Here is a 111,644-nt window from a genome sequence, read left to right as displayed (position 1 = left end):
CCGGCGACCACCGCGGCGGCGAGCGGCAGCGGTGGCAATCGAGACGGGCTCCCGGTAGCGGCCGGCGTCACCCGAAGCAGCCGGCGGCGGACCACCGCGCGGCCGTCCGGCCAGAGGAGCGCCGCGCCCGCGGCGGCCAGCAGCGCCGCGGTCACGGGCCCGCCAGCAGCCGCCGCAGCGCCTCACCGGCCGGGCACGGCCCGCCGTCGGCCCGCCAGCCCGGCTCCACCACCACAAGCTCACCGTCCCGGCGCAGCAGCCCGATCTCCTCCACCCGGCGTCCCCCGGGCGCCCGGCGCAGGTGCACCACCACGTCGAGCGCGGCCGCGGCCTGGCTGTGCACCGCGGCGCGCCCCAGCCCGGCGGCCACGCCCAGCGCCTCCAGCCGGGCGGGCACCTCGGTCGACCGGTTGGCGTGCAGGGTGCCGCACCCGCCGTCGTGACCGGTGTTCAGCGCGGCCAGCAGGTCGACCACCTCGGGGCCCCGCACCTCCCCGACGACCAGCCGGTCGGGGCGCATGCGCAGCGCCTGCCGGACGAGGTCGCGCAGGCCGACCGCGCCCGCGCCCTCGACGTTCGGCGGCCGGGTGAGCAGGCGGACCACGTGCGGGTGCGGCGGCGTCAGCTCGGCGGCGTCCTCGCACAGCACCAGCCGCTCGGCCGGGTGCACCTCACCCAGCAGCGCGGAGAGCAGGGTCGTCTTCCCCGAGCCGGTGCCCCCGGTGACCAGGAACGCCAGCCGCCGCGCCACGACCGCGCGGACCAGCGCCCCGCTCTCGCCGGGCAGCGCGCCCAGCGCCTCGAGGTCGACCAGCGCCTGCGAGCACCGGCGCAGCACCCGCAGCGACAGGCACGTGCCGCCGCCGGAGACCGGCGGGAGGACCGCGTGCAACCGGGTGCCGCCGGGGAGGCCGACGTCGACCCAGGGGCAGGCGTCGTCGAGTCGCCGCCCGGCCGACGCGGCCAGTCGCACGGCCAGCCGGCGCACCGCGTCGTCGTCGGGGAACCGGATCCCGGCCGCCGGCTCCAGGCCGGCCCCGCGGTCCAGCCAGACCTCCTCGGGCCCGTTGACCAGGACGTCGGTGACCCCGGGCAGGCGCAGCAGCGGCTCCAGCGGGCCGGCGCCGGCCAGTTCGTCCACGGCGTCGCGCGCGGCGAGCAGGACGTCCCGGTCACCCAGGAGCCCCCCGGCCTCGTCGCGCACCAGGGCGGCCACCCCTGCCCGCGAGGGGACACCGTCGGCGACGGCGAGCCGGGCGCGCACCCGGTCCAGCAGCGAGGGCTCGCTCACCGGCCGGCCGCCTCGGGCAGCGCCGCGAGCACCCGCCGGGCGACGGCGGCCAGCGGGGACCGGGGGTGCGCACCGGGGAGCTGGCCGCGCTCGGCGCGGGCGACCGCCCCCCGGTCGTGCGGCAGCTCGGCCAGCACCGGCCGCCCCACCACCTCGGCCACGTCACCGGGCGCCAGCCCGCCGGGCCCGGTGCGCACCACCAGCTGCGCCGGGGACCACGGCGAGCCGTCGGCCGCGACGAGCTCGCGGGCGGCCGTGGCGGCGCGCAGCCGGGCCGGCACCACGAGCAGCGCGAGGTCGGCGTCGGCCAGCACCTCCTGCGGCCCGCGCCCGATGCCGTCGGGGCCGGGGCGCGGCAGGTCCACGACGACCGGGCGCCCGGTGCCGCGGCCGGCGTCCACCACCGCGGTCAGCGCCTCACCGGGCACCGGCGTCGCGCCGCCCCGGTCGGCCGAGACCAGGTGGACGCCGGCGACCTCGGGCAGCGCGGCCAGCAGCGCCTGGCCGGCCACGCCGCCGCGCAGGCCGGTCAGCTCCGGCCAGCGCAGCCCCTGGGCGAGCTCGGCGCCGAGCAGCAGGTCCAGACCGCCGCCCCAGGCGTCGGCGTCGACCAGCACCGCGCCCCCGGGGGCGGCCAGGGCGACCGCGGCGGCCACCGTGCTCGCGCCCGCCCCGCCGCAGGCACCGCCCACCGCGATCAACCCACCCCGTTCGGCCGGCGCCCGGGCGGCGGTGGCGCAGCGGGTGAGCAGCCAGGCCTCGTCCGCCGGGAGCACCGCCACCCGTTCGGCCCCCACCTCGACGGCCACGGCCCACCCGGCGGCGGGCAGCTCCCCGCCGGAGACCACCACCACGCCCGGTCGGCGGGGCAGCCCGCGCAGCGCCCCGCCGCTCAGCTCCTCGGCGCCGACCAGCACCAGCGGCGCCTCGCGGTGCGCGCGGCGCAGCGCCGGGCCGCCGGTGGCCACCTCCGCCTCGGCGCCCGCGGCGGCGACCAGGCGGAGCAGCTCGTCGAGCAGCTCCTCGTCGGTGCTGACGACGAGGGGACGGAGCGGTCGGGACGGCATCGGGGCGGGCACGGGGCGACCCCACCGGACGCCAGGAGGACGGCGCCAGAACGGCGGGGGAATTGTGGATGACCCCATCGGGTGTGGACACCGTGCATCTCGGTGCCCTACCTGCCGATCCAGCTACCGTGACTAACGTGTCCCGCGCCGCGGCGTTCTTCGACCTCGACAAGACGGTCATCGCCAAGTCCAGCACGCTGGCCTTCGGCCGGCCGTTCTTCCACGGTGGGCTGATCAACCGGCGCGCCGTGCTGAAGACGGCCTACGCCCAGTTCGTCTTCTCCCTCGCCGGTGCCGACGCCCAGCAGATGGAGCGGCTGCGCGCCCAGCTCACCACGATGGTCACCGGCTGGGACGTGGCCACGGTGCACGAGATCGTCCGGGAGACCCTGCACGAGATCGTCGACCCGCTGGTCTACGCCGAGGCCGCCGACCTCATCGAGGAGCACCGCGCCGCCGGCCGGGAGATCGTCATCGTCTCCAGCAGCGGGGCGGAGATGGTCGAGCCCATCGGCGAGATGCTCGGCGTCGACCGCGTCGTCGCCACCCGGATGGTCGTCGAGGACGGCCGGTACACCGGCGAGATCGAGTTCTACGCGTACGGCGAGCACAAGGCCGAGGCGATCCGCCGGCTGGCCGCCGAGGGCGGGTTCGACCTGGCCGACTGCTACGCCTACAGCGACTCGATCACCGACCTGCCGATGCTCTCGGTCGTGGGGCACCCCACCGCCGTCAACCCCGACCGCGGGCTGCGCAAGGCCGCGCTGCAGCACGGCTGGCCGGTGCTGCGGTTCGAGCGCCCGGTGAGCATGCGCTCCCGCTTCTCGGTGCCGCCGGCGCCGGTGGTCACCGGCGCCGCCATGGGCGTCGGCGCCGCCGTCGTCGGGCTGGCCTGGTACGCCCGGCACCGGGCGCTGCGCGCCGGGCTGCCGGCTCCCGGCCCGGCGCCGCGGCGGCGTCGCCGCGGCGCCTGACGCTCAGCGACCGAACCGCTCCCGGAGCCCGTCGACGAGGGTGCGCACGCCGGACACCGGGGTGAACGCGCGCGCGGCCGCGGTCAGCGCCGCCACCTCGTCGTCGGCCAGCTCCAGCTGGTCGGCGGCTGCGTTGAACTCCAGCTGCTCGACGCTCGAGGCGCCGGGGATCACCACCACGCGCGGCTGCGCGACGAGCCACGCCAGCGCGACCTGGGCGGGGGTCGCGTCGTGCGCGTCGGACACCTCGCGCAGCACGTCGAGCAGCGGCTCGACCCGGCGCAGGTTCTCGGTGCCGAACAGGGGGTTGGCCGCGCGTACGCCCCCGGGCCGGTGGTCGGCCGAGTACTTCCCGCCGAGGAGGCCCTGGGCCAGCGGGCTGTAGGCGATGACCAGCCGGTCCTCGCGCTCGGCGAAGGGCACCAGGTCCGCCAGCGGACCGGCGTGCGCCAGCGAGAACTGCACCTGGTTGGCGATCACCGGCGCACCGAGCGCCGCGTCGGCGGCCCGCCAGCGGTCCAGCGAGTAGTTGGAGACGCCGACGGCGCCGATCCGCCCCTCGTCGAGCAGCGCCCGCAGGCCCGGCATGGTCACCGTGTCGGGCACCACCGGGTTGGGCTGGTGCACCTGGTAGAGAGGGATGCGGTCCAGGCCCAGGCGGCGGGCGCTGCCGGTCCAGCGCTGCCGCACCACCCGGGGGAACGGCGCCACCGGGAAGATCTTGCTGGCGACGACGACCTGGTCCCGCTCCTCCCCCAGCGCCTCGCCGAGGATCCGCTCGCTCCGCCCGAAGCCGTAGATCTCGGCGGTGTCGAACAGGGTGATGCCGAGTTCGCGTGCCCGCCGCACGATGTCGCGGGCGGCCCGGTCTGCGTAGGTGTCGCCGTACCCCCACTCGCGGGACCCGAACTGCCAGGTGCCCAGACCGATGCGGCTGATGGAGCCCAGCCCCGGGACGTCGAGAGTGCGCATGCCCCCAGTCTCAGCCGCGGAGCAGGCTCTCGCAGATGGCCAGGCCTTCCAGGGCCCCGTGCTCGGTGGCGCGGCAGCAGTGCACGAGCCACGCGGCCACGCCCTCGGGGGTGCCCGTCACGTAGCCGGCGAGCGCCTCGGCGTAGGCCTCCCGGCCCAGCTCGGTGAAGCCCACCTCGGGTACCGACACCGCCTTGGGGTCCAGCCCCCGGGCGATGCCGGTCAGCCGGGCGGCCCCCCGGGCGACGACGCCGTCGGCGACGCCGAAGGGGGCGAGGGCGGCCAGCTCGCCGTGCACGAGGGCAGCCACGAGGACGGCGGGCACGGTCGTGGTGCCGGTGGCCAGGGAGAACAGGCCCGCCAGCCGGGGGCCGGCATGCGCGGCGGGCCGGCCGAGGTCGGCCCGGTCGGCGAGATCGGCGGCGGCCAGCACGTGCAGGCGGGCGATGACCTGCCCGGGCGCCCGCGGCCAGGTCTCGACCATCGAGCCGAGCGCCGCCGAGACCCGCAGCGCGCCCTGCACCACCGGGTCGTCCACCCCGCCGGCCCGCAGCTCGGCGAGCGGCACGTCGACGCCCGCCAGCGCCGCGGATGCGCGCGCCCCGCGCAGCGCCGACTCGGTGCTCACGCCCGCGGACTCCCGGCGCAGCACCTTGTGCCTCAGCAGCCGGTCGATCCCGGCACGGGCCGCGTCGGCGGCGTCGCGCACGCCCGGCAGGTCGAGGAGGGGCGCCAGGGGGTCCGGGTCACCCGGACGGGCTGCGGGACGGGCCGCGCCGGGGCGGACGGGGATGCTCACGGCCACGACGGTACGAGGCGCGGCGTGCGGGCCCGCGAACCCCTGCCCTACGCTGCCTCCTTGCCATGGCCCGACCCGTCACCCTGCTGCTCGTGCGCCACGGGCAGAGCGAGTGGAACGCCGCCGGCCGCATGCAGGGGCAGGTGGCCCACGTGCCCCTGACGCCGCTGGGTCACACGCAGGCCGAGGCGGCCGCCGCCGAGCTCGCCGGCCTGCGGCCGGGCGCGCTGCTCTCCAGCGACCTGCTCCGCGCCGTGCAGACCGCCGAGTACTGCGCCCGCGCCACGGGGCTGCCCTTCAGCACCACCCCGGCGCTGCGCGAGCAGGGCTACGGCGTCCTGGAGGGCCGGCCGTCCCGGGAGCTGTGGGACGTCGTCGACTGGTCCGACGCCCACTGGTCCGCCGAGGGCGGCGAGAGCCTGGCCGAGCTGCACGCGCGAGTGGCGGCCTACCTCACGCAGCTGTGCGCCGAGCCCCCGGCCGACGTGGTCGCGCTGGTGACCCACGGGGACACGATCCGCGCGGTGCAGGCCGTGGCGGCCGGGCTGGGGCCCGACGCGATGCCCGCGATCACCCCGCACAACGGCTCGGTGACCCGGCTGGAGATCTGCGAGTGAGGACGGCCCGGCCGCGCGGCCGGGCCGTCGTCCCCGCTCAGCGACGGCGGAGGAATCCCTGCACGAGGCGCCCGATGCCACCGCCGGAGGAGGCCGAGCGGCCACGCCCGGTGCCCCTGCTCGCCGACGTCCTGCGGCCCATGCCGCGGCCGCCCCGCGTCGCGCTCTGCGCCGTTCCCATCAGCTTCCCGAGGATGCTCATGCAGGACCCAGTGCCCGCCGCCGACCGGCCCGATGCGGCCGACGGCGACGCGCCGGCCCGACGCGGCGTGGCGTCACGCCCTGCACGCCGAACGGCACGGTCGCGTCAGGCAGCGAGCTCCACCAGGTCGACCACGAAGACCAGCGTCGAGCCGCCCGGGATGGGTCCGCGGTCCTGCTCGCCGTAGCCCAGCTCGCTGGGGATGACGATGACCCGCCGGCCACCGACATGCATGCCGGTGATCCCCTGGTCGAAGCCCGGGATCACCTGGCCCGCGCCCAGGGTGACCGGCAGCGTCTCGTCCGCTCCGCGGCTCCAGGAGGAGTCGAACTCCTCGCCGGTCTCGTAGAACGCGCCCACGTACTTCACCGCGACGGCGGTGCCCTCGGTGGCCTCCACCCCTTGCCCGACCACCACGTCCTCGACGGCGAGCTCGGTCGGCGCGGGCGCGTCCGAGGCGGGCACGTCAGGCGCCTGCGTGAGGTCGGTGGTGATCTCCTCGGCGATCACCACCGCGGGGTCGCCGGTCGACGAGCCGGTCCCGTCGTCCCCGCCGCAGGCGGTCAGGACGGCGGCGAGGGCCAGGGCGAGCAGGGTGCCGGGAACGGTGCGGCGGGGCATGAGGACTCCTGGACGAGCGGCGGCTCGGATCGGGACCGGGACGGCGCTGCCCGGGCGGACGGGGGCCACGACGGCCCCGCGGTCATCGTCCCAGAACGCCCGGTCCGCCCCGGGGCGCGGTCAGGCGGCGCCGAAGGCGTCGGCCACCCGGTGGTGCACGGCCGCCTCGTCCCGCCGGCTCTGCCGCTCCAGCGTGCGCGCCAGGGCCCGGCGGGCCCAGCCGTTGCTCGGCGCCAGCTCCACCAGGCGGGCGAGCGCCTCCTCGGCCGACCGCAGCTGCGCCGAGCCGTAGTAGGCCCGCGCCAGCAGCTCCAGCGCCGCCTCGTTGCGCGGCTCGGCGTCGACGACCGGCCGCAGGATGCGGACGGCCGCGTCGGCCTGCCCCATGTTCAGCAGGAGGTCGGCGCGGAGGAACTCCGAGTGCAGGTCGAACTCGCTCGGCTGACGCATGCTCCCGCCAACGCGCCCGCACGGCGGCAGCTTCCCGCGGGGCTCAGCCCTCCGGTTCGGGGAAGCGGGCGCCCGCGGCCAGCTCGCTGCCGTCGGCGACCCGCGCCGCCCGGCCCACCAGGGTGATCTCGCCGTCCCCGCCGATCGACGCCCCCCGCCCGACGTCGACGCCGTCGTCGAGCACCGACCGGGTCACCGTCGCCCCCGAGCGCACCCGGACACCGGGGAGGAGCACCGAGTCGACGACGGTGGCCCCGGCCTCGATCACCACGCCCGGCGAGAGGACCGAGCCGCGGACCTCCCCGCCGACGCGGGTGCCGCCGGAGATCAGGCTGTCCTCGACGTGCGCCTCGCTGAGCACCCGCGCGGCGCTGTGCCGCCCACCGCGGGTGTGCACCGGCCACCGCGGCGCGTCGAGGTCCAGCGGCGGCTCCGCGGCGATGAACTCCCGGTGCGCCTCCCAGTAGGCCGGGATGGTGCCGACGTCGCGCCAGTAGCCCTGGAGGGGGAAGGCGCGTGCCAGCCCGTCGGCCGTCATCGCCGGCAGCAGGTGGGTGCCGAGGTCCTCCAGCCCCTCCTCCCCGACCTGGTCGCTCAGCGCCTCCAGCCGGTCCAGCGTGGGGGCCGGGGAGAAGACGAACACCTCGTTGGTCGCCGTCGTCGTCGCCGGCTCGTCGGGCTTGTACGCGTACCCGCTCACCCGGTCGCCCTCCCCTACCTCGACGATCCCGTAGCGCGACGCGTCGTCCGGGGCCACCTCGGTGGTCACCATCGTCACCTCCGCACCGGAGCCCAGGTGCGCCTCGGCCACCTCGCGGTAGTCGAGCTTGTAGACGGCGTCGGCGCTGACGACGACCAGCGCGTCCGCGTCGAAGTCCCGGATCAGGTCGGCGTGCCGCCACAGGGAGTCCGCGGTGCCGGTGTTCCACCCGCCGCGCTCGGTGCCCTTGTACGGGGGAAGGGTGAGCAGCCCGCCGGCCGTCCGGTCGAGGTCCCAGGGGCGGCCGTTGGACAGGTGGTCGTGCAGCGACGTGGGGTGGAACTGGATGGACACCCAGACGTCGGGGATCTGCGAGTTCTGGCAGTTGCTCAGCGGGAAGTCGATGAGCCGGTAGACCCCGGCGAAGGGCACGGCCGGCTTCGCCCGCCGTTCCGTCAGCAGCTCGAGGCGGCCTCCGGCGCCGCCGGCCAGCACGAGGACGAGGATTCGCGGGAGCGCCATGGCGGCTGGCTACCCCGCCGCGGGCACACCCACCCGCGGGCGTGCCCGGCGACTACGGGCGGCGCACCGACTCGAGGAAGCCGCGCACCCGCTCCTCCAGCTCCCAGGACCGCTCGGCGACGACCTCGTCGGGGTCGCGCTCCTGCAGCCACGGCGGGATCTCGGTCCGCACCCGCGCGGAGCACCGCAGGTCCGCGCAGATGTAGGTGCCCACGGTGTTGCCGTTGCGCCCGGCGTCGCCGGTGCGCCGGGCGGTGAACAGGGAGACGCCGTCGCCCGGCTGCGCGGTCTGGCAGAGCAGGCACATCGCCGTCGTCCGGCTGGACATGCGACTCTCGGCGGCCCGGACGGCGATGCCGACGGTCTCGTCGTCGACCTGCGCCACCAGGTACCCGCGCAGCGGCGCCTTCGGGTCGCGCCAGCCGAGCACGACCTGCTCGCTCCAGTCCAGCTCGCCGAAGTCCCTGGGCAGGGTGAGGGTCTTCGCCTCGCCGCGTGAGCAGTTGACGAACGAGCGCCGGATCTCGGCCTCGGTCAGGGGTGTCACCGGTGGTGCCTCGTCTCGTGGTGGTGCGGGTGCCGACGGACGATCATCGGTCATCCGCCCGGCGGGCTCACCCGGTTTTCCGCACCGCGGTCAGGCGGGGAGCTCACCACCGGGACCGGCCGCCTCGGCCAGCAGCCGTTCCCGATGCTCCGCCGGGAGCCGGTCGACGTACACGGTGCCGTCGAGGTGGTCGACCTCGTGCTGCAGGCAGCGGGCGGCCATGCCGGTCGCCTCGATGGCCATCGGGTCGCCGTGCAGGTCGACGCCGTCGACCCGCGCCCGGAAGGCGCGCGGCAGCTCGGCGTAGGGGCCGGGCACCGACAGGCAGCCCTCCTCGGTGATCTCCTCGGCCGGCTCGTCCCCGACCGGCTGGAGGACGGTCAGGGCGGGGTTGACGACGTAGCCCACGACGTCCTCCCCGTCGGCGTCCGGGCAGTCGATGACGAAGACCCGCGCGTCCACGCCGATCTGGTTGGCGGCCAGCCCGACACCGTCGGCGGCCTCCATGCTGGCGAACATGTCGAGCACCAGCCGCCGCAGCGCGTCGTCGAAGACGGTCACCTCGGTGCACCTGCGGTGCAGCACCGGGTTGCTGCCGTAGGTGACGATCGGCCGGGCGACGCCGTCGTAACGGCCGAACAGGCGCATGCGGCGATCCTAGGGAGGACCACCGCGGGCGGGCGCCCGCCGGGGCCTTGGCACGATGGCGCGGTGCGCCCCCGCCCCGATGCCGCGACCGCGCTGGGGCTGGCGCTCGGCGCGCTGGCCGACCTCGCGCTCGCCGATCCGCGGCGGGGGCATCCGGTGGCCGGTTTCGGGCGCGCCGCCGCCGCGCTGGAGCGCCGGGTGTGGCGGGACTCCCGCGCCGCGGGTGCCGGCCACTGGGCCGTGCTCGTGGGCGGCGCCACCGCGCTCGGGGTGGCGGCCGATCGCGTCACCCGCTCCCGCCCGGCGCTGCGCACGGCGGCGACGGCGGCCGCGACGTGGACGGTGCTGGGCGGCACGTCGCTGGCCCGGGTGGCCGGGCGGATGCACGTGGCCCTGGCAGCCGACGACCTCCCCACCGCCCGGGCCACGCTGCCCGGCCTGGCGGGGCGCGACCCGAGCGGGCTGGCGGCGGCGGAGCTCGCGCGTGCGACGGTGGAGTCGGTGGCGGAGAACACCTCCGACGCCGCCGTCGCCCCGCTGTTCTGGGGTGCGGTGGCCGGGCTGCCGGGGTTGCTGGGCTACCGGGCGGTGAACACCCTCGACGCGATGGTGGGCCACCGGTCGGCGCGGTACGGCCGCTTCGGCTGGGCCGCCGCCCGGGCCGACGACGTCGCCAACTGGGCGCCCGCCCGGCTGACCGCGGCCCTGACGGTCGGGTGCGCCCCCCTGGTGGGCGGGTCCGCGGCCGGAGCGCTGCGCGTCTGGCGCCGCGACGGCGCCGCGCACCCCAGCCCCAACTCGGGGCGCTGCGAGGCCTCGCTCGCCGGCGCCCTCGGCCTGCGGCTGGGCGGGCGCAACGTCTACGGCAGCCGGGTGGAGGACCGGCCGGCGCTGGGCGACGGCCGGCCGCCGGGAACCGCGGACATCTCCCGGGCCGTGACCCTCTCCCGCGCGGTGTGGACCGCGGCGGCGGTCGCGGCGGTGCTGGCGCGCCGGCTCCGCGGCTGACGGCGCCGGTGCGCGACGTCACGCGGGCGTGGCGGCACCGGGAAGCCGGCCGGGTCGACCCGGGGATGGCTGGCCGGCGGGTCCCCCGGCCCGCGGCCACCCCGCACCGTGACGAGGAGCGTGGACACCGACAGGTACCCCAGCCCCAGGAGAACGAGCACCATCGCGACGACACCACCTGCATCCATGCCGAGCACAGTGGCACGGTCGTTGCTGGCACATTCCAGGCCAATCCGGCATGGTGGCCCGCATGCCACCCGGAGCAGAGAAGTCCACCGGCGCTCGCGAGCTCGCCACTCTCATCGGGCCGCCCGACGGGTTGCCCGCTCCGCGGTACGCCGGGGTCGCCCGGCGGGTCCGGGAGCTGCTGACCGCCGGCTCGCTGCCCGTCGGCACCCGGCTCCCCGCCGAACGGGAGCTCGCCGCCGAGCTGGACGTCAGCCGCGTCACCGTGGCGTCGGCCTACCGGGTGCTCCGCGAGGAGGGGTTCGCCCGGACCCGGCACGGATCGGGCACCGTGACCGCGCTCCCCGACGTCCGGACCGGCTGGTCGCCGCCGAGAACCACCCCCGGGGTGCTCGACCTGGCGCACGCCGCACCGGAGGCGGCCCCCCAGCTGCTGCCGGCCTACGAGCGGGCGTTCGGCGAGCTGCCGGCGCACCTGCCCGCCCACGGCTACGCGCCCAGCGGGCTGCCCGGCCTGCGCGCGGCGGTCGCCGGGTGGTTCACCTCCCGCGGGCTGGCCACCGACGCCGACCAGGTGGTGATCACCGCGGGCGTCGGCGATGCGGCCGCGCTCGTCCTGGGGACGCTGCTGGAGCCCGGCGACCGGGTGCTCGTCGAGCACCCGACGTACCCCGGCGCGGTGGGCCTGGTCGCGGCGGCCGGCGGGCGCTGCGTGCCCGCGGTGGTCGATCCGGCCGAGCCCGACGCGCTGGTCGGGACGGCCCAGCTGGTCGCCCGGCAGAGCAGCCCCCGGCTGGCCTACCTGATGCCCGACTGCCACAACCCCACCGGCGCCGGGCTGTCGGCGACCGGGCGCCGGCGGCTGGCCGCCACGCTCTGGCAGCACGGGATCGTGACCCTGGTCGACGAGGTGGCCACGGGCCTGCAGCTGGACGGCCCGGCCGCGCCGCCGTACGCCGCCGGGGTCCCCGACGCCGCGGTGGTGACCGTCGGCGGCCTCTCCAAGGCGGTGTGGGGCGGCCTGCGCATCGGCTGGCTGCGGACGGAGGCGAGCCTCGCCGCCCGGCTGGGCGAGGCGCTGGCCAGGCGGCAGCTGTCGGTCGGGGTGCTCGACCAGCTGGCCGCCACCGTCCTGGTGCAGCAGCTCGACGAGGTCCTCGGGCACCGGCGGGTGCAGCTCCGGGAGCGGCGCGACGTCCTCCTGGCCGAGCTGGCCCGGCAGCTGCCCGACTGGAGCGCGCCGGTGCCCGCCGGCGGCCTCTCCGCCTGGTGCCGGCTGCCGCCCGGGACCAGCTCCGCCGAGCTGACCTCGGCCGCCGCCGAGCTCGGGCTGCTGCTCGCCGAGGGGCGGGCGTTCGGCACCGGTCACGCCTTCGACGACCACCTCCGCCTGCCCTTCACCCTGCCCCCGGAGCGGCTGCGGGCCGCCGTCGGCGTGCTGGCCCGGCTCGACTCGGCGGTGCGCCGCACCAGCCCCGCCGCCTCGCCACCGCGCCCGCTCACCGTGGTCTGAGGCGCGTGCCGGTGCGGGGAGCGCCGCGTCGACGTACGGTCCTGGCATCGGGAGGCCCGGCCCGTCGGAGCCGGGGCGCCCGGGTGTCGAACAGCCGGTGCCCGGGGGTCTGCCGGCACCGGCACGCCTCCGCCGAGGAGGTCGACCATGTCGTCACCGGCGCCCGCCCGCACCCCTCCGGCCACCCGCCCCCCGCTCGACCGGGGCCGGGAACCGCGCCGCACCATCACCCGGCACCCCACCCCGGTGCCGGCGATCGCCGGCCGCTACCGGTTCGACCGGCACACCGGGAGCTGGTGGTGGTCCCCGGAGATGCACGACCTGCTCGGCCTGGACGCCACGGCCACCGCGCCCTGCACCGAGGCGCTGATCGGCGTCCAGCACCCCGACGACGCCGGGCGGGTGCTCGCCGCCCTCTCGGCCTGCGGGGCCGGCCGGCCGTTCGCGGTCGAGACCCGCGTCGTGCACCCGGCACGTCCACCGCGACCGGTGCTGCTGGTCGGCGAGCCCGACCGGGACGACGCGGGCGGCGTGCGCGCGGTGGAGGGCATCTGCGTCGACCTCACCGGCTCCCGGCCACCGGTGCCCGGGCCCACCGGCGCCGAGATCCTCCGGGCCGAGGTCCAGCAGCTCCGGGCGGCCATGGCCAGCCGCGCGGTCATCGAGCAGGCCAAGGGCATCCTCATGGTGCTCACCGGCTGCACCGAGCAGGTCGCGTTCGACCTGCTGTCGCACATCTCCAGCCACACCCACCGGAAGGTCCGGGACGTGGCCCAGGCCATCACCGCCTCGGCCACGGGGCACGGCCGGCTGCCCGAGGACGTGCGCCTCATCCTCCGGGACGCCTGCCCCCCGGGGTAGCCGCCCGGCCGGGCCCCCGCCGGAGCCGCCGTCCCGCCGCCGGGCGGGTTCCGGCAGGATCGCGGGCAGCCCGTGGTGTCCGGGGTCGCGGCCCCCGGGCCGCCGAGGAGGGAGAGCCTGCGATGTTCTACGTCCTGGCCCGATTCGTGCTGCGCCCGCTGTTCTTCCTCATGTGCCGGCCGCAGATCACCGGGCGCGAGAACGTGCCGCTCGACCGGCCGGTCATCCTCGCCAGCAACCACCTGTCCTTCATCGACAGCATCGCCATCCCGCTGGCCGCCCCGCGCCGGGTGGCCTACCTGGCCAAGGCCGAGTACTTCACCGGCCGGGGAGTCGGCGGGTGGCTCACCCGCACGCTGTTCACCGCACTGGGGGCCCACCCGGTCGAGCGGGAGACCCACCGGGCCGCGCAGGCCGCCCTGGACACCGCACTCGGCATCCTGCGGGGCGGCACCGCCTTCGGCCTCTACCCGGAGGGCACCCGGTCCAAGGACGGCCGGCTGGCCCGCGGCAAGACCGGGGTCGCCTGGCTCGCGCTCACCGCCGACTGCCCCGTCGTCCCGGTCGCGGTGCGTGGCACCGACAAGGTGCAGCCGGTGGGCGCGCGCTGGCCGCGCCCGCACCGCATCGCGATCACCTTCGGCGAGCCGCTGACCTTCCCCGAGCTGGCCGGCCAGGCGAACCGCAACCGCGCCCGCCGCGAGGTGACCGACCGGATCATGCTGGCGATCGCCGACCTCTCCGGGCAGGAGAAGGCCGGCTGGGACGCTCCGCGCGAGGCGGCGTGAGCGGAGGGCTGCTCGTCGCCGGCACGACCTCGGACGCCGGCAAGTCGGTGGTCACCGCCGGCATCTGCCGCTGGCTGGTGCGCCAGGGCGTGTCGGTGGCGCCGTTCAAGGCGCAGAACATGAGCAACAACTCCATGGTCACCCTCGACGGGGCCGAGATCGGCCGCGCCCAGGTGATGCAGGCGGCGGCGGCGCGGGTCGAGCCGGAGGCGGCCATGAACCCGGTGCTGCTCAAGCCGGGCGGGGAGAACTCCAGCCAGGTGGTCGTGCTCGGCCGGCCCGTGGCCGACGTGACCGCGCTGTCGTACCGGCCGATGAAGGCGGCGCTGCTCGAGCAGGTGCTCGAGTCGCTCGCGGACCTGCGGTCGCGGTACGACGTCGTCGTCTGCGAGGGCGCCGGCTCCCCCACCGAGATCAACCTACGGCCCGACGACATCGCCAACATGGGCCTGGCCACCGCCGCCGGCCTGCCCGTGGTCGTCGTGGGCGACATCGACCGGGGCGGCGTCTTCGCCGCCCTGCACGGCACCGTGGCGCTGATGCCGGCGTCGGACCAGCGGCTGGTCGCCGGGTTCCTGGTGAACAAGTTCCGCGGCGACGTGCGGCTGCTGCGGCCCGGGCTGGACCAGCTGACCGCGCTCACCGGGCGGCCGACGCTCGGCGTCCTGCCCTGGCTCTCCGGCCTGGAGCTGGACGTCGAGGACTCGCTGAACGTGCCCGCCGCGTCCGCCGCCTCGCCACCGGTCGGCGACGACGTCCTGCGCGTCTCGGTCGCCCGGCTGCCCCGGCTGTCGAACTTCACCGACCTCGACGCGCTGGCCGCCGAGCCCGGTGTGCTCGTGCGGTACGTGACCCGGCCCGAGGAGCTCGCCGACGCCGATCTGGTCGTGCTGCCCGGGACGCGCGCGACCGTCGCCGACCTGGCCTGGCTGCGCGCGACCGGGCTCGCCGACGCCGTGCTGCGCCGGGCGGCGGAGGGGACTCCGGTGCTCGGTATCTGCGGCGGCCACCAGATGCTGGCCCGGTCGATCACCGACGAGGTGGAGTCCCGGGCGGGCACCGTGACCGGGCTGGGCCTGCTGCCCGCCGCCGTCCGCTTCGCCCGGGAGAAGACGCTGGCCCGCCCGGTGGGGTCCGCGCTGGGCGAGACGGTGCACGGCTACGAGATCCACCACGGGGTCGTGACCGTCGACGGCGACGCCGAGCCGTTCCTCGACGGGGCCCGCGCGGGATCGGTCTTCGGGACGACCTGGCACGGCGCGCTGGAGAACGACGGCTTCCGCCGGGCCTTCCTCGCCGAGGTCGCCCGGATCACCGGCCGCCGCTTCGTCCCCTCCCCGGACACCGACTTCGCGGCGGTGCGGGAGGCCCGGCTGGACCGGCTGGGCGACCTGGTCGCCGAGCACGCCGACACCGACGCGCTGTGGCGGCTGATCGAGGCAGGACCGCCCGCCGACCTGCCGATGCTGCCGCCGGGCGCCGGGTTCAGCCCTCGCTGAGGCGGGCCCGCACGTCGTCCGGCCAGGGGGTGGCGCGGCCGTCGGTGACGGAGACGTAGGTGGTGCGCACCACGCAGCAGACCCGGTCGCCGACGCGCACGGTGAACCGCACCGACACGCTGGTGCGGCCGACCTTCTCCGTCTCGGCGTCCACGGCGACGGTGTCGCCCCAGCGGGCCGACGACGTCCACCCGAGCGCGGTGGCCTTGACCACCGGGTCGATGCCGCGGGCGACCAGCTCGTCCCACGCGAACCCCTGTGCGGCCCACCACCCGTTCGACGCCTCGTCGGCCCACGTCAGGTAGTGGGCGTTGAAGACGACGCCCTGCTGGTCGCACTCGACGTAGCGGACGGGGGAACTCCAGACCTCGGGCACGGGTCGCCACGCTAGCCGCACGGGCCGATACCGTCGGGGCGTGCACCCCGAGACGCCCGCCACCCCGCCCTCCGACGCCGTCGTGCTCGCCGGGTACCGGGAGGCGTCTCCACGGGTGCTGAACAAGGTGATCGGCGCGCTGGACGGCTACTGCCGCGACTTCATCGCGCTGAGCCCGTTCGCCACGCTGGCCACCGCCTCGCCCGACGGCTGGCCCGACGTCTCCCCGCGGGGCGGCGCGCCCGGCTTCGTGCACGTGCTCGACGAGCACCGGCTGGCGCTGCCGGACCGGAGCGGCAACAACCGGGTCGACAGCCTGCGCAACCTGGTGGCCAACCCGAGGGCCGCGCTGATGTTCTTCGTCCCCGGCTTCGACGAGACGCTGCGGGTCTACGGGACGACGTCGCTGGTGGACCCCGGGTCGCTGGATCTCGACCTCACCGAGTTCGGCCGGGCACCGCTGTCGGTGCTGGTGGTCCAGGTGGAGCGCGCCTACTTCCAGTGCCCGAAGTCGGTCATGCGCTCGGGCCTGTGGGACCCGGAGCAGCGGGTGGACCGCTCGGCCTTCGCGCCGTTCGGCGAGGTGATGCGCGAGCACTGCCGGGACACCACCATCCCCACCGACGACGCGGTGATCCGGGCGGACCTGGCGCTGGAGCTCTGACGCCGGCGGGTTCTGTCGGTGCGGCGCCCTAACCTGCGGCCATGTCCTTCGACGTGCAGGTCGTGGTCGACTCGTCCGCCCCGCATGAGCTCGCCGACTGGTGGGCCGAGGCGCTGGGCTGGCGGGTGGAACCCCAGGACGAGGCCTTCATCCGCCGGATGGTCGAGACCGGCGCCGCCGCCGGGTCGGACACCACCACGCACCGTGGCGCACTGGTGTGGAAGGCAGGCGCCGCGATCACCTCGACGGAGCCGGGCCGCCCGCGCGTGCTGTTCCAGCTCGTCCCCGAGCCGAAGGCCGTCAAGAACCGGCTGCACCTCGACGTCCGGGTCGCGCCCGAGCGGCGGGAGGAGGAGGTGGCCCGGCTCGCCGGGCTGGGTGCCACGGAGCTGTGGCGCGGCCAGCAGGGCCCGTTCGCATGGGTGACGATGGCCGACCCGCAGGGCAACGAGTTCTGCCTCACCTGAGGAGGCACTCCCCCTGGGTGCTCAGCCGGCGCGCAGGTCGCGGGCGAGCTTCCGGTCGGCGACGGCCCGCTCGGCCACGGCGCGCACCCGAAGGCGGCGGCGTCTGCGACTGGAGCCCAGGTAGCGGGCGTCCTCCACCAACTGGAAGGCGGCGAGCACGCTCGCCTGCACCTCCCGTGCGCGTGGGAGCGCCGGGCGCGCCGGTTCGGCCGAAGTCATGAGCCCCCCTTCTCCCGGGGGCGCCGCCACGCTCCCGTGCGCCCATCGTGCCCCCGTATCGACACCGCCAACCCCCACGGTGACCAGATGGTGCCGATGTGTCACGTGTGACACACGGTGATGCTCCTGTGTCCTCGCCGGGGCGCACGATGCCGTCGCGGCCACCCCTCCGTACGGTGCGGTCATGGCCAGGTTCCGGCTCGGGCGGACGGCGGCGCACACCGCGGGCCGCGTGCTGCACCTGCTGCGCAGCAGCCGTTCCCCCGCCCGCGGGCGGCCCGCGCCGCCGGGGAGCCCGCGGCCGGCCGGCGCGCCGGACGTGGAGTACCGGCCGTTCGACGACGACCGTCCCGATCCCGGGGAGATCGTCTGGGCCTGGGTGCCCTTCGAGGAGGACGACGGCCGGGGCAAGGACCGACCGGTGCTGATCATCGGCCGGCGGGGCGAGGACCTCCTCGGCCTGATGCTGACCAGCCGCGACCACGACCGGGACGCCGCCGACGAGGCCCGGCACGGCCGGTCGTGGACCGACATCGGCACCGGCGCCTGGGACCCGCGAGGGCGGGCGAGCGAGGTGCGGCTGGACCGGCTGCTGGTGCTCGATCCCGGGACGGTCCGCCGGGAGGGCGCCGCGCTGGACCGCAGCCGCTTCGACCGCGTCGTGGCCGAGGCCCGCCGCGTGCAGGGCTGGTGAGGCGGGGGTCAGTCCGCGACCGACTCGTCCCGCGCGGGCCGCCGCACCGGCGGCCGCAGGTTGTAGACGCCGAGGCCGTCGCCGATCGGCTCCAGGTCGTAGCGGTGCACGACCTTCGGCCCGCCGTGGAGGTGGACGTGGGTCACCGTCGGCAGCGGGTCACCGTGCCGGGCCTCCCGGATCTGCACCCGGCCGTCGAGCGGACCACCGACGAACAGCAGCACCGCGTCGTCGGCGTCGGCCCCGGTCGTGGCCGCGTTCTCCTCGGACAGGTCCCTCTCCTCCCGCTCGTGCGCCGGTCCACGAGGGTAGGCGCGTCCGGCCCGCCCGTCAGGTCCCCCGCCCCCCGGCAGCCCGGTGGCCGGGTCGCTCAGCCCGGGGGTCTGCGCCGGAGCCGGCGCGCCACCAGTGGGGCGCTGAAGAGCATGACGAACAGCCGGATCACCTGGACGGCGAGGACGAAGGTGGTGTCGGCGCCCGAGTCCCGGGCGGTGGCCAGCACCGCGTAGAGCCCACCGGGCGTGGTGGCCAGGTAGCCCTCGAGCGCGGTGGCCCCGGTGGCGGCGGCCAGCAGCCCGCCCAGCCCGGCGCACGCCAGCACCAGGGCCAGCATGATCGCCAGCGCCAGCGGCAGGGCGCGGCCGATGGCACGCAGGCTCCCGCGGGTGAAGCTGATGCCGACCTGCAGGCCGATCACGAGGAAGGCCGCGCTCTCGACGAGGGCGGGCACCCCCGCACCACCGGAGAGGCCGGTCAGGTCGGCGACCGCGGCGGCGACCAGCGGGCCCAGCAGCGCGGCGACGGGGACCCGGAGCAGCCGGCCCCCGACCAGCCCCACGAGCGAGCAGGAGGCGGTGAACGCCAGCCCGGCGGGCCAGCCCGGCCCCCCGGCGTCGCCGGGGGTGAGCCCGGCTCCCGCGGTGGCGCCGTAGGCGGTGGTGGCGACCACCGGCATGAGCAGGACGATGAGCAGCACCCGCAGGTACTGGAGCACCGCGACCATCCGCTCGTCGGCTCCCAGATCGCGGGCCATCACCACGATGCCGGAGGCGCCACCGGCGATCATGGCGAACGCCCCCGTGACCGGGCTGATCCCCCGGTGCAGCCGCAGGGCGAGCCCGGCCAGCAGGCTCAGCACGAGCGTCCCGACGGTGACCAGGAGGACCGGGAGCCAGTCGGCGGCCACCGCCCGCAGCGTGCCGAGGTCGACCAGGGCGCCCATGGAGACGCCGACGACCGCCTGCCCGGCGGTCCCGAGCCGCTCGGGGACCCGTGCCGGTGCAGGTACCGCGAGCGCGCGGACCAGCCCGGCGACCAGGCCCCCGAACAGCGCGGGCGACGGCAGGCCGGCCAGGCCCAGCAGCAGGCCGAGCGCGACGGCTCCGCCGACGACGACGGCCGCGTCGAGCAGCGTCGCACCCCGTCCGCCCCGCACCAGCCCCCCGCTCCCCGTTCTGCCGCCGGCGCACACTCTGCCGGTGTGCCGCTGGCCACGCGCGGGTGGTCGGCCGCCGGCGACCCGGCAGCGAGGGCGCTCCGCACGGGAAGTCGGGCGCACCGCCCCGAGGGCGGACTCAGCCGCCGGTGATCCGCCGCAGTTCGGCGACGTGGGCGTCGAAGGCCGCCCGGCCGGCCGGGGTCAGGGCCAGGCTGGTGCGCACCCGGGACGCGCGGGTGACCTTGCGGACCGTCACGTACCCGGCCGCCTCCAGCTGCTTGACGTGCTTGGAGAGGACCGAGTCGCTGACGCCGACCTGCTCGCGGACGGCGGCGAAGTCCATCGTGTCGACGACGGCGAGCAGCCCGCACACCTGCAGCCGCGGCGGGGCGTGCACGACCGGGTCGAAGCGCGGTTCGACGGCGGTCACAACTCGCCGCGGAGCTCGGCGGCGTAGATGCGCGTCCACCACCGGCTCACCAGCGCGACGGCGACGCCGCAGGCCGCCGACACCCCGAGCAGCAGCTCCGGCAGGTCGAGGAAGGCGTCGAGGCACGCGGCGACCACCCAGCTGACGCAGCACCAGAACCAGACCGTCGTCGCCCGCTGGGTCGGACCGGGCCGCATGCCGTTGACCCACATGCCGGTGAGCCTCCGGTAGACGGTCACCAGCCCCCAGCAGCCGGCGAGGAACACCAGCCCCGCGCCGCCGATCAGCCACCAGTTGTGGGTCGCGTAGCTGCCCAGGAAGGCGAAGACGAGCACGCCGAGGAGCACGTCGTACCACCAGGGCTGGACCACCCGTTCGGCCAGCGCCACGCGCTGGGCCCGGAGGGTGGCGAGCTCCGCCGCCGCCCTCGTCGCATCCGTCGCACGCTCGTCGCTTTCCATGTCGGAAAGGCTGCTCGTCGCTTTCCGATCCGTCAAGTCGCGCCACGCGACCGTTACACGGCCGTGGTCTCATGGCGGTCCGCCCGACGACCGCGAAGAGGAGACGTGACCGATCTGCGCCACCACGGGGACGCCGAGCTGGCGCCCGGCCTGGTCGACCTCGCCGTGAACGTGCGGGCCGGCACGCCACCGGCCTGGCTGACCGACGTCCTGCGCGGCGCGCTGGACGACAGCGCCGGCTACCCCGACGCCGCGCCGGCCCGGGCTGCGGTCGCGGCCGCGCACGGCCGCGACCCCGCCGAGGTGCTGCTCACCGCGGGCGCCGCCGAGGCGTTCGTGCTGCTCGCCCGCGCACTGCGACCGCGGAAGGCCGTCGTCGTCCACCCGTCCTTCACCGAGCCGGAGGCCGCGCTGCGGGCCGCCGGGCACCCGGTCACCCGGCTGCTCCTGCGCGCGGAGAACGGCTACCGGTTCGACCCGGCCGCCGTCCCGGACGACGCCGACCTCGTCGTCCTCGGCAATCCCACCAACCCGACGTCGGTGCTGCACCCGGCCGCCCGGGTGGCGGCGCTGACCCGCCCCGGCCGGGTGGTCCTGGTCGACGAGGCGTTCGCCGACACCGTCCCCGGTGAGCCGGAGTCCCTCGCCGGGCGCACGGACCTGCCCGGGCTCCTCGTGGTGCGCAGCCTGACCAAGACCTGGGGCCTGGCCGGGGTGCGGGTCGGCTACGCCCTCGGGCCACGGGAGCTGATCGCGGCGATGGCCGCCCAGCAGCCACCGTGGCCGGTCAGCACGCCCGCGCTCGCCGCACTGGTGGCCTGCAGCACCCCGGCCGCGCGCGCCGAGGCCGGCGCCGCGGCCGTCGAACTGGTCGCCCACCGGGAGGCGCTGCTCACTGCGCTGCCGGCACCGGTCGAGGTGGTCGCCGAGCCCCGTTCCTCGTTCGTCCTCCTGCGCGTGCCCGACGGCGCGCGGGTGCGCGCCGCGCTGCGGGACGCCGGCTGGGCGGTGCGCCGCGGCGACACCTTCCCGGGCCTCACGACCGACCACCTCCGGGTCGCGGTGCGGGATCCGCAGACCTCGAGCGCGTTCGCCGGAACGCTCGCTGGGATCCTGGCGGGGACGCACGGGCCCGGCTCCGCCCCCGGGACCGCCCCCCGCATCCCCGAGGAGATCCGCTGAACGCCACCCCGGTGCCCCCCGAGTCGGGCACGGTCTACCCGGTCGGCCTGCGGCTGCGCGACCGGCCGGTCGTCGTCGTCGGCGGCGGCCGGGTCGCCCACCGGCGCGTCGCCGGTCTGCTGGAGGCCCGGGCCCGCGTCACGGTGGTCAGCCCGGAGGTCACCCCGGCGCTCGAGTCGCTCGCCGCGGCCGGCAGCACGACCTGGCACCGACGGCCCTACCGGCCCGGGGACCTCGACGGCGCCTGGTACGCCGTCGCCGCCACCGACGACCCGGCGGTCAACGCGGCGGTGGCCGAGGAGGCCGAGCGCGCCCGCATCTTCTGCGCCCGCGCCGACGACCGCGCCGCCTCCAGCGTCTGGACCCCGGCGATCGGCCGGCAGGGCGACCTGGTGGTGGGCGTGCACGGCGGCGGGGACCCGCAGCGGGCGATCGGGGTGCGGGACGCGATCGTCGCCGGGCTGACCGACGGCAGCATCCGCGACCGCGCCGCACGCCCGACCCCCGCGGGAAGCGTGGTGCTGGTGGGTGGCGGCCCGGGTGATCCGGGGCTGATCACCGTGCGCGGCCGGCAGGCGCTGGCCACCGCCGACGTCGTCGTCGCCGACCACCTCGGCCCCCAGCCACTGCTCGCCTCGCTCCCCCCCGAGGTCGAGGTCGTCGACGCCTCCAAACTGCCCCGCGGCCGCTCGATGGCCCAGGAAACCATCAACGGCCTGCTGATCACCCACGCCCGCGCCGGCCGCCGCGTCGTCCGTCTCAAGGGCGGCGACCCCTTCGTCTTCGGCCGCGGCTTCGAAGAGGTCCAGGCCTGCACCGACGCCGGCATCCCCGTCGAGGTCGTGCCCGGCATCACCAGCGCCGTCGCCGTCCCCGCCCTCGCCGGCATCCCGGTCACCCACCGCGGCCTCACCCACGAATTCGTCGTCGTCTCCGGCCACCTGCCCCCCGGCCACCCCCAGTCACTGGTCGACTGGGCCGCCCTCGGCGCACTGCGCGGCACCCTCGTCGTCCTCATGGGCGTCGACACCGCCCCCGCCATCGCCGCCGCCCTCGTCGAGCACGGCCGCGCACCCGACACCCCGGTCGCGGTCGTCACCGACGGCTCCACCCCCACCCAGCGGTCGCTGCGCACCACCCTGGCCGACCTCCCGGCCACCCTCACCGAGCACGCAGTCCGCCCCCCGGCGGTCTGGGTCGTCGGTGAGGTGGCCGGGCTCACCGCTGCCACCTAGGAGCCGTCGGCCACCGTCGCGAACACCACGGTGTTCTCCGTGCTGGTCCCCGCAGCGTCGTCGAACTCACCGCCGCAGGTGGCCAGCGCGACGTCGGCCTCCGCAGGATGCCCGCTGAGCGCGCTCCGGGCGCGGTGGCGGATCCGTTCGTCCACGCGGGGGGTCGCTACGACTCGCACGTGAGTCGCTACACGGCGTGAGAGCCACCGCCGTTCCGTATGCACTTGTGCTCTCGATGTAGTACTCCTACTATCGGCCGCACCGACGAGCGCACAGGGGTGTGGCGGTATGGGTCCTCAGCGGGACACGGCAGGTGAACCGGTCGTCCGGACCAGCGGGCTACGGATGACCTACGGCGAGCAGGAAGTCCTCTCCGGCGTCGACCTCGAGGTCCACCCCGGCGAGGTCGTCTGCCTGCTAGGCCCCAACGGGGCCGGCAAGACCACGACGATCGAGATCCTGGAGGGCTTCCGGCTGCCCTCGGCCGGGGAGGTCCGGGTGCTGGGGGAGAACCCGGCCACCGCGGGCGACGCGTGGCGGGCCCGGGTGGGCGTGGTGCTGCAGTCCTGGCGCGACCACGCCCGCTGGACGCCGCGCCGGCTGCTCACCCAGCTCGGCGGCTACTTCACGCCCTACTCGACACCCGAGCGCCGGCGCCCCTACGACGTCGACGAGCTCATCGCCACCGTCGGCCTCGACGAGCACGCCGACCGCAAGATCGGCACCCTCTCCGGCGGCCAGCGCCGGCGGCTCGACGTGGCCGTCGGCATCATCGGCCGGCCCGAGCTGCTCTTCCTCGACGAACCCACGGCCGGCTTCGACCCGCAGGCGCGGCGGGACTTCCACGAGCTGGTGCACCGGCTCTCCGACCTGGAGGGCACGAGCATCCTGCTCACCACCCACGACCTGGCCGAGGCGGAGAAGCTGGCCGACCGGATCCTCATCCTGGCCCACGGCCGGATCGTCGCCGCCGGCAGCGCCGACGAGCTCACCCGCCAGGTCGCCGGCACGGCGGAGGTGCGCTGGGCCTGCGGCGCGGAACGCTACGTGCACCCCACCGACGACGTCGTCCCCTTCGTCCGCCGGCTGTTCGAGGAGCACGGCGACCGGCTCACCGACCTCGAGGTCCGCCGCGCCAGCCTCGAGGACACCTACCTGGCGATGGTGCAGCGCTTCGAGTCCGGCCGCCCGGCCGACCCGGTCCTGGAGGAGGTCACCCGATGAACGCCACCCGGCACGCGATCGGTCTGGGGCTCCAGCGGGGCTGGACGGAGTTCGTCCTGAGCCTGCGCAGCCCGCAGGACCAGGGCTTCTACCTGTTCACCGCCGTCGGCACCTTGCTCTACCTCTGGTTCAACCGGGACAACGAGCTCGAGGGCACCGGGCTGATGTACCCGACGTACGCGCTGCCCAGCATCCTCGGCGCGCTGCTGGCCTTCGGTGTGGTGATCGGTCCGGCCTTCGCGCTGGCCATGGAGCGCGAGGACGGCACGTTGCTGCGGCACAAGGCGCTCCCCCACGGCATGCCGGGGTACGTGACCGGGCAGCTGACCTACCACTCCCTCTCGCTGTTCCCGTCGCTGCTGACCGTGCTGGTGCCGAGTTTCCTGCTCTTCGACGGGCTGATGCACGGCGGCGCGTCGGGGTGGCTCACCGTCGCCTGGGTGGTCGTGCTCGGGCTGCTGGCCACGCTGCCGCTGGGCATGATCCTGGGGGCGGTCGTGCCGAGCACGCAGAAGGTGGGCAGCTGGGGCATGCTGCCGGTACTGGTCCTCACGGCGATCTCGGGGATCTTCTTCCCGATCACGCTGATGTGGGGGTGGGTGCAGGCCGTGGCGCAGGTCTTCCCGATCTACTGGATCGGCCTGGGGTTGCGCTCGGCGTTCCTCCCCGACGCGGCGGCGACCCTCGAGCTCGGCGACTCGTGGCGCACCGGCCTCACCGTCGTGGTCCTGGCCGCCTGGGCCGTGTTCGGCGCGCTGGTCACCCCCCGGGTGCTGCGCCGGATGGCGCGCCGGCAGTCCGGGTCGCAGGTGCAGGCGGCCCGGGAGGCCACCCTGCAGTGGGTGCGCTGATCGGTGGCTCCTGATCGCCCCGCCGGCGACCGTTCCGGCGACGCCGTCCACAACCGGATATCGCTGCTGCGCGCCGAGCAGCAGGTGACCCGGCGGGAGCTCGCCGACGCCCTCGGCGTCCACTACCAGACCGTCGGCTACCTGGAGCGCGGCGAGTACAACCCGAGCCTGCACCTGGCCCTGCGGATCGCCGAGTTCTTCGGCGTACCGGTCGAGGCGGTCTTCTCGACGCGCCCCTTCCCCCGGATCACCGATCTGCACCGCCCCGCCGACGAGGAACCCCGCACCGCATAGCGACCCACTGGGCATAGGAAGCTATGCATACGTTCTCGCGCCGGAAACGCATGCATAGCTTCCTATGCCTGGTCGGTGGTCCATCAGATGTTGGCGCCGTCCGGGGGCGGGCCGTCGGGCAGCGCCGCAGCGACGCCCGACCCCGCCGCCTCCGGGGCGTCCATGCCGACGGTGTAGGCGGTCATCGACAGCGAGCCGTAGGCGTAGCCGTCGACCAGCACGTCCACCGGCGCGTCGGTCGCGCCCGCCATGCCGGCCACGTAGAGCAGCGGCAGGAAGTGGTCCGGCGTCGGGACGGCGAGGTCGAAGTCGCGGTGCCCGTCGAGACGGCCGACGTCGGTGGGGTCGGTCAGCATGCACTCCTTCGCCGCCTCGTCGAACCGCTGCGCCCAGTCGAACCCGGCGTCCGGCAGCGCGCGGCTGACCCCGCCGAGGTTGTGGACGACGTTGCCGCTGCCGATGACCAGCACCCCGTCCTCGCGCAGCGGCGCCAGCGCCGCCCCGAGCTGGAGGTGGTAGTCGAAGGACTTGAGCGCGTTGATCGACAGCTGCACCACCGGGACGTCGGCGTCGGGGAAGGCGTGTGCCAGCACCGACCACGCGCCGTGGTCGATGCCCCAGCTGTCGAGGTCGGCCCCCACCCACGTCGGGTGCACGATGTCGGCCACCTCGTCGTACAGCTCCGGCAGGCCCGGGGGCTCGTACCGGACGTCGAACAGCTCCCGCGGGAAGCCGAAGAAGTCGTGGATGGTGCGCGGCCGCGGCATCGCGGTGAGCGCGGTCGCCTGCACGTACCAGTGGGCGGAGATCACCAGGATGGCCCGGGGCCGGGGCACCGACCGCCCGAAGGCCCGCCAGGCCTCCGTGTAGCGGTTGCTCTCCAGCGCGTTCATCGGGTTGCCGTGGCCGAGGAACGCGGCGGGCATCACGGGCATCGCTGACCTCCGCTCTCGTCGCCTCCGTCGATCATCTCGCGCGAAGCCTCGCGGTGCGACGTCGTCGCGGCACCGACAGCGACGGATCAGCCCGGCAGCCGGGTGGCCGCGTCCTCGAGGAGCACCTGCCGTTCCGCCGGGGGGCGGCGGGGGCAGGACAGGCACCTCGCACCGGGCGGCAGCCGGTCCACCAGGCAGCAGGACACCCGGGCGGTGAACCGCGCACCGCCGACGTCGACGTAGCGGGGAGCCGGCAGCGGCGCGCCGACCGCCCGGGCCAGCGGCGCGGCCAGCGCGGTCACCGCCGGGACGTCGCCCAGCGCGCGGCCGAGGCCCAGCAGCCCGTTGGCCAGCGAGTCGGTGGCGATCGCCCAGAGCGGCCGCTCGCGCATCCCGGCGACGTCCGCCAGGGCGGGGACGACGTCGCCGAGCGTCTCGCGGAGCCCCGCCGCCGGGTCGTCGTCCCCCCGCGAGGAGACGGCGGCGAGCGGGAGACCGCCCGGGCTCAGGGCGACGGCGACGTCGGGGAGGCGGCCGGAGAGCGGACGCCCGACCGCGAGCCCGGCCAGCAGCGGCGCCAGGAGGACGGCGGAGGCCGAGTACCACCACACCGTGGCGTGCACCCGGCGGCTGCCGCCGCGGGCCCGGCCGGCGAGCAGGTCGGTCAGCCACACCCGGTCGGCGAACGCGGTCGCCGGAACGACCGGGGCGCCCTCCGGGGGCACCAGGCCGAGCGCCGCCGCACCCGGGATCCGGGCCGCGACCTGCGCCTGGCGACCGCTCACCGGCCCAGTGTGGCCGGTCGTCGCTCGGGGGCTCGCGTGGGGCAGACGCCGGAGCACTGTCCGCCATACGGTGTGTCGTGGCACACGTTGCACGGCCGCGGGCCCACCGCGGCACCGGACCCGGGAGGACCACATGAGCGAGACGCCCCAGCTGGACGGCCGGACCTTCGCGCCGCCCGAGGCCCTGGCCGCCCAGGCCAACGTGGGCCCCGAGGTGTACGAGGAGGCCGCCCGCGACCGGCTGGCGTTCTGGGAGTCCGCGGCGCGACGGCTGAGCTGGGACCAGGAGTGGGACACCGTGCTCGACTGGAGCAACCCGCCGTTCGCGAAGTGGTTCGTCGGCGGCCGGCTCAACGTGGCCTACAACTGCGTGGACCGGCACGTGGAGGACGGCCACGGCGAGCAGGTGGCCTACCACTGGGAGGGCGAGCCGGGCGACACCCGGACGATCACCTACGCCCAGCTCAAGGACGAGGTCTGCCGGGCCGCCAACGCCCTGACCGAGCTCGGTGTGCGGGCCGGCGACCGGGTCGCCATCTACCTGCCGATGATCCCCGAGGCGATCATCTCGATGCTCGCCTGCGCCCGGATCGGCGCGGTGCACATGGTGGTCTTCGGCGGCTTCTCCGCCGACGCCCTGGCGAGCCGGCTCGACGACGCCGGCGCCGTCCTGGTCATCACCGCCGACGGCGGGTACCGCCGCGGCGCCCCCAGCGCCCTCAAGCCCGCCGTCGACGACGCGGTGGGCCGCAGCCCCGGTGTCCGCAACGTCGTCGTGGTCAAGCGCACCGAGCAGGACGTGGAGTGGACCGAGGGCCGCGACCTGTGGTGGGACGACGTGGTCGGCCGGCAGTCCGCCGAGCACGAGTGCGAGTTCTTCGACGCCGAGCACCCGCTGTACATCATGTACACGTCGGGGACGACGGCGAAGCCGAAGGGCATCCTGCACACGTCCGGCGGCTACCTCACCCAGGTCGCCTACACCCACTGGGCCACGTTCGATCTCAAGCCCGACACCGACGTCTTCTGGACCGCGGCCGACGTCGGCTGGGTCACCGGCCACAGCTACATCGTCTACGGGCCGCTGGCCAACCGCGCCACCTCGGTGATGTACGAGGGCACACCCGAGACCCCGCACCGCGGCCGCTGGTTCGAGCTGATCCAGAAGTACGGCGTCACGATCCTCTACACGGCGCCCACGGTCATCCGCACGTTCATGAAGTGGGGCGAGGAGGTCCCGGCCGGCTTCGACCTGACCTCCCTGCGGCTGCTCGGCTCGGTCGGCGAGCCGATCAACCCCGAGGCCTGGCTCTGGTACCACGAGCACATCGGCGGCGGCCGCTGCCCGATCATGGACACCTGGTGGCAGACCGAGACCGGGGCGCACATGCTCACGCCCCTGCCCGGCGTCACCACCCTCACCCCCGGCTCCGCCCAGCACCCGTTCCCGGGCATCTCCGCCAAGGTCGTCGACGACGAGGGCAACGAGCTCACCGACGACTCCACCGGGCTGCTCGTGCTCACCGAGCCGTGGCCGTCGATGCTGCGCACGATCTGGGGGGACGACGACCGGTACGTCGACACCTACTGGTCGCGCTTCGGGAAGAACGTCTATTTCGCCGGTGACGGCGCGAAGAAGGACGCCGAGGGCAACATCTGGCTGCTCGGCCGGGTCGACGACGTGATGAACGTGTCGGGCCACCGCATCTCCACCACCGAGGTCGAGTCCTCGCTGGTCGGCCACCCGACGGTCGCCGAGGCCGCCGTCGTCGGGGCCAGCGACCCGACCACCGGCCAGGGCATCGTCGCGTTCGTCATCCTCCGGGGGAACGCCGAGGACTCCGGCGACGAGCTGGTCCAGCAGCTCAAGACGCACGTCGCCAAGGACATCGGCCCGATCGCCAAGCCGCGGCAGATCATGGTGGTGCAGGAGCTGCCCAAGACCCGGTCCGGGAAGATCATGCGCCGGCTGCTGCGCGACATCGCCGAGAACCGCGAGCTGGGCGACGTCACCACGCTGACCGACTCGTCGGTGATGAACATGATCAAGGAGAAGCTGCCCGCCACTCCCGCGGAGGGCTGACCTCCCAGACATAGGAAGCTCTACCTGCGCCTCGGACCCCGGGCACGCAGGTAGAGCCTCCTATGCCCTCCCGCCCCACCGCGTCTGCAGGCACCGGGACGCGGTCCCGCTGGCCATGGGGCACGATCGTCCCGACCAGCAGTTCCACCGAAGGAGGAGCCACCCGTGGCCCACAGTGTGTCGACGACCCGAACCGACGGGAGCAGCGCGGCGGCCGAGCCCTCGATCGGCACGCTGGTGCAGAGCGCGATGGCCGACGTCTCGACGCTGGTGCGCGGTGAGATCGAGCTGGCCAAGGCCGAGATCGGCACGTCCGCGAAGAAGGGCGCCATCGGCGGCGGGATGTTCGGCGCGGCGGGCGTCGTCGCCGGCTTCTCGATGTTCTTCCTCTTCATCGCCCTCGCCGAGGGGCTCACCGCGCTGGGCGTGCCCCGCTGGCTGTCCTACCTCATCGTCTGGGTCGTGCTGCTGCTCGTCGCCGGCGTGCTCGCACTGATCGGCAAGCGGCTGATCAAGAAGATCGAGAAGCCCGAGCGGACGATCGAGTCGCTGCGCGAGCTGCCCGAGGTGATGCACCGCGAGGCGCCCGGCGCGCGCCACCGCGACGTCCCCGTGGTGAACGGCGGCAAGGTGGAGCTGCGCGGCAACGAGACCTACCGGGTCTGACTCGGTGACCGTCCCTCCGGACGGCCGTCCCGACGCCGTCAGCGTGCTGCTGCCGGGGCCCTGGACCCACCGCGACATCTCCGCGAACGGGGTGCGGCTGCACACGGCGGAGGCCGGTGACGGGCCGCTCGTGCTGCTGCTCCACGGTTTCCCGCAGTTCTGGTGGACCTGGCGCGCCCAGCTCACGGCCCTGGCCGGGGCGGGGTTCCGGGTCGTCGCGCCGGACCTGCGCGGCTACGGGGCCAGCGACAAGCCACCTCGCGGATACGACCTGCCGACCCTCTCCGCCGACGTCGCGGCGCTGGTGCGGGCGCTCGGGGAACGCGATGCGGTCGTCGTCGGCCACGACTGGGGCGGCCTGCTGGGCTGGACGGCGGCCGCGCTGCACCCGCGGGTGGTCCGCCGGCTGGTCGTGGTGTCGATGGCCCACCCCCGGCTGCTGCGGGCCGGTATGGCCGACCGCCGCCAGCGCCGGGCGATGCGCCACGCGCTCGGTTTCCAGGTGCCCCGGCTGCCCGAACGGCGGCTGACCCGGGTCGACGACGACCCGGTGGCCGACCTGATGCAGCGCTGGGCCGGGCCGGAGTGGGCGCGCACCGCGGAGTTCGCGGCGGCCGTGGACCGCTACCGCGCGGCGGCGCGCATCCCGCAGGCCGCGTACGGGGCGATGGAGTACTACCGCTGGGCCGGCCGGTCCCAGCTGCGGCCCGACGGTCTCCGGTACGCCCGGCGGATGGCGGCCCCGATCACGGCGCCCACCCTGCAGCTGCACGGTGCGCTCGACCCGTACGTGCTGCCGGGTACGGCGCGCGGGTCCGGCCGCTACGTGGCGGGGGCCTACGAGTGGCGGGAGCTGCCCCGGGTCGGCCACTTCCCGCAGGAGGAGGCCCCCGACGAGGTCACCCGGGCCATCGCCGACTGGGCCAAGTGACCCGCTGGAACGGCCCCGCTGCAGGGACCCGGCACGAGCGAAGCGAGTGGTGGGGAGCAGCGGGGTCCTCTTACTCGCAGGAGCCCGTCGCCACCTCGGTGCGCGCGACGCTGCCCGCATCGGCGGCCGCGGCGACCTCCGGTCCGGTGAGCGCGTAGCCGGTCTGCGGGTCGTCGATCGCCGAGGCGAACACGACTCCGAGGACGCTGCCGTCGGGGGCGAACAGGGGGCCACCGGAGTTGCCGGCGCGCACCTGTCCGTACAGGGCGTAGACGTCGCGGACGACGGTCTGCGTGTTGCGGAAGTCGGGACCGCTGATCTCGCCGCGGTCCCGCACGCGGGCGGCACCGACGTACAGCGGTCCACCTCCCGGGTAGCCCATGATGATCGCGTCGTCGCCCGAATCGGCCGGCTGCGGGGTGAACGACAGCGGCACCTGCGGCAGCCCCGGCACCGCGAGGACCGCGACGTCGATCTCCTCGTCGACCACGACCGGGATCGCGTCGTACTCCCTGCCCTCGGCGACGACCACCGGCGCGGTGACGCCGGCCAGCACGTGGGCGTTGGTCATCACCCGCTCCGGCGCGTAGACGAAACCGGACCCGTCGATCTGCCGGGAGCAGGACGGCGCCACCCCACGGATCCGCACCACGGACCCCTGCACCGAGGCGACCACCGCGCTCTCCTGCAGCGCCGGGTCGGGCGCCGGGACGTCGCGCGCCTGGGTGGGGGTGAGCGGGTCGAGGACGTCGGGCAGCCCCCTCCGGTCGATCGCCTCCCGCAGGTCCTCGTAGACGGTGCGGACCTCGTCGGGGACCGCCCGGTCCACGGCCTGCACCAGCGCCGACTGGCGGACCTGGCCGGCCACCTCGGGGAACGGCGAGCTCGCCAGCGGTGAGGCGACCATCCAGGCGACCAGCAGGACCGCCGCCGCCGAGACGACCGCGCCGGCCACGGAGTCGACCATCTTGGCCGGCTCCCACGTGACGCGGGACCGCAGCGCCCGGCCCGCGGCCCCGGCCAGGATCTGGCCCAGCAGCGCGCCGGCGAGCACCACCACGAGCGCGGCGAAGACCCGGCTGACGCTGGAGCCGTCGATCCGGTCGGCCACCGGCCCCGCCAGCTGGGCCCCGAGGACCGCCCCGGCCAGGAAGCCGACGATCGAGGTGGCCGAGACCAGGAGGCCCTGCCGGAACCCGGACAGCGCGAACAGCAGCGCCAGCATGATGAGCAGGAGGTCGACCAGGGACACCGCTACCCGCTGACCGTCATCGTGCCCACCTGCCCCAGCTGGAGGTGGAAGGTGCAGGAGAACGGGTACTCCCCCGGCGTCGACACCTCGAACTCGATCGTCTTCTCCTCGCCCGCGGCGAGCATCGAGATCCCGGCGTCGATCGGCTCGGGCAGCTCCTCGTCGGTGAACTCGAGGTTGTGCGGCATCTGCTCGGCGACGTTCACCAGGGTCAGCCGCACCCGCCCCGGCGACACGGTGAACCGGTCGGGGGTGAACACGTAGTCGTCCTGGGTCTGGAGGGTGACCTCCTGGACGCCGTCGTCGGCGATCGTCACCTCACCGAGCCCCTCGGCGACCGGCGCCGCGGTCACCTCCTGCCCCCCGGCGCCACCGCAGCCGGTCACCAGCAGGACCAGCACCGCGACGACCGCCACGACCTTCCCGCCGATGCCCTGGCCGCCTCCCGGGCCCCGCCCCGAGCCGGCGAGGGACGGGGAGGAGGTGGTCCTTTCACCGCTCATCGGGGCCGAACCGTACGCGCCGGGGCGACGCCGGGCGCGGGATCGGCGACGGTCGGCGCGGCGGAGTCGCCGGCGGGGTCGTCGTCCCCCGAGCCCGGCAGCGTGTACGGGCGCAGCCGCTCCGGGCGGATCGGCCGCACGTCGGTGGCGTCCCACGGCTGCGCCAGCCCGGCGGCTTCGAGGATCGCGTCGAGCAGGCCGGCGGTGAAGCCCCACACCTCCATGTCGGCCACGCCGAACGCCGGCCCGACGAAGCCCGCCGGATGCCGGACGCGGTAGCGGTTGGCCGGGTCGACGAGGTCGGCCAGCGGCACCCGGGCGACCCGCGCCACCTCGTGCGGGTCGCCGACCGTGACGTCGCGCGGGTCGTCCCACCAGCCCACGACCGGCACGACGAGCCGGTTCGACGGCGGCAGGAACAGCTCCTGCAGGGTGGCGAGGACCCGGACGCCGTCGGGGTCGATCCCGGCCTCCTCGTGGGCCTCGCGCAACGCCGTGCCCACCGGGAAGTCGTCGCCCGGGTCGACGCCGCCGCCCGGGAAGGCGGGCTGCCCGGCGTGGCTGCGCAGGTGTGCGGACTTCTCGATCAGCAGGATGTCCGGCCCGGCCGGGCCCTCGCCGAAGAGGATGAGGACCGCCGAGCGGCGGGCGGTGGCGGTGGCCTGCGGCATGCGGTGGCGCAGCGGGAGGTCGTCGGCCCGCTCCAGCAGCCGGAGCAGGTACTCGGGCAGGCCGTCGGTGGCCGCCCCGGCGGTCACAGCTGCACCCCGAGGTGGTCCGCGACGAGGCCGCGGAGCTCGTCCACCGAGGCGACCGCGCCGGCCTCGGTGTGCACCAGCGCGCCGCCGGCGTCGACGAAGTAGGTGAAGGGCAGGAAGTTGATCCCGAGCTCGGCCATCAGCTCCCCGGTCCGGTCGTAGGCGCTGGGGAACGTGACGCCGGCGTCCTCGGCGAACGAGCCGGCCTGCGGCAGCCCGTCCTTGCTGATCACCCCGACCACCCGCACCTGGTCGCCGGCGAGGTCGGCGAACTCCTGCAGGACCGGCATCTCCTCCCGGCACGGCGAGCACCAGCTTCCCCACAGGTTCACGACCGTCGGCACGCCCGGTGCCCTGGCCAGGTCGAGGGAACCACCGCCGGGGCAGTCGAAGGCGAGCGCCGGCAGCCGCTCGGCCCCGGCGGCCTCGACGTCGGGCTGGTCGGGGCACGGCGTGAACGACGGGGCCGCGGTCGTCGCGGGCGTGGCCTCGGGCTGCTCCTCGGCGGTGCAGCCGGCCATCAGCAGCGCGAGCGCCGCCCCGGCGGCGGCCAGGACCCGGCGCATCACTCGGTGTCCGAGGCGGAGGGGGTCTTCACGAGCTTCAGCGCCACCTCGGGGTCGACCGGGCCGATGCCGAACGAGGGGCACCACTGCGCCAGGCCGCAGGCGCCGCACGCCGCCTTCTTCGCGTGGCACACGCGCCGGCCGTGGAAGATCACCCGGTGGCTGAAGTCGGTCCACTCCTTCTTCGGCACCAGCTGCGCGATCTCCGCCTCGACCTTGACCGGGTCCTCCTCCGCGGTCCAGCCGAACCGGCGCACCAGCCGGCCGAAGTGGGTGTCGACGGTGAGCCCCGGGACACCGAAGGCGTTGCCCAGCACGACGTTCGCCGTCTTGCGCCCGACGCCCGGCAGGGTCACCAGGTCGGCCATCCGGGCGGGCACCTCGCCGTCGAAGCGCTCGACCAGGGCCTGGCTCAAGCCCAGCACCGAGTTCGCCTTGGCCCGGAAGAAGCCGGTGGGCTTGAGGATGGTCTCCAGCTCCTCCCGGTCGGCGCCGGCGAGGGCGACCGCGTCGGGATACCGCGCGAAGAGCGTGGGCGTCACCTTGTTGACCATCTTGTCGGTGGTCTGCGCGGACAGCACCGTGGCGACCAGCAGCTCGAAGGCGTTGGTGAAGTCCAGCTCGCAGTGGGCGTCGGGATGGATCGCGGCCAGCTCGCGGGCCATGCGACGGGCCCGGCGGGTGCGGGCCAGCGGCGTCTCCGCCGGGTCGTACGGCGACGCCCCGGTCAGTGCGGCTGCGGTGGGGCGCCGGGCCCGGGTGGGGCGTGCGTAGGCCGGTGAGGACGCGGGTGCGGACACGCGGTCGAGGGTATGCGGAGCTGCTGACCCTCTCCCGGCGTGCCATGATCGAGGACGGACCGCTTCCCCGTTCCGCCGACGACGCAGAGGAGGTCGGGATGGTCGCCCTCAGTGTCATCCTGTTCCCACCGCTGCTGATCGCGTTCCTGCTGGTGATGGAGCGGGTCGAGGAGCCCCTCCGCCGCCCGGCGTCCCCCCGCGAGGTCAGCGAGTTCCTGGACACCGCGACGCCCGGCGAGGTCGACACGCTCGCCACCTCGGGCATCCGGCGGGCGCTGTTCCGCTGGCGCCGTCGCCGCCACCGCGTCCGGCGCTCGCAGAACCCCCCGCTGGTCTGAGGAAGGACCTCCCTGCCCCCCACCGCTCGCACGCTCGCGGCGGGCCCCTGCAGGGAGGCCACTCGCTCCATGGGGGGACGCGGCCGCCCACCGAACGGGTGATTGACCGCACAGCCGCCTAGACTCGCTCCGGACGCGGGCACCCCTGCGTCCGAGGACAGTGCGAGAGGACGTGCAGTGGACGAGGTGCTGGCTCAGTCGGGGCTCTTCCAGGGGCTCTCCGAGGACGCGGTGGACCCCGTCATCAGTCGCCTCGAGACGATCACCCTCCCCCGGGGCCGGGTGGTCTTCAACGAGGGCGAGCCCGGCGACAGCCTCTACATCGTCATGACCGGCAAGATCAAGCTCTCCCGTCGGTCGCCCGACGGCCGGGAGAACGTGCTCGCGGTCATGGGACCTTCCGACCAGTTCGGTGAGCTGTCGGTCTTCGACCCCGGTCCGCGTACCGCGACCGCCACCGCCGTCACCGACGTGAAGCTGGCCCGGATGCCGCAGTCGGTGCTGCTGCCCTGGATCGAGGCGCACCCGGAGATCGGCGAGCAGCTGCTCCGCGTGCTGGCCCGGCGCCTGCGCCGCACCAACGACTCGGTCGCCGATCTCATCTTCACCGACGTCCCCGGCCGCGTGGCCAAGGCGCTGCTGCAGATGGCCGACCGCTTCGGCAGCCGCGACACCGACGGCCTGCGCGTGAAGCACGATCTCACCCAGGAGGAGCTCGCCCAGCTGGTCGGCGCCTCCCGCGAGACGGTCAACAAGGCGCTGGCGGACTTCGTGCACCGCGGCTGGATCCAGCTGCAGGGCAAGTCCGTCGTCGTCCTCGACGAGGAGCGCCTGCGCCGCCGCGCGCGCTGACGCACGCCTGAACGCGAGAGGCCCGGAACCGCATCGGTTCTGGGCCTCTCGCGTTCACCGCTTCACGAGGGGAGCGGCACGGCCAGCCGGATGCGGGTGCCGTCGGGCAGCACCGCCCAGCGGCCGTCGGGCGTCTCCTCGAAACGCGGGCTGATCGGCTGCAGGGGCTCTGGCGGCGAGCCGGCCAGGGCGGCCGCGACGTCGGGGAAGGCCACCAGCTGGCCGAGCGTGTGCGACGTCGGCGGCAGCATCGGGCGGGTGCCGGCCTCCAGCTCGGCGAGCGCGGCGGCGGGTGCCAGCCACGCGGCCTCGTCGGCCTCCCCCGAGACGTCGCGCGCCTCCTGCCCGACCGGCAGCGCGGCAGCGAAGAACTTGGTGTCGTAGCGCCGCGGCTCGACCGGTGGGGTGATCCAGTGCGCGAACGGCCGCAGCAGGTCCGACCGGAGCACCAGCCCCCGACCGGCCAGGAGCCCGGCCAGCGACAGCTCGCGGCTGAGCAGGGCCTGGCGCTGGTCCTCCCAGTCCTCCCCCGAGACGTCCGGAACGACGGTCCCGTCGGGCAGCCCGGCGAGCAGGACGCCGGCCTCCTCGAACGTCTCGCGCACCGCGGCGCACACGAGCTCCCGGGCGGTCCGCTCGTCGCAGCCGAAGGCGGTCGCCCACTGCGCGGGCGCGGGCCCGGCCCACCCGATCTCGGTGTCGCCGTCCCGGGGGTCGACGCCGCCGCCCGGGTAGGCGGTCATGCCACCGGCGAAGGGCATGCCCTTCGTGCGGCGCAGCAGGTACACCTCGAGCCCGGGCGCGCCGTCCCGCAGCAGCAGCACCGTCGCGGCCTGCTTCGGCTCAGGCATGCCGCACGACGCAGTCGTCGGTTACGAGCAGCGGGGGTCCGGAGGACCTCCCGGCGAGGGACCGGGACACGCTCAGCGCAACGACGGATGGCACCTGGCCGCGGTGCGATGCGGAGGATCGCGGTGTCATCGCAGCTCGACGGTGAGCTCGACCTCCACGGGGGCACCCATCGGCAGCTCGGCCACCCCCACGGCGCTGCGGGCGTGCTGACCGGCGTCGCCGAAGATCCGGCCGAGCAGCTCGCTGGCGCCGTTGACCACCCGGGGCTGACCGGTGAAGCCCTCGACGCTGGCCACGTAGCCCACGACGCGGACGACGCGCGCCACCGCGTCCAGCCCCACGAGGTCGTCGATCGCGGCCAGCGCGTTCAGCGCGCAGACCTTCGCGTCGGCCGCGGCGGCCTCCACGTCGACCGACCCGCCGACCTTGCCGGTGCGGCGCAGGCCGCCGTCGACGAACGGCAGCTGCCCCGAGGTGAACACCAGGGAGCCGGTGCGCACGGCCGGCACGTAGGCGGCGACGGGAGCGGCCACCGGGGGCAGCCGGATGCCCAGCTCGGCGAGCCGGGCGTGCCAGCCCGGAGCCGGGGCCGTCATACCGGCCGCTTGAGGTAGGCGACCGGCTGCTCGGGCCCACCGGGCCCGGGGAGCACGGTCACCAGCTCCCACCCGTCGACGCCCCAGGAGTCGAGGATCGCCTTGGTGTTGTGGATGAGCAGCGGGATGGTCGCGTACTCCCACTTCTGGCGGGCGGTTTCGCTCATGACCGCGACGCTAGCGCAGCCGCCGGACGCGATGCCCGTCACGCCACCTGGCACGGGCAGGCCGTCCCCGTCGCCTGCTCCTACGCTGGGACAGGTGAGCCCAGATCCCGCCGCCCCGCGCCTGCACGTGGTCACCGGCAAGGGAGGGACGGGCAAGACCACCGTCGCCGCCGCCCTGGCCCTGGCGCTCGCCGCCGACGGGCGCTCGGTGCTGCTGGTGGAGACCGAGGGCCGGCAGGGCATCGCCCAGCTGTTCGACACCCCGCCGCTGCCCTACGAGGAGCGCCGGGTCGCCGTCGCCCGCGGCGGGGGCGAGGTCAAGGCGCTGGCCATCGACGTCGAGGAGGCGCTCCTCGACTACCTCGACATGTTCTACAACCTCCGCCGGGCCGGCCGGGCGCTGCGGAAGATGGGCGCCATCGACTTCGCCACCGCCATCGCGCCGGGCCTCCGCGACGTGCTGATCACCGGCAAGATCAAGGAGGCGGTCACCCGGCGGCGGGACGGCAGGCTGGTCTACGACGCCGTCGTCGTCGACGCGCCGCCCACCGGCCGGATCACCCGCTTCCTCGGCGTCACCGGGGAGATGTCGCAGCTGGCCCGCTCCGGTCCGATCAAGACCCAGAGCGACGGCGTCATGGCGGTGCTGCGCTCCCCGCAGACGGCGGTCCACCTGGTGACGATCCTGGAGGACATGCCGGTGCAGGAGACGGCGGACGCCATCGCGGAGCTCGAGGCGGCCGGGCTGCCGATCGGCTCGGTGATCGTGAACATGGCGACCGAGCCGGTGCTGCCTCCGGCCGCGCTGTCCCGCGCGGCGGCCGGCGAGCTGACCGGGGCCGACCTCGCACCCGCGCTGGACGCCGCGCACCTGCCGGGCGCCGAGCAGCTGGCCGAGGCGCTGGTCGCCGAGGTCGTGGAGCACGCCCGCCGCTGGGCGGCGCAGGACGCCCTGCGGGCCCAGGTCGCGGAGCTGGACCGCCCCAGCCTCGAGATCCCGCTGCTGCCCGGCCCGATGGACCTGGGCTGCCTGTTCGAGCTGGCGGGGCGGCTCGAGGAGCACCTGCGCACGGAGGTGGCCGCCTGATGGCCGCCGGCACGGCCACCGCGCCGCGCACCCGGGCGCCCCGGCAGGCCCCGGCGATGGACCTGGGCGCGCTGATCGCCGACCGGCAGACCCGCATCGTCGTCTGCTGCGGCGCAGGCGGGGTGGGCAAGACGACGACGTCCGCGGCGCTGGCGCTGGCCGCGGCGGAGGCCGGGCGCACCGTCGTCGTCCTCACCATCGACCCGGCCCGGCGGCTGGCCCAGTCCCTGGGGCTGACCGAGCTGGACAACGAACCGCGGCGCGTGGACGTCCCTGGGGCGACCGGTGAGCTGCACGCGATGATGCTGGACATGAAGCGGACGTTCGACGACATCGTCACCGCTCACTCCACGCCCGAGCGCGCGCAGCAGATCCTCGACAACCCCTTCTACCAAGCGCTCTCCTCGTCGTTCGCCGGCACGCAGGAGTACATGGCGATGGAGAAGCTCGGGCAGCTGCGCGCCAGCGACCGGTGGGACCTGATCATCGTCGACACCCCGCCGTCGCGGTCGGCGCTGGACTTCCTCGACGCCCCCAACCGAATGGGCCGGTTCCTCGACGGCACGATGATCCGGCTGCTGATGGCGCCGAGCCGGGCCGGCTTCAAGTTCGCCAGCGCCGGGTTCCTGCTGTTCAGCCGGATCGTCAGCAAGATCCTCGGTGGCCAGCTGCTGCGCGACATCTCCGCCTTCGTCGCGGCCCTGGACACCATGTTCGGCGGGTTCCGCGAGCGCGCGACGGCGACGTTCGAGCTGCTGCGCCGCCCCGGCACGTCGTTCGTGGTGGTCGCCGCGCCGGAGCCCGACGCGTTGCGCGAGGCGTCCTACTTCGTCGACCGGCTCTCGGCCGAGGGGATGCCGCTGGCCGGACTGGTCGTCAACCGGACGCACCCCCCGGCCACCACGGCGCTGTCGGCGACCCGCGCGGAGGGCGCCGCCGAGGAGGTCGCTGAGAGCGGTGACGAGGGCGCGGCGCTCGCGGCCGCGGCGCTGCGGGTGCACGCGGACCGGATGCAGCTCGCGAGCCGGGAGCAGCACCTGGCCGACCGCTTCACCAGCGCCCACCCCGACGTCGCGCTGCGCACGGTGCCGGCCGCCGCCGGGGACGTCCACGACCTCGACGGGCTGCGGATGATGGCCGACGCCCTCACCGGCCCCGACCACGACACGCCGACCGGCACGCCGCGGACGCGCGTCCTGCCCGCGCGCCGCGGCTGAGCGCTCCGCTCACCCGTCCGGGCGACGTACCCTGGCCGCGATGTCGGAGAACGCGCGTGTCCGGACCCGTCTGCTCGCCAAGCTCGCCGCGACGATCGTCGTCGCCGGCGCACTGCTGGCCGGACTCATGCTGCCCTGGATCGGGGGCACCGGCCTGGCGGCACGCAACTCCGTGTCGCTGCTCGACGCCCTGCCGGTGGAGCTGACCGACAAGACGCCGGCCGGCGTCACCCGGGTGCTCGCCGCCGACGGGCAGCTGATCACGAACTTCTACGAGCACAACCGGACGCCGGTCACCTCCGACCAGATCGCCGACGTCATGAAGCAGGCGCTCGTCGACATCGAGGACTCCCGGTTCTACGACCACAACGGCCTGGACGTGCAGGGCACGATGCGGGCGCTGGTGAAGAACGTCGCCGCCGGCGAGGTCCAGGAGGGCGGCTCCACCCTGACCCAGCAGCTGGTGAAGCAGACCCTGCTGCAGACGGCCACCACGCCGGAGGACCGGGACGCCGCCGACGCCCAGACCGTGGGCCGCAAGCTGCGGGAGGCCCGCCTGGCCCTCGCCCTGGAGGACACCTACTCCAAGGACGAGATCCTCACCCGGTACCTGAACATCGTGTACTTCGGGCAGGGCGCCTACGGCATCCAGGCCGCCGCCCAGCGCTACTTCAGCGTGAACGCCGCCGACCTCACCCTCCCGCAGGCGGCCATGCTCGCCGGGCTGGTGCAGAAGCCGTTCTACGACGAGCCGATCAACAACCCGGAGAACGCCCAGATCCGGCGCAACCAGGTGCTGCAGCGCATGCACGACCTGGGTCACGTCAGCGCGGAGCAGCTGGCCGAGATCACCCCCACCCCGGTGGAGGTGGCTCCGGGCCAGGCGCCCCCGAACGGCTGCATCGACGCCGCGATCGGCGGCTTCTTCTGCGACTTCACCCGGCAGTACCTCATCCAGGAGCTCGGTCTGACGAAGGCCCAGCTGGACAAGGGCGGGCTGACCATCCAGACGACGCTGCGGCCGGACATGCAGGCCGCCGGTGACCAGGCCGTGCTGGACACCGTGGCGATGGGCGCCGACACCGTGGGCGTCTACGACGTCGTCCAGCCCGGCACCGGGCACGTGCTCGCGATGAGCGTCAACCGCCGCTACGGCTGCGACGGCCCCGAGTGCGAGTCGGTGAACTTCGCGACCGTCCCCACCAAGGGCTCCGGGTCGACCTTCAAGACCTTCGTCGCCGCGGCCGCCCTGGAGATGGGTCTCCCGGCCAGCCACACGATCACCACGAGCGAGCCCTACCGGTCGAAGGTCTACGAGAGCTACGACCCCGAGACCCAGCGCATCGAGCCCTACTCGATCGGCAACGTGGGCAGCTCGTACCCGCGCACGCTGACCATGACGCAGGCGCTCTACATGTCCTCCAACACCTACTTCCTCGCGCTGGAGGACGCACTGGGCCGGATCGAGCCGGCGGTGCGGATGGCCGAGCGGCTGGGCATGACCTTCGACTACTCGGTCACCCAGACGCCGGCGCAGCAGATCATCGACGAGAACCGCCCGTCCTTCGCCTACGGCACCGATGGCGTGAGCCCGCTCGACCTGGCCAACGCCTACGCGACGATCGCCGCCCGCGGGGTCAAGTGCACGCCCACGCCGGTGCTGTCGATCACCACCCCGAACGGCGAGCCGCTCACCGGCGAGGACGGCGAGCCGGTGGTGAAGGGCGACGACTGCGAGCAGGTCATCGAGCCCGGCATCGCCGACACGCTGAACCAGATGATGATCAAGGACGTCGAGCCCGGGAACCGGCTGCAGACCGGCGCCCGGGCCCACATCCCCGGCCACCAGATCGCCGGCAAGACCGGCACGGTGAACGAGCGGGACTCGGTGGCCTTCGTGGGCTCGACGCCGGAGTACACCGCCAGCGTCATGGTGTTCCGCCCGCGGGACACCAACGACGTCGGCAGCTACGGCGGCGGTCTCCCGGCCGGCATCTGGCGGGCCGCGATGGCACCGATCCTGACCAACCAGCCGGCGGCCGAGTTCCCGCCCGCCGATCCCCAGTACGCCGGCCGCGGCGTCGACGCCGCCCCGCAGGGGGCCGGCGTCTCCCGGTCCGGCACCACGTCGAGCCGCTCGGCGGACCGGTCGAGCACGACGGGCACCACGGGCGGCACCACCTCCCCGCCGCCCGTGCAGCCGGAGACCCAGCCCGAGACGCCGGCACCCCCGCCGGTGGAGCCCCAGGTGGAGCCCCAGGTGCCGCCCCCGGCCGACGCCGGCACGACCGCACCGGAGCCGACCGGGGACCTCCCGACGAACTGACCGGAGCGACGACGAAGGGCCGGACCGAGAGGTCCGGCCCTTCGTCGTTCCCGTCGCGCGGCGCTCAGCCGAGCTGGCGGCGGACCTCGGCGGCGACCCGCGAGCCCTCGGCCCGGCCGGCGACCACGCCGTTCGCCGCGCCCATGACCTTCCCCATGTCCTTCATGCCGGAGGCGCCGGTCCGGGAGATGACGTCGGCGACGATCGCGGCCAGGTCGGCGTCGTCCAGCTGAGCCGGCAGGTAGTCCGCGAGGATCTCGCCCTCGGCCCGCTCGCGGGCGGCCTGCTCGGCGCGACCGGCCGAGCCGAACGCCTCGGCCGCCTCGCGGCGCTTCTTCGCCTCGCGCCGGAGCACGGCCTGCACCTCGTCGTCGGTGAGCTCGCGGGCCTCCTTGCCCGACACCTCCTCGGCGCTGACGGCGGCGAGCACCATGCGCAGCGTGGCGGTGCGCAGCTCGTCACGGGCCTTCATGGCGGTGGTCAGGTCGGCGCGCAGCTGTTCCTTGAGGTCGGGCACGGGTCCAGCCTCGCACGACGCCGCGCCGGGGGGCGCCCGTAGGCTCGGCGGGTGCGCTGGTACACCGCCGTCCCCACCGCCGCCGTCGCCTCGGGCGCGGCCGTGACCGCCTACGCGAGCCTCTACGAACGCAGGCGCTGGACGCTGCGCCGGTTCGAGGTGCCCGTGCTGGCCCCGGGCTCGGCGCCGCTGACGATCCTGCAGCTGTCGGACCTGCACATGACCGCCGGGCAGCGGAGCAAGCAGGAGTGGGTCGCGGGCCTCGCCGCCCTCGAGCCCGACCTGGTGATCAACACCGGGGACAACCTCGCGGGGTTCGACGCGGTGCCGCCGACGCTGCGCGCGCTGGACCCGCTGCTGGACCGGCCCGGCGCCTTCGTGCTGGCCAGCAACGACTACTACGCCCCGCGCCCGAAGAACCCGCTCAAGTACTTCAAGCGCGACCACAAGCGGGTGCACGGCGACGAGCTGCCCTGGCGCGACCTGCGCGACGGCATGCGCGAGCGCGGCTGGCTGGACCTCACCAACGCCGCCGGTGAGCTCACCGTGGGCGGGCGGCGGATCGTCTTCGCCGGCGTCGACGATTCCCACCTGAAGCGGGACCGCTACGACCTGGTCGCCGGGCCGGCCGATCGGAGCGCCGACGTGCGGATCGGGCTGGCCCACTCCCCCGAGCCGCGGGTGCTCGACCGCTTCGCCGCGGACGGCTACGACCTGCTGCTGTGCGGTCACACGCACGGCGGCCAGCTGCGGGTGCCGTTCTACGGGGCGCTGGTCACCAACTGCGGCATCGACCGCCACCGGGTGCGCTGGCTGCACCGCTGGGCGGCCCCCACGCCGGAGCACCCGGCCGGCACCTGGCTGCACGTGTCGGCCGGCCTGGGCACCAGCCCCTACGCCCCGGTGCGGTTCGCCTGCCCGCCCGAGGCGACGCTGCTGACCCTCACCGCACGGCCGTCCTGACCCGCCGCCGGGGCGCGCGCAGTGGAGCGTTAGACTCGTCGACGCACCTCGGGGTGTGGCGCAGCTTGGTAGCGCGCGTCGTTCGGGACGACGAGGCCGCAGGTTCAAATCCTGTCACCCCGACCCTCCGCTCAGGGGCCGCCGCAAGGCGGCCCCTGAGTCGTTCCCGGGGCACCGGTCGTTCCCGGGGCGCTGCGAAGATGGTGGCGTGACCGCCGAGCAGACCGTCCCCGCCCTTCCCCCCGAGGTCACCGCCCGCTGGCAGGCCCGGTTCCGCGCACCCCGGGTGTCGCTGCCGGACTGGGCCGAGGAGGCACCGCACCGCAACCTGTACAGCTCCGACGTCAGCGGCGTCGTGGAGCAGTACGCCTGGGACCGGGAGACCGGCACCCACCGCCGGGTCACCGACCGGCCCAACGGCACGCTGATCGCGACGCTGGACCGTGACGGCGACACGATCTGGTGGTTCGCCGACACCGACGGCGACGAGTTCGGCGTCTGGATGACCCAGCCGTTCACCGGCGGCGAGGACACCGTCGCCGTCCCCGAGGTGGGGCCCGCCTACCCGGCGGGACTGGAGATCGGCCGGGACCTGGTGTCCATCGGCCGCAGCACCGACGACGGCAGCGAGCTGTGGCTGGCGCCCACCGGAGGCACGCCGCGGGTGGTCTACCGGCACCCCGACCCCGCCTCGGTGGACGCGCTGACCCGCGACGACGAGCTGCTGGTCATCTCGCACTCCGAGCACGGCGACCCGCGCTACCCCGCGCTGCGGGTGCTCCGCACGGCCGACGACTCGGTGGTCGCGGAGAAGTGGGACGGCGAGGGACGCGGGCTGCACGCGCTGGAGTTCGCCCCGCTCCCCGGTGACCGCCGGCTGCTGGTCGGCCACGAGCGGCGCGGTCGCGAGGAGCTGCTGGTCTGGGACGTCGCCGCCGACACCGAGACGGAGATCGTGCTCGACCTGCCCGGCGATGTGACCGCCGGCTGGTACCCCGACGGCTCCGCGCTGCTGGTGGGCCACGACCACGCCGCCCGCAGCGAGCTGTACCGCTACGACCTCGACTCCGGCGCGCTGGAGAAGCTCGACACCCCGCCCGGCGTCGTCCGCGGCGCCACCGCCCGCCCCGACGGCACGGTGGAGCTGGCGTGGTCGAACTCCGAGCGGCCGCCGGTCATCCGCCGCGCCGACGGCCCCGTCGTCCTCTCGGTCTCCGACGAGGAGCCGCCCGCCGCCTACCCGGTCGAGGACCGCTGGGTCCCCGGCCCGGGCGGCGACGTGCACGCCCTGCTGGTGCGCCCGGCCGGTGAGGGCCCGTTCGCGACGGCGTTCCTGGTGCACGGCGGCCCGGAGGCGGCCGACGACGACTCCTACCGCGCCCGCCGGGCGGCCTACGTCGACGCCGGCTACGCGGTCGTGCACGTGAACTACCGGGGCTCCACGGGCTACGGCTCGGCCTGGCGCGACGCGCTCACGGGGCGCCCGGGGCTCACCGAGCTCGAGGACATCGGGGCGGTCTACGACGCGCTGGTGGCCGAGGGCGTCGTCGACCCGGCCCGCGCGCTCCTCACCGGGGGCTCGTGGGGCGGGTTCCTCACCCTGCTGGGGCTGGGCACCCAGCCGGAGCGCTGGGCGGCCGGGATCGCCGAGGTGCCGGTGGCCGACTACCTCGCGGCGTACGAGGACGAGATGGAGGGCCTGCGGGCCTACGACCGGGCGCTGTTCGGCGGGTCACCGGAGGAGGTGCGCGACGTCTACGTGCGCTCCTCGCCGATCACCTACGTCGACGCCGTCGCCGCGCCGGTGCTGGTGGTGGCCGGCGCGAACGACCCGCGCTGCCCGATCCGGCAGATCGACAACTACCTGGGCGAGCTGGAGCGGCTGGGCAAGCCGCACGAGGTCTACCGGTTCGACGCCGGCCACGGGTCGCTGGTCATCGAGGAGACGATCCGGCAGGTCGAGGTCGCGCTCTCCTTCGCCCTGCGCCACGTGCGGCCCTAGCGGTCCCGGCGCCGCCGGCCGGCCACGCGGGGGCGCGGTGGAGCGAGCAGTGCCAGACGGGCGCTCTCCCTCCGCCGCAGGACCGCCCGGCGGAGCCGCCCCCGGCTCCCCCGCGGGTCGCCGGGGGCGTAGGCGTACCAGCCGAACTCCTCGTCCGGCGGGTCCGGCGCCTCCTCGTCGGCGAGCATCCGGGCCCGGAGCGCCCCCAGCACCCGCTCGGCCAGGGGGTCGTCGGTGAGGATGGCGGACAGCTGTGCCTGGTCCCGCCCCTCGGCGGCCAGCGCGTCGGTCAACCACTCGTACCACCGCGGCCCGAACGCGTGGACGACGGCGTCGCTCAGCAGGGCGTGGGCGGCGTCCACCGTCACCCCGCGCTCGAGCGCCAGGTCCAGCTCGAGCATCCCGCGCAGCGTGTAGAGGTCCGGCCCCGGCCAGGCGTGCTGCGGGGAGGCAGGCAGGTCCGCGGAGTTCACGGGACCATCCTCCCGCCTGGTCGGGCTCCTCCGCGGAGGAGCCCGACCAGGGTCAGCGGGAGGCGGCGATGAGCTCCGCGATCTGGACGGTGTTGAGGGCGGCGCCCTTGCGCAGGTTGTCGTTGCTGACGAAGAGCACCAGCCCGCGGCCGCCGTCCACGCTCTGGTCCTGCCGGATGCGGCCCACGTAGCTGGGGTCGCGGCCGGCGGCCTGCAGCGGGTTCGGGACGTCGGAGAGCTCCACCCCGGGCGCGGCCTGCAGCAGCTCGGTGGCCCGCTCGACGGTCAGCTCGCGCGCGAACTCCACGTTGAGCGAGAGCGAGTGCCCCGTGAACACCGGCACCCGCACGCAGGTGCCCGAGACGCGGAGGTCAGGGATGCCGAGGATCTTGCGGCTCTCGTTGCGGAGCTTCTGCTCCTCGTCGGTCTCGAACGAGCCGTCGTCCACGACCGAGCCGGCCATCGGCAGCACGTTGAAGGCGATCGGCGCGACGTACTTCACCGGATCCGGGAAGGCCACGGCGGTCCCGTCGTGGGTGAGCTCGTCGGCCTTGTCGACGACGGCCTTCGCCTGCCCGTGCAGCTCCTCCACGCCGGCGACCCCGCTGCCGGAGACCGCCTGGTAGGTGCTGGCGACGATGCGGACCAGGCCGGCCTCGTCGTGCAGCGGCTTGAGCACCGGCATCGCGGCCATGGTCGTGCAGTTCGGGTTGGCGATGATCCGGCCGTGCGCCTTCGCGATGTCGCCGGGGTTGACCTCGCTGACGACCAGCGGGATCTCCGGGTCGCGGCGGAACGCCGAGCTGTTGTCGATGACGGTCACGCCGGCCGCGGCGAACCGCGGCGCCTGGGCGCGGGAGGTGGTCGCGCCGGCGGAGAAGATCGCGATGTCCAGCCCGGTCGGGTCGGCGGTCGCGGCGTCCTCGACGGTGATCTCGCCACCGGCCCAGGGCAGGGTGCTGCCGGCCGACCGCGCCGAGGCGAAGAAGCGGAGCTCGGCCAGCGGGAAGTTCCGCTCGGCCAGGATGTCGCGCACGACGCGGCCCACCTGACCTGTCGCGCCCACGATGCCGACCCGCAGGCCGCCGGGGGTGAAGCCACTCATCGTCCGGTCCCTCCGTAGACCACGGCCTGGGCGTCCTCGGTGCCCAGGTCGAACGCATCGTGCACCGCGCGGACGGCGAGGTCGACGTCGGTGTCGCGGCACACCACGGAGATGCGGATCTCCGAGGTGCTGATCAGCTCCAGGTTGACCCCGGCGTCGGCCAGCGCGCCGAAGAACTTGGCGGAGACACCCGGGTGCGAGCGCATGCCGGCGCCGACCAGGCTCACCTTGCCGATGTGCTGGTCGAAGCTGACGTCGGTGTAGCCGACGGTGTGCTTGACCCGTTCCAGGGCGGCCAGCGCGGCCGGGCCGTCGCTCTTGGGCAGCGTGAAGGAGATGTCGGCGAGCTTGCTGGCCTCGGCCGACACGTTCTGCACGATCATGTCGATGTTGACCTCGGCGTCGGCGAGCACGCGGAAGATCTGCGCCGCCTCACCCGGCCGGTCCGGCACGCCGAACACGGTGATCTTGCCCTCGGAGCGGTCGTGCGCGACGCCGGAGATGATCGCCTGTTCCACGGTGAGGTCCTCCATCGAGCCGGTCACGGTGGTGCCGGGGAGCTGTGAGTAGGAGCTGCGGACGTGCACGGGGATGCCGTAGCGGCGGGCGTACTCGACGCAGCGCAGCATGAGCACCTTCGCCCCGGAGGCGGCGAGCTCGAGCATCTCCTCGTAGGTGATGGTGTCCAGCCGCTTGGCGTTGGGGACGATGCGCGGGTCGGCGGTGAAGACGCCGTCGACGTCGGTGTAGATCTCGCAGACGTCGGCGTTCAGCGCCGCGGCGACGGCGACGGCGGTGGTGTCCGAGCCGCCGCGGCCGAGGGTGGTGATGTCCTTGGTGTCCTGGCTGACGCCCTGGAACCCGGCGACGATGACGACCGAGCCCTCGTCGAGCGCCGACTTCAGGCGGCCGGGCGTGACGTCGATGATGCGCGCCTTGCCGTGGCTGGACGTGGTGATCACGCCGGCCTGCGAGCCGGTGAACGACCGCGCCTCGTAGCCGTGCTCGGAGATCGCGATGGCCAGCAGCGCCATGGAGATCCGCTCGCCGGCGGTGAGCAGCATGTCCAGCTCGCGGCCGGGCGGGGTATCGGTGATCTGGCTGGCCAGGTCCAGCAGCTCGTCGGTCGTGTCGCCCATCGCGGAGACCACGACGACGACGTCGTCGCCGTTCTTCTTGGCAGCGACGATCCGCTCCGCGACGCGCTTCATGTGCTCGGCGGAGGCGACGGACGAGCCGCCGTACTTCTGGACGACGAGGGCCACGGGTCACAAGGCTACCGACGCGGTCCACGGGCCGAGCGGTTGCATCTCGTGCGCCCGACCGATGTGATCGCCGGGTGGACGATCCGCACCGGTGGTTGCTCACCTCGGAGGAGCGCCACAACCGCGGTGCCGCCGTGCCGGCCTGGACCGAGGGCAACCTGGTCCGGCCGCTCGTCCACGGCGCGGCGTACTTCGACCGGCTCGTCGAGGTGGTCGAGCAGCTGGGCGAGGGCGACCGCGTCTGGTTCACCGACTGGCGAGGCGACCCCGACGAGCGGCTGCGCCCCGACGGGCCCACCGTCGACGAGCTGTTCAGCGCGGCCGCGCACCGCGGCGTCGACGTGCGCGGCCTGGTGTGGCGCTCGCACACGGACGCGCTCTCCTACAGCAAGGAGCAGAACCGCTCGCTGGACCGGGAGATCGAGGCCGACGGCGGCCGGGTCGTGCTCGACCAGCGCGTGCGCCGGTTCGGCAGCCACCACCAGAAGGTCGTGATCATCCGGTGCCCCGCGGACCCGTCCCGCGACGTCGCGTTCGCCGGGGGCATCGACCTGTGCCACAGCCGCCGCGACGACGCGCGGCACGACGGGGACCCCCAGGCGGTGGACATGGCCTCCGGCTACGGGCCGACCCCGCCCTGGCACGACGTGCAGGCGGAGATCCGCGGCCCGGCGGTCGCCGTGCTGGAAACCAGCTTCCGCGAGCGGTGGGACGACCCGACCAGCCCCGTGCAGGGAAACCCGATCGCCTACGTCGTCGGCCGGTTCCGCGGGGCCCGGCTGGACCCCGCTCCGCTGCCGCCCGAGCTGCCGCCGCCCCCACCGGCCGGCCCGCACCTGGTGCAGATCCTGCGCACCTACCCCAAGATCCTGCCGCGATACGACTTCGCCCCCGAGGGCGAGCGCTCGATCGCCCGCGGCTACTCGAAGGCGGTGAAGCGGGCGCGGCGGCTGGTCTACCTCGAGGACCAGTACCTGTGGTCCTCCGAGGTCGCCCAGCTGTTCGCCGACGCCCTCCGGGACAACCCCGACCTCCACCTGGTGGTGGTCGTGCCCCGCATCCCCGACCAGGAGGGCGCGTTCTCGGCGACTCCCCAGACCGTGGGCCGCCGGCAGGCGATCGACCTGTGCGTCCGGGCGGGAGGCCAGGACCGGGTGCACGTCTTCGACGTGGAGAACCACGCCGGGACGCCGGTGTACGTGCACGCCAAGGTGTGCGTCGTCGACGACGTGTGGGCCAGCATCGGCAGCGACAACTTCAACCGGCGTTCCTGGACGCACGACAGCGAGCTCTCCACCGCCGTCCTCGACACCACGCTCGACCCCCGCGAGCCGCGGGACCTGGGAGGAACCGGGGACGGCGCCCGCACCTTCGCGCGGGACCTGCGGCTGGAGCTGGCGCGCGAGCACCTGGACCTGGCCGAGGACGGCAGCGACGACGACCTGCTGGTGGATCCGGCGCGCTTCGTCGCCACGCTCGAGGAGCGGGCGGGCGCCCTGGCCGAGTGGCACGAGGGGGGTCGCCGCGGGCCACGTCCACCCGGTCGGCTCCACCCACACCGCCCGGAGGAGCTGCCCTGGCACACCCGGCTGTGGGCGACACCGCTCTACCGGCTGCTGGTCGACCCGGACGGCCGGCCCCTGCGGCTGCGCCTGCGCAAGGAGTTCTGACCGCCGCCTGCGGCTGCGCCCCGCACGTGCGGACGGCACCAGGTGAGCTCCGCGGAACTAGTGCCCTGCCCACCCCTGTGGGCAGGGCACTAGCTTCCACAGGAGCATCTGCCCCGGGCCGCCGGCGCGGGCCACGATCCCCGGCGTGGACGAGGGTGATCGGGCGGAGCTGCTGGCCGGGATGCTCCGCCGCGCCCGCCGGGTGGCGGACCTCTCCCAGCGCGAGATGGCCGCTGCTGCGGGGGTCGCGAAGTCCACGCTGGCCGCGGCCGAGGCGGGCGCACGTGACCTGCCGGTCGGGGCACTGCTCGGCGTCCTCGCCGTGGCACGGCTCCGGCTGGCGCTCATCGGTGCGGACGGCGCGGAGGTGCTGCCGATGTCCGACCGTGCCATCCGGGACCACGGGGGACGGCGCTTCCCCGCGCACCTCGATCCGCGTCACTCGGACGAGGGGTGGTGGCACGGCTCCGAGCGGTACAGCCGACCGCAGCCCTGGTACACCTTCGACCTCTCACGCAGCGCGCGAGACGGTGAGCGGCGGCTCCGGGGAGTACCCGACGACCACCAGCCGCCCCGGGCCGGCGACTCCCCCGCCGAACGCCGCGCCGCCCGACGAGCGGAGGCGGCGCAGCGACGGCGCGAGGACCTGGAGCGCAGGCGGCTCGCCGGTGAGCTGCCGACGCTGACCGACTTCGCCCGCACGTGCCCGCCGGCCTGCGCGGAGGGCGACGACGGCCTTCGGCCGTTCCACGTCGACGACTGCCCTTGCCGCTGCGACGTGGACTGATCCGCCAGGCCGTCCCCGGCGGCCGCGACGCGCCGTCCTCCCTGCGACGTGGGCTGACCCGCTGCTACCGTGGGCGCGTGCGCGGCAGCCTCCTGCTTACCCGCCGCGGCGAGGCCCTCTCCTAGGTCGGCTTCCTCGCCGCGGGGTTCCGGCGTCCCCGGCGTCCGCTGACCGCCCCCGGAGCCGTGCGCACTCCGCGCACGCAGCCCGCACCAGGAGCCCTCCCCCATGAGCGAGACCCACCCGCACGTCCGCAACCCCCAGCAGCCGTCCGGCATGCCGATCCAGCGCTACGTCCCCTTCACCCCCGTGGCGCTGCCCGACCGCACCTGGCCGGACACCGTGACGACGCAGGCGCCGCGCTGGTGCGCCGTCGACCTGCGCGACGGCAACCAGGCGCTGATCGACCCGATGACGCCCGACCGCAAGCGCCGGATGTTCGAGCTGCTGGTCCGCATGGGCTACAAGGAGATCGAGGTCGGCTTCCCGGCGGCGAGCCAGACCGACTACGACTTCGTCCGCCAGCTGATCGAGGACGACCTGGTCCCCGACGACGTGACGATCCAGGTGCTCACCCAGGCCCGCGACGAGCTGATCGAGCGCACCTTCGAGTCGCTGCAGGGCGCGAAGCAGGCGATCGTGCACCTCTACAACTCCACGTCCACCCTGCAACGACGGGTCGTGTTCGGCTCCGACCGGGCCGGGATCGTCGACATCGCCGTCCACGGCGCGCAGGTGGTGCGCAAGCTGGCCGAGCAGATGGGCGACACGGACATCCGGTTCGAGTACTCGCCCGAGTCCTTCACCGGCACCGAGCTCGACTTCGCCGTCGAGATCTGCAACGCCGTCACCGATGTCTGGGAGCCGACGCCCGAGCGGCCGACGATCCTCAACCTGCCGGCCACGGTCGAGATGGCCGAGCCCACCGTGTACGCCGACCAGGTCGAGTGGATGCACCGCAACCTGGGCCGGCGCGACTCCGTGGTCCTCAGCCTGCACCCGCACAACGACCGCGGCACCGCCGTCGCCGCCGCCGAGCTCGGCTACCGGGCCGGCGCCGACCGCATCGAGGGCTGCCTGTTCGGCAACGGCGAGCGCACCGGCAACGTCGACCTGGTCACCCTGGGGCTGAACCTGTTCAGCCAGGGCATCGACCCGCAGATCGACTTCTCCGACATCGACGAGATCCGCCGCACCGTCGAGTACTGCAACCAGCTCGGCGTGCACGAGCGCCACCCCTACGGCGGCGACCTGGTCTACACCGCCTTCTCCGGCTCCCACCAGGACGCCATCAACAAGGGCTTCAAGGCCCTGGAGGCCGACGCGCAGGCCGCCGGCGTCCCCGTCGAGCAGCAGACGTGGGCGGTGCCGTACCTGCCGATCGACCCCAAGGACGTCGGCCGCAGCTACGAGGCCGTGATCCGGGTGAACAGCCAGTCCGGCAAGGGCGGCGTCGCCTACATCATGAAGACCGAGAACCACCTGGACCTGCCGCGCCGGCTGCAGATCGAGTTCAGCGCGGTCATCCAGCGGCACACCGACGACGAGGGCGGCGAGGTCACCGCCCAGCAGATGTGGACCGCCTTCAGCAACGAGTACCTGCCCGACCCGGCCGCGCCGTGGGGCCGGTTCTCCCTCAGCGGGCACCGGCACACCGCCTCCGGGGACGGGCAGCTCGACGAGATGGTCGTGGAGCTGGTCGACTCCGGCGTACCGGTGACCGTCGAGGGCCGCGGCAACGGCCCGATCGCGGCGTTCGTCGACGCGCTGCGGACCGTCGACGTCGACGTCCGCGTGCTCGACTACGCCGAGCACGCCATGTCCGCCGGGGGCGACGCGCGCGCCGCCGCCTACGTCGAGTGCGCCGTCGGGGAGCGGGTGCTGTGGGGCGTCGGGATCGACCCGAACATCGTCACCGCCTCGCTGCGGGCCGTCGTCTCCGCGGTCAACCGCGCCCAGCGCTGCTGAAGGTTCCCTTTCCCCCTTCCCTCGCAGGCTCGGGCGGGGCCCGGAACGGGACCTGACGGGGCGCGCCGCTCAGCGCGCCCCGTCCTCCCGCTCCTCGCGGCGGCTCTCGGCCAGGGCCCGCCCCGGCTCCTCCGGCGGGGCGTCGGCCGGCTCGTCGCCGCGGTACACCCGGTCCGGCCGCCGCTCGGTGTGCAGCTCGTCGACCAGCAGCAGGTCGCGCCGCACGTGCCGGCGCCGGTAGGCCACGCGGCTGATCATGTGCGCGCTCACCGGTGCCGTGAGCATCTGGAAGACGGCGACCAGCAGGAGCATCCACGTCGCCGACCAGCCCTGCAGCCGGATCGCGCCGCCGATCATGATCAGCAGCACGCCCAGCACCTGCGGCTTCGTGCCGGCGTGCATCCGGGCGAGCACGTCGGGGAAGCGGAGCAGCCCGAGCCCGGCGGTCAGGCACAGGAACGCGCCCAGCAGCACCAGGACGACGGCGATCACGTCGCCCGCGGTCTCGATCCCGTTCACCGCGCCTCCTCCCCGTCCGGGGGCCGGTCGTCCACGTCGAGCCCCTGGGTGCCCAGGCTCGAGTGGATGAGCATGCCGCCGACGTAGCGGGCCACCGAGACCGAGCCGACGAACGCCAGCAGCGACACCACCACGAGCACCGGCACGACCGTGGGGTCCCGATCCAGCGTCGCGTGCACGGCCAGCCCGGCGGCGATGATCACCAGCAGGGTGTCGGTCGCGACCACCCGGTCGAGCAGGGAGGGCCCCAGCGCCAGCCGCACCAGCGCCAGCAGCGCCCCGGTGCCCAGCATCAGGTAGGTGGCCCAGTAGACGGCGGTCACGGCGTCCGCCGCCCGTCGCCGATGCCGAGGGAGCCTGCGCCGGTGGTCACGGCGGTCACCTCGGCGGCGGAGCCGAAGGCGCGCACCACCCGCTCCTCCATGGTGAGCACCGACCTCCGCTGCCGCTCGATGTCGCGCTCGTCCTCCACGTGGAGGATGTGCACCGCCAGCGTCCGCTGCTCCCGATCCATGTCGATGACCATCGAACCGGGCACGAGGGTCAGCGCCTCCGAGATGATGGTGAGCAGCAGGTCGGAGTCCGTGCGCAGCTGCACCCGGATGATCGCGCTGCGGCTGATCCCCCGCGGGCGGATGGTCTGCCACGCCACCTCCGCCCCGGAGGTCACGAGGTCGACGACGAAGGTGCCGACGAAGGCGAGCACCGGCACCGGGCGCACGGTCAGGCCGCCCTCCACCGGCGGCAGGGGCAGCAGCAGGGTCACGGCGAGGGCCAGGACCACCCCGGACAGCAGGTTGGCCCACGACCACGTGCCCCACAGCAGATTCCAGACCAGCACCAGCCAGACCAGCAGGGGCAGCTGGTGCCGCAGCTGGTAGACCAGGCCCCCGCGGCCGGCCTGGTCCGGGGCGCCGGTCACGGGGCCTCCTCCGCGCCGAAGACCGCCTGGACGTAGGGCGCGCGGTCGCGCAGATCGCCGGCCGCGCGGTCGGCCACCGCGTACAGCGGACCGGCGAGCGCGGTGAGCGCAACCGTCACGGTGACCATCGCCGCGGTCGAGGCGAGCATGACCCGCGGCAGCAGCTGGTCCGGCCGGGCGCGCTCCGGGTCCTCCCCGAGCCCGTCGGTGGCCGGCGTGGTCGCCGTCGCCACCGCCGTGTGCCGCTGCCACGCCGCGCGCCGGGCGGCGGCGCGACCGACCCCCCCGGACGCCACGGAAGCGGACGCGGGCACCGGCGTGGGTTCGACCTCGTCGGTCGGGCCGGGGCCGTCGGCCTGCGCCTCACCGGGCTCCGGTGTCGGGGGCTGGGGCAGCGGCTCCGGGGAGAGCTCCGGCCCGGCGTCGGCCGCCGCGGCCTCGTCGGTGTCCGCGGACGGCTCCTGGGCCCGCGGCCGCCAGAAGGCCCGGCTCCACACCCGCGAGATCGCCACCAGCGTGAGCAGGCTGGCGACCACGCCGGCGGCCACGAGGACCAGCGGCAGCCACCCGCCGTCGGCCACGCCCGCCTCCAGCAGCCCGAGCTTCCCGATGAACCCGGAGAACGGCGGGATCCCGGCGAGGTTCATGGCGGGGACGAAGAAGAGGACGGCGAGCAGCGGCGATGCCTTCGCCAGGCCGCCGAGCCGGTCGACGGCGGTCGCCCCGCCCTGCCGCTCGACCAGCCCGGCGACGAGGAACAGCGTGGTCTGGATGGCGATGTGGTGGACGACGTAGAAGACGGCGCCCGCGAGCCCGGCCCGGGAGGCCAGCGCGATGCCGAACACCATGTAGCCGATGTGGCTGACCAGCGTGAACGACAGGATCCGCCGGATGTCGGCCTGTGCCACCGCACCGAGGATGCCGATCAGCATCGTGGCCAGCGCGGCCCACATCAGCACCGTGTCCAGCCCGCCGCCCGGGAAGAGCAGGGTCTGCGTGCGGATGATCGCGTAGACGCCGACCTTGGTGAGCAGCCCGGCGAAGACGGCGGTGACCGGGGCCGGCGCGGTCGGGTAGCTGTCCGGCAGCCAGGCCGACAGCGGGAACACCGCCGCCTTGATCGAGAAGGCGATCAGCAGCAGCGAGTGGATGAGCAGCTGGGTCCCCTCCGGCAGCTCCCCCAGCCGGCCGGCGAGCTGCGCCATGTTGACGGTGCCGGTGGAGGCGTAGACCAGGGCGATGGCGGCGAGGAACAGCAGCGAGCTCAGCAGGCTGACGACGATGTAGGTGACGCCGGCGCGGATCCGCGGTGCCGATCCGCCCAGGGTCAGCAGGACGTAGCTGGCGGTCAGCAGGATCTCGAAGCCGACGTAGAGGTTGAACAGGTCGCCGGCGAGGAACGCGTTGGCCACGCCCGCCATGAGCACCAGGAACGTCGGGTGGAAGATCGACACCGGCGCCTCCTCGTCGCCGTCGGCCGCGCCCTGGCCGACCGCGAAGACGAGCACGCCCAGGCCCACGGTCGAGGCGACCACGAGCATCAGGGCCGACAGCCGGTCGACGACCAGCACGATGCCCAGCGGCACCTCCCACCCGCCCAGCGAGACGGCCACGGCGCCCTGCTCGTCGGCGAGGACGAGCAGCGCGACCGACACGGCGAGGACCGTGCTGAGCACCAGGATGCTGAGCGTGCGCTGCGCCCGCGGGCGGCCGCCGCCGACCAGCAGGGCCGCCGCCGCGCCGAGCAGCGGCAGCAGCACCGGCAGGGGCGTGAGGACGCCGGTCACCGGCGCCGCCGCCGGGTGGCCGGCAGATCCACGTCGTCGGACGGGATCCCGGCGTAGTGCCGCCGGAGCAGCTCCTCCACGTCGTCCCCCTCGCCGTGCAGGCTGTCGGCGTGCGCGGCCGGCCGGTCCTCCGGCGCGAGGTCGTCGGGGTCGATCTCGTCGGCGTCCGTGCCGGACCGGGCGGCCACCCGCCGGTCCTCCTCGTCGACGCCGACGACCTCCTGGCGCACCAGCCGCCAGGAGCGGTAGATGAGCGCGAGCAGGAAGGCGGCGATGCCGAAGGTGATCACGATCGCGGTGAGGACGAGCGCCTGCGGGAGCGGGTCGCTCATCTCCTCCGGCTCGGCGATCCCCACGATCGGCGCCAGCCCCGCCGGACCACCGCTGGAGAGCAGCAGCAGGTTGGTCGCATTGCCCAGCAGGAGGAAGCCGAGCAGCACGCGGGTCAGGCTGCGGTCGAGCAGCAGGTAGACGCCGGCCGCGTAGAGACCCGCGACGATCACCGGCAGCACCACGGTGGGGGTCATCGGAGGACCACCTCACCGGGGGCGCCGTCGATCGGGTCCCGCTCGTCGGCCTGGCGGTCCAGCTCGGCCCCGAGGCTGCGCAGCACGTCGAGCACCAGCCCCACCACGATCAGGTACACCCCCATGTCGAAGAAGAGCGAGGTGACCAGCTTGACGTCGCCGAGCACCGGCAGCGTCGTCTCGAGGATCGCCGTCTCCAGCACCTCGGCGCCGAGCACCAGCCCCATGGCTCCGGTCCCACCGGCGAACAGCAGGCCGGCGCCCAGCAGCAGACCGGGATCGACCGGCGCCGCCTCGCCCAGCTCGTAGCGGCCGCCGGCCAGGTAGCGCAGCACGAGCGCCAGCCCGGCGACCAGCCCCCCGGCGAAGCCACCACCGGGCTGGTTGTGCCCGCTGAACAGCAGGTAGATGGAGAACACGACGATCGTGTGGAACAGGACCCGGGTGATCACCTCGAGCACCACCGACCGCCGCTCGGGGGCGAGCGCCACCGTCGCCGACAGCCACTGCCGCCGGGGCGCCCGCCGCGACCGCCGGGCGTCCCGCGCCGCCCGCACCGGGTCCAGCCGCTGGACCACGCCGGTGCGCCGCCGGAGGAAGACCAGGCTGGCCACACCGGTGGCGGCCACGACCAGCAGGGAGATCTCGCCGAGGGTGTCCCAGGCGCGGATGTCGACCAAGGTCACGTTGACGACGTTCTGCCCACCGCCGAGCTCGTAGGCCGCCTCCGGGTAGTCGACCGACACCGGCGTGGCGTCGCGGGCGCTGAGCGCCACCGCGCCGACCGCGCCCATGAGCAGCCCCACGCCCACGGCGATCGCACCGCGGACCGCGCGCTCGCCGGGACGGTGCCGCTCGGAGATGTCCTTGGGCAGCTTGCGCAGCACGAGCACGAAGACGACCAGGGTCAGCGTCTCCACGAGGAACTGGGTGAGCGCGAGGTCGGGGGCGCCCTGCAGGGCGAAGAGGACGGCGAGGCCGTAGCCGGTGACGCCCACGGCCAGCACCGCCGACAGCCGCTGGTGGATCCGCAGCGCCATGGCGGCCGCGAGCAGCACCACCGCCCCGACCAGCGCCTGGATGGGGGTGTCCCAGGCCCGCCACTCCCCCGGCCACGGCGCCCGGAACAGCAGCACGGAGCCGGGGAGGGCGAGGACGACGACGAGGATGGTGCCGAGGTAGGCCGGCAGCGAGCCCCGCTGGGTGGTGCCGGTGACCAGCACGGCGAGCCGGTCCAGCGTCTGCATGGTGTTCCAGTAGCCCTCGTCGGCCGATGCGCCCACGGCCCGCCGCTGCTGGAAGCGGAACACCGCCGAGCGCGCGGCGAACAGGGCGGCGCCGCCGAGCAGGGTGAGGGCCGACAGCGCCAGCGCCGGCTGCCAGCCGTGCCACAGCGCCAGCTTCTCGGCCTCCTCGGCCACCAGCGGCAGCCCGTCGGCGTACCCGGCGACCAGCGGCTCCAGCAACGGGCTGGCCGGCCCGGCGGCCAGCCCGGTCAGCGCCAGCAGGGCGGGGGCCAGCAGGAACAGCGGGGTAGGCGGGTGGACCAGCTGAGCTGGGGCGGTGGCCGGCAGCCCGGGCTTGCGGGCGAAGGCGCCCCAGAGGAAGCGGAAGGTGTAGGCCGCGGTGAGCACCGAGCCGAGGACCAGGCCGACGAGGACGACGACGGCCGCCGTGCGGTCGGGCAGCCCGCCGTCCCACAGCGCGCTGAACGCCGCCTCCTTGCCCACGAAGCCGAGCAGCGGCGGAACGCCGGCCATGCTCAGCGCGGCCAGCGTGCCGATGACCGCCACCACGGGCAGCCGCCGGCCCAGCCCGGACAGCCGGCGCAGGTCGCGGGTGCCGGTGGCGTGGTCGACGACCCCGACGGTGAGGAAGAGCGTCGACTTGAACAGGGCGTGCGCCAGGGTCATCGCCAGGCCCGCGGCCGCCAGCTCGCGGCTGCCGGCGCCCACGAGCGTCATGAGGAAGCCCAGCTGGCTCACCGTGCCGAAGGCGAGCAGCAGCTTGAGGTCGTTCTGCCGCAGCGACCGGTAGCCGCCGACGAGCATGGTGGCCAGGCCCAGCCCCAGCACCACCGGGCGCCACCCGGGCACCTCGGCGAACCCGGGCGCCAGCCGGGCCACCAGGTAGATCCCGGCCTTCACCATCGCGGCCGCGTGCAGGTAGGCGCTGACCGGGGTGGGCGCCTCCATCGCGGCGGGCAGCCAGAAGTGGAACGGGATCATCGCCGACTTGGTCACCGCGCCGACGACGACCAGCATCGTCCCGGCCACCAGCAGCGGGCCGCTCCCCGGGTCGGCGACGACCTCCGAGAGCAGGTAGCTGCCGCTGGTCTCGCCGAGCATGATCAGCCCGACCAGCATCGCCAGCCCACCCGCGGTGGTGAGGATCAGCGCCTGGCCGGCCGCCCGGCGCGCGGCGAGCTTCGTCCCCGAGCCACCGATCAGCAGGTAGGAGAAGACGGTGGTGAGCTCCCAGAACACGTAGAGCAGCAGCAGGTCGTCGGCCACCACCAGGCCCAGCATGGAGCCGGCGAAGGCGGTGAGCGTGCCGGCGAACCGCCCCGTCCCCTCGTCCCGGGGCTCGAAGTAGCGGGCGCAGTAGAGCATGACCAGCGCGCCCACCCCGGTGACCAGCAGCGCGAACACCAGCGCCAGGGCGTCCAGCCGCAGGGCGATGTCGAGGCGCAGGGTGGGCACCCACGGGACGGTCTCGGTGACCTCACCGCCGTCGGTGACCCGCCCCAGCTGCGCGAGCACCCAGCCGAACCCCACCGCCGGTACGAGCGCGAGGGCGAGGAACGCCTGCCGGCCCCACCAGCGCACCAGCACGGGTGCGGCCACCGCGGCGACCAGGTGGAGGAGCAGGAGCGCGAGCACGGGTCTCCGGGAGTCAGGGGCTGCTCGGACACCACTGACGTCGGAGGACGGCCGGCGGTGAGCCGCAGTTTATCGGCGGGACCGGCTCATCCGCCCGGCGTGACCAGCCCGCTCTCGTAGGCGAACGCCACGGCCTGCACCCGGTCGCGCAACCCGAGCTTGAGCAGCAGCCGGCTGACGTGCGTCTTGACCGTCGCCTCGCCGAGGTGCAGGCGGGCAGCGATCTCGGCGTTGGAGAGCCCGGCCGCGACGAGCGCCAGGACGTCGGTCTCCCGGTCGGTCAGCGTGCGCAGCGCGTTCGCCCGGGCCGGGTCGGGTGCGGGCGCCGCGGCGAAGGACTCGATCACCCGCAGCGTCACCGCCGGGTCGAGCAACCCCTGCCCGGCGGCGACGGTGCGCACGGCGGCGACCAGGTCCTCGGGCGGGGCGACCTTGAGCAGGAAGCCGCTGACACCGGCACGCAGCGCGGCTGCCACGTACTCGTCCTCGTCGAAGGTGGTGAGCACGACGACGCGGGTGGGCAGGTCGGCGCCGAGGATGCGGCGGGCCGCCTCGAGCCCGTCCATGCCGGGCATGCGGACGTCGAGCAGGACGACGTCGGGCCGCAGCCGGGTGACCGCGCGGACGCCCTCGGCGCCGTCGGCGGCCTCCCCGACGACCTCGATGTCGGGCTCGGCGGCGAGCACCATCCGCAACCCGGTGCGCACCATCGCCTGGTCGTCGACCAGCACCACGCGGATCGTCACGCGGTCACCGCGACGGGCACCGGGAAGGTGGCCCGGACCCGGTAGCCACCGCCGCGCACCGGCCCGACCTCGAGCGTGCCGCCGGCCACCGCCACCCGCTCGCGCATGTGCAGCTGGCCGTGCCCTCCCGCCGCGGGGCCGCCGCCGGCGCGGGGCGCCGGCACGGTGGGGCGCCCGTCGTCGGTGACGCTGACGCCCACCCGGTCGCCGGCCCAGTCGACCCGCACGCAGGTGGCCGCGGCCCCCGCGTGCCGGACGACGTTGGACAGCGCCTCCTGCACCACGCGGACGGCCGAGACGTCGACCAGCTGCGGCAGCTCCACCGGTTGCCCGGTCACGGTCAGCTCGACCGGCATCCCTCCGGCGCGCAGCTCGTCGAGCACCTCGTCCAGCCGGGACAGCGAGGGCTGCGGCGCGGGGTCGCCACCCGCCTGTTCCCGCAGGATGCCGACGACGCGCCGCATCTCCTCGACCGCCTCGCGCCCCAGCCGCTCCAGCCCGAGCAGCACGTCCTGCGCCTCGGGGTGGTCGGGCAGCAGCCGGCGCAGGCCGCCCATCTGGAGCACCATGACGCTCACCGAGTGGGCGACCGAGTCGTGCACCTCCCGGGCGATGCGGGCCCGCTCGGCGACGACGGCGGAGGCGGCGACCGCCTCCTGCTGCTCGGCCAGCCGCGCCGCCAGCACCTGGAGCTCGACCGACCGGGCCCGCGTCTGGCGGACCAGCAGCCCGACGCACCAGGCGCTGCCGAGGATCAGCGAGTAGAAGATCGCCTCCCACGGGGACGCCGCGACCACGACGACGCCGAGCACCATGCAGACGGCCGCGGCGCCGGCGGTGGCCAGGAGGCTGCGGCGCAGCGGCAGCACCGCGGCGGCGTGCCCCACCAGCAACCCCATGCCGATGAGCTGCGCGCCGCCGGGTCCGGGGAGCCCCATCGCGAGGTTGCCGGCGACGGTGGTGGCCCCCAGCACCGCGGCGGCCGCCGGCCACCGGGGGCTCAGCGCCAGCAGGGCACCGACGGCGACGCCGGGCAGCGCCGTGCCCATCCCCCAGCGGCCGGCGTAGTCGGTGTCGATCGCCGACTCCGCCAGCGCCATGAGCGCGATGCCCAGGCCCACGGCGACCCACAGCAGGCGGCCGCGGGGCAGGAGGGCGGGCGACCAGGACGGCATGGCAGCACGGTAGGGGCCGCGCGGAGCCGGGGGCATCCCCCGCGCGGCCGAACGGCGGCCCGCGCCGTTCCCCCGCAGGGCGGAGCCAGATCGGTCCGTCGCGGTGGACGCGAGGCGCTGCCCGCCGTCCCTAGCTTCTCCGGCCATGACGACCGAACTGCGCAGCCCCTCGGCTGCGACCCCGCCCACCGCCCCGACGCCCCGGAGCGCCGGCTCGCTGCTGCTGCCGATCGCCGGCGGCGCGCTGATCGTCGGTCAGCTCCTCTTCGTCGCGGGCATGGCCACCTCGCCACCGCAGGACTCGATGGCCGACGCCGACTACATCGCCTCGCTCGCCCGCGACGAGGGGCAGACGACGCTCTCGGCGCTGCTGCTGCACTACGGCAACCTCCTCAGCGGGCTGGCCTGGCTCGCCGCCCCCGCCCTCGTGCGCGGCGTGCGCGGGCGCATCCCGACCGTCGTCGGCGCGCTCATGGCGGCCCTGGGGCTGGTCACCGTGGCCGGCAACGTGCTGTTCGACTTCTGGGTCGGGGCGGTGGGCCGGCTCCTCGACGCCGGGCCGGCCGAGGCGGTCTTCGCCGACGTGCACTCCTCGACCGGCATGGCGATCGTCGGCACGGTGACCATGCTGGGGTTGCTCGGCCCGCTGGTGGCGACGATCGGGCTGGCCCGGGCCGGCGTCATCGGCTGGTGGCTGCTCGCCCCGGCGGTCGCCGGGCTGGCGCTCGCGGTGGTGCTGACGTTCTCGCCGCTGCTGTTCGCCGGGCTGATGCTGCTCGGCGCGGTGCCGGCGTTCGTGGTCGGGCTGCGGCTGCTCCAGCGGAACCGTGCCGAAGCGGCCGCCGCCTGATGTTGATCAGGTGACCTGATCAACAGGGGTCCTGGCTCACTGTCGACGGTGAGCCAGGACCCCGTGTGCTGAGCCAGGACGCCGGAGCGGGCCGGCCGCGCGGCGCTCAGCCCTCGGCGGTCTCCGAGGCGACCAGCCAGGCCTCCTCGACCTGCTCCTTCTCGGCCTGCACCGCCTTGAGCTGGGTGTCCAGCTCGGCGGCCTTGGCGTAGTCCGCGGCGGCCGCGGCCAGCTGCTCGTGCAGCCTCTTCTCGTCGGCGTCCAGCTTGAGCATCCGCCGCTCCAGCTTGGCGGCCTCCTTCTTCGCCGCCCGGGCCTCGGCCGCCGACACCGCCGGGGCCGACGTCGACGGGGCGCCCACCGGACGGGCGCCGTCGTCCCCGGCCGCCGTGGTGAGCGGGGCGCCGCCGGCCGCGCGGCGGCGCAGGTACTCCTCGACCCCGCCGGGCAGCTCGGCCAGCGACCCGTCGCCGAGCAGCGCCACGACCTTGTCGCACACCCGGTCGACGAAGTAGCGGTCGTGGCTGACCACCAGCACGGTGCCGGGGAAGCTGTCGAGCAGGTCCTCCAGCGCCGTCAGGGTGTCGATGTCCAGGTCGTTGGTGGGCTCGTCGAGGATCAGCACGTTCGGCTCGGCCATCAGCAGGCGCAGCAGCTGCAGCCGCCGCCGCTCGCCGCCGGAGAGGTCGCCGACCGGCGTCCACTGCCGGTTCGCCATGAAGCCGAACCGCTCGGCGAGCGACGAGGCGGAGATCTCCTGGTTGCCGATCCGGGCGACGCGGGCGACCTCCTGCACCGCCTCCACCACCCGCAGCGTGCGCGGCAGCTCGGTGACGTGCTGCGACAGGTACGCCGGCGCCACCGTCTGGCCGACCACCACGCGCCCGGCGTCGGGCTCGGTCTCGCCCACGAGGAGCCTGAGCAGCGACGTCTTGCCCGCGCCGTTGACCCCGACGATGCCGATCCGGTCGCCCGGGCCGACGTGCCAGGTCAGATCCTTGAAGAGGGTGCGCGGACCGTCCTCGGTGGGGACGGCGTAGTCGACGTCCTCCACGTCGTAGACGGTCTTGCCCAGGCGCCGGGCAGCGAAGCCCTGCAGCGCCATCGAGTCCCGCGGCGGCGGCTCGTCGGCGATGAGCGCCTGGGCCGCCTCGATGCGGAACCGCGGCTTGCTGGTGCGGGCCGGCGGGCCGCGCCGCAGCCAGGCCAGCTCCTTGCGGACCAGGTTCAGCCGGCGCTCCTCGGTGACCGAGGCGATCCGCGCCCGCTCCGCCCGCGCCAGCGTGTACGCCGAGTAGCCGCCGTCGTAGGAGTGCACGTTCGCGTCGGCGACCTCCCACGTGGTCGTGCAGACCTCGTCGAGGAACCACCGGTCGTGGGTGACCACGACCAGGCCACCGGTGCGCTGCTTCACGTACTCGGCGAGCCAGGCCACCCCCTCGACGTCGAGGTGGTTGGTGGGCTCGTCGAGCACCAGCAGGTCCAGCGGCCGGATGAGCTGGGCGGCCAGCGCCACCCGCCGGCGCTCGCCACCGGACATGGGGGCGACCGGCGCGTCGAGGCCCAGCCGGTCGAGCTCCAGGCCGGTGAGCACCGAGCGGACGGCCGGGTCGCCGGCCCACTCGTGCTCGGCGGCGAACATCGACGACGGCAGCACGACGTCGCGCACTGTCGCCCCCGGCGGGAGGGTGCCGGACTGGTCGAGCACCCCCATCGCGATGTCCCCGCGGCGGGTGACCCGGCCGGAGTCCGGGTCGTCGGCACCGGTGATCAGCGACAGCAGCGTGCTCTTGCCGCCGCCGTTGCGGCCGACGATCCCGATCCGCTCGCCGGCGGCGACGCCGAGGGAGACGTCGTCGAGCACCACGGTGGTGCCGTGGGCCTTGTGCACCCGCTCGAGGTTGACCAGGTTGAGGGGCGCGCTCATCGGCTGCTCGCAGAAGTCATGGGCCCTCAGTATCCGACGGTCGCCTCCCCGGGGGCCACGGTGGTGCCCGCGACGGTCGACCGGGGCAGCCGCAGGCAGCCGAGGAGGCCGAGCGCCACGACGCCGGCGACGACGAGGAAACCGGTCCCGGTGCTCGTCGCGGCGGCCAGCGGCGGGACGGTGAGGTTGCCGGCGATCCCGCCGAGCGCCAGCGCCAGCGACATCGCCGAGACGGCGGTGGCCCGGTGCGCGGCGTCGACCCGCGTGTGCAGGACCGCGGCGAGCAGCGGCCAGACGGAGCCGTGCGAGAGGTAGTACAGGGCGAAGCCGGCGGCGGCCGGCACCAGCGTGTCGGGCCCCGCGACCAGGGCGAGCGACAGGCCCCCGACGGCGAACAGCGCGGCGCAGGCGGCCGGGGTGGAGCCGCGGAGCAGCCGCCGCAGGGCCGGCGCGAGCACCGCCCCCACCGCGGAGGCTGCGAACGAGATCGCCAGGACCACGCCGTACACCGCGGCGCCGCCGTCCCGGCCGCCGGTCAGCTCGGCGAACCGGACCGGACCCAGCAGCTCGCACACGACCAGCCCGGCGCCGGTGACGGCGGTCAGCGCCAGGACCCGCCGCAGGGTGCGGTCGCCCACCGACACCCGCACCGACTCCCCCACGGTCGCCGGCACCGCACGCACCCCGGCGGCCAGCGCGCCGAGGACGCTCCCCTCGCGCGGTGGCCGGTGCTCGGTCAGCAGCCACAGCACCGCGCCGACGAACGCGACGTCGAGGACGGCGGCCCCCAGGTAGGAGAGCGCGAGCCCCTCGGCACCGCCACCGCCGAGCAGCACCGGGAGGAACCCGCCGACGACCGCGCCGACGGCGAGGCTCGCCCCGTCGGCCGCCGAGTGCTGGGCCAGGCCCGGGGCGACGTCGGCGCCCGGCTCCAGCCGGTGCACCGTGTCCACGTACCACGCCTCGAGCGGGCCGGAGTCCAGCACGCGGCCCACCCCGAGGGCGACGACCCCGGCCAGGAATCCGGCGAACGACGTCGCCGTCGCGATCAGCAGGCACGAGGCGATGTGCAGGACGGCGCCGGCCACGATGACGGGACGGCGGCCGAGCACGTCGGCCAGCCCGCCGGTGGGGAGCTCCAGCACCACGACCAGCACCCCGTGCACGGTGAACAGCACGCCGATCTCGGCGAGCGAGAGCCCCCGCGCCTGCGCGAGCAGGACGGTGATCGGCGTCGTGAGCCCGACCGGCAGCCAGCGCAGGGCGGTCAGCCCGACCAGCCGCCGGGTGGCGGAGCGGACGGTCTGCGGCGCGCTCACGTCGGCCACTCCCGCAGCGGGACCAGGTCGAGCAGCACGCAGACCTGCTCGGTGCCCTCCGCCGGCGGCGCGTCGCCAGGGTGCTCGGCCATCCAGCGCCGGAGCGTGGCGTGCAGCTCGCCGATCAGCTCCCGCGCCTGGTCGGGGCTCAGCCGGAGCCCGTAGTCGTTCAGCGTGGCGGCGTCGGTCCAGCCGGGGTCGAGCTGCTCCTTCTGCTCGAACCAGGCGTCGAGCACGCGGGCGTGCTGGTCGATCTGCAGCCGGCTCATCTCGTCCTGCACCTCGGCCCCGCCCTCCTGCGGGAGCAACTCCCCGGCCTGCCAGCTGGTCATCCGGTGCCGGGCCCGCCACCACCGCTCGCGCGCCGTCCCCTGGCCCTCGACCTCCTCCACGAAGCCGTAGGCCGCCAGCTGGCGCAGGTGGTAGCTGGTCGATCCGCTGCTCTCCCCCACGGCCCGCGCCAGGCCGCTCGCCGTCGCGGGGCCGTGCACCCGGAGCCGGCCGAGCAGCCGGCTGCGCAGCGGGTGCGCCAGTGCACGCAGGGCGCGCACGTCGGTCACCTGGACGGCCGGCTCCAGCGGCGGGGGCTTCTCGGTCACACGGTCAGGCTACGAGTGCAAAGACACCTTTGCAAAGGTCTCTTTGCGCCCAGCCCGGACCAGATCTGCACACTGGCCTCCATCAGCCGCCGTCGAGGGGGCACTTCGCAGATCTCGCGCGGGAAGAGGGGAAGACAACGGGCTCCCCGGGCGCTACGGTCACCGTTAGTTGAGCCCTCAATCAAGGAGGCCGGCATGCCTGCCGTGACCGTCGAGGACACCACCACCCTGCCGCGGGTCCCGCGCCCCGCTCCCCGCACGGTGCGCCGCCGCACCCGGTCGGTGACGACCGCCCCGTCGGGCTTCGAGGGCGAGGGCTTCCCCGTGCGCCGCGCCTTCGCCGGCGTCGACCTGCGCGCGCTGGACCCGTTCCTCCACATGGACCAGATGGGCGAGGTGGAGTACGCCCCCGGCGAGCCGAAGGGCACCAGCTGGCACCCCCACCGCGGCTTCGAGACCGTCACCTACCTCCTCGACGGCACCTTCGAGCACGCCGACTCCCACGGCGGCGGCGGCACGATCAGCAACGGCGACACCCAGTGGATGACCGCCGGTGGCGGCGTCCTGCACATCGAGCGCCCGCCGGAGCAGCTGGTGGTCAGCGGTGGCCTGTTCCACGGCCTGCAGCTGTGGGTGAACCTGCCGCGGGCGCAGAAGTGGGTCGAGCCGCGCTACCAGGACCTGCGCGCGAAGGAGTCGGTCCTGCTCGCCAGCCCGGACGCCGGCGCCCTGCTGCGGGTGATCGCCGGCGAGGTGGGCGGACACACCGGCCCCGGTTCGACATACACCCCGATGGCGATGGTGCACGCGACCGTCTCCCCCGGCGCGACGCTGGACCTACCCTGGCGGCCGGACTTCAACGCGCTGGTCTACGTGCTCTCCGGCGCCGGCTCCGTGGGGATCGACGGCGCCCCGGTGCGCACCGGCCAGCTCGCGGTGCTCGGCCCCGGGGACACCGTGACCGTGCGCGGGGCGGTGAACCAGGAGTCGCGGACGCCGGCCCTGGACGTGGTGGTCCTCGGCGGGCGGCCGATCAACGAGCCGATCGCCATGTACGGGCCGTTCGTGATGAACACCCGGCAGGAGGTGGCCGACGCGTTCGCCGACTTCTCCGCCGGCCGGCTCGGCTCGATCCCGGCGCAGCGCATCGAGGGACCCGTTCCGCACCGCGCCGTCCGGGGCGAGACTGACTGACGGCGGGGCTCCCGCCCGCGACCCCGTGCCGAGATCACGGGATCTCGGCACATCGAGCCCCCGGAACCGCCGAGATCACGGGATCTCGGCAGAGGGAGTCGTCGACGATGAGCAACCTGGAACCGCGCCCGCCCGCCCGCGGGCTGGGCGGGCTGGCGGGCACCACCGCCGGCCCCGCCCTGGACCTGCTGCCGGGCAAGGAGGTGCTGCTCGGCGAGAGCACCCGCGTGCGCCGCCTCCTGCCCACGCTCGGCCGGCGGATGGTCGGCGCCTGGGTCTTCGTCGACCACTACGGCCCCGACGACATCACCTCCTCCCCCGGCATGCAGGTGCCGCCGCACCCGCACACCGGGCTGCAGACCGTGTCGTGGCTGCTCGACGGCGAGGTGCACCACCGCGACTCGCTCGGCAGCGACGTGCGGTTCCGCCCCGGGGAGCTGGCGCTCATGACGGCCGGGCACGGGATCGCCCACTCCGAGCAGTCGCCGGCGACCCACCCGCGGTACCTGCACGGGGCCCAGTTGTGGGTGGCCCTGCCGGAGGCCGACCGTGAGGTCGCCCCGCACTTCGAGCACCACGGCGTCCTGCCCGGCTTCAGCTCCGACGGGCTCACCGCCACGGTGCTCATGGGCGGCTTCGGCGGGGTGACGTCGCCGGGGCGGGCCTACACCCCGCTGGTCGGCGTCGACCTGGAGCTCGCCGCCGGCGCCGACGTGGAGCTCCCGCTGGAGGCCGACTTCGAGTACGGGCTCCTGGCGTCAGCGGGGTCGGTCACGGTGGACGACGTCGTCCTCGAGCCCGGCGCGATGCTGTACCTGGGCACCGGCCGCACGGCGCTGCGGGTGCGGGCAGGGGCGGCGTCCCGGTTGCTGCTGCTCGGCGGGGAGCCGTTCGAGGAACGCCTGGTGATGTGGTGGAACTTCATCGGCCGCTCGGGCGAGGAGGTCGCCGAGTACGCCGAGCAGTGGAACGCCGAGTCGCGGCGCTTCGGCACCGTCGTCGGTTACGACGGCGACCGGCTGGAGGCGCCGCCGCTACCCCCGGTCGCGCTCTGGCCGCGCGGCCGGGTCCGCTGAGGCAGGCTTTGGGCATGAGCGACCCCACCCGGCCGGATCCTCGGCTGCTGCAGTTCGTCGCCGAGCAGCGCTGGGGCGTGCTCGCCACGATCAAGCGCGACGGCCGACCGCAGCTGTCCAACGTCGGCTACGCCTGGGACGACGGCCTGATCCGCGTCTCGGTGACCGCCGACCGCGCGAAGACCCGCAACCTGCAGCGCGACCCGCGGGTGACGCTGCACGTGGCGTCGAAGGACTTCTGGACCTGGGTCGCCGTCGAGGGCACCGCCGAGCTCACCCCGGTCGCGCAGGAGCCGCACGACCCCACCGTCGAGGAGCTGATCGCCTACTACCGCGGCGTCTCCGGCGAGCACGAGAACTGGGACGAGTACCGGGCGGCGATGGTCGCCGACCGGCGGCTGGTCGTCCGGTTCCGGCCCGAGCACGCGTACGGGCAGCTGCCGGGCTGAGCCCGGCGCCGCCGGTGCGCCCGGTTCGCACCGGCTGCCGGGCGGAGCTCAGCCGGCCGGCACCTGCATGACGGAGAACGACGCGCCCCACGGGTCGGCGACGACCGCGAAGCGGCCGTACTCGGTGTCCTCGGCCGGGAGGAGCACCTTCCCGCCCGCGGCGGTCACCGCGGCGACCGCGGCGTCGGTCGAGGCCACCGCGAAGCAGGTTGACCAGCCCTTGGGCGCACCGGGGACCACGCCGCCGAGCCCGCCCAGCGGGTCACTACCGGTGGCGAAGGTCGTGTAGCCCTCCGCGCCCGGGATCTCCTCGAACCGGAACCCGAAGACGGCGGTGTAGAACTCCCGGGCCGCCGCCGGGTCGTCGACCGCCGCCTCGTTCCACACCAGCGAGCCCGGTTCGTTGTACCGCTGCACGCCGGGGTGCTCGCCGGCCTGCCACAGGCCGAACGGGTGGCCCTGCGGGTCGAGGGCGATGACCATCGTGCCCATCGGCCCGACCGCCATCGGCTCCACCACGACCGTGCCACCGGCCTCCCGGATCCGGGTGACCGTGGCGGCCGCGTCGTCCGTCGCGAAGTACGTGGTCCAGCGGGGCGGGGCGCCCCCGTCCGTCTGCGGTCCGAGGCCGGCCACCGCCCGCCCGTCCTTCTGGGCGTCCAGGTAGCCGCCGAACTCGGGCTCGCCGCCGGTGTACTCCCAGCCGAGCAGCGCGGCGTAGAACTCCTTCGCCGCCGCCAGGTCGGCGGCGCCGTAGTCCACCCAGCACGGCGTCCCGGCCGGCCAGGCGGTGTCTCGCGTGGGCATGGTTGCCTCCTCCGGTTGTGGGGGAGGTCACCGTCCCACCGGAGTACGACGGTTCGGGGCTAGAACGTCCCGCCCCCGCCGCGGCCGCCGCCGCCGAACGAGCCGCCCCCACCGAGACCGCCGCCGCCGAACGACCCGCCTCCGCCACGACCGCCGAACCCGCTGCCGCCGAAGCCCCCACCACCGAAGCCGCCGCCGAACCCGCCGCCGTGGCCGCGTCCGCCGCCCAGCAGGATGCCGCCCAGCACGAGGCTGCCGAGGTCCACGCCACCGCGGCGGTACCCGCCCCCGTAGCCGCCGCCGAACCCACCGGGTCCGTACCCGGAATTCCACCGGTCGACGTCGTCCTGCGCCAGGTCGAGGGCGTGCTGGGCCAGCATGCCCGCCTGGTGGGCCTCCCGCAGCGCGCTTACCGGGTCGGTCCCGCCCAGGTCGACGGCTGCCTCCAGGTGCCGCCGCGCCTCGGCGAGCCGGGTGCGCGCCTGGGGACCGACCGCCCCACGGCGGGTGTCGATGAAGTCCGCGGCCGCGGCGACCGCCGAGCGCGCGTTGAGCAGCGACTGCTCCAGCGCCGCCGCGGCCCGGCGGGCCTGGGTCTGCGCGTCGCGGGCCGCCGCGAGCGCGGTGTCGGCGTCCTCGAGCTGCCGGAGCGCGGCCAGCGGGTCACCCGGGGTGCCGTCGGCCGGGTGCAGGGCGGCATCGCAGGCCGCGAGCGCCGACTCGGCGCGGGCGATCTGCGGCTCCAGGCCCGTGCGGTCCCCGGCGGCGACCAGCGCCCGGGCCTCGGCCAGGTCCTTCTCGGTCTCTGCGCGGGCGGCCGCGACCCGGCCGGCGGCGGCGTCGAGGTCGGCGGCGAGCCGGCCGACGGCGTCCAGCAGCGTGCCCGTCTGCGCCGCGGCGTCCTCGGCCGCGCGGATGTCGCCGACGGCGTCGCCGCTCCGCCCCTCGGCCAGCGCCGCCCGCGCCTCCCGGACCTCCTGCTCGGCGGCGGCCAGCCGCGCCCGGGCCTGCTCCACGTTGTCCGCCACGGGAGCGGATGCGGTCGCCGCGTACCGGCTCCGGAGCGCGGCCAGCCGCTGCTCCTCCTGCGGGATCCGGTCGCCCAGCCCGGCCAGCCGCGGCTCCAGCGCGTCCAGCACCTGCGGCGCGTTGTGCTCGAGGTCGCGCAGCCGCTGGAAGGCCTCGCTCTGCTCGTCGAGCCGGGCGCCGGCGGCGCCGGTGAGCGCCAGGATCTCGGCCAGCATCCGGCGGGTGGTGGGCTCGTCCTCCGGGATGTCGTCGTCGAGCTCCTGGCGCAGCGTGAAGGCCCGGGACAGCTCCTTCCTGGACTGCGCCAGCGCGGCGTCGAAGCCGGCGACGGCGTCCTCGCCGTACTGCGACCGGGCGAAGTCGAGGTCCAGCTGCGAGGTCTTCACGGCCTCGTCGAGGTCCAGCAGCGCCTCGCTGGCGCGGCCCTGCAGCTGGTCGGTGGGCACGCCCTCGTACGGATCGGGCTCCCGCCGCCGACCGGGCGGCAGAGCGGTGCCGCTCCGGTTCCGGCGCGAGCGGCTGAGCAGGTAGGCGCCGCCCCCGACGACCGCGAGGCCGCCGAGCACCAGCAGCGGCCCCACCCCGCCGGAGCCGCCGTCGGCGGACCCGGTCGGCTCCTCCGCGGCCGCGCCGCCGTCGCGCAGCAGATCCGCGAACGCCGCCACGCCGCCGGCCCAGTCGCCCTCGCCGAACTGCGGGGCGACCCGCTCGTCGGTCAGCGAGTCGAATTCGGCGCCGGTCACCGGGAAGTCGGCCGGCCGCACCGTGCCGTACTGCCCGTCGTCGACGGCGACGGCCAGCAGCGCGTCCTCCTCGCCGAGCTGGGTCAGCTCGGCCGTGGCCTGGGCCCACTCCTCCTGGTCCGCGCCGTCGAAGCTGGACACGAACACCACGTAGAGGTCGGTCCGGGTGTCGGCGCGCAGGTCGTCGACGACGTCCTGCACCCGGCCGGTGCCACCCTGGAGGACGCCGACCTCGTCGACGACCTGGTCGGGCAGCCGGAACGGCGGCACCGCGTACGCCGGCCCGCCGGTGAGCAGGAGGACGGCGAGCACCCCCAGGACGACGCACAGCCGGCGCACGGAGACCTCCTGGACGGGTGAAGGGGAACCCGGACGACCCTACCGACGGCCGAGGGGTCCGGCCCGACCGCCGTGGGTACGGCTCCTCCGCCGCCGACCCGCCGTGCCGAGGAGCCCCGCGTGCCCGAGCCCGACTCCGTCCCCGCCGCCGATCTGCCGCCCGGAGCGGTCCGCCGCGCCGGCGGCTGGGCCGTGGGCAACCGGGGGGACGACGAGTACTTCGCCGTCTCCCGGCGGTGCCGCCACCAGCTGGCCGACCTCGCCGAGGGCAGCGTCGACGCCCACGGGTGCCTGGTCTGCCCGTGGCACGGCAGCCGCTACGACGTGCGCACCGGCGAGATGGTGCAGGGACCGCGCGGCTTCCTCGGCTACCACGGGCCGACGCCGGTCTACACCCAGCTGGTGCGGCTGCTGGGGTCGGTGGCCCGGCTGCGCGTGCGCCGGGCGGTCCGCCGCGGGGACGACGTCGTGGTGACCGACTGAGGCATAGGAAGCTATTCGTGCGTATCCGGGTGCGAGAACGCACGCAGAGCTTCCTATGCCCGGGGCGGCAGGGTCAGCCCTGCTCCTGACGGGGCAGCGGCTCGTCCCGCCCGAGGAAGGGGGTGGGGTCGTCGTCGCCGCGTCGGGTTGGCCCCGGACGGGCGGCCGCGGCTGCGTGCAGCGCCTCCTCCGGCGACCGCGGCCGCAGCACGCCGTCGCGGATCTCCTCCGCCCAGTGGCAGCTGACCAGCCGCCCCGGCGCCAGCTCGCGCAGCGCGGGCACCTCGTCGTCGCACCGCGTCTCCTGCCGCCACGGGCAGCGGGTGTGGAACCGGCAGCCGCTGGGCGGGTTCGCCGGCGACGGCAGGTCACCCGCCAGCAGGATCCGCTCCCGGCTCTCCTCGACCTCCGGGTCGGGCACGGGGACGGCGCTCATCAGCGCACGCGTGTAGGGGTGCAGCGGCTGCTCGTAGAGGTCGTCGGCCGGCGCCTGCTCCACCAGGGAGCCCAGGTACATCACGCCGACGACGTCGCTGATGTGCCGCACCACCGCGAGGTCGTGCGCGATGACCAGGTAGGTCAGGCCGAGCCGCTCCTGCAGCTCCTCCAGCAGGTTGAGCACCTGCGCCTGCACCGACACGTCGAGGGCGGACACCGGCTCGTCGGCGATCAGCAGGTCCGGCTCGAGCGCCACGGCGCGGGCGATGCCGATCCGCTGCCGCTGGCCGCCGGAGAACTCGTGCGGGTAGCGGCGCAGCGCCGCCGAGGGCAGGCCGACGGCGTCGAGCAGGGTGCGGATCCGCTGCGCGATCCCCTCCTTGCCGCCGCCGATGCCGTGCGCGCGCAGCGGCTCGGACAGCAGCGACTCCACGTTCTGCCGCGGGTCGAGGCTGCCCAGGGGGTCCTGGAAGACCATCTGCATCCGCTGGCGCATCCGCCGCAGCGGCTCACCCTTGAGCGCGGCGACGTCGGTGCCGTCGAAGAGCACCCGCCCGGCGGTGGGCTCGACCAGCCGCAGGATCGCCCGGCCCAGCGTCGACTTGCCGCAGCCGGACTCCCCCACCAGCCCGTAGGTGGCTCCGCGCGGGACGACGAGGTCGACGCCGTCGACGGCCCGCACGTGCCCGACGGTGCGGTCGAAGAAGATCCCCTGCTTGATCGGGAAGTGCACCTCGAGGCCCTCGACGCGCAGCAGCTCGTCCTGGCCGGGAGCGGTCGGGACGGCGGTCATCGGGCGGCTCCGGAAGCGGTCGCCCCGGCGGTCGGGGACGGCGGGTACTCGATCGGGTGCCGGCAGCGCAGCTCGCGACCGGGGCCGTCGTACTCCAGCGGCACGGTGCTGCCGGAGACCTCGGTCAGGCAGTCGTCGCGGGCGTTGTCGCAGCGCGGCGCGAAGGCGCACCCCTCCGCCCACGGGATGGCGTCGGCGGCCGAGCCGCGGATCGGCGTGAGCGGTGCCCCGCGAGCGGAGTCCAGCCGCGGCACCGAGGCCAGCAGCCCGCCGGTGTAGGGCTGGCGGGGCCGGGCGAAGAGGTCGTGCCGGTCGGCGGTCTCGATGATCTTCCCCGCGTACATGACGTGCACCCGGTCGCAGAGCCCGGCGACCACACCGAGGTCGTGGGTGATCATCACCAGCGCCGTCCCGGTGTCGACGACGAGCTCGCGCAGGAGCTCCAGGATCTGCGCCTGGATGGTGACGTCGAGCGCCGTCGTCGGCTCGTCGGCGATCAGCAACCGCGGCGAGCACGCCAGCGCCATGGCGATCAGCGCGCGCTGGCGCATGCCGCCGGAGAGCTGGTGCGGGTACTCCTTCAGCCGGCGCCGCGGGTCGGGGATGCCGACCTTGTCCAGCAGCACGATCGCCTCGTCGGCGGCCTGCCCGCGGTCCATGTCCCGGTGCTCCAGCAGCACCTCGGTCACCTGGGTGCCGATGGGCACGGTGGGGTTCAGCGAGGACAACGGGTCCTGGAACACCATGGCCATGTCGGCCCCGCGCAGCCGGCGCAGCGTCCGGTCGTCGGCGCCGACCAGCTCCTGCCCGTCCAGCCGGACCGAGCCGGACACCTGCACGCCGCGCCGGGGCAGCAGCCCCATGATCGCCAGCGAGGTGACCGACTTGCCGCAGCCGGACTCCCCCACGAGACCGATCGTCTCGCCGGGGGCGACGGAGAAGCTGACGCCGTCGACGGCGAGGGTCGGGGCCTCGCCGCGGCGGGTGAACCGGACGGCGAGGTCCTCCACCACGAGCACCGGTGCCTGCAGGCTGCTCACCTCCGGAACTTCGGGTCGAGGGCCTCGCGCAGGCGTTCCCCGAGCAGCGTGAACCCGAGCGCGACGACGATGATGCACAGCGCCGGCCACACGGCGAGCGCCGGCCGGATGGACAGGAAGTCCTGGGCGTTGGCCAGCATCGCGCCCCACTCGGGCCGGGCGATGTCCGGGTCGCCGAGGCCTAGGTAGGAGAGCGCGGCGGCCTCGATGATCGCCGTCGCCAGGGAGAGCGTGGCCTGGACGATCACCGGCGACAGCGAGTTGGGCAGCACGTGCCCGAACACGATCCGCGTCTTCTTCACCCCGAGCGCCTGCGCGGCAACGGCGTAGTCGCTGCCGCGCTGGGCGAGCATCGAGCCGCGCAGCAGCCGGGCGAACACCGGCACCTGGACGACCGCGATCGCGATCATCAGCGCGTACTGGTTCTGGCCCAGCAGCACCGAGACGGTGATCGCCATGAGCAGGCCGGGGATCGACAGGATGATGTCGACGAACCGCATGACCACGGTGTCGACCCAGCCGCCGAAGGCGCCGGCCAGCACGCCCAGGGCCATGCCGACCACCAGGCCAAGCACGGTGGAGACCACGCCGATGAGGAGCGACTGCCGGGCGCCGTAGACCAGCCGGGAGAGCAGGTCGCGCCCGAGGTTGTCCACACCGAGGGGGAAGCCCTCGCGCGCGCCGGGGATCTCACCGGGCCGGATCTCCGACAGCAGGTACTGGGTGACCGGGTCCCTGGGGGCGAGCAACGGCGCGAACGCCGCCACGACGAGGAAGACCAGGACGATGACCGCGCCGGCGATCGCCACCGGGTCGCGGCGGAGCCGCCGGAACGCGCTGCGGGTGAGCGACAGGCCGCCGTCGCCCTCCGGGAGCCGGCCAGCCCGGGCGGCGAGGGCGTCGATGCGCTCGCGCTTGACCTCACCGAGAGCCGTCATCGGCTGCGCTCCTCGTCCGATTCCGCAGGCGTCATCGGACGCGCACCCGCGGGTCGAGCAGGCCGTACGAGATGTCGACCAGCAGGTTCACCAGCACGTACACCACCGCCAGCATGAGGATGAAGCCCTGGAGGACGGCGAAGTCCCGGTAGGTGATCGCGTCCCGGAGGGTGAGGCCCACCCCGCCGAAGGCGAAGACCGTCTCGGTCAGCACCGCGCCCGACAGGAGCAGGCCGGTCTGCAGCCCGATCGTCGTCGACACCGGCAGCAGGGCGTTGCGGACGACGTGCCGGCGGCGCACGGTCGCCGTCGCCAGGCCCTTGGCGTTCGCCGTCCGCACGTAGTCCTCGTTGACGACGTCGAGGACGGAGGCCCGGGTGATCCGCACGATGATCGCCAGCGGGATGGTGCCCAGGGCGATGGCCGGCAGGATCAGGTGCAGCACGGCGTCCCAGGCGGCGTCCCACTCCCGGGTCATCAGCCCGTCCAGGACGTAGAAGTTGGTGATCCGGGTGGCGTCCATCCGGACGTCCTGGCGCCCCGACCCGGGCAGCCAGCCGAGCTCCACGGCGAACAGCAGCCGGAGCAGGTAGGCGAGGAAGAACACCGGGATCGCCACGCCGATCAGCGATCCGATGACGGAGGCGGAGTCGAAGAAGCTCCCGTACCGGCGGGCCGCGAGGTAGCCCAGCGGGATGCCCACGCCGATGGCGAAGATCATCGCGAAGACGGTGAGCTCGATCGTGCCGGGGAACCGCTCGAGGAACACCTCGGTGACCGGCCGGCCGTACTGCGTGGAGTTGCCGAAGTCGAGGGTGACCGCTCGCCCCAGGAAGCGGAAGTACTGGACGTAGATCGGCTCGTCGAGCCCGAACAGCTCGTTGTACCGGGCGATCGCCTCCGGGGTGGCGCGCTCCCCCAGCGCGGCCTGGGCGGGCCCCCCGGGGAGGGCGCGCAGCCAGGCGAAGAGCAGCACCGACAGGCCCAGCAGGATCGGGATCAGCTGGAGGAGCCGCCGGACGATGAATCGGAGCACGAGCTCGCGTCACCCTCTCACTGAGCGGATCCGCCCGACAGGCTCGCGGCGGCCCCCGTGCAGGGGCCCGCCGCGAGCCTGCGCGCGGTGGGGGCGAGGGGGTCCTTCCTCAGTCGTCGATCGACACCGTCGAGAAGTCCTCGGCCGTCAGCGGGCTGGGCTCGAGGCCCTGGACGTCGTCGGCGACGACGAGCGCCGGGGGCGAGTGCGAGATCGGCACCGCCGGCAGAAACTCCTTGATCAGCCGGTTGGCCTCCTGGTACAGCTCCGTCCGGTTCGCCGGGTCGGGCTCGGAGTCGGCCTCGGCCAGCGCGGCGAAGATCTCCGGAGCGCTGAACGCGCCGAACTCCGCGGACGCCTGGTTGTTCTGGTCCTCGGCGAAGAAGGTGCCGATGAAGTTGTAGGCGTCGTTGTAGTCACCGGTCCAGCCGAGCAGGTGGACGTCGGCCTGGCCGGTCTGCACCGCCTGCAGGTAGTCCGGGTTCCACTGGAGGGCGGTGGGCTGCACCTGGAAGCCGACCTCCTGCAGGTCCTCGCTGATGACCTGGAACATCGCCGCCGGGTCCGGCAGGTACGGCCGGCTGACGTCGGTCGGGTAGTAGAACCGCAGCGTCGTGCCGACGGCGCCGGCCTCCTCGAGCAGCTGGCGCGCCCGCTCGGGGTCGTACTCGTAGGTCGGCACGTCCTCGGCCCAGCCGTCGACCGTCGGCGGCATGAAGTTCGTGGCCACCTCGGCGCCCTCGGGGAGCAGCGAGTTCACGATCGTCTGGCGGTCGATGGCGTGGGCCAGCGCCTGGCGGACCCGGATGTCCTGCAGGGCCGGGTTCGCCTGGGTGCCCTCGACGTTCCCGTGGTTGATGCCGAGGTACAGGATGTTGAACGGATCGCGCACCAGCACCTGGAAGCCGGCGTCCTCGAGGCGCTGGTAGTCCGCCGGGGCCACGAAGTCGTAGCCGTCGATCGCACCGGACTCCAGCTCCTGCCGGCGGGTGTTCCCCTCCGGGATGGTGCGGAAGATGATCCGGTCGAGCAGGGCCGGCTCGCCCCAGTAGTCCTCGTTGCGGACGATGGTGACCTCACCGTTGCCGCGGTCCCAGTTCTCGAACCGGAAGGGGCCGGTGCCGGTCGGGTGCTCGAGGGCGTACTCGGTGTAGCTGATCGCGTCCTCGCTGCCGGACAGGTTGTCGGCGTCGTACTCCTGCAGGGCCGTCGGGCTCTGGATGGAGAAGGCGGGCAGCGAGAGCGCGGCGGGGATCTTGCTGGTCACCTGGTTGAACGAGATGACGGCGGTGTTCTCGTCGACCGCCTCGCAGCCCTCGTAGATGCCGGGGTTGTCGCTGTCGGCGAAGCCGCCGAACACCGCCTGGTAGTAGTACGTGGCGCTCGGGCTCTGGGCCAGGCCCTCGAAGTTGTGCCAGCGGTCGAAGTTGAAGCACACCGCCTCGGCGTTGAAGTCCGTCCCGTCGTGGAACTGGACGTCCTCGCGCAGGTTGAAGGTGTACTCGAGGCCGTCCTCGCTGACCTCCCAGTCCTCGGCGAGCGCCGGCACGAGCTCGGTCGTGCCGGGCTCGTTGGTGAGCAGCCCCTCGTGGATCTGGCGGGCGATGCGGAAGGTCTCGCCGTCGCTGGCGAAGGCGGGGTCGAACATCGCCGGGTCGCCGGCGGCCCCGAAGACGAGCGTGCCGCCGGACTGCTCCTCGCCGCTGCCCTCGCCTCCACCGCCCTCCCGGTCGCTGGACGCGCAGGCCGACAACGTGACTGCCGTGAGGGCTGCCGCTGACGCGGCGAGCGCACGGGTGGAGCGACGGGACATCGCGGAAGACCTGCCTTCTCGGCCCTCTCGGGCCGGACGAGCTCCGGACGGGGCAGCCGAGGACGTGCAGGACGTCCACCAGGCGGAGCCCGACCCTAGGACGCCGGGGTCCGTGGCGGCGCGGCTCGGACGCCCATCGACACCATCTCGTGACTTTTCCCGCCGTTCACCCGCCGGTCCCCCGCCGGCTGCCCGCCCGTCGCCCGGCCCAGGCGCCGGCCTCAGGCGTCGATGCGGCGGCGTCCCTCGAAGGCCCGGCCGAGGGTCACCTCGTCGGCGTACTCGAGGTCACCGCCCACCGGCAGGCCGCTGGCCAGCCGCGACACGGCGAGCCCCATCGGGCCGACCAGCCGCGCCAGGTAGGCCGCGGTCGCCTCGCCCTCGAGGTTCGGGTCGGTGGCGATGATCAGCTCCGTGACCGCGCCGTCCATCAGCCGCGTCATGAGCTCCTTGACCCGCAGGTCGTCCGGGCCGACGCCGTCGATCGGGCTGATCGCCCCGCCGAGCACGTGGTACCGGCCGCGGAACTCGCGGGTGCGCTCGATCGCGACGACGTCCTTGGGCTCCTCGACCACGCACAGGACGTCGTCGGACCGGCGCGGGTCGCGGCAGATGCGGCACTGCTCCGCCTCGGCGACGTTGTAGCAGGTCACGCAGAAGCGGACGGACTCCTGCACCCGGGTCAGGGCGGCCACCAGGCGGCTGACGTCAGCCGACTCGGACGACAGCAGGTGGAAGGCGATGCGCTGGGCGCTCTTGGGCCCGACGCCGGGCAGGCGACCGAGCTCGTCGATCAGGTCCTGGACGGCACCCTCGTACACGGTGCTCCTCTGCTGCGAAGTGGATCGGGCGGGCGCGCCCGATCAGAGGCCGGGCAGCCCCATGCCGCCGCCCAGGCCGCCGGCCAGCGGCCCCATGCGGCTGGCGGTCAGCTCGTCGGCGGCGCGCTTGGCGTCGCGGACGGCCGCGACGACGAGGTCCTGCAGGGTCTCCAGGTCGTCGGGGTCGACGGCGTCCGGCGCGATGGTGACCGCGGTGAGGTCGCCGTCGCCGGTCATCGTCGCCGAGACCAGGCCGCCGCCGGCGGTGCCGGTGACCTCGGTGGCCGCCAGCTCCTGCTGGGCGGCGGCGAGCTGCTGCTGCATCTGCTGCGCCTGCTTCATGAGCTGCGACAGGTCGGGCTGCTGGCCTCCGGGGAACATGCCATGAGAGTAGGCCGCGCCTGCGACAGGGGACGGCGCGCCGCCCGTGCCGCCTGCGTCGAGGAGCTGGTCGACCCCCTGCCGGAACCCGTCGCGAGCCTGCGAGCGGCGGGGCAGGGGGTCCTTCCTCAGCTGTCGACCGGTCGGGCGCCCAGCTGGGCGCGGAGCAGCTGCAGGGCCGCCTGCTCCTGGTCGACGACGGGCTCGGGCTCGCGGTCGCCGCCGGCGGAGCTCTCCGCCGCCCGCTCGGCCATGAGCTCCCGCGCCTCGGCCACCTCCGCCGCCCGTGCCGCCTCGCGGGCCGCCGCCGGCGCCACGGGGGGCCCGCCGGCGGCGGGGCCGGCGCCCTCCACGACGACGTCCACCCGCCAGCGGACGCCGAGCAGCTCGTTGAGCGCGTCGCGCACCACGTCCTTGTTCAGGTCGTCGCCGAGCCGCCGGGCCAGGGCCGGCGAGGCGGTCGAGAGCGTGAGGACGCCGTTGGCGAGCTGGTGCACCTGGGCGCTCTGCAGCAGCGCCTCGGTGGTGCGCTTGTGCTTCTTCACCACGGCGCGCAGCTCCGGCCACACCCGGCGGACGTCGGTGGTGGTCAGCTCCCCGTCGCCGGCCGGCTCCTCGGGGTTGGCCGACACGACCGGCGTCGGCTCCCCGCCCCGGGGGGCGGGCGCGGACTCGGCGGCGGCCCGCGGCGGGGACGCCGGCGGACGCGGCTGCTCCACCCGGGCGGCCGCGGCCCGGACGGCGCCGGGCTGGGCCGGGTGCGGCCAGTCCTCGTCGTCGGTGGGCTCCGGCGGCAGCGGGATGTCCGGTTCCTCCGCCGTCACCCGCGGGCGACGGGCGGGGTCCCCGCCGGCCGGAGGTGCGGACGGCGGGGGCGTGGACGGCGGAGCCGCGGACGGCGCGGTGCGGGGACGGCTACCCGGCTGGGCGGTCTCCGGCCAGTCGTCGGCCGGCGCCGGACGGGCGCCCCCGCCCGGTCGCGCGGTCTCGGGCCAGCCGTCCGCGGCCGGTGCGGCAGGGGTCGGCCGGGCGGCCGCTGCCGGAGCGGTCGGCTGCGCAGCCGGTGCCGGAGCGGCCGGCTGCGCGGCCGGCGCGGGAGCGGCCGGCGCGGGCCGCTGCTCGGCAGCGGGCGGCGCCGCCCGGACCTCCGGCCGCGCCGGGGCGGCCGGCTCGGCCGGCGCCTGCGACCTGCGGACGAACTCCCGTCGCGGGCCGGACGGGGCGGCGCGGTCCGGCTCGGGGGCCGGTGCCGCCTCGACCGGCGCGCCCTCGCGGGAGCCGGTCTCCTCCCTCGGCCGCCCGGCGTGCTCGCCGGCGATGGACATCCGGCGCTCGAGCCGCTCCAGGCGCTGCAGCGTCGCGGCGGCCGATCCGTCGGTGGCCGGGAGCAGCATCCGCGCGCAGACCAGTTCCAGCAGCAGCCGCGGCGCCGTCGTCCCCCGCATCTCGGTGAGGCCCTCGTGGACGGTGTCGGCCATCCGCGACAGCGTCGCCGAGCCCAGCGCCTGGGCCTGCTGGTTCATCAGGTCCAGCCGGTCGGGCGGGCAGTCGAGCAGCCCGTTGCCCCCGGCCTCGGGCACGGCGTCGAGCACGATCAGGTCGCGCAGCCGGTCGAGCAGGTCGGTGGCGAAGCGGCGGGGGTCGTGCCCGGCCTCGACCACCCGGTCGACGGCCCGGAAGACCCCCGGGGCGTCGTGCGCGGCGAGCGCGTCGATGGTCTCGTCGAGCAGCGCGTCGTCGGTGACGCCGAGCAGCCCGACCGCGCCCTTGTAGGTGACGCCCTCGGGCCCGGCCCCGGCCAGCAGCTGGTCGAGGATCGACAGCGAGTCACGGACCGAGCCGCCGCCGGCCCGCACCACCAGCGGGAAGACGGTGGGTTCGACGGTGACGCCCTCGGCCTGGCAGGTCTTCTCCAGCAGGGTGCGCAGCGTCGTCGGCGGCACCAGCCGGAACGGGTAGTGGTGGGTGCGCGACCGGATGGTCGGCAGCACCTTCTCCGGCTCCGTCGTCGCGAAGACGAAGACCAGGAACTCCGGCGGCTCCTCGACCACCTTGAGCAGGGCGTTGAAGCCCTGCGTGGTCACCATGTGCGCCTCGTCGACGATGTACACCTTGTAGCGGCTGCTCACCGGCGCGAAGAACGCCCGCTCGCGCAGGTCGCGGGCGTCGTCGACGCCACCGTGGCTGGCCGCGTCGATCTCGATGACGTCCAGCGAGCCCGGCCCGTCGGGCGCCAGCGCCACGCACGAGGCGCACACGCCGCACGGCGTGGACGTCGGCCCCTGCTCGCAGTTGAGCGAGCGGGCCAGGATCCGCGCCGACGACGTCTTGCCGCACCCGCGCGGGCCGCTGAACAGGTACGCGTGGTTGATCCGGCCGCCGTCGACCGCGTTCACCAGGGGCGCGGTGACGTGCTCCTGCCCGACCACCTCGGCGAAGGTCGCCGGGCGGTACTTGCGGTAGAGCGCCAGAGCCACGGGGCGAGGTTACGTGCCGGCCCCGACACGGCGGCGCACGCCGGTGGCCACGGCCGTGGACCGGTCGCGGGACGCGGAGGGCTCCCGACCGGGACATGGGCAGCGGCTGCGCGCACCAGGGGGCGGGCACCTGGCCGCGGTGCGGTCCGGGGGCCGCCGGCGGCACAGCGAAGGACCCCCCGCGCACCCGCCAGAGCCTGCTTATCCTTGCTGCCTTCCGGCCCTGGGGAGGTTCACAGGATGACGCCACGCGAGGGGTCGTCCACCACTGTAGAGGACCGGTCGCCGGCCACCGCCGCGCGCCCCGAACGCGACAGGCCCCGGTGCGGACACCGGGGCCTGTTCCTGCCGCGGAGGATGGGAGATTCGAACTCCCGAGGGGTTGCCCCCAACCCGCTTTCCAAGCGAGCGCCATAGGCCACTAGGCGAATCCTCCAGGTACGGCGTCGATGGTACCGGGCGCCGTCGGGCGGCTCGCCGGGACACCGCGGGGAGGCCCCCGGGGGCGGCGTGCGGCATCCTCACCGGAGAGCGGTTGACCGGGTGGTCGGCGGGGAAGGGCCCGCACCTGCGGGCTGCACAGGAGGAGGGCGCGGGACATGGGCGAGCACGACGAGATCCGGCCGGACGTCGTCGAGACGATCGTCGGTGTGCTCAAGGGCGGCGACGCCGCGGCGCTGCCGGCCGGCGCCACCGCGGCGGAGAAGACGGCGGCGAAGGACCGCTACCTGTCGGACTTCGCCGCCGAGCGGAGCAAGCGCGACCGCCAGGCACAGGCGTGGGAGCTGCTGCTCACCCGCAGCTACGACGAGCCGCCCACCTGGCAGCGCATCTTCGACGACCTCGACGCCGACGTGCACACGGAGCTGGGCGAGCTGTACGACGTCCTGCCCGTGGGCGCGCAGGAGGAGTACGCACGCCGGTACGGCGTGCCCTCCACGGTCTGACCGGGCGCGCCCCGCCACCGATGACCCCACCCGGCACCGCGCCCGGCCGCCTCGTCGCCGGGCGCTACCGCCTGGAGGCGCAGATCGGCGGCGGCGCGATGGGCACCGTGTGGCTGGCCCGCGATGAACTGCTGGGCCGGCAGGTCGCGGTCAAGCAGGTGGTCTTCCCCCTGGGCGCCGGCGAGCGGCAGATCGACGACCAGCGCCAGCGGGCTCTGCGCGAGGGGCGGATCGCCGCACGGTTGACCCATCCGCACGCCATCTCCGTCTACGACGTCGTCCTCGAGGACGGCGTGCCGTGGCTGGTGATGGAGTACCTGCCCTCGCGCAGCCTGGCCGCGGTCCTCATCGAGGAGGGGGTGCTGCGCGAGGACCAGGTGGCGCAGATCGGCGCCCAGGTCGCCGACGCCCTGGCCGCCACCCACGCGGCCGGCATCGTGCACCGGGACGTGAAGCCCGCCAACGTGCTCATCGGCCGGGGGGACCGCGTCGCCGGGCTGGTCAAGATCACCGATTTCGGCATCTCGCACGCCCGCGACGACGTCATGCTCACCCGAACGGGGCAGATCACCGGGACGCCCGCCTTCCTGGCGCCCGAGGTGGCCCAGGGCAAGGAGATGACCGAGGCCAGCGACGTCTTCTCCCTCGGCGCCACGCTCTACACCTGCCTGGAGGGCGTGCCGCCGTTCGGCATGGAGGAGAACGCGCTCGCCATGCTGCACCGGGTCGCCGGTGGCCAGGTCCGCCCCCCGCGCCGCGCCGGTGCGCTGACCGCGCCGCTGCAGCGGATGCTCGCCGCCGATCCGGCCGACCGCCCGACCATGACCGAGGTGCGCGACGAGCTGGCCGCGCTTGCCGGCGGGCGCGACGGCGACCCGACCACGGTGCTGCGCGCACCGACCGATCTGCGCCCGTCCTCCGGCCCGGCCGGGACGGCGGTCTTCCCGGCGGGGGCGTTCGGCACGGCGGCGTTCGGCGCGGCGGCCGCGGACGCCGCTGCGCGCACACCCACACCCGTCCCCGCGGCCGCACGCACACCCGCCCCACCCCCGTCCACCGACCGACCGGGCGCCACGGCTGCACCGCCCCGGCGCCGCCGGCGGGGGGCGTGGCTGGCCGCCGGCCTCCTCGCCGCGGTGCTGTTCGGTGGCCTCGGGGTGTGGCTCGCCACGGCGGGCGACGAGGACCCGGCCGGCTCGGCGAGCGGCGCGGCGACGTCCTCACCGGCACCGGCGACCACCAGCGAGCAGCCGTCGCCGACGGCCACGACCGAGCCGACGCAGCCGACGCAGCCCTCCCCACCCCCCGACGAGGACGACGAGGACGACGAGGACGAGGACGACGACGAGGACCGGCCCCGGGACGATCCGCTGTCCGAGCGGAACGTCCGCGACTTCGTGCGGGAGTACCACCGGTTGGTCATCACCGATCCGGCGGCCGCCTGGGAGCGGACCGGCCCCACGCTGCGGAACAGCATCAGCTACCAGGGCTACCAGGACTTCTGGGACGACTTCCGCGACGTGCGGGTGAGGGACGTCGAGGTGCAGGAGGGCGGGACCACCGCGATCGCCGACTTCGAGTTCCGCTACCCGGACGGCGAACGCGTCCGGGAGCGCCACCGGCTCACCTTCGCCGTCGGCGACGACGGCCGGCTGGTGCTCGACTCCGACGTCCCGCTCTGACCCCCCTCGGGGTCGGCCCGGCCCGCCCCGGCCCGGCGGGGGTCAGGTCCGCTCGCTCACCGCGCCCTTCTTGATCCAGATCCGGCGCTGGGCCCGCTTGGCGACCGTCGAGTCGTGCGTGACGATCACCACGGTCAGCCCGCGCTCCCGCCAGTGGTGCTCGATCAGCTCCATGATCTCGTCCCGGGTCTGCTCGTCGAGGTTGCCCGTGGGCTCGTCCGCGAGCAGCACCCGCGGCTCCTTCGCCAACGCCCGGGCGAGCGCGACCCGCTGCTGCTGGCCGCCGGAGAGCTCCGAGGGCAGGTGGCCGGCGCGGTCGTCCAGCCCGACGTCGGCCAGCGCCCTGGCCGCCCGCTCGGCCCGCTCCTGGGCGGGCACGCCGAGCGGAACGAGACCGGTCTCGACGTTCTGCTGCGCGGTGAGCGTCGGCACCAGGTTGAAGCCCTGGAAGACGAACCCGATGGTGCGTGCGCGCAGCGCGGTGAGCCCGCCCTCGTCCAGGGCCGAGAGCTCCTGCCCGTCGAGGGTGATCGACCCGGACGTCGGCCGGTCCAGCGCCCCCAGCAGCTGCAGGAGGGTGGACTTGCCCCCGCCCGTCGGCCCCTGGACGGCGACCATCTCACCGGCGCCGATCGCGAGATCGACGTCGCGCAGGGCGTCGACGGTGCCGTTCTTCGTGGTGTAGCGCTTCGCGGTCTGGCTCAGGACGTACATCGGGACCTCCGGGTCCGGCGGAGTGGGAAGGAGCAGGGTCGGGGCAGCGGGCTCAGGCGACACTGCGCAACGCCTCCGCCGGGCGCATGCGCGAGGCACGCCAGCCACCGACCGCGCCCGCCAGCAGCCCACCGAGGACGGCGATCGCCACGGCCAGGAGCACGGTGGTCACCGTGACCGGGGCGGAGAGAGTCACCGCGACCGCCGACGCGGCGTCCGCCGCCTCGCGCCCAGGACCGCCGAAGCCGCCCGGGCGGCCACCCGCGCCGGCACCGGCACCGGCACCGGCACCGGCACCGGAGGAGGCCACCGTGGCCGAGAGCTCCGGCGCGACCAGGTTGATCACCAGGACCGCGCCGAGGCCGAGCGCCAGACCGACGGCGCCGCCGAGCAGTCCCTGGGCGAGCGACTCCCCCATCACCTGGCCGACGACGCGGCGGCTGCGCCAGCCCAGCGCCTTGAGCGTGCCGAACTCACGGACCCGTCGGCTCACGCCGGAGAGCGTGAAGAGGACCGCGAGCACGAAGGCCGCGAGCAGGACCAGGGCGGCCAGCCAGGTGCCGAGCGTGCGAGCAAGCTCCGAGGCGCTGGACAGCGAGCCGGACACCTCGCCGGCCAGGTCGTCGGCGGTGCTGACGATGGCGTCGGGGAGGGTGGTCTCGATCGCGGTCTGCACCTCGTCGATCACGTCGGCGGACGCGGCCTGCACGTACAGGGTCGACAGCTGACCGCTCTGCTCGGCGAGCGTCTGCAGAGTGTCCAGGGGCACGAAGACGTCGGCCGCCGTGGTGGCCGACGCCGAGGCGGAGGAGACGATGCCCACCACGGTGAAGTCGGTCCCCCCGAGGGTGACCGTCCCGTCGACGGCGACGTCGTTCTCCGCCGCGTATGTGGCGTCCACGAGGGCGACCTGGGCACCGGCGTCGGACTCGGTGAGCGCGCGGCCCTCGTCCAGCGTCGTGGAGCTCAGCGGGCCGACGGCCTCGGCGGTGAGGTCGACGCCCTCGATGTCGATGCTCGTGACGCTGAAGGAACCACCGCTGCCCGGGCCGGTCGCCGAGCCGTCGTCCGCACTGCCGGGGGCGGGCATCTGCCCGCTGCCGAAGTCGGGGATCTCCCCCGTGAAGCTGGTGCTGGTCATGCTCAGCGTCCCCGCGACGGCGCTCACCCCGTCGATGCCGGCCACGCTCTCGACCGCGGCGGCGTCCATCGTGGCGCCGGAGGTCCGCAGTTGGTCCTGGTCGAACGAGCGGCGACCGCCGGCGGCCTCCGTGCCCTCCTGGTCGAACTGGAAGGTGGGCGGACCACCCGCCGTCCCGCCGCCTCCGGCGGCTGCGTCGGGGCGCTGGGGCGGCGTGCTCACGGTGATGTCGGTGCCGACGCCGTAGACGGACTCCAGGACCTCGTCCTGCGCGTCGCCCACACCTGCGGTCACCGAGGTGACGGTGATGACCAGCGCGATCGCCAGGCCGAGCCCGAGCGCGACGAGCAGGGACTGCCGGCGGCGCTGGCGCAGCTCGCGCCGCAGGTAGGTGAAGAACATTCGTCGCTCCGCGGTGTCGAAAGGTTGCATGCCGCAATGGCGGCTTCGACAGAGTGGAGGCGGAACGATCAGGAGCCCTGTGGCCCGGCTGCCAGTTCCCTGGGAGCGGTGGGAGGTGGCTCACACAGCACGACGGCGGCGCCCAGCGGGGCGCCGCCGTCGTCAGCTGGCGGTGGCGGTGGGATTTGAACCCACGGAGGCTTGCACCTCACACGCTTTCGAGGCGTGCTCCTTCGGCCGCTCGGACACGCCACCGCCGAAGAGACTACAGGCCCCGCTGACGGCGGAAGAAGGCACGTAGCAGCGCGCCGCACTCCTGCGCCCGCACGCCGCCGGTGACCTCGGGCCGGTGGTTGAGCCGCCGGTCCCGGACGACGTCCCAGAGCGACCCCGCGGCGCCCGCCTTCGGGTCCTCCGCGCCGTAGACGACCCGGTCCACCCGCGACAGCACGCTGGCCCCGGCGCACATCGTGCACGGCTCCAGCGTGACCACCAGGGTGCAACCCGACAGCCGCCAGCCGTCGCCGTGCACCCGCGCCGCGGCGCGCAGGGCCAGCACCTCCGCGTGCGCGGTGGGGTCGCCGAGCTTCTCCCGCTCGTTCGCCGCCTCGGCGAGCACCGCCCCGTCCGGCCCGAGGACGACGGCGCCGATCGGCGTGTCCCCCCAGCTCTCGGCAGCGGCCGCCAGCTCCAGCGCCCGGCCCATCGCGGCGTCGAAGGGTTCCGGCCCGGTCACGGACGCTCCGCGGGAGGATCCGCGAAGCTCGTGCCCTGCCCACAGGGGTGGGCAGGGCACAAGCTTCGCGGGAACACCTGTGGCCGTGGCCGGATCGCCGTCACGCCTCCTCCAGCGGGAAGCCCACGAGCCGCGACAGCTCGGCCAGCGCGGCGTCGGGGTCGACCACCTTGATGGTCGAGAAGCCCAGGGCCCGGGCCGGCTTGAGGTTGATGCCCAGGTCGTCGAGGTAGGCGCAGTCGGTGGCCTCGATGCGGCGCCCCACCGCCTCCGACAGCCGGTCGAGCGCCCGCCGGTAGATCTCCGGCTCGGGCTTGCGCACGCCCTCGACCGAGGACTCCACGATCGCGTCGAACAGCCCGAGCAGGTCGCCCAGCCGACCGGTGCGCTCCATCGGCGCGACGTTGTTCGACAGCAGCGCCAGCGGCAGCCCCGCCGCGCGCAGCCGGCGCACCGCGGTGACCATCGCCGGGCGGAGCTCCCCCTGCAGCGCCGCGAGCACCCGCGCCGCCTCGATCCGGTGGCCGAGCGCCGCGGCCTCGGCCTCGAAGGCGGCGCAGAACCCGGCGACGTCCAGCTCGTTGCGCTCGAACCGCGCCCAGGCGTTGGTGTCGGGGTCGGTCGAGTTGAGCTGCCGGATCAGCCCCTCGGGCAGGCCCGCCTCCCGCTCGTAGGCGGCGAAGGCGACCATCGGGCTCTCGGTGAGCACCCCACCCAGGTCGAAGACGACCGCGGACACCGTCACGACCGCACCGCCGCGGCCAGCTCGTCGGCGAACCCCAACCGGGTGGCGATCCGCTCCACCATCTCATCGGCCCACAGGTCGTCGGCGGTCACGATCGGTCGCAGCTCCTCGGCGGGCAGCCCGTCGTCGGCGAACAGGTCCAGGTCGCCGCCGGGCCAGCCGGTCTCGTCGTCGTCGAAGGCGCCGTCGGTGTCGACGCCGATGCCGTAGCGCTCCACCACCTCGGCGGCGAGCACCCACTCCAGCATCGTGGCGTCGGAGATCAGCGCCCGCACCATGCCGCCGGGGCCGTGCCGCAGCGCGACGAAGTACAGCCGGGAGTCGACGACCAGCACGAACGGCGGCGGCCACCCCCCGGTGCCCGGCTCGCCGAGCGCGCGCTCCAGCACCGGCAACTCGTCACCGGCGTCGGCCGCGAGCAACTCCACCTCCCACCGGGAGGCGACGCGGGACACCCGGACCGCGTAGCTCGGCGGTCCCGCCACGGCGCCCTCGCTCATCGCTTCCGCAGCACGGTCAGGCCGTCGGCGAGCGGCAGCAGCGCCGTCTCCCACCGGGGGTCGGCGGCCAGCGCGGCGTTGAGCTCGGCGAGCGCGTGGTCGGACTCGTCCTGCGGGTCCAGCACCCGCCCATCGCGCAGCGTGTTGTCCAGGAGCACCACCCCGTTGCGCGTCATCCTCGGGTGCAGCTCCTCGACGTAGGCGGCGTAGCCGGTCTTGTCGGCATCGACGAACGCCAGCTCGAAGGTCTCCGCGGCCGGCAGCGCGCGCAGCGTCGCCAGGGCATCGCCGAGGCGCAGCTCGATCCGGTCCGCGACCCCGGCCCGCGCCCAGTGCCGCCGCGCCACCGCCGTCCACTCCTCGCTGCGGTCCAGGCACAGCAGGGAGCCGTCCGCCGGCAGCCCCTGGGCGATGCAGAGCGCGGAGAACCCGGTGAAGGTGCCGATCTCGATCGCCGTCCGGACGCCGAGCGCAGCGGTGAGCAGCCGCATGAGCACGCCCTGCTCGGGGGCGATCTGCATGGTGGCCGGGGCCTCGCCGCGCTCGGCCATCTCCGCGGTCTCCCGGATCAGGCCGGCCATCACCTCGTCCACCGGGTCGGAGGAGGCGCGCACGTAGTCCGCCAGCTCGGGGGTGAGCAGGAACGACCGGGGCGTCATGGCGTGCAGGGACGACGGAGCGGGTGGGTCGGCGTCATAGCCTCTGATCATGGCCGATACCGCCCGCCCCGGGGCCACCCCCGTCGGCGGGGCACCGTCGTTCCCGGTCCCGACCATGCCCGCTCCCCCGGTCGGCGTCGTCGGCCTGGGCCAGCTGGGCGGCTCGCTGGCCGCCGCGCTCGTCGCCGCCGGCCGACCCGTGTCCGGCTGGGACGTCGACCCCGCCGCGCGGGACGCCGCCGCCGCGCGTGGCGTCCGCATCACGCGGGAGCTCTCCGGCGTGGTCGTCCTCGCCGTGCCGCTGCCGGCGATGGCGAGCGCGCTGGACGGGCTGGCGGTCGACCCCGACGCCACGGTGACCGACCTCGGCTCGGTGAAGGTACCGGTGCTCGACGCGCTGGGACCCGCCCTGGGCCGGCGCTTCGTGGGCGGGCACCCGATGTGCGGCACGGAGCGGTCGGGGCACGGGGCCACCGACCCGGAGCTGTTCGCCGGGGCCCGCTGGGCGCTCTGCCTGGAGCCGGGCACCGAGCTGCCGCGGTGGCTGCGGGTGGCCGAGGTGGCGCTCGCGGTCGGCGCGGAGGTCGTGCCGGTCACTGCCGCCGAGCACGACGACGCCGTGGCCGCGATCAGCCACGTCCCGCACCTGCTCGCCGCGGCCCTCGCCACCGCGGCGGCTGGCGCCGGTCCCCTCGCCCTGGCCCTCGCCGCCGGCAGCTTCCGCGACGGCACCCGGGTGATCGGCAGCGACCCGGGCTTCGTGACGGCGATGGTCGAGGGCAACGCCGGGCCCACGGCAGCGGCGCTGGAGCGCGTCCGGGAGCAGCTGTCCCGCCCCTGGCCCGAGCTGGTGGCCGCGGGGCACGCCGTCGCCACCCGGACGAGCGGCCGGCGCACGGTGCGCGTGCCGCTGGACCGGGCCGCGCTGCTCGCCCTCGGCCGCGCGGGCGGGGCGGTGCACCGCCGGCTGGCCGCCTTCGTGGAGGGCTGGGTGCCCGGCGAGGGCTGACCGCGCACGGGGACACGGGTGCCACGGTTTCGCGACCGCGTCCCCGGGCACGGATCCGGGCATGGACGAGCAGGACATCTTGAAGCGCATCCACGCCCTGGTGGACGAGGAGCACGCGCTGCGCGAGAGCAGCGAGCACACCGACGACACCCGGGCCCGCATGAGCAAGCTCGAGGCCGACCTCGACCAGTGCTGGGACCTGCTGCGGCAGCGCCGCGCCAAGCGGCAGTACGACGAGGACCCCGACGAGGCCCAGCCCCGCCCGGAGCCGCAGGTCGAGAGCTACCTCCAGTAAGAGGACCTCGTCCTCCTCACCGCTCGCAGGCTCGCGGTGAGCCTCTGGACGAGGCCACGGGGTGACCGGTCGAGCAGGCGGCTCCCGTCCCTAAGCGGAGCGGCGGGCCGGTTCCCCGTGCTCGGTGCCCAGCAGCGCCAGCTGCCAGAGCAGCCGGGACCGGGGGTCGGTCACCTTGCGGCCGGTCACCGACTCGATGCGCCGCAGCCGGTGCATGACCGTGTTCCGGTGGCAGTAGAGGGCGTCCGCAGCCCGCGTGGGTGACCCGTCGGTGGCGAGGAAGGCCGCCAGCGTGTCCAGCAGCACGGCGCGCTCGTCCTCGGGCAGCTCCAGCAGCCCGCCGAGGGACTGGCCCACGAGCCGCGACCTGATCTCGGGCGAGTTGCTCAGCAGCGCCTCGGGCAGCCGGTCGTCGATGCTGACCACACGGCTCGACCCGGCCGGCAGGGTCCGCACCGCCGTCTCGGCCAGGCGGTAGGCCGCCCCGACCGCCGCCGCCCCCTCCACCACGTCGGACACCCCGACGGGGCCGTGCGCGGTCCCCCGCAGCAGGGCGAGCAGGTCACCGGGGCGGGTGGTGCCCAGCGCGACGAGCCCCACCTGCGCGTCGCCGCGCAGGCCCCAGACCGAGCGCACCCCACGCTTGAGCAGCGTGTCGCCGGGAGAGCGCAGCGCCGGCTCGCCGTCGGGCCCCGGCAGCGCCACGACCGCCATGAGCCGCCCGTCCAGCGGCACGGTCAGCATCTCGGCGGCGCCACGCACGAATGCCGGGTCGCTGCCGCGGCCGTCCAGCAGCCCGTCGAGCGCCTGCTGGCGGGCCGACTCGTCCACACCCTCCAGGCGCCGCTGCTCCTCGCGGTAGCCCTCGGCCAGCGCGCCGCACTCGGCGTCGTTGGTGCGCCACACCGACCCGGCGACCTCGAGCAGGAGGGTGTCGTGCTGCCCGCTCCCGTCACGGGAGACCGCCAGCAGCGCCTCCCACGTCACCTGCCCGCCGAGGCGGTAGGCCCGGAGCACCGCCTCCAGGGGGATCCCCTGGGCGGCCCGCCGGCGCCCCACGGCCCGGGCCGACGCCAGGTGCGGGGTGCCGGTGCCCGACGCCGCGGCCATCAGCGACCGCAGCCCGCCCTCCAGGTTCGACCGCGTCGAGGAGCGCAGGTCCTGCTCGGACTCCGCCACCAGCTCGCGGTAGGCGGGCTCGGTGCGGACCAGCACGTCGACCATCCGGTCGGTCATCGCGTCCAGCTGCTCCATCAGCCGCGGCGTCAGCTCGGCGAGCCTCGTCGCCACCTCGGGGCGAAAGGGCTGCACGCGCTCACCTCCTCCGGACGCACCGCTGACAGCACAACACGACAGGCCCGCGGATGTGCGCTGCGCCCATTGTGAAGGGCGACACGCGCCGAGGTGTGGTGCGCAACCGAGTCGTGACCCAATCGAGGCCGGGATCGGCCGCCCTCGACGAGGCCGCACGGGCCGCCGATGGCGCCCCGGTATCGACCTGGCAACAGGTCGACACACAGCACAACACGCTCTTGTGATCGCTGTGCGGTGCGCCCATTGTGACGGGTGACACGGCCGGGCAGTCTCAGCGGGACGTACTCGCGACCTGACCGCCACCACCCACAGCCGGGTGGTGCCTCACCGATGCGAAGGAGCAGTGGGCCCCTTGGCGCAGCCGCTTGGCAGCCAGCGAACACAGGACACGACGCCCACCGCCCGGCTCGAGATGACCGGGATCAACGTCGCCTTCGGCGGCGTGCTCGCCCTGACCGACGTCTCCGTGACCGTGGAGCCGGGCCAGGTGCACGGCCTCATCGGCCCCAACGGCGCCGGCAAGACGACGTTGTTCAACGTCGCCTGCGGCCTGGTCCGCCCGACGTCGGGCCGGATCGTCTGGCGCGGTGAGGAGATGCGCCGGCTCAAGCCGAGCAAGCTGACCTCCCTGGGCATCGCCCGCACCCTGCAGGGCGTGGGCCTGTTCCCCGGCATGACGGTGCTGGAGAACGTGATGGTCGGGGCCCACCGCCACGCCGGTGCCGGGTTCTTCTCGGCCCTGCTGGCCCTGCCGATGTCGGACAAGGACGAGCGGCAGCTGCGCGAGCGGGCCCTGCGGGCGCTGGCCGAGCTCAACGCCGTCGAGTACGCCGGCCGCTACCCCGGCTCGCTCCCCTACCCGGTGCAGAAGCGGGTCGCCCTGGCCCGGGCGCTGGTCGCCGAGCCCGACCTGCTGCTGCTCGACGAGCCCGCCAGCGGCCTCTCCGAGGACGAGATGCACGAGCTGGGCGACCTCATCCGCTCGGTCGTCGGCCGGATGAGCGTGCTCCTCGTCGAGCACCACATGGACCTCGTCATGCGCGTCTGCGACCGGATCACCGTGCTCGACTCCGGCAAGCAGATCGCCGCCGGCACCCCGGCCGAGGTGCAGGCCGACCCCGCCGTCACCGAGGCCTACCTCGGGGACGCCGTCGACGCCGAGCACGACGCCGCCGAGCTACACCACGCCGACGGAGGACGCCCCCATGCCTGAGACCCACGGCAGCACCGCACTGTCGGCCACCGGCGGCACCGGCACCGCCACGCGCCTGCTCGAGGTCGAGGGGCTCACCTCGGCGTACGGGCCGGTCCGGGCCCTCGACGGCGTCTCCCTCGCCGCCGAGACCGGGCGGATCACCGCCGTCCTCGGCGCCAACGGCGCCGGCAAGACGACCCTGCTGCGCACCATCAGCGGTCTGGTCCGTCCCGTCTCCGGCCGGGTCGTCCTCGACGGCGAGGACATCACCAAGGCCCCGGTCGAGTCGATGGTCGCCAAGGGGATGGCGCACGTCCCCGAGGGCCGCGGCGTCATCTCCGAGCTCACCGTCGACGAGAACCTGCGCGTCGGTGCGCTGTTCCGCGGCAAGGTCGGCAAGGAGGAGTTCGACCGGGTCTACGACCTGTTCCCCCGCATCGCCGAGCGCAAGAACAACGCCGCCCACACGCTCTCCGGCGGTGAGCGGCAGATGCTGGTCATCGGCCGCGCGCTGCTGGCCAAGCCCCGCGTCCTGCTGCTCGACGAGCCCTCCCTGGGCCTGGCCCCGCGGATCGTCGCCCAGATCTTCGGGCTGCTCCGCCAGCTGGTCGACTCCGAAGGGCTCTCGGTGCTGCTCGTCGAGCAGAACGCTCGCAGCGCCCTGTCGGTCGCCGACGTCGGCGTCGTCCTCAACCTCGGCAAGGTCGTCGTCACCGACGACGCCCGCACGCTGATGGCCGACGAGGACCTCCGGCACGCCTACCTCGGCTTCTGACCCGCCCGCCCCCTCCGGTCAAGGAAGGCACACTTCGTGCAGCAGTTCGTGAACGTGACCCTCACCGGGTTGACCCAGGGCATGATCTACGCGGCCTTCGCCCTCGCCCTGGTGCTCATCTGGCGCTCGACCCGCATCGTCAACTTCGCCCAGGGCTCGATGGCCGCCGCCACGACCTTCATCGCCCTGGCCCTGATCCAGGCCGGCCAGTCCTACTGGGTCGCCCTGATCGTCGCCCTCGCCTCCGGCTTCGTGCTCGGCGCGATCGTCGAGCGGGTGATCATCCGTCCCGTCGAGGGTGGCCCGGAGCTGAACGCGGTGATCGTGACCCTCGGCCTCTTCGTCGCGATCCAGGCGGCGATCGCGATCATCTTCGGCTCGTCGTTCCAGTCGTTCCCCACGCCGTTCGGCGTGCGCGGCCTGGAGATCGGTGACTCGACCATCCCGCTGACCCCCACCAGCATCTACGTCATCAGCTCGGTCCTGGTGGTCATGGGCCTGCTGGTGGCCCTCTTCCGCTTCACCCGCATCGGCCTGGCCATGCGCGCCTCGGCGTTCAGCCAGGAGGTCGCCCGGCTCCTCGGCGTCAAGGTGGGCGGCATGCTCACCCTCGGGTGGGGCCTGGCCGCGGTCGTCGGCTCGCTCTCCGGGCTGCTCATCGCCGGCGGCACGTTCGTCTGGCCGGCCTACATGGACGCCCTGATCGTCTTCGGCTTCGTCGCCGCGATCATCGGCGGCCTCGACTCCCCGGTCGGCGCGATCGTCGGCGGGCTGATCCTCGGCCTGGCGCTCAGCTACGTGAGCGGCTACGCCCCCCGCGGCAGCGCGCTGGTCAACATCTCCGCCCTGGTCATCCTCATCGTCGTCCTCCTCGTGCGACCTGGTGGCCTGTTCAGCAGCAGCACGGCTCGGAGGGCATGACGATGAGCGACCTGCAGAGCTCCACGTCCACGAGCGGCACGCCCGGCAAGGCGGGCAAGGCCACCGAGGAGGCGCCCGTCGAGGCCACCGCCGGCGGGGACACGCCCTCGGCCCCGGCGAAGACCGGCCGCTCGTTCCTGCCGCAGTCCACGCTGCTGCGCCACCTGCTCGTGCTGCTCGGCGCGGCGGTGCTCGCGGTCCTGCTGCTGGAGATGACCAGCCCCTACCGCAACTCGCAGCTGGCCACGCTCACCTACTACGCGATCGCCGCGGGCGGGCTGACCGTGCTCACCGGCATCAACGGCCAGATCTCGCTCGGGCACGGCGCGCTCATGGCCGCCGGCGCCTACACCACGGCGCTGTTCCTCGACGCCGACGAGCCGCTCCCGCTGCCGCTGATCCTGCTGGTCGCCGTCGTGGTGGCCACGGCGATCGGCGCGCTCGTCGGGGTGGCCGCGGCCCGGCTGCACGGCCCGTACCTGGCCGGCGCGACGCTGGCGCTGGCGGTCGGGCTCCCCGGGCTGGCGATCTACTTCCACGACATCTTCGGTGGCGAGCAGGGCATGCGGGTCCGCGCCCCGCAGGCGCCGGACTGGTTCGACAGCTTCATCAGCACGGTGTCGGGCAACTCGGCCTCGAGCACCAAGTGGCTGGCCTACGTCGGCGCGATCTGCCTGCTGATCACGTACTTCTTCCTCGCCAACCTGATGCGCAGCCGCATCGGGCGCACCTGGCGGGCGGTGCGCGACCAGGAGGTGGCCGCGGAGCTGGCCGGCATCAACCTCGGCGCCTGGCGGGTGCTGGCGTTCGTCGTCAGCGCCGCGGCGGCCGGGCTCGCCGGCGGCGTGCTGGCCATCGTGGTCCGCCTCGCCGCGCCGAGCGGCTTCACGATCGTGCTGTCGCTGGCGCTGCTCACCGCGATCGTGATCGGCGGTCTGGGCAGCCTGCTCGGCGCCCTGCTCGGGTCCGCCCTGCTGGTCTTCCTGCCGCCGTTCGTCACCAACCTCGGCGGGGACCTCGGCCTGAGCCAGACCGAGGCGGCCCAGCTGGCGCCGTTCGTCTACGGCGTCGTGCTCATCGTCGTGATGATCTTCGTCCCGGCCGGGTTCGTGGGCACCATCCGCCTCCGCTGGATGACCCGCAAGGCCAAGCGGGCGATGGCCCAGGCCAACGCCGACGGCGCCAGCAGGGGGTGAGCACGACCCCTTCTGACCGCTCCACCAGACCCTTCCGCACCACCCAGACTCCCGGGCACCGACGCCCGGGCCGCACCAGAGGAGAACTGTTGTCCAGATCCTCCCGACGTCTCATGACGGCGATCGCCGCGGCGACCGTCGTCTCCACCCTCGCCGCCTGCGGCGGCAGCGATGACAGCGGTGGCGGCACCGGCGGCGGTGGTGGTGGTGGAGGCGAGAACGAGGCCTCCGACACCGGCGTCACCGAGACCTCGATCAAGATCGGCTCGCACTACCCGCTGACCGGTGTGGCCGCCCCCGGCTACAGCGAGATCCCGACCGGTGTCGACGCCTACTTCAACTGCCTCAACGAGGAGGGCGGCGTCTACGGCCGGGAGATCGACTGGATCTTCCGCGACGACGCCTACAACCCGACCCAGACCAGCCAGGTCGTGAACGAGCTCGTCCTGGAGGACGAGATCTTCGCGATGATGAGCGGTCTGGGCACGCCCACCCACAGCGCGGTCGTGGACTTCCTCAACGACGAGGGCGTCCCCGACCTGTTCGTCTCCTCGGGCTCGCTGATGTGGGGTGACGACCCGGAGACCTACCCGATGTCGTTCGGGTGGCAGACCGACTACATGAGCGAGGGCAAGATCATCGGCGAGTACATCGCCGAGAACTTCCCCGACGCGCAGGTCGGCCTCTTCCTCCAGGACGACGACTTCGGCGAGGACGGCGAGGCCGGCATCCGCCAGTACATCGACGACCAGATCGTCGCGGCCGAGCGGTACACGCCGGGCAACACCAACGTCGGCCCGCAGATCGCGGCGCTGCAGGCGGCCGGGGCCGACTTCGTCGTCGGCTTCAACGTGCCCAGCTACACCGCGCTCTCGCAGCTGACCGCCCTGCAGCTCGGCTACGACCCGCAGTGGTTCTACTCCAACGTGGGTTCGGACCCGACGCTGGTCGGCGGCCTGCTGAACCGCTTCAGCGAGGGCCAGGTGTCCGACGCCGCCCTGCTCGACGGCGCGCTCACCACCGGCTACCTGCCGACCGTGGACATGACCGACAACCCCTGGGTGCAGGAGTTCCAGCGGATCTGGGACGAGTGCGGTGGCGAGGGTGAGCTCACCAACTACCGCATCTACGGCATGGCGCAGGCCTACACGATGACGCAGGCGCTGCAGGCGGCCGGCCAGAACCCGACCCGCGAGGGCCTGGTCGAGGCGGTCGAGCAGGCCGGCGGTGACTGGGAGGGCCCGGTGTTCGCGCCGTTCCGCTACTCCGAGGACAGCCACATGGGCACCAGCGGCATGACCATCGAGCGCATCGTCGGCAACGGCTCCGAGGAGGTGCAGCCGGTGCGGGTGACCGACATCGGTGACGCGCCGATCGAGGAGTACGACGGCGAGATGGCCACCCCGCCGACGAACGCCATCCCGGACGAAGAGGCCGTGAACTAGGACCTCCTCGCCCCACGGCGGGCCGCCGTCCTCCTCCGGGAGGGCGGCGGCCCGTCCGCGTCCCGGCCCCGCCGCGGAGCCGCGGGCGGCGCCGTCGCCGCCGAAAACACTTCGCACTCGAAGTGTGTGCGCAGTTGATCTCCGGGTACGTCCGCGGCCAGGTGTGCCCGCGGGCGCGCGCACCGACGAGAGCGCAGGAGGACAGCGGCATGGTGGACGGACGGCTACGCGAGGCTCGCACCATCCGACGGGCGGTGGTCACCGGCGGTGCCGGGTTCCTCGGCTCGCACCTGTGCGAGCACCTCCTGGAGCGCGGGGTGGAGGTCGTCTGCCTGGACAACTTCCTGACCGGCTCCCCGGCGAACGTCGCACACCTGATGGAGCACCCCGGGTTCCGGCTGGTCCGCTGCGACGTCACCGACTACGTGCACGTCCCCGGCCCGGTGGACCTGGTACTGCACTTCGCCTCGCCGGCCAGCCCGATCGACTACCTGAAGATGCCGATCGAGACCCTCAAGGTCGGCAGCCTGGGCACCCTGCACACCCTGGGCCTGGCCCACGACAAGGGCGCCCGCTACGTGCTGGCCTCCACCTCCGAGGTCTACGGCGACCCGCTGCAGCACCCGCAGACCGAGGAGTACTGGGGCAACGTCAACCCGGTCGGCCCCCGCGGGGTCTACGACGAGGCCAAGCGGTTCAGCGAGGCGCTGACCACCGCCTACCGGACGTCGAAGGGCACCGACACCGGCATCGTGCGGATCTTCAACACCTACGGGCCCCGGATGCGCGCCGACGACGGCCGGGCGATCCCCGCCTTCGTCAACCAGGCCCTGGACGGCCGCCCGCTCACCGTGGCCGGCGACGGCTCCCAGACCCGCTCCATCTGCTACGTCGACGACACCGTCGCCGGCATCCTCGCGCTGGCGTTCTCCGAGCACCCGGGCCCGGTGAACATCGGCAACCCCGACGAGCTGTCGATGCTGGCGCTGGCCCGCTGGATCGTGCAGCTCACCGGCTCGGACTCCCCGATCGACCACATCCCCCTGCCCGTCGACGACCCCAAGGTCCGCCGCCCCGACACCAGCCGCGCCGAGCAGCTGCTGGGCTGGCGGCCGCAGGTGACCTCCGAGCAGGGGCTGCGGCGCACCGTCGACTGGTTCGCCGCCCAGCGGAACGCCGTCGCCGCCGAGGCGGTCTGACACACCGTCATCGGACGTGCGACGAGAGTCACCCCAGAGCGACGTGGGACACATCTAATCTGGAGAGGCGAGCTCAGGTGGAGCCGCATCCACCTCGAGTCGACCTCAGAGAGCGAGCATGGGCCGCCACGCAGATCCCGCAGCCACGCGCCGTCCGTTACTTCCCGTCCTCGTCGCCGCCGGCGTCGCACTCGTGCTGGTCGCCGGTGGACTCGTGTGGTGGCTCGTGGGCCGCGGCTGCGACGAGCAGGTGACCGTGGGCGTGACCGTGGCCCCGGAGCTGTCCGAGGTGGCCGGGGACCTGCTCGGCGAGGTGGAGTCCCCCGATGGCTCCCTCTGCATCACCGCCGAGGTGACGGCCCGGGAACCGCTGCAGACCGCCGGTGACCTGAGCGTCCTCGACGAGGAGGCGCTGCCGGAGGTGTGGGTGCCCGATTCGTCGCTGTGGGCGGCGCGGGTCTCCTCCCGCGACCTCGACCCGGCCGGCTCCATGGCGGTCTCCCCGGTCGTCCTGGCCACCAGCGAGGCGGTCGTCGACGAGCTCGGCTGGGCCGACTCGGGCCCGGGCTGGGCCGAGGCCCTGGGCACCGGCCGGCCGCTGGCCGTGCCCGACCTCGCCGCGAGCGCCGAGGGGCTGGCCGCGCTGGCCGCGGTGCGCACCGCCCTGGGCGCGGACGCGGACGCCGACAACGCCGTGGTGCAGGCGGTGCTCGCCTCCGCGCGCAGCACCGCCCTCTCCCCCGCCGAGGCGCTGACCGCCGGGAGCGAGGGCGGCGCCGACGCGCCGCTGGTCCCGGTGAGCGAGCAGGTCGTGTACGCCGACCACCAGGAAGCCGAGGACTCCGCCCTGGCCGCCGTCTACCCCGCCGAGGGCTCGCCGGTCCTCGACTACCCGGTGCTCCGGGTGGGCTCCCCGACGGGGCCCGAGCAGCAGGCCGTCGACGTCGTGGTCGACCGGCTGCTGTCCGAGGACGCGCAGGCCACCGTCCGGGACGCCGGCTTCCGCGGCCCCGAGGGCGCGGCGCCTCCCGGGGCCGGTCCCGACAGCGGCATCGCCGAGGCGAGCCCGCCGGTGCTGCCGCTGGACCCCCAGCAGGTGCAGGCGCTGCTCACCCGGCTGTCCAGCCTCGCGGCCCCGTCGCGGGTGCTGACGGTCTTCGACGTGTCGACGTCGATGCGGGCGCCGGTCGGCGACGGCACCCGCGCGACCCTCGCCCGCGACGCCGCTAAGAGCACGCTCTCCCTGGTGCCCGACGACTACGCCCTCGGGCTGTGGGCCTTCGCCTACGAGATGCAGGGCGACCAGGACTGGACGGAGCTCGTCCCCACCCGCGAGCTGGACGACGTCGTCGACGGCCGGACCCAGCGCGAGGTGCTCGACGAGCAGCTGGACACCATCCCCGAGCGGCTCACGCCGGGCGGGACGGGGCTGTACGACACCACCCTGGCGGCGGTGCGGTCGGCGCGGGAGAACTACGACCCCACCGCGGTGAACAGCGTGCTCATGGTCACCGACGGCACGAACGAGGACGACGCCGAGGGCATCAGCCTGGAGGACCTGCTCAGCACGCTCGAAGCCGAGGCGGATCCGCAGCGGCCGATCAAGGTCATCGGTGTGGCCCTGGGGCCGGACGCCGACCTGAGCTCCCTCGAGCGGATCGCCGAGGCCACGGGGGGCGCGGCGTACTCCGCGGTCGACGAGAACGACCTGCAGACCGTGCTCTTCGACGCCCTCCGCCAGCGCTCGTGACATCGTCGTCCTCCGGACGACACCGCCAACCACGTGCCGTCCCCCGGCACGCTGAGCCGCTGCGTCAGGCCTGCGCGGACCCCTCCGGGGCCCACTCGGCCTGACCGGGCATCAACCGGTCCAGCGCATCGACCACTTCGTCCACGGTGATCGTCGCCAGCGCGGGGTCGAGGTCGGTGCCCCAGGGGTCGCCGGTGCCGTCGCCGTGCCAGAGCACGACGTGCTGCGGCCGCGGCGGCGGTCCCCACAGCGCCGGGGAGACGGGGCCGAAGAGCACCACCGACGGCCGCCGGTAGGCGGTGGCCAGGTGCGCGACGCCGGTGTCGCCGCACACGACCAGGTCGGCCGCCGCCACCACGGCGGCCAGCTCCAGCGACGTGGTCCGGCCGGCCAGCACCGCGGCGTCCGGCAGCCCCGCCGCCGCGGCCACCGACCGGGCGAGCTCGACCTCCGCCGGGCCGCCGGTGATCCGCACGTCGTGGCCGGCGTCGGCGAGGTGGCGGGCGACGGCGGCGAAGCGCTCGGGCGGCCAGCGCCGGCCCGGGAACGCCGCCCCCGGGTGCACGACCGCGGCGCCGCGGACCGGCGGGGGCACGGCGGGCACCGCGATGTCCAGCGCGTCCGGGTCGGCGTCGACGCCCAACCCCTCGGCGACCAGCCGGCACCAGCGCCGGACCTCGTGCTCGTCGGGGTACCAGGTGGGCCCGGGGTAACCGGGGCTGTCGAAGGTGAGCAGTCGCCGGGGCTGCAGGTCGGCGACGACCACGTGCGACGCCGGGCCCTTGCCGTGCAGGTCGACGGCGAGCTCCGGCGGCGGCCCGCTCCAGTCCAGCGGTTCGAGCTCGCGCGCCGGCAGCACCTCGTCGACGGCGTCGATCAGCTCGGCCAGCGGTCGCAGCGCCGACGTCGTCGCGAGCACCAGCCGGTGCCCGGGTACGGCCGCCCGCACCGCCCGGATCGCCGGCACCCCGGTCAGCAGGTCACCGAGCCCCAGCGGCCGCAGGACGACCGCGACCGGCGGCGCGGCGCTCACCAGACCCGGGCATAGGAAGCCATGCCTGCGGAATCGGGGGCGGATCCACAGGTAAAGCTTCCTATGCCTGTCAGCACGGCGGGCCTCACACGCGGGAGCGCTCGACCAGAGCCGTGGTCGAGTGGCCGTCGAGGTAGGGCAGGACGACGGCCTGGCCGCCCCAGGTGCGCAGCACCTCGGCCTCGGGCAGGTCCGCACCGGCGTAGTCGCCGCCCTTGGTCCACACGTCGGGGCGCAACCGGTCGAGCACCTGGGTGGGGGTGTCCTCGTCGAAGACGACCACCGCGTCGACGAACTCGAGCGCCTCGAGCACGCGGGCGCGGTCGGCGGCGGTGACCAGGGGCCGCGTGGGCCCCTTGAGCCGGCGGACCGAGTCGTCGGAGTTGATGCACACCACCAGGCAGTCGCCCAGCCCGCGGGCGGCGCGCAGCGTGGCGACGTGCCCGGGGTGCAGCAGGTCGAAGCAGCCGCCGGTCGCGACGACGGTGCCGCCGGCCGCCCGCACCCGGGCGATGACGGCCTCGGCGCCGGGCTCGGCGGCCACCTCGGCCTCGACCCGCTCGTCGGCGTCCCAGGCGGTCGCCCCGCCGCGGGCGACGAACGCCGAGGCGAAGGCGACCGCGGCGGCCACGGCCTCGCCGGTGACGGCGCCGTCGGCGAGGGCCAGCGCCGCCGCTGCGGCGAAGGAGTCGCCGGCGCCGCACGGGTCCCCGCCGGTGACCGCGACCGCGGGCACCACCATGGGGGCGCCGGAGCCGTAGGAGAGCAGCGCGCCGCGGGCGCCCAGGGTGACGGCGACCGCGCCGACCCCCCACTGCCGGATGAGCGCCTCGGCCCGGGCCCCCACGGCGGCCAGCCCGGTCCCGGTGGCGGCGTCGGCGGCGACGCGGGCCGCCTCCGCGCCGTTCGGCGTGACCAGCCGGGCGTTGGGCACCGGGTCCGCGCCGCGGGGATGCGGGTCCCAGACCACCGGGCCGCGGGCCTCGGCGAGCGCGGCGCGCACGGCGGGGTCGGCCGTCGTCCCCCGGCCGTAGTCGGCGACGAGGACGGCGGCGGCGTCGCGGATCACCGCGGCGGCCGCGGCCGGCAGCTCGCCGAGCACCGCGACCGGCGCGCCGCTGTCCAGCCGGGCGACGGAGTGGTCACCCACCCGCACCCGCTGCTTGACGGCGGTGCCGCCGGTGGCCGGGATCTCGATCAGGCGCACCCGGCCGGCGAGCAGGGCGCGCAGCCGGTCGGCGTCCTCGTCGGCGTCCATCGGCGCCACGAGCACCACCTCGCGCCCACCCGACGCCGCGGCGATGACCGCCGCCAGCGCGGCGCCACCGGGGCGCTCGTGCCGCTCGATCTCCTCCACCACCGGCACGGGGGCATCGGGGGTCAGCCGCGACGCGGTGCCGACCAGGTCGACGTCGAGCAGCGCGTCCCCGACGACGACCAGCGGCCGGGCGCTCACTTCGCCGCCTCGAACGAGGGCCCGTCGGGAACCCGCGGCGCCTCGGCGAGCACGGCGGCGTCGAAGGCCGCGCAGACCAGGTGCAGGGCGACCAGGTGGCACTCCTGGACGGTGGCGGTCCACGGGGAGTCGATGCAGACCGCCTCGTCGGCGGCCGCGGCCAGCGGGTTGGGCGCCGGGCCGGTGATCGCCAGCGTGGTGATGCCGCACGCGCGGGCCCGGCGTGCGGCGGCCACCGCGTTGGGCGAGCGGCCCGACGTCGACAGCAGGACCAGCACGTCGCCCGCGCGGCCGTGGGCCTCCACCTGGCGGGCGAACAGCTCGTCGGCCGGGTAGTCGTTGGCGATGGCGGTCAGCGACGACGTCTCCGCGGTGAGGCAGATCGCCGAGAACGGCGGGCGGTCGGCGCGGTAGCGGCCCACCAGCTCCGCGGTGAGGTGCTGGGCCTGCGCGGCGCTCCCGCCGTTGCCCGCGGCGAGCAGCCGGCCGCGGGACTCCCCGCACAGCACGTCGGCGAGCAGCCGGCCCCAGCGGTCGAGGACCGGCAGCTGCGCGTCCAGCGAGCGGAGCGCCTCCCGCAGCGAGGCGACGTGGTCGGCGCCGGTGAGGTGGGTGCAGGAGTCCGGCGCCGGGACTTGCGCCGAGTCCTGCGCCAGGACGTTCTCGAGGAACGAGTGCGGGCTGGCGCTCATCGGGCGACCTCCACGGGACGGCGCCGGGCGAGGACCTGGCGGTAGACGGTTTCGGTGTCGGCGACGACGCGGGCCCAGCGGTAGCGGGCGCGGGCCCGCTTCACCCCGGCGGCCCCGTAGGCGGCGCGGCGGTCGTCGTCGGCGAGCAGCGCGGCGAGCACCTCGCCGAGCCGCTCGGGGTCGCGCGGGGGCACGAGGTCGCCGGTGACGCCGTCGGCGACGGTGTCCTGCAGCCCGCCGACGGCGGTGGCGACGACGGGCCGCCCGCAGGCCATGGCCTCCAGCGGGGTGATGCCGAAGGGTTCGTACCAGGGGACGGCGAGCACGACGTCGGCCGAGCGCACCCAGGCGGGGACGTCGGCGCGGGCCACGGATCCGGCGAAGACCAGCCGGTCGGCCACCCCCACCTCGGCGGCGATGCCGCGCAGCCGGCGCACCTCCGGATCGGCGTCGACGGCGTCGGGCGCGGGGCCCCCGACCACGACCAGCTCCGCGTCGGGCACCGCGCGCAGCGCCCGGACGGCGTCGTCCTGGCCCTTGCGCTCGACGAGCCGGCCGAGGACCAGCAGCCGCTTCCGCTCGCCCTTCGGGGCCACCGGGCCGCGGGGGGTGAACACCGAGGTGTCCACCCCGCACGGCACGATCGAGACCCGGTCGCTGGGCAGCCCGAGCCGCCGCAGCTCGAACACCTCGTCGGAGCAGGTGGCCACCACGTGGGCGACGTCGCGACACAGCCCGCGCTCGAGATCGATCCGCTCGGCCGGGGAGGTGTCGGCGTCGCCCTGGTGACGGCGCTTGACCGAGCCGAGCGCGTGGAAGGTCTGCAGCACCGGGACCGGGGCGAGCAGGCTGGCCGACGCCTCGACCGACGCCAGGCCGCTCATCCAGAAGTGCGCGTGCACGACGTCGGGGGCCTGCGCCGCCCAGCCGTGCCGCAGCACCCGGGCGAAGGCCGGCATGTGCGGGAGCAGCTCGTCCTTGGGCAGCGCCTCGGCCGGGCCGGCGGTGACGTGGACGACGTCGTACCCGTCCGCCGTCGTCACCCGCTCGGGCAGGGCCGGGTCGTCGCGGCGGGTGTGCACCGTGACCTCGTGCCCGCGCTGCGCGAGCCCGGCGGCGAGCGCCGCGACGTGCACGTTCTGCCCGCCGGCGTCGACACCGCCGATCGCGGCGAGCGGGCTGGCGTGCTCGCTGACCAGGTCGATCCTCATCGGGTCACCTCCTCCAGGAGCGCGTCCCAGTCACGCAGGAAGCGGTCCAGTCCGTAGCGCTCGAGCGCCGCCGCGCGAGCGGCCTTGCCGGCCAGCCGGGCGGCGTCCTCGTCGTGCAGGAACTCCCGGACGGCGGCCCACAGCCGCTCGGGGCGGGTGGAGATGACCCCGGCCGCGGCGGGCACGGCCTCGACCACCTCGGTGGTGGCCAGCGCGACCACCGGCATGCCCAGGTGCATCGCCTCCAGCAGGGAGAGCCCGAGCGATGTCCAGCGCACCGGGTGCACGTACACCCGGCGGCGGACCAGCTCCGCGTGCATCGCCGCCTGCGGCGGGTCGTCGAACAGCTCCACCCGCTCGGGGGCCAGGCCGTACGTCTCGTGCAGGCCGGCCAGGCCCATGCCGAAGACGTCGACCGGCGCCACCGCGGCGAGGCCGGGGAGCAGGTCGGCGCCGACGGTGCGGCCGCGGCGCACCGGCTCGTTGGTGACGACGGCGGCGCGGGCCAGCTCGCCGGTCCAGCGCTCCCCCGGATCGACGATGCCGTGCTCGATCACCGTCGTCGGCGCCCGGCCGTTGTCGTAGAAGAGCTCGTTGAAGAAGGTGACGTGGGCGATCGGGATGTCGTCCCGGTCGGCCATCGGGTGCCGGGTGTGCGGAACCGGTCCGTCACCGGGCTCCAGCCCGGGCGCGTTGTGCTCGAGGAACACCGCGGGCAGGTCGCGGCCGGGCTCGCGCCCCAGCCACTCGCGCACCAGCTCGAGGTCCCGCCTGCGCTGCAGCACGACGACGTCGGGCTGCTCCTCCCGCAGCTGCGCCGGGGTGACCTCCCGCGCCGCCGCCGGCCAGTCCCACGTGCGGGCGCGGCCCAGGCCGTCGCCGTCGCGGCCCGGGGTCACCGGGATCAGGTACTCGTGCCGGCCCTGGACGAACGCGGTCGTCCACGAGCCGTGCACGTGCCAGACCAGGACCTTCATGCACTCACCAGCTTCTCCACGGCAGCGACCACGTCGGACGCGGTCACGGAGGTCAGACAGGGGTGGCCGGGCACCGGGCACTCCCGGGCCCGGGTGTCGCGGCAGGGCGCCGCCTGGTCGCCCAGCAGCACGCTGGGCACGCCGTAGGGCGCCCAGCGGACGGCGGGCACGACCGGGGCGAACAGCGAGACCACCGGGGTGCCGACGGCGGCAGCGAGGTGCGCCGGCCCGGTGTTGCCGACGACGACCGCCGCGGCGCCGTCGAGCAGCGCCGCCATCTCGGCCAGGGAGGTCTCCCCGCCCAGGTCGACCCCGCGGGTGCCGGCGACGGATGCGGTGAGCCCCCGCTCCCCCGGCCCGCCGGTGACCAGCACCCGGTGGCCGGCGTCGGCGAGCGCCTCGACCGCCTCGGCGCAGCGCGGCGCGGGCCAGGCGCGGGCCGGCACCGAGGCCCCGGGGTGGAGCACGACATAGCCGGGGGCGTGCGCGACCGGGGGCAGGGGCCGGCGCACGGAGAGCCGGCCGTCGTCGCCGGCCGGCAGCTCGAAGCCCGCGGCCTGGGCGAGGGACAGCGCCCGCTCGGGCTCGGGGAGGTCGTCGTCGACCCGGTGGCGGACGTCGAGCAGCGTGCCGGGGTAGTCCACGCTGATCGCCGAGATGCGGGGGACGCCGGCCGCGCGGAGCACCAGCGCCAGCGGCAGCGGCGACTGGTGGAACGACGTGGAGATCACCGCCTCGTCCGGGGCGAGCGCCCGGACGCGGTCGGTGAGCCGGGCGAGGTCGTCGGCGTCGACCGGTGGGGGATCACCGAGGATCCACGGGCAGGCCCAGGTCCACACCTCGTCGACGCCCGGGAGCAGCTCCGCCGCTGCCGCACCGGCCGGGCCGGCGAGGAAGACGACGCGGTCGGCACCGTGCGCGACGGCGCGGACGAGCGGACCCTGCAGGAGCACGTCACCGGCGTTGTCGAGCCGGGCGACCAGGACGGTGCGGGGGGTGCTCACCAGCGCCCGGCCAGGACGTCGTCGACCGCCTCGGGCAGGGTCGCCGCCCGCTGCCGCGCCGCCGCCACCTCCTCGGCGCGGGTGACCGGGGTCGGCACCAGGATGCCGCGGGCGCCCGCCGCGGCCGCCGCCTCGACGTCGGCGCCGATGTCGCCGATGACCACGCACCGGGCCGGCTCCACACCCAGCTCGGCGCAGGCGGCCTGCACCATGCCGGGTGCCGGCTTCCGGCAGCCGCAGCCGTCGTCCGGCCCGTGCGGGCAGACCTGCACCGTCTCGAAGGGGCCGAGCAGCTCGTCGAGCCGCTTCATGCAGGCGTCCACCTGGTCGGGCGTGATCAGCCCGCGGGCCACGCCGGACTGGTTGCTCACGACGCCGACCCGCACGCCGCGGGCGCGCAACCGGTCGAGGGCCTCCGCCGCGCCGTCCACCGGCCGCACCCACTCCGGGTCGCCGTTGTAGGGAAAGTCGTGCACCAGGGTGCCGTCGCGGTCGAAGAGCACCAGGTCGGGCAGCCCGCGCCACGCCGGCACACCCACGTGCTGCACGACGCCGCGCATCCAGTGCCAGGTGGCCAGCGGCGGGATGAGCGCGCTGGTGGCGAGCATGGTGGTGACCTCGGCGCGGTCCCGCGGGCCGGGGGCGATGCGCCGCCAGGCGAACTCGGCGGTGCCCGCCGCCCAGGCGGCGGCCGCGGCGAGGGCGGCCCGGGGCCGGCGGGCGGCGGCCAGGCCGAGCGCGGCCAGCGCCGCCGCGGTGACGGCCGTGTGCTGCGGCCGGCGACCGAGCGCGGCGTCGGCCCGCTCCCGCCAGCCGGGTCCGTGCAGGCGCCGCATGAGGACGTCGTCGGCGTTCCCGGCCTGCACGCGCACGCTGACCCAGCGGTCGGTGGGCCGGACCGGGTGGGTGATCCAGCGCTGCCCGCGGACGAGCCGGGCACCGGTGTCCATGACCCGCAGTGCGAGGTCGGAGTCCTCGCGGAAGGCACGGGGGAAGCGCTCGTCGAAGCCCCCCACCGCGGCCAGGGCGCTGCGGCGGTAGGCGAGGTCGGCGGTGATCCAGCTGGCGGTGGCGAGCCCCGCGGTGCCGCGCTCCCAGTCGGTGGGCCGCCGGTGCTCCGGCAGGGGCACCCGCACCCGGCCCTGGCTGCCCGCGACGTCGGCCGGCAGGTCGGCGAGATCGGCCTCGAGCCGCTGGTACCAGTCGGGGTCGGGCACGACGTCGTCGTCGAGGAAGGCGATCCACTCGGTGCGGGCGGTGCGCCAGCCGAGGTTGCGGGCCCGGGCCGGGCCTCCGCCGCCGGTGCGGACGACCCGGACCGGCGGCAGGCCGGGGCGGTCGGGGTGCAGCGGCTCCCCGGTGGGGCGGTCGTCGACGACGACCAGCTCGGCCGGGCGCGGGCCGGGGGCGGCGGCCAGCGCGTCGAGCAGGACGTCGAGCGAGGGTCGCCCGATCGTCGGCACGACGACGGTGCACTGCGCGAGCATGATCGCGTCCTGCCCGTTCTCGTACGGGCGAAACACTACGGGCTTGAAGTGTTTACCCGCGTCAGCCGATCAGGGGCCGCCCGGGCTCAGGAGACCCGCAGTTCCCCGACCTCCTCGGCGAAGTGCAGCGGGGCGGCGGTGCGCCGCTGCAGCTCCTCGCGGGAGAGCCCGGCGACCATCTCGCGCACCACGAGGCCGGCCGGCCCCACGTCGATGACCGCGAGCTCGGTGTAGATCCGGTGCACGACGCGCGCGGCGGTCAGCGGGTACGTGCACTCCGGCAGTAGCTTGGGCCGGCCGTCGGGCGTGGTGTGCATCATCAGCACGAGCACCCGCTTGGCGCCGACGGCGAGGTCCATGGCCCCGCCGACCGCGGGCGGGAGGTGTGCGTCGTCGGTGGCCCAGTTGGCGAGGTCGCCCTGTGCGGAGACCTGGAAGGCGCCCAGCACGGTGACGTCGATGTGGCCGCCGCGCATCATCATGAACGAGTCGGTGTGGTGGAAGTAGGAGCCGCCGGGGACGAGCGTGACCGGCGCCTTGCCGGCGTTGATCAGCTCCCAGTCCTCCTCGCCGGGCGCCGGCGCGGGGCCCATGCCGAGGATGCCGTTCTCGCTGTGGAAGACGATCTCCTTGCCGGCGGAGACGACGTCGCCGACGAGCGTGGGCATGCCGATCCCCAGGTTCACGTAGGAGCCGTCGGGGATGTCGCGGGCCACCCGGGCGGCCATCTCGGTCTGCGACAGCGGGGAGATGCTCACACCCCCACCTCCACGACCCGGTCGACGAAGATGCCCGGGGTCACGACGGCCTCGGGGTCCAGCTTCCCGAGCTCGACGAACTCCCGCACCTGCACGACGGTGAGCTCGGCCGCGGTGGCCATCGTCGGGCCGAAGTTCCGGGCCGCCTTGTTGTAGACGAGGTTGCCCCAGCGGTCGGCGCGCAGCGCCTTGACCAGCGCGACGTCGCCCCGCAACGGCTCCTCGAAGACCTGCCGCCGTCCGGCGATCATCCGCACCTCCTTGCCGCGGGCCAGCAGCGAGTCCGCGCCGGCTGGAGTGAAGAAGCCGCCCAGCCCCGCGCCCGCCGCGCGCATCCGCTCGCTGAGCGTGCCCTGCGGGACGAGCTCCAGCTCGATGTCCCCCGCCCGGAAGAACTCCTCGAACCAGATCGAGCCGGCCGACCGCGGGTACGAGCAGATGATCTTGCGCACCCGGCGTTCCCGGATGAGCGCGGCGACGTCGGTCTCCCCGCTGCCTGCGTTGTTGGTGACGATGGTCAGGTCACGCGCGCCCTGTTCGAGGAGCGCGTGCACCAGCTCCACCGGCACACCGGCGGCACCGAAGCCGCCGACGAGGACGGTCGCGCCGTCGGCGATGCCCTCGACCGCGGCCGCGAGCGAGCCGACCCTCTTGTCGATCACTGTCCCCTCCGGGGGTGGTGCCGGCGCGGAGCAACCGGGTGCTGACGGCGGTACCCGCCGATCGGTCAGGAACGGTCGGGCCCCGGCCCCCTGCCCTGGGCCGTCGACCCGGTGGAGCCGGTCGACCCGGTGGAGCCCGCGCCCCCGGCACCGTCCCGCGGCGCCCCCGTCGTGGCGCCCTCCGCGTCGTCGGTGGTCTCCGCGCCCGGGCTGCCCTCGGTCTCGGCGGTGGTCCCGGTCGCCGCGAGGTCCTCCTCCCCCGGCGTGGCCGGGCGGCTGCGCCGACGGCGCCGGATGCCGGCGACGGTGCTGAAGATGATCAGCAGGGCCATCAGGGCGAAGAGGGTGCCCGACATCGGCCGGGTGAAGAAGGTCGACCACTCGCCGCCGGAGAGCAGCATGGACCGGCGGAAGTTCGTCTCGAGGATCGACCCGAGGACGAACGCCAGCACCAGCGGGCCCGGCTCGAACCCGGTCTTCTTCATCAGCCAGCCGATGACGCCGAAGACCAGCACGACCCACATGTCGAAGGGGTCGTTGTTGACCGAGAAGACGCCGGCCATCGTGACCATGAGAGCGAAGGCGGCGAGGATGCCGGCGCGCACCCGCAGCAGCTGCACGAAGAAGCCGACGAGCGGCAGGTTGAGGATCAGCAGCATCAGGTTGCCGATCGCCATCGAGGCGATGACGCCCCAGAAGATGTCGGGGTTGTTCGTGATGAGCTGCGATCCCGGCGTGATGCCCTGGACGAGCAGCGCGCCGAAGATCAGCGCAAGCACCACGTTGGGCGGGATGCCGAGGGTGAGCAGCGGGATGAACGCCGAGGTGGAGGAGGCGTTGTTCGCCGTCTCCGGGCCGGCGACACCCTCGATGGCGCCCTTGCCGAACCGGGTCGGGTCCTTGGCCCGCCGCTTCTCCATCGCGTAGGAGGCCAGCGAGGAGATGACGCCGCCACCGCCGGGCAGCACCCCGATGAAGAAGCCCAGCACCGAGCCGCGGGCGATCGCGCCGGAGGAGTCGCGGAAGTCCTTGCGGCTGGGCCAGATGTTCTTGACCTTGCCGATGACGGACTGGGCCTTCTCCGTCTTCTCGACGTTGTAGAGGATCTCGCCGACGCCGAAGAGCCCCATCGCGACCGCGACGAAGTCCAGCCCGTCGAAGAGCGAGATCTCGCCGAAGGTGAAGCGGGTGGTCCCGGTGACGAGGTCCTGGCCGATCGTGGCCAGCAGCAGGCCGAGCGCGGCCATGGACAGGCTCTTCACCGGGTGCCGCGTGCCCAGGTAGGTGACCAGCAGGATGCCGAGCGCCGTGAGCGCCACGTACTCCTGCGAGCCGAAGGAGACGGCGAGCTGGGCCAGCGGCGGCGCGAGCAGGACCAGCCCGATGACGGAGACGGTGCCGCCGATCCACGAGCCGATCGCGGCGATGCCGAGGGCCGGCCCGGCCCGGCCCTGCTTGGCCATCTGGTAGCCGTCGAAGGTGGTGACCACCGAGGCGGCCTCACCGGGCAGCTGCAGGAGCACCGAGGTGATCGTGCCGCCGTACATCGACCCGTAGTAGATGCCCGCCAGCAGGATGACCGCGGTGACCGGCTCGATCTCGTAGGTGATCGGCAGCAGCAGCGCGATCGTCGCCGTCGGGCCGAGGCCCGGCAGCACGCCGATGACCGTGCCGATCAGCACGCCGAGAAAGACGTAGAGCAGGTTCACCGGGTCCAGGGCGACGGAGAAGCCCTGGCCGATGCCGTCGAGGACGTCCATCGCTCAGCTCCCGACCGGTGCGAAGACGATGCCGTCGGGGAACGGCACGGCGAGCGCCTCGACGAACAGCAGGTGGAACACCAGCGCTCCGATCACCGCGAGGGGGACGGCCCAGCGCCACGGCTCCCGGGCGAACACCCGCAGCCAGAAGAGCAGCATGAGCACGGCCGAGACGAAGAACCCGATGGTCTGGAACAGCACGACGAACACAGCGAGGCCGGCCAGCCCGAGGACGATCTTGAGCGTGCCCCCGGTCCACGGCTCGTAGTCCTCGGGGTCGTCGATGAAGAGCAGCACCACGCCGGTGAGGGTGAGCAGGAGCGCGACGATGAACGGCCAGAGGCCAGGGCCGGGCGCACTCATCTCGCCGAGCCCCAGGTTGCGGGCGCCCAGCATCGCGGCCACACCGAGGAGCACCAGGATCAAGGGGGCGATCCGGTGCAACTGCTTGGACATCCAGGTCTCCGGGGAAGGCACGGGCGGGGCCGGGGCGTGCGTCGGGGGGGGGGGGGGGGGGCCCCCCCCCCCCCCCCCCGTGGGCACACCGCCCCGGTATCGCCCCCCACCCCGCCCAACAAACAAAAATACAGGCAGCATAGGTAACG

114 protein-coding genes, 3 tRNA genes and 1 other RNA gene (1 of these 118 running past the window's edge) are annotated in these 111,644 nt (G+C 74.8%); 45 read left to right on the top strand and 73 right to left on the bottom strand.

Annotated elements, in window-relative coordinates:
* The 3 genes in view from ACI799_RS05295 to ssd are tightly spaced (each overlapping or abutting the next) and all read right to left on the bottom strand, a layout consistent with a single transcriptional unit that may run on beyond the window.
* Positions 1-155, bottom strand: the 5' portion of a protein-coding gene (locus tag ACI799_RS05295; protein ID WP_456612569.1) for a type II secretion system F family protein. 637 nt of this gene lie to the left of the window's left edge; 155 of the gene's 792 nt are visible here — the first part of the coding sequence; its start codon is at positions 153-155; the stop codon falls past the left edge of the window.
* Positions 152-1,291 (bottom strand): TadA family conjugal transfer-associated ATPase, encoded by a 1,140-nt coding sequence (locus ACI799_RS05290; protein ID WP_456612568.1) that lies wholly within the window; start codon positions 1,289-1,291, stop codon positions 152-154. Before ACI799_RS05290 ends, ACI799_RS05295 begins: the two co-directional genes overlap by 4 nt.
* Positions 1,288-2,370: a septum site-determining protein Ssd gene (gene ssd, locus ACI799_RS05285; RefSeq protein WP_456612567.1), complete on the bottom strand. Its 1,083-nt coding sequence runs from the start codon at positions 2,368-2,370 to the stop codon at positions 1,288-1,290. Before ssd ends, ACI799_RS05290 begins: the two co-directional genes overlap by 4 nt.
* A 125-nt stretch (positions 2,371-2,495) precedes the next feature.
* Here ssd and ACI799_RS05280 point away from each other — a divergent pair, with 125 nt between their 5' ends.
* Positions 2,496-3,332 carry an HAD family hydrolase gene (locus ACI799_RS05280; protein ID WP_456588165.1) on the top strand — a complete coding sequence of 279 codons (837 nt, stop codon included), beginning with the start codon at positions 2,496-2,498 and terminating at the stop codon, positions 3,330-3,332.
* Positions 3,333-3,335: 3 nt separating this feature from the next.
* Here ACI799_RS05280 and ACI799_RS05275 read toward each other — a convergent pair whose 3' ends face one another.
* The gene (locus tag ACI799_RS05275) at positions 3,336-4,304 is read right to left on the bottom strand and encodes an aldo/keto reductase (protein ID WP_456612566.1); all 969 of its coding nucleotides are present in this window, start codon (positions 4,302-4,304) and stop codon (positions 3,336-3,338) included.
* Between the two features lie 10 nt (positions 4,305-4,314).
* Positions 4,315-5,103, bottom strand: a complete 789-nt coding sequence (locus ACI799_RS05270) for an oxidoreductase (RefSeq protein ID WP_456588167.1) — start codon at positions 5,101-5,103, stop codon at positions 4,315-4,317.
* A gap of 65 nt (positions 5,104-5,168) precedes the next feature.
* On the opposite strand from ACI799_RS05270, the gene ACI799_RS05265 reads away from it, so the two are divergent.
* Entirely contained in the window at positions 5,169-5,720 is a 552-nt protein-coding gene (locus tag ACI799_RS05265; protein ID WP_456588168.1) for a histidine phosphatase family protein, read from the top strand.
* A 307-nt stretch (positions 5,721-6,027) separates the two neighbouring features.
* On the opposite strand, the gene ACI799_RS05260 is transcribed toward ACI799_RS05265, so the two are convergent.
* The 5 genes from ACI799_RS05260 to def form a co-directional block, all read right to left on the bottom strand.
* Positions 6,028-6,543: an FKBP-type peptidyl-prolyl cis-trans isomerase gene (locus tag ACI799_RS05260; RefSeq protein WP_456612565.1), complete on the bottom strand. Its 516-nt coding sequence runs from the start codon at positions 6,541-6,543 to the stop codon at positions 6,028-6,030.
* A gap of 120 nt (positions 6,544-6,663) precedes the next feature.
* On the bottom strand, positions 6,664-6,993 hold the full coding sequence (locus ACI799_RS05255; RefSeq protein ID WP_456588170.1) for a tetratricopeptide repeat protein: 330 nt from the start codon (positions 6,991-6,993) through the stop codon (positions 6,664-6,666).
* 43 nt (positions 6,994-7,036) lie between these two features.
* Entirely contained in the window at positions 7,037-8,215 is a 1,179-nt protein-coding gene (locus ACI799_RS05250; protein WP_456588171.1) for a glucose-1-phosphate adenylyltransferase family protein, read from the bottom strand.
* Positions 8,216-8,267: 52 nt separating this feature from the next.
* The gene (locus tag ACI799_RS05245; protein WP_456588172.1) at positions 8,268-8,762 is read right to left on the bottom strand and encodes an FBP domain-containing protein; all 495 of its coding nucleotides are present in this window, start codon (positions 8,760-8,762) and stop codon (positions 8,268-8,270) included.
* A 90-nt stretch (positions 8,763-8,852) separates the two neighbouring features.
* Positions 8,853-9,410, bottom strand: coding sequence for a peptide deformylase (def, locus tag ACI799_RS05240; protein ID WP_456588173.1), 558 nt, complete (start codon positions 9,408-9,410; stop codon positions 8,853-8,855).
* 63 nt (positions 9,411-9,473) lie between these two features.
* Here def and ACI799_RS05235 point away from each other — a divergent pair, with 63 nt between their 5' ends.
* The 5 genes from ACI799_RS05235 (at position 9,474) to ACI799_RS05215 (ending at position 15,265) form a co-directional block, all read left to right on the top strand.
* Positions 9,474-10,418 (top strand): cobalamin biosynthesis protein, encoded by a 945-nt coding sequence (locus tag ACI799_RS05235; RefSeq protein ID WP_456612564.1) that lies wholly within the window; start codon positions 9,474-9,476, stop codon positions 10,416-10,418.
* Positions 10,419-10,668: 250 nt separating this feature from the next.
* Entirely contained in the window at positions 10,669-12,117 is a 1,449-nt protein-coding gene (gene yczR, locus ACI799_RS05230; protein WP_456612563.1) for a MocR-like transcription factor YczR, read from the top strand.
* A gap of 147 nt (positions 12,118-12,264) precedes the next feature.
* Positions 12,265-12,978, top strand: a complete 714-nt coding sequence (locus tag ACI799_RS05225; protein ID WP_456612562.1) for an ANTAR domain-containing protein — start codon at positions 12,265-12,267, stop codon at positions 12,976-12,978.
* Positions 12,979-13,100: 122 nt separating this feature from the next.
* A complete protein-coding gene (locus ACI799_RS05220) occupies positions 13,101-13,766 on the top strand; it encodes a lysophospholipid acyltransferase family protein (RefSeq protein WP_456588177.1) in 666 nt (221 codons plus the stop codon).
* Positions 13,763-15,265, top strand: a complete 1,503-nt coding sequence (locus ACI799_RS05215; RefSeq protein WP_456612561.1) for a cobyric acid synthase — start codon at positions 13,763-13,765, stop codon at positions 15,263-15,265. The genes ACI799_RS05220 and ACI799_RS05215 overlap by 4 nt, the downstream gene beginning before the upstream one ends.
* Here the strand turns inward: ACI799_RS05215 and ACI799_RS05210 are convergent.
* Complete coding sequence (locus ACI799_RS05210) at positions 15,252-15,641, bottom strand: acyl-CoA thioesterase (protein ID WP_456612560.1); 390 nt, start codon at positions 15,639-15,641, stop codon at positions 15,252-15,254. The two genes, ACI799_RS05215 and ACI799_RS05210, sit on opposite strands and share 14 nt — an antisense overlap.
* 40 nt (positions 15,642-15,681) lie before the next feature.
* Between ACI799_RS05210 and ACI799_RS05205 the strand changes: the two genes are divergently transcribed.
* Together ACI799_RS05205 and ACI799_RS05200 are read left to right on the top strand one after the other, a co-directional pair.
* Positions 15,682-16,305 (top strand): MSMEG_1061 family FMN-dependent PPOX-type flavoprotein, encoded by a 624-nt coding sequence (locus ACI799_RS05205; RefSeq protein ID WP_456588180.1) that lies wholly within the window; start codon positions 15,682-15,684, stop codon positions 16,303-16,305.
* Positions 16,306-16,346: 41 nt separating this feature from the next.
* Positions 16,347-16,772, top strand: a complete 426-nt coding sequence (locus tag ACI799_RS05200) for a VOC family protein (protein ID WP_456612559.1) — start codon at positions 16,347-16,349, stop codon at positions 16,770-16,772.
* Positions 16,773-16,793: 21 nt separating this feature from the next.
* Here the strand turns inward: ACI799_RS05200 and ACI799_RS05195 are convergent, their stop codons facing one another.
* Positions 16,794-16,991 (bottom strand): hypothetical protein, encoded by a 198-nt coding sequence (locus ACI799_RS05195; RefSeq protein WP_456588182.1) that lies wholly within the window; start codon positions 16,989-16,991, stop codon positions 16,794-16,796.
* Positions 16,992-17,175: 184 nt separating this feature from the next.
* On the opposite strand from ACI799_RS05195, the gene ACI799_RS05190 reads away from it, so the two are divergent.
* Positions 17,176-17,685, top strand: coding sequence for a type II toxin-antitoxin system PemK/MazF family toxin (locus ACI799_RS05190; protein WP_456588183.1), 510 nt, complete (start codon positions 17,176-17,178; stop codon positions 17,683-17,685).
* An 8-nt stretch (positions 17,686-17,693) separates the two neighbouring features.
* Here ACI799_RS05190 and ACI799_RS05185 read toward each other — a convergent pair whose 3' ends face one another.
* From ACI799_RS05185 to ACI799_RS05170, 4 genes are all read right to left on the bottom strand, one after another.
* The gene (locus ACI799_RS05185) at positions 17,694-17,909 is read right to left on the bottom strand and encodes a hypothetical protein (RefSeq protein WP_456588184.1); all 216 of its coding nucleotides are present in this window, start codon (positions 17,907-17,909) and stop codon (positions 17,694-17,696) included.
* A gap of 146 nt (positions 17,910-18,055) precedes the next feature.
* Positions 18,056-19,120 carry an AbrB family transcriptional regulator gene (locus ACI799_RS05180; RefSeq protein ID WP_456599041.1) on the bottom strand — a complete coding sequence of 355 codons (1,065 nt, stop codon included), beginning with the start codon at positions 19,118-19,120 and terminating at the stop codon, positions 18,056-18,058.
* 139 nt (positions 19,121-19,259) lie between these two features.
* Positions 19,260-19,553, bottom strand: coding sequence for a transcriptional regulator (locus ACI799_RS05175; RefSeq protein ID WP_456599040.1), 294 nt, complete (start codon positions 19,551-19,553; stop codon positions 19,260-19,262).
* On the bottom strand, positions 19,550-20,014 hold the full coding sequence (locus tag ACI799_RS05170; RefSeq protein ID WP_456599039.1) for a hypothetical protein: 465 nt from the start codon (positions 20,012-20,014) through the stop codon (positions 19,550-19,552). The genes ACI799_RS05175 and ACI799_RS05170 overlap by 4 nt, the downstream gene beginning before the upstream one ends.
* Before the next feature lie 63 nt (positions 20,015-20,077).
* Here ACI799_RS05170 and cobC point away from each other — a divergent pair, with 63 nt between their 5' ends.
* Together cobC and cobA are read left to right on the top strand one after the other, a co-directional pair.
* Positions 20,078-21,196 (top strand): Rv2231c family pyridoxal phosphate-dependent protein CobC, encoded by a 1,119-nt coding sequence (gene cobC, locus ACI799_RS05165; RefSeq protein ID WP_456612558.1) that lies wholly within the window; start codon positions 20,078-20,080, stop codon positions 21,194-21,196.
* A gap of 11 nt (positions 21,197-21,207) precedes the next feature.
* Positions 21,208-22,431 carry a uroporphyrinogen-III C-methyltransferase gene (cobA, locus tag ACI799_RS05160; protein ID WP_456612557.1) on the top strand — a complete coding sequence of 408 codons (1,224 nt, stop codon included), beginning with the start codon at positions 21,208-21,210 and terminating at the stop codon, positions 22,429-22,431.
* On the opposite strand, the gene ACI799_RS05155 is transcribed toward cobA, so the two are convergent.
* On the bottom strand, positions 22,428-22,586 hold the full coding sequence (locus ACI799_RS05155) for a hypothetical protein (protein WP_456588190.1): 159 nt from the start codon (positions 22,584-22,586) through the stop codon (positions 22,428-22,430). The two genes, cobA and ACI799_RS05155, sit on opposite strands and share 4 nt — an antisense overlap.
* Before the next feature lie 190 nt (positions 22,587-22,776).
* Between ACI799_RS05155 and ACI799_RS05150 the strand changes: the two genes are divergently transcribed.
* Genes ACI799_RS05150 through ACI799_RS05140 form a run of 3 tightly spaced genes read left to right on the top strand, consistent with a single transcriptional unit; the run spans position 22,777 to position 24,800 of the window.
* On the top strand, positions 22,777-23,655 hold the full coding sequence (locus ACI799_RS05150) for an ABC transporter ATP-binding protein (RefSeq protein ID WP_456588191.1): 879 nt from the start codon (positions 22,777-22,779) through the stop codon (positions 23,653-23,655).
* Positions 23,652-24,506 carry an ABC transporter permease gene (locus tag ACI799_RS05145; RefSeq protein WP_456588192.1) on the top strand — a complete coding sequence of 285 codons (855 nt, stop codon included), beginning with the start codon at positions 23,652-23,654 and terminating at the stop codon, positions 24,504-24,506. The genes ACI799_RS05150 and ACI799_RS05145 overlap by 4 nt, the downstream gene beginning before the upstream one ends.
* A gap of 3 nt (positions 24,507-24,509) precedes the next feature.
* Positions 24,510-24,800, top strand: coding sequence for a helix-turn-helix transcriptional regulator (locus ACI799_RS05140; RefSeq protein ID WP_456588193.1), 291 nt, complete (start codon positions 24,510-24,512; stop codon positions 24,798-24,800).
* Between the two features lie 83 nt (positions 24,801-24,883).
* Here ACI799_RS05140 and ygiD read toward each other — a convergent pair whose 3' ends face one another.
* Together ygiD and ACI799_RS05130 are read right to left on the bottom strand one after the other, a co-directional pair.
* Positions 24,884-25,735, bottom strand: a complete 852-nt coding sequence (ygiD, locus tag ACI799_RS05135; protein ID WP_456588194.1) for a 4,5-DOPA-extradiol-dioxygenase — start codon at positions 25,733-25,735, stop codon at positions 24,884-24,886.
* A gap of 86 nt (positions 25,736-25,821) precedes the next feature.
* The gene (locus ACI799_RS05130; protein WP_456588195.1) at positions 25,822-26,520 is read right to left on the bottom strand and encodes a (2Fe-2S)-binding protein; all 699 of its coding nucleotides are present in this window, start codon (positions 26,518-26,520) and stop codon (positions 25,822-25,824) included.
* 133 nt (positions 26,521-26,653) lie between these two features.
* On the opposite strand from ACI799_RS05130, the gene acs reads away from it, so the two are divergent.
* From acs to ACI799_RS05115, 3 genes are all read left to right on the top strand, one after another.
* Entirely contained in the window at positions 26,654-28,603 is a 1,950-nt protein-coding gene (gene acs / locus ACI799_RS05125; protein ID WP_456588196.1) for an acetate--CoA ligase, read from the top strand.
* 165 nt (positions 28,604-28,768) lie between these two features.
* Positions 28,769-29,269, top strand: a complete 501-nt coding sequence (locus tag ACI799_RS05120) for a phage holin family protein (protein ID WP_456588197.1) — start codon at positions 28,769-28,771, stop codon at positions 29,267-29,269.
* Positions 29,270-29,273: 4 nt separating this feature from the next.
* Positions 29,274-30,200, top strand: coding sequence for an alpha/beta fold hydrolase (locus ACI799_RS05115; RefSeq protein ID WP_456599035.1), 927 nt, complete (start codon positions 29,274-29,276; stop codon positions 30,198-30,200).
* Positions 30,201-30,270: 70 nt separating this feature from the next.
* Here the strand turns inward: ACI799_RS05115 and ACI799_RS05110 are convergent, their stop codons facing one another.
* The 5 genes from ACI799_RS05110 to nth are packed head-to-tail and all read right to left on the bottom strand — an operon-like array spanning position 30,271 to position 34,079.
* Positions 30,271-31,452, bottom strand: coding sequence for a MarP family serine protease (locus ACI799_RS05110; protein ID WP_456595791.1), 1,182 nt, complete (start codon positions 31,450-31,452; stop codon positions 30,271-30,273).
* 2 nt (positions 31,453-31,454) lie between these two features.
* Positions 31,455-31,955, bottom strand: coding sequence for a plastocyanin/azurin family copper-binding protein (locus ACI799_RS05105; RefSeq protein WP_456588200.1), 501 nt, complete (start codon positions 31,953-31,955; stop codon positions 31,455-31,457).
* On the bottom strand, positions 31,952-32,713 hold the full coding sequence (locus tag ACI799_RS05100; protein ID WP_456588201.1) for an NUDIX hydrolase: 762 nt from the start codon (positions 32,711-32,713) through the stop codon (positions 31,952-31,954). The genes ACI799_RS05105 and ACI799_RS05100 overlap by 4 nt, the downstream gene beginning before the upstream one ends.
* A complete protein-coding gene (locus ACI799_RS05095) occupies positions 32,710-33,279 on the bottom strand; it encodes a TlpA family protein disulfide reductase (RefSeq protein ID WP_456588202.1) in 570 nt (189 codons plus the stop codon). Before ACI799_RS05095 ends, ACI799_RS05100 begins: the two co-directional genes overlap by 4 nt.
* Entirely contained in the window at positions 33,279-34,079 is an 801-nt protein-coding gene (nth, locus tag ACI799_RS05090; RefSeq protein WP_456599033.1) for an endonuclease III, read from the bottom strand. Before nth ends, ACI799_RS05095 begins: the two co-directional genes overlap by 1 nt.
* Before the next feature lie 98 nt (positions 34,080-34,177).
* On the opposite strand from nth, the gene ACI799_RS05085 reads away from it, so the two are divergent.
* A complete protein-coding gene (locus ACI799_RS05085) occupies positions 34,178-34,417 on the top strand; it encodes a hypothetical protein (RefSeq protein WP_456588204.1) in 240 nt (79 codons plus the stop codon).
* A 177-nt stretch (positions 34,418-34,594) separates the two neighbouring features.
* On the top strand, positions 34,595-35,269 hold the full coding sequence (locus tag ACI799_RS05080) for a Crp/Fnr family transcriptional regulator (protein WP_091929288.1): 675 nt from the start codon (positions 34,595-34,597) through the stop codon (positions 35,267-35,269).
* Between the two features lie 62 nt (positions 35,270-35,331).
* On the opposite strand, the gene ACI799_RS05075 is transcribed toward ACI799_RS05080, so the two are convergent.
* The 3 genes from ACI799_RS05075 to ACI799_RS05065 form a co-directional block, all read right to left on the bottom strand.
* Positions 35,332-36,120: an NUDIX hydrolase gene (locus ACI799_RS05075; protein WP_456588205.1), complete on the bottom strand. Its 789-nt coding sequence runs from the start codon at positions 36,118-36,120 to the stop codon at positions 35,332-35,334.
* Between the two features lie 126 nt (positions 36,121-36,246).
* Positions 36,247-36,717, bottom strand: a complete 471-nt coding sequence (locus ACI799_RS05070; RefSeq protein ID WP_456588206.1) for a RidA family protein — start codon at positions 36,715-36,717, stop codon at positions 36,247-36,249.
* Positions 36,714-36,884, bottom strand: a complete 171-nt coding sequence (locus tag ACI799_RS05065) for a hypothetical protein (RefSeq protein WP_456588207.1) — start codon at positions 36,882-36,884, stop codon at positions 36,714-36,716. The genes ACI799_RS05070 and ACI799_RS05065 overlap by 4 nt, the downstream gene beginning before the upstream one ends.
* Before the next feature lie 94 nt (positions 36,885-36,978).
* On the opposite strand from ACI799_RS05065, the gene ACI799_RS05060 reads away from it, so the two are divergent.
* Genes ACI799_RS05060 through ACI799_RS05050 form a run of 3 tightly spaced genes read left to right on the top strand, consistent with a single transcriptional unit; the run spans position 36,979 to position 41,514 of the window.
* Positions 36,979-37,971 (top strand): ArsA-related P-loop ATPase, encoded by a 993-nt coding sequence (locus ACI799_RS05060; RefSeq protein WP_456588208.1) that lies wholly within the window; start codon positions 36,979-36,981, stop codon positions 37,969-37,971.
* Positions 37,971-39,188 (top strand): ArsA family ATPase, encoded by a 1,218-nt coding sequence (locus ACI799_RS05055; protein WP_456595783.1) that lies wholly within the window; start codon positions 37,971-37,973, stop codon positions 39,186-39,188. Before ACI799_RS05060 ends, ACI799_RS05055 begins: the two co-directional genes overlap by 1 nt.
* A 40-nt stretch (positions 39,189-39,228) precedes the next feature.
* On the top strand, positions 39,229-41,514 hold the full coding sequence (locus tag ACI799_RS05050; protein WP_456612556.1) for a transglycosylase domain-containing protein: 2,286 nt from the start codon (positions 39,229-39,231) through the stop codon (positions 41,512-41,514).
* A 64-nt stretch (positions 41,515-41,578) separates the two neighbouring features.
* Here the strand turns inward: ACI799_RS05050 and ACI799_RS05045 are convergent, their stop codons facing one another.
* On the bottom strand, positions 41,579-42,031 hold the full coding sequence (locus tag ACI799_RS05045) for a GatB/YqeY domain-containing protein (RefSeq protein WP_456588211.1): 453 nt from the start codon (positions 42,029-42,031) through the stop codon (positions 41,579-41,581).
* A gap of 51 nt (positions 42,032-42,082) precedes the next feature.
* Here ACI799_RS05045 and ACI799_RS05040 point away from each other — a divergent pair, with 51 nt between their 5' ends.
* From ACI799_RS05040 to ACI799_RS05030, 3 genes are all read left to right on the top strand, one after another.
* Entirely contained in the window at positions 42,083-42,994 is a 912-nt protein-coding gene (locus ACI799_RS05040; RefSeq protein WP_456612555.1) for a metallophosphoesterase, read from the top strand.
* Between the two features lie 49 nt (positions 42,995-43,043).
* Positions 43,044-43,117, top strand: a tRNA-Pro gene (locus tag ACI799_RS05035).
* Between the two features lie 85 nt (positions 43,118-43,202).
* Positions 43,203-44,996, top strand: coding sequence for a prolyl oligopeptidase family serine peptidase (locus ACI799_RS05030; RefSeq protein WP_456612554.1), 1,794 nt, complete (start codon positions 43,203-43,205; stop codon positions 44,994-44,996).
* Here the strand turns inward: ACI799_RS05030 and ACI799_RS05025 are convergent.
* From ACI799_RS05025 to ACI799_RS05015, 3 genes are read right to left on the bottom strand one after another with little or no spacing between them, the layout of a single operon-like run.
* Complete coding sequence (locus tag ACI799_RS05025; RefSeq protein ID WP_456599030.1) at positions 44,993-45,469, bottom strand: hypothetical protein; 477 nt, start codon at positions 45,467-45,469, stop codon at positions 44,993-44,995. The two genes, ACI799_RS05030 and ACI799_RS05025, sit on opposite strands and share 4 nt — an antisense overlap.
* Before the next feature lie 52 nt (positions 45,470-45,521).
* Complete coding sequence (locus ACI799_RS05020) at positions 45,522-46,574, bottom strand: aspartate-semialdehyde dehydrogenase (protein ID WP_456588215.1); 1,053 nt, start codon at positions 46,572-46,574, stop codon at positions 45,522-45,524.
* Positions 46,571-47,839, bottom strand: coding sequence for an aspartate kinase (locus tag ACI799_RS05015; protein WP_456588216.1), 1,269 nt, complete (start codon positions 47,837-47,839; stop codon positions 46,571-46,573). Before ACI799_RS05015 ends, ACI799_RS05020 begins: the two co-directional genes overlap by 4 nt.
* 74 nt (positions 47,840-47,913) lie before the next feature.
* Here ACI799_RS05015 and ACI799_RS05010 point away from each other — a divergent pair, with 74 nt between their 5' ends.
* The 3 genes from ACI799_RS05010 to leuA all read left to right on the top strand — a co-directional run bounded on the left by ACI799_RS05010 (position 47,914) and on the right by leuA (position 52,264).
* Positions 47,914-49,509, top strand: coding sequence for a phospholipase D family protein (locus ACI799_RS05010; protein ID WP_456612553.1), 1,596 nt, complete (start codon positions 47,914-47,916; stop codon positions 49,507-49,509).
* A 145-nt stretch (positions 49,510-49,654) separates the two neighbouring features.
* Positions 49,655-50,296 (top strand): helix-turn-helix domain-containing protein, encoded by a 642-nt coding sequence (locus ACI799_RS05005; RefSeq protein WP_456612552.1) that lies wholly within the window; start codon positions 49,655-49,657, stop codon positions 50,294-50,296.
* Positions 50,297-50,524: 228 nt separating this feature from the next.
* Positions 50,525-52,264 (top strand): 2-isopropylmalate synthase, encoded by a 1,740-nt coding sequence (gene leuA / locus ACI799_RS05000; protein ID WP_456599027.1) that lies wholly within the window; start codon positions 50,525-50,527, stop codon positions 52,262-52,264.
* Between the two features lie 69 nt (positions 52,265-52,333).
* On the opposite strand, the gene mnhG is transcribed toward leuA, so the two are convergent.
* The 8 genes from mnhG to ACI799_RS04960 form a co-directional block, all read right to left on the bottom strand.
* The gene (gene mnhG / locus ACI799_RS04995) at positions 52,334-52,783 is read right to left on the bottom strand and encodes a monovalent cation/H(+) antiporter subunit G (RefSeq protein ID WP_456588220.1); all 450 of its coding nucleotides are present in this window, start codon (positions 52,781-52,783) and stop codon (positions 52,334-52,336) included.
* Complete coding sequence (locus ACI799_RS04990) at positions 52,780-53,106, bottom strand: monovalent cation/H+ antiporter complex subunit F (RefSeq protein WP_456588221.1); 327 nt, start codon at positions 53,104-53,106, stop codon at positions 52,780-52,782. Before ACI799_RS04990 ends, mnhG begins: the two co-directional genes overlap by 4 nt.
* Positions 53,103-53,705 carry a Na+/H+ antiporter subunit E gene (locus ACI799_RS04985; RefSeq protein WP_456588222.1) on the bottom strand — a complete coding sequence of 201 codons (603 nt, stop codon included), beginning with the start codon at positions 53,703-53,705 and terminating at the stop codon, positions 53,103-53,105. Before ACI799_RS04985 ends, ACI799_RS04990 begins: the two co-directional genes overlap by 4 nt.
* Positions 53,702-55,492, bottom strand: a complete 1,791-nt coding sequence (locus tag ACI799_RS04980) for a Na+/H+ antiporter subunit D (RefSeq protein ID WP_456588223.1) — start codon at positions 55,490-55,492, stop codon at positions 53,702-53,704. The genes ACI799_RS04985 and ACI799_RS04980 overlap by 4 nt, the downstream gene beginning before the upstream one ends.
* Positions 55,489-56,019 carry a Na(+)/H(+) antiporter subunit C gene (locus tag ACI799_RS04975; RefSeq protein ID WP_456588224.1) on the bottom strand — a complete coding sequence of 177 codons (531 nt, stop codon included), beginning with the start codon at positions 56,017-56,019 and terminating at the stop codon, positions 55,489-55,491. The genes ACI799_RS04980 and ACI799_RS04975 overlap by 4 nt, the downstream gene beginning before the upstream one ends.
* Positions 56,016-58,901, bottom strand: coding sequence for a Na+/H+ antiporter subunit A (locus ACI799_RS04970; protein ID WP_456612551.1), 2,886 nt, complete (start codon positions 58,899-58,901; stop codon positions 56,016-56,018). The genes ACI799_RS04975 and ACI799_RS04970 overlap by 4 nt, the downstream gene beginning before the upstream one ends.
* 86 nt (positions 58,902-58,987) lie before the next feature.
* Positions 58,988-59,647 carry a response regulator gene (locus tag ACI799_RS04965; RefSeq protein WP_456595771.1) on the bottom strand — a complete coding sequence of 220 codons (660 nt, stop codon included), beginning with the start codon at positions 59,645-59,647 and terminating at the stop codon, positions 58,988-58,990.
* Positions 59,644-60,822, bottom strand: a complete 1,179-nt coding sequence (locus ACI799_RS04960) for a histidine kinase (RefSeq protein WP_456612550.1) — start codon at positions 60,820-60,822, stop codon at positions 59,644-59,646. The genes ACI799_RS04965 and ACI799_RS04960 overlap by 4 nt, the downstream gene beginning before the upstream one ends.
* Positions 60,823-60,967: 145 nt before the next feature.
* On the opposite strand from ACI799_RS04960, the gene ACI799_RS04955 reads away from it, so the two are divergent.
* A complete protein-coding gene (locus ACI799_RS04955; RefSeq protein WP_456612549.1) occupies positions 60,968-61,672 on the top strand; it encodes a hypothetical protein in 705 nt (234 codons plus the stop codon).
* Between the two features lie 106 nt (positions 61,673-61,778).
* Here the strand turns inward: ACI799_RS04955 and ACI799_RS04950 are convergent, their stop codons facing one another.
* The 3 genes from ACI799_RS04950 to ACI799_RS04940 are packed head-to-tail and all read right to left on the bottom strand — an operon-like array spanning position 61,779 to position 65,517.
* A complete protein-coding gene (locus tag ACI799_RS04950) occupies positions 61,779-63,599 on the bottom strand; it encodes an ABC-F family ATP-binding cassette domain-containing protein (RefSeq protein ID WP_456588229.1) in 1,821 nt (606 codons plus the stop codon).
* Positions 63,600-63,625: 26 nt separating this feature from the next.
* Positions 63,626-64,918: an MFS transporter gene (locus ACI799_RS04945; protein ID WP_456588230.1), complete on the bottom strand. Its 1,293-nt coding sequence runs from the start codon at positions 64,916-64,918 to the stop codon at positions 63,626-63,628.
* Entirely contained in the window at positions 64,915-65,517 is a 603-nt protein-coding gene (locus ACI799_RS04940) for a helix-turn-helix domain-containing protein (RefSeq protein ID WP_456612548.1), read from the bottom strand. The genes ACI799_RS04945 and ACI799_RS04940 overlap by 4 nt, the downstream gene beginning before the upstream one ends.
* 195 nt (positions 65,518-65,712) lie before the next feature.
* Here ACI799_RS04940 and ACI799_RS04935 point away from each other — a divergent pair, with 195 nt between their 5' ends.
* From ACI799_RS04935 to ACI799_RS04925, 3 genes are all read left to right on the top strand, one after another.
* Positions 65,713-66,711, top strand: a complete 999-nt coding sequence (locus ACI799_RS04935) for a pirin family protein (protein ID WP_456612547.1) — start codon at positions 65,713-65,715, stop codon at positions 66,709-66,711.
* Between the two features lie 107 nt (positions 66,712-66,818).
* Positions 66,819-67,787, top strand: a complete 969-nt coding sequence (locus tag ACI799_RS04930) for a pirin family protein (protein WP_456612546.1) — start codon at positions 66,819-66,821, stop codon at positions 67,785-67,787.
* Between the two features lie 14 nt (positions 67,788-67,801).
* On the top strand, positions 67,802-68,236 hold the full coding sequence (locus ACI799_RS04925; protein ID WP_456588234.1) for a PPOX class F420-dependent oxidoreductase: 435 nt from the start codon (positions 67,802-67,804) through the stop codon (positions 68,234-68,236).
* A 48-nt stretch (positions 68,237-68,284) separates the two neighbouring features.
* Here the strand turns inward: ACI799_RS04925 and ACI799_RS04920 are convergent, their stop codons facing one another.
* Positions 68,285-69,043, bottom strand: coding sequence for a VOC family protein (locus ACI799_RS04920; protein ID WP_456612545.1), 759 nt, complete (start codon positions 69,041-69,043; stop codon positions 68,285-68,287).
* Between the two features lie 59 nt (positions 69,044-69,102).
* Complete coding sequence (locus ACI799_RS04915) at positions 69,103-71,154, bottom strand: TPM domain-containing protein (RefSeq protein ID WP_456612544.1); 2,052 nt, start codon at positions 71,152-71,154, stop codon at positions 69,103-69,105.
* Between the two features lie 120 nt (positions 71,155-71,274).
* Here ACI799_RS04915 and ACI799_RS04910 point away from each other — a divergent pair, with 120 nt between their 5' ends.
* Positions 71,275-71,637 (top strand): Rieske (2Fe-2S) protein, encoded by a 363-nt coding sequence (locus ACI799_RS04910; RefSeq protein ID WP_456588237.1) that lies wholly within the window; start codon positions 71,275-71,277, stop codon positions 71,635-71,637.
* Between the two features lie 73 nt (positions 71,638-71,710).
* On the opposite strand, the gene ACI799_RS04905 is transcribed toward ACI799_RS04910, so the two are convergent.
* The 10 genes from ACI799_RS04905 to ACI799_RS04860 all read right to left on the bottom strand — a co-directional run bounded on the left by ACI799_RS04905 (position 71,711) and on the right by ACI799_RS04860 (position 81,810).
* On the bottom strand, positions 71,711-72,868 hold the full coding sequence (locus ACI799_RS04905) for an ABC transporter ATP-binding protein (RefSeq protein ID WP_456588238.1): 1,158 nt from the start codon (positions 72,866-72,868) through the stop codon (positions 71,711-71,713).
* Entirely contained in the window at positions 72,865-73,908 is a 1,044-nt protein-coding gene (locus ACI799_RS04900; protein WP_456599014.1) for an ABC transporter ATP-binding protein, read from the bottom strand. The genes ACI799_RS04905 and ACI799_RS04900 overlap by 4 nt, the downstream gene beginning before the upstream one ends.
* Positions 73,905-74,846, bottom strand: coding sequence for an ABC transporter permease (locus ACI799_RS04895; RefSeq protein WP_456588240.1), 942 nt, complete (start codon positions 74,844-74,846; stop codon positions 73,905-73,907). Before ACI799_RS04895 ends, ACI799_RS04900 begins: the two co-directional genes overlap by 4 nt.
* Before the next feature lie 31 nt (positions 74,847-74,877).
* A complete protein-coding gene (locus tag ACI799_RS04890) occupies positions 74,878-75,882 on the bottom strand; it encodes an ABC transporter permease (protein WP_456588241.1) in 1,005 nt (334 codons plus the stop codon).
* A gap of 109 nt (positions 75,883-75,991) precedes the next feature.
* Entirely contained in the window at positions 75,992-77,695 is a 1,704-nt protein-coding gene (locus ACI799_RS04885) for an ABC transporter substrate-binding protein (RefSeq protein ID WP_456591088.1), read from the bottom strand.
* Positions 77,696-77,916: 221 nt separating this feature from the next.
* Positions 77,917-78,516: a recombination mediator RecR gene (recR, locus tag ACI799_RS04880; protein WP_456568695.1), complete on the bottom strand. Its 600-nt coding sequence runs from the start codon at positions 78,514-78,516 to the stop codon at positions 77,917-77,919.
* A 42-nt stretch (positions 78,517-78,558) separates the two neighbouring features.
* Complete coding sequence (locus ACI799_RS04875) at positions 78,559-78,897, bottom strand: YbaB/EbfC family nucleoid-associated protein (protein ID WP_456591087.1); 339 nt, start codon at positions 78,895-78,897, stop codon at positions 78,559-78,561.
* Between the two features lie 128 nt (positions 78,898-79,025).
* Positions 79,026-81,374, bottom strand: a complete 2,349-nt coding sequence (locus ACI799_RS04870; protein ID WP_456612543.1) for a DNA polymerase III subunit gamma and tau — start codon at positions 81,372-81,374, stop codon at positions 79,026-79,028.
* 167 nt (positions 81,375-81,541) lie between these two features.
* Positions 81,542-81,637: signal recognition particle sRNA small type (gene ffs / locus ACI799_RS04865), an RNA gene on the bottom strand.
* 88 nt (positions 81,638-81,725) lie between these two features.
* Positions 81,726-81,810 (bottom strand) — tRNA-Ser (locus tag ACI799_RS04860).
* Positions 81,811-81,973: 163 nt separating this feature from the next.
* On the opposite strand from ACI799_RS04860, the gene ACI799_RS04855 reads away from it, so the two are divergent.
* Together ACI799_RS04855 and ACI799_RS04850 are read left to right on the top strand one after the other, a co-directional pair.
* Positions 81,974-82,321, top strand: coding sequence for a hypothetical protein (locus tag ACI799_RS04855; protein WP_456612542.1), 348 nt, complete (start codon positions 81,974-81,976; stop codon positions 82,319-82,321).
* A 20-nt stretch (positions 82,322-82,341) separates the two neighbouring features.
* Positions 82,342-84,003, top strand: a complete 1,662-nt coding sequence (locus ACI799_RS04850; RefSeq protein WP_456612541.1) for a serine/threonine-protein kinase — start codon at positions 82,342-82,344, stop codon at positions 84,001-84,003.
* 42 nt (positions 84,004-84,045) lie between these two features.
* On the opposite strand, the gene ACI799_RS04845 is transcribed toward ACI799_RS04850, so the two are convergent.
* The 7 genes from ACI799_RS04845 to ACI799_RS04815 all read right to left on the bottom strand — a co-directional run bounded on the left by ACI799_RS04845 (position 84,046) and on the right by ACI799_RS04815 (position 88,951).
* Entirely contained in the window at positions 84,046-84,717 is a 672-nt protein-coding gene (locus ACI799_RS04845) for an ABC transporter ATP-binding protein (protein WP_456591083.1), read from the bottom strand.
* Between the two features lie 52 nt (positions 84,718-84,769).
* On the bottom strand, positions 84,770-86,290 hold the full coding sequence (locus ACI799_RS04840) for an ABC transporter permease (protein ID WP_456612540.1): 1,521 nt from the start codon (positions 86,288-86,290) through the stop codon (positions 84,770-84,772).
* 137 nt (positions 86,291-86,427) lie between these two features.
* Positions 86,428-86,515, bottom strand: a tRNA-Ser gene (locus tag ACI799_RS04835).
* A gap of 10 nt (positions 86,516-86,525) precedes the next feature.
* Positions 86,526-86,996 (bottom strand): nucleoside deaminase, encoded by a 471-nt coding sequence (locus tag ACI799_RS04830; protein ID WP_456591081.1) that lies wholly within the window; start codon positions 86,994-86,996, stop codon positions 86,526-86,528.
* A 100-nt stretch (positions 86,997-87,096) separates the two neighbouring features.
* A complete protein-coding gene (locus ACI799_RS04825; RefSeq protein WP_456600544.1) occupies positions 87,097-87,741 on the bottom strand; it encodes an HAD-IA family hydrolase in 645 nt (214 codons plus the stop codon).
* Positions 87,738-88,241: a tRNA adenosine deaminase-associated protein gene (locus ACI799_RS04820; protein WP_456612539.1), complete on the bottom strand. Its 504-nt coding sequence runs from the start codon at positions 88,239-88,241 to the stop codon at positions 87,738-87,740. The genes ACI799_RS04825 and ACI799_RS04820 overlap by 4 nt, the downstream gene beginning before the upstream one ends.
* Entirely contained in the window at positions 88,238-88,951 is a 714-nt protein-coding gene (locus ACI799_RS04815) for an O-methyltransferase (RefSeq protein WP_456612538.1), read from the bottom strand. The genes ACI799_RS04820 and ACI799_RS04815 overlap by 4 nt, the downstream gene beginning before the upstream one ends.
* On the opposite strand from ACI799_RS04815, the gene ACI799_RS04810 reads away from it, so the two are divergent.
* Complete coding sequence (locus tag ACI799_RS04810) at positions 88,950-89,909, top strand: prephenate dehydrogenase (protein WP_456600543.1); 960 nt, start codon at positions 88,950-88,952, stop codon at positions 89,907-89,909. The two genes, ACI799_RS04815 and ACI799_RS04810, sit on opposite strands and share 2 nt — an antisense overlap.
* 61 nt (positions 89,910-89,970) lie before the next feature.
* Positions 89,971-90,204, top strand: coding sequence for a DUF2630 family protein (locus ACI799_RS04805; protein WP_456591076.1), 234 nt, complete (start codon positions 89,971-89,973; stop codon positions 90,202-90,204).
* Positions 90,205-90,294: 90 nt separating this feature from the next.
* On the opposite strand, the gene ACI799_RS04800 is transcribed toward ACI799_RS04805, so the two are convergent.
* Positions 90,295-91,515 (bottom strand): PucR family transcriptional regulator, encoded by a 1,221-nt coding sequence (locus ACI799_RS04800; protein ID WP_456600542.1) that lies wholly within the window; start codon positions 91,513-91,515, stop codon positions 90,295-90,297.
* A gap of 346 nt (positions 91,516-91,861) precedes the next feature.
* Here ACI799_RS04800 and ACI799_RS04795 point away from each other — a divergent pair, with 346 nt between their 5' ends.
* The 7 genes from ACI799_RS04795 (at position 91,862) to ACI799_RS04765 (ending at position 99,999) form a co-directional block, all read left to right on the top strand.
* Complete coding sequence (locus ACI799_RS04795) at positions 91,862-92,731, top strand: ABC transporter ATP-binding protein (RefSeq protein WP_456591074.1); 870 nt, start codon at positions 91,862-91,864, stop codon at positions 92,729-92,731.
* Positions 92,724-93,488 carry an ABC transporter ATP-binding protein gene (locus ACI799_RS04790; RefSeq protein WP_456591073.1) on the top strand — a complete coding sequence of 255 codons (765 nt, stop codon included), beginning with the start codon at positions 92,724-92,726 and terminating at the stop codon, positions 93,486-93,488. Before ACI799_RS04795 ends, ACI799_RS04790 begins: the two co-directional genes overlap by 8 nt.
* Positions 93,489-93,524: 36 nt before the next feature.
* Entirely contained in the window at positions 93,525-94,409 is an 885-nt protein-coding gene (locus ACI799_RS04785) for a branched-chain amino acid ABC transporter permease (RefSeq protein ID WP_456591072.1), read from the top strand.
* 2 nt (positions 94,410-94,411) lie between these two features.
* Positions 94,412-95,605 (top strand): branched-chain amino acid ABC transporter permease, encoded by a 1,194-nt coding sequence (locus tag ACI799_RS04780; RefSeq protein ID WP_456591071.1) that lies wholly within the window; start codon positions 94,412-94,414, stop codon positions 95,603-95,605.
* Between the two features lie 89 nt (positions 95,606-95,694).
* Positions 95,695-97,050 (top strand): ABC transporter substrate-binding protein, encoded by a 1,356-nt coding sequence (locus ACI799_RS04775; RefSeq protein ID WP_456612537.1) that lies wholly within the window; start codon positions 95,695-95,697, stop codon positions 97,048-97,050.
* Between the two features lie 209 nt (positions 97,051-97,259).
* Positions 97,260-98,249 carry a UDP-glucuronic acid decarboxylase family protein gene (locus tag ACI799_RS04770; RefSeq protein WP_456595743.1) on the top strand — a complete coding sequence of 330 codons (990 nt, stop codon included), beginning with the start codon at positions 97,260-97,262 and terminating at the stop codon, positions 98,247-98,249.
* Between the two features lie 118 nt (positions 98,250-98,367).
* Positions 98,368-99,999, top strand: coding sequence for a substrate-binding domain-containing protein (locus ACI799_RS04765; protein WP_456591068.1), 1,632 nt, complete (start codon positions 98,368-98,370; stop codon positions 99,997-99,999).
* Between the two features lie 64 nt (positions 100,000-100,063).
* On the opposite strand, the gene ACI799_RS04760 is transcribed toward ACI799_RS04765, so the two are convergent.
* The 11 genes from ACI799_RS04760 to ACI799_RS04710 form a co-directional block, all read right to left on the bottom strand.
* Complete coding sequence (locus tag ACI799_RS04760) at positions 100,064-101,032, bottom strand: glycosyltransferase family 9 protein (RefSeq protein ID WP_456612536.1); 969 nt, start codon at positions 101,030-101,032, stop codon at positions 100,064-100,066.
* Positions 101,033-101,117: 85 nt separating this feature from the next.
* Entirely contained in the window at positions 101,118-102,488 is a 1,371-nt protein-coding gene (rfaE2, locus tag ACI799_RS04755; protein WP_456612535.1) for a D-glycero-beta-D-manno-heptose 1-phosphate adenylyltransferase, read from the bottom strand.
* Entirely contained in the window at positions 102,485-103,180 is a 696-nt protein-coding gene (locus tag ACI799_RS04750; RefSeq protein WP_456591065.1) for a D-sedoheptulose-7-phosphate isomerase, read from the bottom strand. The genes rfaE2 and ACI799_RS04750 overlap by 4 nt, the downstream gene beginning before the upstream one ends.
* A complete protein-coding gene (locus ACI799_RS04745) occupies positions 103,177-104,391 on the bottom strand; it encodes a glycosyltransferase (protein ID WP_456591064.1) in 1,215 nt (404 codons plus the stop codon). Before ACI799_RS04745 ends, ACI799_RS04750 begins: the two co-directional genes overlap by 4 nt.
* Positions 104,388-105,368, bottom strand: coding sequence for a glycosyltransferase (locus tag ACI799_RS04740; RefSeq protein ID WP_456600539.1), 981 nt, complete (start codon positions 105,366-105,368; stop codon positions 104,388-104,390). The genes ACI799_RS04745 and ACI799_RS04740 overlap by 4 nt, the downstream gene beginning before the upstream one ends.
* Entirely contained in the window at positions 105,365-106,372 is a 1,008-nt protein-coding gene (locus ACI799_RS04735) for a glycosyltransferase family 9 protein (RefSeq protein ID WP_456591062.1), read from the bottom strand. Before ACI799_RS04735 ends, ACI799_RS04740 begins: the two co-directional genes overlap by 4 nt.
* A complete protein-coding gene (locus ACI799_RS04730) occupies positions 106,369-107,895 on the bottom strand; it encodes an HAD-IIIA family hydrolase (RefSeq protein WP_456612534.1) in 1,527 nt (508 codons plus the stop codon). The genes ACI799_RS04735 and ACI799_RS04730 overlap by 4 nt, the downstream gene beginning before the upstream one ends.
* A gap of 50 nt (positions 107,896-107,945) precedes the next feature.
* On the bottom strand, positions 107,946-108,617 hold the full coding sequence (locus ACI799_RS04725) for a 3-oxoacid CoA-transferase subunit B (RefSeq protein ID WP_456612533.1): 672 nt from the start codon (positions 108,615-108,617) through the stop codon (positions 107,946-107,948).
* Positions 108,614-109,279, bottom strand: coding sequence for a 3-oxoacid CoA-transferase subunit A (locus ACI799_RS04720; RefSeq protein WP_456612532.1), 666 nt, complete (start codon positions 109,277-109,279; stop codon positions 108,614-108,616). Before ACI799_RS04720 ends, ACI799_RS04725 begins: the two co-directional genes overlap by 4 nt.
* 65 nt (positions 109,280-109,344) lie before the next feature.
* Positions 109,345-111,039 carry a tripartite tricarboxylate transporter permease gene (locus tag ACI799_RS04715; protein ID WP_456612531.1) on the bottom strand — a complete coding sequence of 565 codons (1,695 nt, stop codon included), beginning with the start codon at positions 111,037-111,039 and terminating at the stop codon, positions 109,345-109,347.
* A gap of 3 nt (positions 111,040-111,042) precedes the next feature.
* Positions 111,043-111,495: a tripartite tricarboxylate transporter TctB family protein gene (locus ACI799_RS04710; protein WP_456591057.1), complete on the bottom strand. Its 453-nt coding sequence runs from the start codon at positions 111,493-111,495 to the stop codon at positions 111,043-111,045.
* Positions 111,496-111,644: the final 149 nt, after the last annotated feature.

The sequence above is a fragment of the Blastococcus sp. SYSU DS0753 genome (assembly GCF_054051175.1).
This window is presented reverse-complemented; position numbering and strand designations above follow the sequence as displayed.

What these genes read in the sequence shown, in the direction of transcription:
- ACI799_RS05275 (WP_456612566.1), bottom strand. Translation starts at nt 4,304, where the DNA reads ATGCGCACTCTCGACGTCCCGGGGCTGGGCTCCATCAGCCGCATCGGT.
- ACI799_RS05265 (WP_456588168.1), top strand. Translation starts at nt 5,169, where the DNA reads ATGGCCCGACCCGTCACCCTGCTGCTCGTGCGCCACGGGCAGAGCGAG.
- ACI799_RS05260 (WP_456612565.1), bottom strand. Translation starts at nt 6,543, where the DNA reads ATGCCCCGCCGCACCGTTCCCGGCACCCTGCTCGCCCTGGCCCTCGCC.
- ACI799_RS05255 (WP_456588170.1), bottom strand. Translation starts at nt 6,993, where the DNA reads ATGCGTCAGCCGAGCGAGTTCGACCTGCACTCGGAGTTCCTCCGCGCC.
- ACI799_RS05250 (WP_456588171.1), bottom strand. Translation starts at nt 8,215, where the DNA reads ATGGCGCTCCCGCGAATCCTCGTCCTCGTGCTGGCCGGCGGCGCCGGA.
- def (WP_456588173.1), bottom strand. Translation starts at nt 9,410, where the DNA reads ATGCGCCTGTTCGGCCGTTACGACGGCGTCGCCCGGCCGATCGTCACC.
- yczR (WP_456612563.1), top strand. Translation starts at nt 10,669, where the DNA reads ATGCCACCCGGAGCAGAGAAGTCCACCGGCGCTCGCGAGCTCGCCACT.
- ACI799_RS05225 (WP_456612562.1), top strand. Translation starts at nt 12,265, where the DNA reads ATGTCGTCACCGGCGCCCGCCCGCACCCCTCCGGCCACCCGCCCCCCG.
- ACI799_RS05220 (WP_456588177.1), top strand. Translation starts at nt 13,101, where the DNA reads ATGTTCTACGTCCTGGCCCGATTCGTGCTGCGCCCGCTGTTCTTCCTC.
- ACI799_RS05200 (WP_456612559.1), top strand. Translation starts at nt 16,347, where the DNA reads ATGTCCTTCGACGTGCAGGTCGTGGTCGACTCGTCCGCCCCGCATGAG.
- ACI799_RS05195 (WP_456588182.1), bottom strand. Translation starts at nt 16,991, where the DNA reads ATGACTTCGGCCGAACCGGCGCGCCCGGCGCTCCCACGCGCACGGGAG.
- ACI799_RS05190 (WP_456588183.1), top strand. Translation starts at nt 17,176, where the DNA reads ATGGCCAGGTTCCGGCTCGGGCGGACGGCGGCGCACACCGCGGGCCGC.
- ACI799_RS05170 (WP_456599039.1), bottom strand. Translation starts at nt 20,014, where the DNA reads ATGGAAAGCGACGAGCGTGCGACGGATGCGACGAGGGCGGCGGCGGAG.
- ACI799_RS05150 (WP_456588191.1), top strand. Translation starts at nt 22,777, where the DNA reads ATGACCTACGGCGAGCAGGAAGTCCTCTCCGGCGTCGACCTCGAGGTC.
- ACI799_RS05145 (WP_456588192.1), top strand. Translation starts at nt 23,652, where the DNA reads ATGAACGCCACCCGGCACGCGATCGGTCTGGGGCTCCAGCGGGGCTGG.
- ygiD (WP_456588194.1), bottom strand. Translation starts at nt 25,735, where the DNA reads ATGCCCGTGATGCCCGCCGCGTTCCTCGGCCACGGCAACCCGATGAAC.
- acs (WP_456588196.1), top strand. Translation starts at nt 26,654, where the DNA reads ATGAGCGAGACGCCCCAGCTGGACGGCCGGACCTTCGCGCCGCCCGAG.
- ACI799_RS05105 (WP_456588200.1), bottom strand. Translation starts at nt 31,955, where the DNA reads ATGAGCGGTGAAAGGACCACCTCCTCCCCGTCCCTCGCCGGCTCGGGG.
- ACI799_RS05095 (WP_456588202.1), bottom strand. Translation starts at nt 33,279, where the DNA reads ATGCGCCGGGTCCTGGCCGCCGCCGGGGCGGCGCTCGCGCTGCTGATG.
- ACI799_RS05085 (WP_456588204.1), top strand. Translation starts at nt 34,178, where the DNA reads ATGGTCGCCCTCAGTGTCATCCTGTTCCCACCGCTGCTGATCGCGTTC.
- ACI799_RS05075 (WP_456588205.1), bottom strand. Translation starts at nt 36,120, where the DNA reads ATGCCTGAGCCGAAGCAGGCCGCGACGGTGCTGCTGCTGCGGGACGGC.
- ACI799_RS05070 (WP_456588206.1), bottom strand. Translation starts at nt 36,717, where the DNA reads ATGACGGCCCCGGCTCCGGGCTGGCACGCCCGGCTCGCCGAGCTGGGC.
- ACI799_RS05065 (WP_456588207.1), bottom strand. Translation starts at nt 36,884, where the DNA reads ATGAGCGAAACCGCCCGCCAGAAGTGGGAGTACGCGACCATCCCGCTG.
- ACI799_RS05055 (WP_456595783.1), top strand. Translation starts at nt 37,971, where the DNA reads ATGGCCGCCGGCACGGCCACCGCGCCGCGCACCCGGGCGCCCCGGCAG.
- ACI799_RS05050 (WP_456612556.1), top strand. Translation starts at nt 39,229, where the DNA reads ATGTCGGAGAACGCGCGTGTCCGGACCCGTCTGCTCGCCAAGCTCGCC.
- ACI799_RS05020 (WP_456588215.1), bottom strand. Translation starts at nt 46,574, where the DNA reads ATGAGTGGCTTCACCCCCGGCGGCCTGCGGGTCGGCATCGTGGGCGCG.
- leuA (WP_456599027.1), top strand. Translation starts at nt 50,525, where the DNA reads ATGAGCGAGACCCACCCGCACGTCCGCAACCCCCAGCAGCCGTCCGGC.
- ACI799_RS04975 (WP_456588224.1), bottom strand. Translation starts at nt 56,019, where the DNA reads ATGACCCCCACCGTGGTGCTGCCGGTGATCGTCGCGGGTCTCTACGCG.
- ACI799_RS04960 (WP_456612550.1), bottom strand. Translation starts at nt 60,822, where the DNA reads ATGCCGTCCTGGTCGCCCGCCCTCCTGCCCCGCGGCCGCCTGCTGTGG.
- ACI799_RS04955 (WP_456612549.1), top strand. Translation starts at nt 60,968, where the DNA reads ATGACGACCGAACTGCGCAGCCCCTCGGCTGCGACCCCGCCCACCGCC.
- ACI799_RS04950 (WP_456588229.1), bottom strand. Translation starts at nt 63,599, where the DNA reads ATGAGCGCGCCCCTCAACCTGGTCAACCTCGAGCGGGTGCACAAGGCC.
- ACI799_RS04935 (WP_456612547.1), top strand. Translation starts at nt 65,713, where the DNA reads ATGCCTGCCGTGACCGTCGAGGACACCACCACCCTGCCGCGGGTCCCG.
- ACI799_RS04930 (WP_456612546.1), top strand. Translation starts at nt 66,819, where the DNA reads ATGAGCAACCTGGAACCGCGCCCGCCCGCCCGCGGGCTGGGCGGGCTG.
- ACI799_RS04925 (WP_456588234.1), top strand. Translation starts at nt 67,802, where the DNA reads ATGAGCGACCCCACCCGGCCGGATCCTCGGCTGCTGCAGTTCGTCGCC.
- ACI799_RS04920 (WP_456612545.1), bottom strand. Translation starts at nt 69,043, where the DNA reads ATGCCCACGCGAGACACCGCCTGGCCGGCCGGGACGCCGTGCTGGGTG.
- ACI799_RS04905 (WP_456588238.1), bottom strand. Translation starts at nt 72,868, where the DNA reads ATGACCGCCGTCCCGACCGCTCCCGGCCAGGACGAGCTGCTGCGCGTC.
- ACI799_RS04895 (WP_456588240.1), bottom strand. Translation starts at nt 74,846, where the DNA reads ATGACGGCTCTCGGTGAGGTCAAGCGCGAGCGCATCGACGCCCTCGCC.
- ACI799_RS04885 (WP_456591088.1), bottom strand. Translation starts at nt 77,695, where the DNA reads ATGTCCCGTCGCTCCACCCGTGCGCTCGCCGCGTCAGCGGCAGCCCTC.
- ACI799_RS04875 (WP_456591087.1), bottom strand. Translation starts at nt 78,897, where the DNA reads ATGTTCCCCGGAGGCCAGCAGCCCGACCTGTCGCAGCTCATGAAGCAG.
- ACI799_RS04855 (WP_456612542.1), top strand. Translation starts at nt 81,974, where the DNA reads ATGGGCGAGCACGACGAGATCCGGCCGGACGTCGTCGAGACGATCGTC.
- ACI799_RS04850 (WP_456612541.1), top strand. Translation starts at nt 82,342, where the DNA reads ATGACCCCACCCGGCACCGCGCCCGGCCGCCTCGTCGCCGGGCGCTAC.
- ACI799_RS04845 (WP_456591083.1), bottom strand. Translation starts at nt 84,717, where the DNA reads ATGTACGTCCTGAGCCAGACCGCGAAGCGCTACACCACGAAGAACGGC.
- ACI799_RS04840 (WP_456612540.1), bottom strand. Translation starts at nt 86,290, where the DNA reads ATGCAACCTTTCGACACCGCGGAGCGACGAATGTTCTTCACCTACCTG.
- ACI799_RS04820 (WP_456612539.1), bottom strand. Translation starts at nt 88,241, where the DNA reads ATGAGCGAGGGCGCCGTGGCGGGACCGCCGAGCTACGCGGTCCGGGTG.
- ACI799_RS04810 (WP_456600543.1), top strand. Translation starts at nt 88,950, where the DNA reads ATGGCCGATACCGCCCGCCCCGGGGCCACCCCCGTCGGCGGGGCACCG.
- ACI799_RS04815 (WP_456612538.1), bottom strand. Translation starts at nt 88,951, where the DNA reads ATGATCAGAGGCTATGACGCCGACCCACCCGCTCCGTCGTCCCTGCAC.
- ACI799_RS04805 (WP_456591076.1), top strand. Translation starts at nt 89,971, where the DNA reads ATGGACGAGCAGGACATCTTGAAGCGCATCCACGCCCTGGTGGACGAG.
- ACI799_RS04790 (WP_456591073.1), top strand. Translation starts at nt 92,724, where the DNA reads ATGCCTGAGACCCACGGCAGCACCGCACTGTCGGCCACCGGCGGCACC.
- ACI799_RS04780 (WP_456591071.1), top strand. Translation starts at nt 94,412, where the DNA reads ATGAGCGACCTGCAGAGCTCCACGTCCACGAGCGGCACGCCCGGCAAG.
- ACI799_RS04770 (WP_456595743.1), top strand. Translation starts at nt 97,260, where the DNA reads ATGGTGGACGGACGGCTACGCGAGGCTCGCACCATCCGACGGGCGGTG.
- ACI799_RS04765 (WP_456591068.1), top strand. Translation starts at nt 98,368, where the DNA reads ATGGGCCGCCACGCAGATCCCGCAGCCACGCGCCGTCCGTTACTTCCC.
- ACI799_RS04750 (WP_456591065.1), bottom strand. Translation starts at nt 103,180, where the DNA reads ATGAGCGCCAGCCCGCACTCGTTCCTCGAGAACGTCCTGGCGCAGGAC.
- ACI799_RS04745 (WP_456591064.1), bottom strand. Translation starts at nt 104,391, where the DNA reads ATGAGGATCGACCTGGTCAGCGAGCACGCCAGCCCGCTCGCCGCGATC.
- ACI799_RS04740 (WP_456600539.1), bottom strand. Translation starts at nt 105,368, where the DNA reads ATGAAGGTCCTGGTCTGGCACGTGCACGGCTCGTGGACGACCGCGTTC.
- ACI799_RS04715 (WP_456612531.1), bottom strand. Translation starts at nt 111,039, where the DNA reads ATGGACGTCCTCGACGGCATCGGCCAGGGCTTCTCCGTCGCCCTGGAC.
- ACI799_RS04710 (WP_456591057.1), bottom strand. Translation starts at nt 111,495, where the DNA reads ATGTCCAAGCAGTTGCACCGGATCGCCCCCTTGATCCTGGTGCTCCTC.